The organism is Gallaecimonas pentaromativorans (assembly GCF_003751625.1).
In the GTDB taxonomy this organism is placed as follows: Bacteria; Pseudomonadota; Gammaproteobacteria; order Enterobacterales; family Gallaecimonadaceae; genus Gallaecimonas; species Gallaecimonas pentaromativorans.
On the sequence record NZ_RJUL01000005.1, the window covers coordinates 1 to 115,343 of the forward strand.

Here is a 115,343-nt window from a genome sequence, read left to right on the forward strand (position 1 = left end):
GAAGACGCATAAAAAAATCCGACACCAAGGAGATGTCGGATTTTTCCATCACTAGAGGATCAGTCAAGCGATCGGTCTTAACTGATCAGCATTAGCTCATCGAGCGGCTTTTTTGCGTTCAAGGCTTGGCACTGCTCCAGTCTATCCAGTGGAACTGCCAGGTCAGCAAGATCAGCAGCCCAAAGCCGATGCGGTACCAGGCAAAGACGCTGTAGCTGTGGGAGGCCACGAATTTGAGCAGCGCCTTGACTGCCACCATGGCGAAGATAAAGGAGAACAGCAGGCCCAGGGCAAACACCGGAATATCGCTCATCTGGAACAGGTGGCGATACTTGTAGCCCGAATACACTGCGGCTCCCAGCATGGTGGGAATGGCCAGGAAGAACGAGAACTCGGTAGCGGCGGTACGGGACAGCCCAAACAGCAGGCCGCCGATAATGGTGGAGCCGGAGCGAGAGGTGCCGGGAATAAGGGCCAGGCACTGGGCGCAGCCCACTTTCAGGGCCTGCTGCCAGGTCATGTCGTCAACGCTGGGGGCGGTGATGCTGTGCTGGCGCTTCTCGGCCCACAGCATGATAACGCCGCCAATCACCAGGGCGGTGGCCACGGTAATGGGGTTGAACAGGTACTTGTGAATGTCGTCGGCAAAGGCCAGCCCCAGGATCACCGCCGGGAAAAAGGCCACCAGCAGGTTGGCGGTAAAGCGCTGGGCCGGGGCCCGATTTGGCAAACCCACCACCACGGTGGCGATGGTTCTGCGGTACTCCCACACCACCGCCAGAATGGCCCCCAACTGGATGATGATGTTAAAGGCCATGGCCCGCTGGCCGGTGAAATCAAGCAAGTCGGCAACGATGATCTGATGGCCGGTACTGGAGATGGGCAAAAACTCGGTGATCCCCTCGACCACCCCCAAAATTATCGCCTGAACGGCAACCCACAACTCCATCGGTACTTCCTTCTGTGGTTTGGGCGACTGCCCTTGTTGTCATGGCCAGTGGCTGGCCTGGTTATTGGTCGCGCCCGATAGTAGCAAAGTTCCCTTGCCGCCAAAGCGCCACAGCCGGGCTTTTTCGTCAGCCTGTGAGGCAGGGTTCATTTAGCGGGATATCACCAAGAAGCACCTGAAAATTAAGGTTGTTTTAAGGTTTATGCGGTGTGGGGGAAGGGGCGTTGCCATTGCCCAGGGCTGGGGCAATGGCCGGTTTGATGTTCGCTTTTGAGCCCACATGGTTTTGCCGCTGACTGTTTCTCTACCTGCCGGTTCGCGAGCCAGCATAAAGGGACGTTCAGTTAGATTAGAAAGGGAAACAAGAGCATCAATTTAGCGGCGTTAGCCAATCCAACGTGACTGGGGCCAAGCCCCATTATCCGACCACCCCTTGCCGCCCCACTTCTTCATTAAGCTTATCCATCTCATCTATCAGCTCGAACACTTCCGGCTCGACTTCGGTGGTGGTGGCGCCTTTTTTAAGCTGGGTTTCGATTTCGTGGGCGAGGTTTTTCAGGCGCGGGGTACCGGTGTAGGCGAGGGCGCCGTTGAATTTGTGCACCACTTGGTAGAGGGCTTCGCCGTCGTTGCCGCCAAGGGCTTGTTCTAGGTCTTGGCGGGTTTGGGGCAGCGAGTCGATGAGCATTTTCATCATGTCTTTGGCCAGGGCTTCGCGGCCGCCGGCCTGGCTCAGGGCCAACTCCCAGTCCAGTACGATGTTCTTTCTCAGCCAGCGCAGCAGGCAGGCGTGCAGGGTGCGCTCGTCTATGGGTTTGGTGAGGTAGTCGTCCATGCCCTGGCCCAGCAGTTTTTCCCGCTCGCCGGCCATGGCGTGGGCGGTGACGGCGATCACCGGCGGGCATTTGTCGCCCAGTTTTTCGCGGATGCGGGTCATGGCGGTAACGCCGTCCATGTTGGGCATCTGAATGTCCATAAAGATGGCGTCAAAGGGCCATTTTTCTACCGCATCAAGGGCTGCCATGCCGCTGGTGGCGGTGTGGACGTCGCAGGGGGTGTCTTCCAGCAATGCCGCCATCAATTTCAGATTGGGGGCGTTGTCGTCCACCACCAGGATGCGCCCGGGGGGCAGGGGAGCCAGAGCGCTGGGGGCGCTAAGGGCCGGTTGCTGCTTGACGCTGGCCTGCTCGCCCACCAGAGCGCGGTACAGCCTTGGGGCGGTCAGCGGTTTAACCAGGCACTGGTCGAGGCCCAGTTGCATCAACTGCTCACGCACCCTTGGGTCGGCGTGGTTGGACAGGCCAATCAGCTTGGCGCCGGCGGGTTTGTCCATGGTGCGCAGCAGATCGGCCAGGTTGACCTGCTCGAGGCGGTCTATCAGCACGAAATCGGCTTCGGGCATCAGGGTTGGGTCGTCGGTGTTTTTCAGCACGAAGGGCCAGCTTTGGTTCAGCAGGCTCAGCATCTGGCGGGTACGGCGGCTGCCGCCCACCAGCACCAAGGTTTTGTCCTTGAGCGGCTTCATGGGTAGCGGATCGTGGAACACCATGTTGGCGCGCTTGACCGGCAGCGAGAACCAGAAGGTGGAGCCGTGGCCAAGCTGGCTTTCCAGGCCCATCTGGCCGTTCATCTGCGCCACCAGGGTTTTGGAGATCACCAGGCCAAGACCGGTGCCGCCAAAGCGGCGGGTAATGGAAGCGTCGGCCTGGGCAAAGGCGTTAAAGAGGTGCTGCTGCTGTTTGGCGTCGATGCCGACCCCGGTGTCGGTCACCGTGACCTTGAGCTCGCACTCTTCGCTGTCGTCGGTGCAGCTGTGGCTGATGGTGACATCAATACCGCCCTGGGCGGTGAATTTAACGGCGTTGCCCATCAGGTTGGTCAGCACCTGTTTGAGGCGAAGGGCATCCCCCACCAGGGCGTCGGGGGTGTCGGTGGGCAGGTGCAGGCACAGCTCCAGGCCCTTCTCGCGGGCGTTGGCGCCCATCATGTCCACCACCTCAAAGAGGGCGTCGTGGAAGGAGTAGGGGGTGTTGTCCAGTTGCAGCTTGCCGGCCTCGAGCTTGGAGAAGTCCAGCACGTCGTTGATGATGGCCAGCAGATGCTGGGCCGAGCGCTCGATGGTTTGCAGGTAGTCGGTCTGGCTGGGGGTGAGCTGGGTTTTCATCAACTGGCGGGCAAAGCCCAGCACGCCGTTGAGCGGGGTGCGCAGCTCGTGGCTCATGTTGGCCAGGAACTCGGATTTCACCTGGCTGGCTTCCTGGGCGCGTTTGCGGGCTTTATCCAGCTCGATGTTCTGAATTTCCACCTGCTCCAAGGTCATGCGCAGGTCATAGGTGGCCTGGTCAATGTTGTGCTGCATGTCGGCATGGTATTCGTCCAGGGATTTGGCCATGGCGTTGATACCGTTTTTGAGGGTATCGAGCTCGCCAATCAGCACCCCTTGCACCCGGGTATCGAGCTTGCCTTCACGGATGCGATCCACCGCGCTCACCATGTTGGAGATGGGGTCGGTCACGTGTTTTAACAGGCGCCAGGTAAAGAGCAGGTGCACCATGATGCCGATAAAGACGATCAGCAAGGTGCGGAACAGGGCGTCGTATTGCTCGAGCTTGGTGGCGTCCTGGTTCAGCTGGATGGTGACGTAACCGAGGATAGGGTGGGCCGGGTCAATCTTGTCGCGATAGCTGGCGTAAAAGCTGGTGTCGGCAACAATGGGGGCCCGCAGCATCAGCCGCCCTTCCACATAGGCAAAGGTGGGTTCCTGGGGAATGGGCTGGCCGGGGGGCAATTTCATCAGCGGGAAATCCCGATGAAAGGTCGACGACACCATGGGGGTGCCGGTCTTGTCGTAAATGGCGATGTTTTTGATGAATTCGGTGTTGCGCCTGTGCATGGCGCTGACCAGCCGCTTGAGCTGCTCGCGGTCTTCCAGTACCAGGCCGGCCTCGGCAGAAATGGTCAGGGAGTTGGCAACCGACATGCCTTTATCTTTGAGGTGTTCAAGTACCTCTTGATAACGTTGCAGGGTAAAATACCCGCCCAACAGGGTGCCGATCAGCAGTGTTGGGGCAAGGGTCAGTATTAACACCCAGGCGCGTAGGCCAAATCTGGTCATGCCGGTGACAAGCGTCCTTTACAAAAGATGAGCATCCATTCTCGCCGCTATAATGGCACAGCCTTTTGCCAATCCCCAAGGGTTACAATGGTACAGATTTATCGCACAAAGCAACGTCAACAACAGTCTGTTGTTCAAGAAGTTACCATCACCAGCCTGGATTTGCATGGCCAGGGGGTGGGGCGCAGCAACGGCCTGGTCTGCTTTGTGCCTGGAGCCTTACCCGGGGAGCGGGTAACAGCGAGGCTGACAGCCAAGGGTAAGGTAGCCAGTGGCCGCCTGCAAGGGCGTGTTGAGACCAGCAGTGAGCGTATTGCGCCGCGCTGTGATTACGTGGGCCGCTGCGGCGGTTGCCAGTTGCAGCACTTGGCGGCGCCGCGCCAGCTTTACTACAAGGAAGCGGCCTTAAAAGACGAGCTGCGCCGCGCCGGCATCGAGGTGGGTGCCTGGCAGCCGCCCCTGACCGGCCCTGCCTTTGGCTACCGGCGCACCATGCGCCTGGCTATCCACCAGGGCCAGCTTGGCCTTCGCGCCGTGGGCTCGCAAAACATCATCCCCATCAACCATTGCGAGGTGGCCGACCCGGCCCTGGCCCGCTTGCTGCCGTCCTTGCAAGAACTGCTGGCCATGTTAAAGGGCCACAGGCTGCTGGGGCACCTGGAGCTTTTACACCTGCCGCCCCATACCGCCGCCCTTTGGCGCCTGACCGGCAAACTGCCCAAAGGTGACCTAGAAAAGCTGATTGCCTGGGCCCAAAGCCAAGACGTGGTCCTTTACACCCAGCAAGAGGCGATTGCCCAGCACTGGCCAGAGGCCCCCGTTAGCCTTGGCTATCCATTGGATGGCCTCGCCCTTGGCGTGGGCCCGGCGGATTTTATCCAGGTGAACGGCGCCATCAACACCGCCATGGTGGCCCAGGCCATGGCCTGGCTTGCCCCCACAAAAACCGAGCGGGTGCTGGACGCCTACAGCGGCCTGGGTAACTTCAGCCTGCCCCTTTGTAAAAGGGCCAAGGCGGTGGTGGCGGTAGAAGGGGTGGCGGCCATGACCGCCCGCAACCAGGCCAACGCAAAGGCCAATGGTCTTGATAACCTCGATGCCCAGACCCTCAACCTTGACGACCCGGACGCCGTGCAGGCGCTTTTGGCCAGCGGTTTTGACGCCGCGCTGCTAGACCCGGCCCGCCCCGGCGCCCAGGCGCTTTGCCAGGCGTTGGCAGCGGGCTCTGGTCCCGGCCGGGTGCTCTATGTATCCTGTAACCCTGCCACATGGAAGCGCGACGCCGCCTTGCTTATCGACGGGGGCTACCGGCTTGTGCAACTGGGGCTGATGGACATGTTCAGTCAGACCGCCCATGTGGAGTTGATGGCACTTTTTATCCGGGAGGGGTGATGGTATCCATCCGTGGTACACACCAAGGGCAAGGTGCGCTAGACACCCAAACGTGGTTGTCGGCGCTGAACGTCAAAGAACAGGATATGGCGCGGCTGCGGCTCGCCTGTGAGGCGCTGGCCGACGATCGCCAGCGCGCAGGCGCCCAGGAAATGGTGGAGATCCTCTCCGATCTCGCCATGGACGGTGACACCCTGCTCGCCGCCTTGTTGCTGCAACCCTACCGAGCCAAGACCCTCGACCATGAGCAAGTGGTAGACACCTACGGCACCGGCCTTGCCAACCTGCTTGACTCGGTACTGGACATGGACGCCATCCGTACCCTGCACCAGGGGGCGGCTTCGTCCAACCAGGTGGATAAAGTGCGGCGCATGGTGCTGTCCATGGTCAACGACGTGCGGGCGGTGGTGATTAAACTGGCCGAGTCCATCGTTGAGCTGCGCGCCGTCAAAGACGCCGACGAAGAAACCCGGGTGCTGGTGGCCAAGGCGTCCGCCAACCTCTACGGCCCTCTGGCCAACCGCCTGGGGATAGGCCAGCTCAAGTGGGAGCTGGAGGATTTGTCCTTTCGCTACCTGCACCCCGATACCTACAAGCGCATCGCCAAATTGCTGGACGAGCGCCGTATCGACCGCGAAGACTACATCCGCGATTTTGTGGCTAACCTCACCGGCGCGCTCAGAGAAGAAGGCATCAACGGCGAGGTCTATGGCCGGCCCAAACACATTTATTCCATCTGGAAGAAAATGAGCCGTAAGCATCTTGCCTTTGACGAGCTGTTTGACGTGCGGGCGGTGCGGGTGATTGTGCCGCGCCTGCAAGACTGCTACGCCGCCCTCGGGGTGGTGCACACCCAGTATCACCATATTCCCAAAGAGTTTGACGACTACGTCGCCAACCCCAAACCCAACGGCTATCGCTCTATTCACACCGTGGTAGTGGGCCCGGCCGGCAAGACGGTGGAAATTCAAATTCGCACCCAGGCCATGCACGACGAGGCCGAACTGGGGGTTGCCGCGCACTGGGCCTATAAAGAAGGCGGCGCCGGCGGCAAAGACGCTGGCCTGGAAGGCAAAGTGGCCTGGCTCAGGAAAATCTTGCAATGGCAGGAAGAAATGGCCGACGCCGGGGATCTCGTCGAAGATCTCAAACACCAAGTGGTGGAAGACCGGGTCTACGTGTTCACCCCCAAAGGTGACGTAGTGGATTTGCCCGCCGGTGCCACGCCTTTGGATTTTGCCTACAACATTCACTCCATGGTGGGCCACCGCTGCATCGGCGCCAAAATTTCCGGGCGCATCGTGCCTTTTACCTATCAGCTGCAAACCGGCGACCAGGTAGAAATTCTCACCGGCAAAGAGCCCAATCCCAGCCGTGATTGGTTAAACCCGCATCTGGGTTACGTGCGCTCCAGCCGGGCCCGGGCCAAGGTGCAGCACTGGTTTAAGCAGCTTGACCGCGACAAAAACCTGGCCGCTGGCCGCGAGGTGTTGGAGCGGGAGCTGGCGCGGCTCGATTTGGACATGAGCCATGCCCAGGTGGCGGTTGAGAAGTTCAACATGCTCAACCTCGACGACCTGTTGGTGGCCATCGGCGGTGGTGACATCAAGCTCAACCCGGTGGTTAACTTCCTCAACAGCCACTACTTCAAGCGGGAAGTCACCGACGACGAAGCAGTTGCCGAGATAATCAACCAAAAGTCCTCTGGTAACCGCAAAGCCGGCAAGAGCCCCTTTGTGGTGCAGGGGGTGGGCAACCTTTTGACCAACATCGCCGGTTGCTGCCAGCCGGTGCCGGGGGACGACATCGTCGGCTTTATCACCCAGGGCCGCGGCATTTCGGTGCACCGCACCGATTGCGACGAGCTGCTCAAGCTGGCCCGCAAGCACGGCGAGCGGGTGGTGGAAGTGGACTGGGGCGACACCCCGGGCCAGAGCTTTGGCGCCACCCTGCGTATCCAGGCGGCGGACCGCAACGGCCTATTGCGCGACATCACCGTTATTCTTGCCAACGAAAAGGTCAACGTGGAGGCCATGCGCAGCCACACCGATTACAACAACAACGTTGCCACCATCGAGGTGCAGGTGAGCCTGCAAAAGCTCGACACCCTCGGCAAGGTGCTGGCCCGTATCAGCCAGATCCCCGACGTTTTTGAAGCCAAGCGTATTACCCAAAAATGACCCAGCTAGCACGCCTGCTCGATATCATGCACCGCCTTCGGGACCCCGACGGCGGCTGCCCCTGGGACCAGGCCCAGGACTTTGCCTCCATCGTGCCCCACACTCTCGAAGAAGCCTACGAACTGGCCGATGCCATCAATGGTGGCGACCGGGGCGAAATACGGGACGAGCTGGGAGATTTATTGTTCCAGGTGGTGTTCTACGCTCAGCTCGGCAAGGAAGAGGGGGCCTTTGATTTTGACGCGGTGGCCAAAGCCATCAGCGACAAACTGGTGCGCCGCCATCCCCATGTGTTTGGCGAGCAGAAGGTGGCTAACAGCGAACAGCTCAAGGCCAACTGGGAGGCCATCAAGGCCGAAGAAAGGGCAGGCAAAGGGCAGGGCGATTCGGTGCTCAACGATGTGCCCAAGGCGCTGCCGGCACTGAGTCGGTCGGTCAAGTTGCAAAAACGGGCGGCCCGGGTCGGCTTTGATTGGGACGATCTGACCCCGGTGTTTGACAAGATCCATGAGGAAATCGCTGAAGTACAGGTAGAGGTGGCCAAGGGCGACATCGACCGCATGGAAGACGAACTGGGCGACCTGCTGTTTGCCGTCACCAATCTTGCTCGCCACCTCAAACTGGACCCGGAAGCGGCGCTGCGCCGCGCCAACGGCAAGTTCGAACGGCGCTTTCGGGCCATCGAGCAGCGGGTGACTGCGGCCGGTGAAACCATGAGTGAGCAGGGCCTTGCGCGCCTTGAAGCGCACTGGCAGGCGGTAAAGGCCTGCGAGTAGCCACTGGCCTAACCGCCGAGAAAAAGGGCGCTTTGATGTGTGCTTCGCATTGTGAGAAAGCGCCCTTTTCCTCTATAATGTCTTCCCGTCCCAAGATCCCCACTTCTTAACGCGCTCAGGTTTTACATGACGACAAATTACATCTTTGTGACGGGTGGAGTTGTATCCTCCCTAGGTAAGGGTATTGCAGCCGCTTCTTTGGCCGCTATCCTCGAAGCCCGTGGTCTGAAAGTGACCATGATGAAGCTCGACCCTTACATCAACGTTGACCCAGGCACCATGAGCCCCTACCAGCACGGGGAAGTCTTCGTCACCGAAGACGGCGCCGAGACCGACCTGGACCTGGGCCACTACGAGCGTTTCATCCGCACCAAGATGACCCGCCGCAACAACTTCACCACCGGCCGTATCTACGCCGATGTGCTGCGCAAGGAGCGCCGTGGCGACTACCTGGGGGCCACCATCCAGGTTATTCCTCATATCACCAATGAAATCAAAGAGCGCGTTATTGCCGGTGCCGAAGGCCATGACGTCGCCATCGTTGAGATTGGCGGTACCGTGGGGGACATCGAGTCCCAGCCTTTCCTCGAAGCCATCCGCCAGATGGGCACCGAAGTGGGCCGCGACCACGCCATGTTCATGCACCTGACTCTGGTGCCTTATCTGGGCGCCTCCGGCGAGGTGAAAACCAAGCCGACCCAGCATTCGGTTAAAGAGCTGCGCTCTATCGGTATCCAGCCCGATATCCTGGTGTGCCGTACCGACCGCGCTTCTCTGCCGGCCTCCGAGCGCTCCAAGATCGCCCTTTTTACCAACGTCGAAGAAAAGGCCGTTATCAGCCTCAAAGACGTGGACTCCATCTACAAAATCCCGGCGCTGCTGAAATCTCAGGGCCTGGACGAACTGGTCTGCAAGCGTTTCCATCTTGATGCCCCCGAAGCCGATCTGGCCGAGTGGGAACAGGTGGTTTACCAGGAAGCCAACCCCCAAGGCGAAATCACCATCGCCATGGTCGGTAAATACGTTGAGCTGCCTGACGCCTACAAATCCGTTAACGAAGCCCTCAAGCACGCTGGCCTTAAAAACCGCGTGTCGGTGCATATCAAGTACATCGACTCTCAGGACATCGAGACCAAAGGCATGAGCCTGTTGGAAAACGTCGACGGCATTTTGGTGCCCGGCGGCTTTGGCGAGCGTGGCGTAGAAGGCAAGATTTTGGCCGCCCAGTATGCCCGTGAGCAAAAGGTGCCTTACCTGGGTATCTGCCTGGGGATGCAAGTTGCGCTTATCGAGTTTGCCCGTAACGTGGCCGGCATCGAAGGCGCGCACTCCACCGAGTTCAAAAAAGACACCCCGGCACCGGTGGTAGGTCTTATTACCGAGTGGCTGGACGAAGACGGCGCCGTGGAAACCCGCAGCGAAGCCTCCGACCTTGGCGGCACCATGCGCCTTGGCAGCCAGCTTTGCCACCTGCTGCCTGGCACCAAAGCGCACGACCTGTACGGCTCTGACACCATTTTCGAACGTCACCGCCACCGCTACGAGGTGAACAACAAGTTCCGCCCCGAGCTGGAGAAAGCGGGCATGGCCTTTACCGGCCTGTCAGCCGACAAGAAACTGGTTGAAATCATTGAGATCCCCTCTCATCCTTGGTTCGTGGCCGGTCAGTTCCACCCCGAATTCACCTCAACGCCACGGGACGGGCACCCGCTCTTTGGCGGCTTTGTGAAGGCGGCCTGGGAAGGCCATAAGCAAAAAGCCTGATTTCAATGGGCCGTGCCGATGGGCACGGCCTTTGTTTTTACAAGAAGGACAGCAATCAGATGACCACTATTGCCAACATCATTGCCCGCGAAGTTCTGGATTCCCGCGGCAACCCCACTGTTGAAGCCGAAGTCCACCTGGCCGACGGCAGCATTGGCCTGGCCTGCGCCCCTTCAGGCGCCTCTACCGGTACCCGTGAAGCGCTGGAACTGCGCGACGGCGACAAGGCCCGTTATCTGGGCAAAGGCGTGCTGACCGCCGTTGCCAACATCAATGGCCCCATCAAGGCCGCCCTGCTGGGTAAAAACGCCCTGGAACAGGCCGCCATCGACGCCGCCATGATTGAACTGGACGGTACCGACAACAAAGCCAAGCTGGGCGCCAACGCCATTCTGGCTGTGTCCCTGGCCAACGCCAAAGCCGCTGCCGCCAGCCAGAAAAAACCGCTGTACGCCTGGATCGCCGAACTGAACGGCACCCCGGGTGTGTACTCCATGCCGGTACCGATGATGAACATCCTCAACGGTGGCGAGCATGCCGACAACAACGTCGATATCCAGGAATTTATGGTGCAGCCGGTGTCTGCCCCCAACTTCCGCGAAGCGCTGCGCATGGGCGCCGAAATTTTCCACAGCCTAAAAAAGGTGCTGCAAAAGCAGGGCTTGAACACCGCTGTAGGTGACGAAGGCGGCTTTGCCCCTAACCTGAAATCCAACGCCGATGCTCTGGCCGTTATCAAGCAAGCGGTGTCCGACGCCGGTTACGAGCTGGGTAAAGACGTGACCCTGGCCCTGGACTGCGCTGCCTCCGAGTTCTATAAAGACGGCAAATACGTGCTGGCCGGTGAGGACAAATCCTTCAGCTCCGAAGGTTTCGCCGACTACCTGGCCGGTTTGACCGAACAATACCCCATCGTCTCCATCGAAGACGGCCTGGACGAGTCCGACTGGGCTGGCTGGAAAGTGCTGACCGAGAAGCTGGGCGAGAAGATCCAACTGGTGGGTGACGATCTGTTCGTCACCAACACCAAGATCCTCAAAGAAGGTATCGACAAAGGCATCGGTAACTCCATCCTCATCAAGTTCAACCAGATTGGTTCCTTGACCGAGACTTTGGAAGCCATTGCCATGGCCAAGGCCGCCGGTTATACCGCTGTTATCTCGCACCGCAGCGGCGAAACCGAAGATGCCACCATTGCCGACCTCGCCGTCGGTACTGCTGCCGGCCAAATCAAGACCGGTTCTCTTTGCCGCTCCGACCGGGTTGCCAAGTACAACCAGTTGCTGCGCATCGAAGAGCGCCTGGGCGCCGATGCTCCTTACCGCGGCCTGAGCGAAATCAAAGGTCAGGCGTAAGCAAAAACAATGATATAAAAGCCGCCTACGGGCGGCTTTTTTTATGGACAGCATGCAGTCTCCATCCCTACCAGACAAACCTCAGGCGCAGCCATCGGCCTTAAAGGGCTATGGGCTTTTTGGCGCCCTGGCGCTGGGGTTGCACCTGTTGCTGCTGTGGCTGGTTAAGCCTTCTTTGCCTGTGGTGCCAGCGCCGCCTAGCGGCCACCCTATTTCGGCCCAGCTTATCTTTACGCCCCCCAAACCCCAGGCGCAAAGCAGCGATGCCGGCCAGGACCCAAATGCCGTAGTGAAAAAGGACCACACCAGTGAAACGGTATTGCCAGCGGCAGGGAGCAACCAAAGTAGCGGCGCGCAAAGTACGGCGCCTGGGCAACAACCGGCAGCCAGCCGCAGCGGCACCTTGCCGGCCGACCCTTTTGCCCGCCAAGAAGGCGGCGGCCAGGATTTTGGCCAGCAGCTTGAGAGCAGCCTTAAGCGCCTTCAGCAGCAGCGCCAGCAGCAATGGCTGGACAGCGCCAAGCCCGGCGCCGACGCCCTGCCAAGGCCGAAGGTAAAGAAAAACGAGCCGCAGATCATTGAGCTTGGCGGCGGCCAGCGGCTATACCGTGGGCCCCATGGCGAGTGCGCCTTGTTGCAGGAGGTGGATGTGGTGGGTGGCAAGGAGACCCGCTGGCTTTCAAGCAGCCTTTGCCAAGACAAAGGCCCTGATTTTCAATCCTTTATCAAAAAGCGCCAACACCAGGGCTAAGGCGCCAGGGTAGGCGTGGGCCATGCCCGGTGTTACCCTCGGCAAGGTTTCAACCGGCATTTTGATAAGGAGCACGACATGGCAAAGTGGCCCATCAACCACCCCGAGCGTCTTCAGCTATTTTCCCTTGCTACGCCTAATGGCCAGAAGGTGTCCATCGCCCTTGAAGAGCTGGGCATTCCCTACGAGGCTCATACCGTTCGCATCGGTGACGATGAGCAGTTCGACCCGCAGTTCCTGGCCATCAACCCCAACAACAAAATTCCTGCCATTGTCGACCCGGACGGCCCCGGCGGTGAGCTGAAGCTGTTCGAGTCTGGCGCCATTTTGCTGTATCTGGCCGAGAAGACCGGCAAGTTGCTGCCCAAGGATCCGAGCGAGCGCATCGAATGTATTCAGTGGGTCTTTTTCCAGATGGCCGGCATCGGCCCCATGTTCGGCCAGTTCGGCCACTTCTATAAGTACGCCGCCGACAAATGCCAGGACCCTTACCCGGTCAACCGTTACCGCAACGAGGCCCGGCGTTTGCTGGGGGTTTTGGAAAAACGCCTGGCAGGGCGCCAGTTCATCATGGGCAGCGAGTACAGCATTGCCGATATCGCTACCTTCCCCTGGGTGGGCTGCCTGGACTGGGGCTACAACGGTTACCAGGCCATCGGCCTTGACGACTTCCCCACCGTGATGGCCTGGTACGAGCGCTGCAAAAACCGCCCGGCCAGCCAAAAAGGGCTGAATGTCTGCGCTTTTGACTGAGCTTAGGCATTCCCAAAGGGGCTGGTGCCCACCATAATAGGACCCCAGGACAGACAGGAGACAGCATGGCTCGATTGGCAATAGTGCTCCTGGTGCTCCTGGGGATGTTGCAATACCGCCTCTGGTTTGGCGACAACGCCCTCAAGGATCACTGGCAACTCAAGGCGGATATCGCCCGCATTCAAACCCAGAATGCCGAACTGAAAAAGCGTAACGATTTGATGTACGCCGAGGTCAAGGATCTGCGTAAAGGTCTGGCCGCGGTAGAAGAACGTGCCCGCAACGAGCTGGGCCTGATCCGTGATGGCGAGACCTTCTACCGGGTTCTGCAATCCAAGTACGACGACAAAAACGGATCGGCCGATAACAATGACTGACAAACTGGTCGCCCTGGTGCCCGCTGCCGGTATTGGCAAACGCATGGGCGCGGGCAAGCCCAAGCAATATCTGCAACTGACCGACAACGCCATTCTCGGTGAAACCCTGGCCCGGCTGCTGGCCATGGAGGTTATCAGCGAAGTGGTGGTGGCCCTGGCCGAAGACGACCCTTACTTTGCCGAGCTGCCCCAGGCCCAACACCCGCGGCTTCGCACCGTGATTGGCGGTGAAGAGCGGGCCGACTCGGTGCTGGCCTGCCTCAATGCCGTTAACCCCGATATTGCCCCCTGGGTGCTGGTGCACGACGCGGCCCGGCCCCTGATTACCGAAGCCGATGTCAATCAGTTGGTAGCCAAGGCCAAAGCCGGGCAGGGCGCCATATTGGCGCTGCCGGTGGTGGATACCGTGAAATGGTCTGCCGATGGCCATAGCATCGAAGAAACGGTGCCGCGCCAACACCTGTGGCGGGCGCTCACCCCCCAGTGTTTCCCCACCGCGCTGCTGCGCCAAGCCCTTGGCGAGGCCTTGAGTGAAGGGGCCAGCATTACCGACGAAGCCTCCGCCGTTGAGCGCCTGGGGCTGGCGGTAACCTTGGTTAAAGGCCGCAGCGACAACCTCAAGATCACCGAACCGGCGGACCTGCCTTTGGCCCGCTGGTTGCTTAGCCAACAGGAGTAACCCATGCGCATTGGCCATGGTTTTGACGTACACAAGTTTGGCGCCGAGCGCGACCTCGTCCTTGGCGGCGTGGTGGTGCCACACCCTATTGGCCTGGTGGCCCACTCCGATGGCGACGTGGTGCTGCATGCCGTGGCCGATGCCCTGCTGGGGGCCGTGGCCCTTGGCGATATCGGCCGCCATTTTCCCGATACCGATGCCGCCTTCAAAGACGCCGACAGCCGGGTGCTGCTACGCCATGTGGCAGGTCTGGTGGCCGAAAAGGGCTACCGGATAGGCAACCTGGATGTCACCATCATGGCCCAGGCGCCGAAGATGGCGCCCCATATCAGCGCCATGGTCAGCACCATTGCTAGCGATCTGGCCTGCGAAACCGGCCAGGTCAACGTTAAGGCCACCACCACCGAGAAGCTCGGTTTTGTAGGCCGCCAAGAAGGCATTGCCGTGGAAGCGGTGGTATTGCTGGAGAAAGCCCTATGAGTGTTACCGCCCTCTTTAAAAGCCAGCCCGAAGATTTTTTTGTCGAAGAAGTGCTGGGCTTTGAACCCTGCGGCGAAGGCGAGCACCTCTTTGTGCTGATTGAAAAGCGTGGCATGAACACCCAGTGGGCTGCCAAACTGCTGGCCGAGGCCTGTGGCCTCAAAGAGCGGGACGTGTCCCACTCTGGCCTTAAAGACCGCCACGCCGTCACCCGCCAGTGGTTGTCGGTATGGCTGCCGGGTAAAGAAGACCCGGACTTGTCTGCCATCGAGAGCGACGAGCTGAAAATTCTCAAGACCGCCCGCCACAACAAGAAGCTGCGCATTGGCACCCACAAGGCCAACCGCTTTGAGATTGTGCTGCGGGAAGTGTCAGACCAAGCCCAGGCCGAGGAGGCCTTGAGCGCCATTGCCGCCAACGGCTTTGCCAATATTTTTGGCGACCAGCGTTTTGGTCACGATGACCGCAACCTCAAGGTGTTTGAGGAAGTACTGGCCGGCAAACGCATGAAAAAGCCGCGCCAGTCCATGGCCATTTCCGCCGCCCGCTCCTTGCTGTTCAACCAGGTTGCCGCCCATCGCCAGGCCAAAGGGCTGATGGGCACCGTGATCCTTGGTGACGTGCTGATGCTGGCGGGCTCCCACTCGGTGTTTGTGGCCGAAGAGGCCGAGCTGACAAGCCTGCAACAACGCCTCGATGAAGGCGATGTGCAGCTTACCGGCCCGCTGTGGGGCCGGGGCGGGGTGAAACCTCTAGAAGAAGCCGCCGCACTTGAGCTTGAAGCCTGCGCCGAGCACGGCGCCTTCACCGAAGGCCTGGAGCGCCTTGCCAGTAGTGACCGCCGTCCGCTGTGGCTAAAGCCTGCCATCAGCTGGCAATGGCAGGGCCAGGACCTTACCCTCGGCTTTACCCTGCCTACCGGCAGTTTTGCCACGGCGCTGCTGGCCAATGTGGCCGAACTGGCGGAGCCCGAGCGCCGCACTGAGGCCCAAGCATGAAAATTCTGGTCAGTAACGACGACGGCGTTCACGCCCCTGGTATAGCGGCCCTGGCAAGAGCCATGGCCGAGATTGGCGAAGTGCGGGTGGTAGCGCCGGATCGCAACTGCTCCGGCGCCTCCAACAGCCTGACCCTGGAAAACCCGCTTCGGGCCCAGCAGCTTGAAAACGGCTTTTGGGCGGTCAAGGGCACCCCCACCGACTGCGTACACCTTGCCATCAATGGTCTTTTCAGCGATTGGCAACCCGATTTGGTGGTGGCCGGCGTCAACGCCGGGGCCAACCTCGGGGACGACGTGCTCTATTCGGGCACGGTGGCCGCCGCCACCGAAGGGCGCCACCTTGGCCTGCCGGCGGTGGCGGTGAGCCTGGTGGGGCGCACCTTGCAGCATTACCAAGACGCGGCCGACATCGCGGCCCGCATTGTCGGGCGGCTTGAGCAGCACCCCTTGCCGCCGATGCACATTTTGAATATCAACGTGCCGGACATTCCAAAAACCCAGTATCGCGGCGTGGAAGTCACCCGCCTTGGGTACCGGCACCGGGCCGAGAGCATGGTCAGCACCGCCGACCCTGCCGGGCGGCCCATTTTTTGGTTGGGCCCGCCGGGGCAAGGCGCCGACGCCGGCCCGGGGACGGATTTTCATGCGGTGAGCCAGGGCCGCATTTCGGTGACGCCGCTGCAGATAGACCTGACTGCGCACCGGATGCTAAGCCCCATGGCCAGCTGGCTGGAAGACCTTTAACCCTCAAGCACGTAAAGGGAGACTATGGCCAACGACGGCGCAGGAGCACGCACCCGCCTGACAGCCCAGCTGCGTCAGGAAGGTGTTTGTAATGAAAGGGTACTGGCCGCCATGGCCGCCGTACCTCGGCACTGGTTTGTGGACGATGTGCTGGGCCATAAGGCCTACGACAACACCGCCTTGCCCATAGGGGAAGGCCAGACCATTTCCCAGCCTTATATTGTGGCGCGCATGACCGAGCTGCTGCTCAGGGGCGGCTCTTTGGGCCGGGTGCTGGAAATTGGCACCGGCTCGGGGTATCAAACCGCAGTACTGGCACAACTTTGCGAGCAGGTGTTCAGCGTCGAGCGCATCAAGAACCTGCAATATCAGGCTCGCAGGCGGTTGCAGCGGCTGGATCTGCACAACGTGCAGATGAAGCACGGCGACGGCTGGCAGGGCTGGTCAACCAAAGCCCCCTTTGACGGCATCATCGTAACCGCCGCCCCCAGCGCCATCCCTGACGCCCTGTTGGCGCAGCTGGCCGACGGCGGGGTGATGGTTATTCCGGTGGGGGACGACCAGCAGCTGCTCAAGGTGATCACCCGCCAGGGCCAAACCTATACCGTGGACGATGTAGAGTGGGTGCGCTTCGTGCCCCTGATTTCTGGAAGCCTTTTGTGAAAATATTTTCGGTGCTCTACGACAAGGTGCTCAGATGGTCTGCGCACCCCCACGCTTCGCGTTACCTGGTGTCCATGAGTTTTTGTGAGGCCATCTTTTGGCCCATTCCGCCGGACGTGATGCTGGCGCCCATGTCCCTGGCCAAGCCTCAAAAGGCCTGGCATTTTGCCTTGTTAACCACGGCGGCTTCGGTTCTCGGCGGTGCCGTGGGTTTTGCCCTTGGCTGGCTGCTGTTCGAGCCGGTGGTGCAGCCCTTTATCCACTGGGTGGGGTATGACCATCAGCTCGTTAAGGCGCAGCAGTGGTTCAGCCAATATGGGCTGTGGATAGTGCTGCTGGCTGGCTTTTCACCGCTGCCGTACAAGTTCTTCACGGTGACGGCCGGTGTCATGCAAATGATGTTTCTGCCCTTTATGCTGATGTCTCTGGTCAGCCGGGCGGCCCGGTTCTTCCTGGTGGCCGGCCTGATGAAACTGGGCGGGGCGCGCATGGAAGAAAAACTGCGCCACTACATCGACTGGCTGGGATGGGCCACCGTGCTCCTGGCGGTCGCGGCTTACCTGATACTCAGATAGGGGTTATGCGCGGGCTGCTGGTTGTTCTCTTTCTAACCCTGCTACTGTCGGCATGTACTGCCGACAGGCCGGCCCCCGTGATCTCCCTTTCCACCGAACAAGCTGCCGTGCAGGTGGTCAACTACGACCCCATTCGCGGCAGCAGCTACGGGGTAACCCGCGGCGATACCCTCTATTCCATCGCCTTTCGCGCCGGTATGGATTACCGGGAGCTTGCCGCCCGTAACCATATTCGCGCGCCTTACACCATTTATCCGGGGCAAATCATCAAGTTGTCATCAGCCCCTGCCAAAGTCGTCAGGCATCCGGTGCAGAGCAGCTCAAAAAATCCCAAGAAAACGATTGCTAAGCCGATAGCGGATCAGTACAGTCGAAATCAAGGTGTTAACAAAAAAGTTACATCTTCTTCGGCCAGCCCAGGGATTTCATGGCGTTGGCCGACAACAGGCCGGGTGATCTTAGGCTTTTCTGATGCTCAAAAAGGCAACAAAGGTCTAGACATCGACGGCAACAGGGGAGACTCTGTAGTTGCTGCCGCTCCAGGCAAAGTGGTTTACGCGGGGAGTGCGCTGCGGGGTTACGGGAAACTCATCATCATCAAACATAACGATGAGTACCTTAGCGCCTACGCGCACAACGATGAACTGCTGGTCAAGGAGCAACAGTGGGTTAAAGCAGGGCAATTGATTGCCCGCAAAGGTGATTCCGGCACCAATGGCGTGAAACTCCATTTTGAGATCCGCCGCCGGGGAGAAGCCATTAACCCGCTGTTAAAACTACCCAAACGAGGATAACAACAATGATCAAATAGCGGAGTGTTCGACAACGAGTTGACAGGAGGCTTTATGGCCCGCAAAAAATCTGAGAAGCAAGATAGCCATGACATGGACGATATTGAAGTCATGGACAAGGAAGCCCAAGTTTCTACTGAAGAAGTGGAAGACCAGCAAGAGGAAATCACCTTAGGAGAAGATTTCCAAAAGAGCCTGGACGCTACCCAGATGTATCTGAGTGAAATAGGGTTCTCGCCGCTACTCAGCGCGGAAGAAGAAGTCTTTTTTTCACGAAAAGCGCTGCGAGGTTGCGATGCATCCCGCAAACGCATGATCGAAAGTAACCTGCGACTGGTCGTAAAAATTGCACGCCGTTATAACAACCGCGGCCTGGCCCTGCTGGATTTGATTGAAGAAGGCAACCTGGGCTTGATCCGCGCCGTTGAAAAGTTTGACCCCGAGCGGGGGTTCCGCTTCTCTACCTACGCTACCTGGTGGATCCGCCAGACTATCGAACGCGCCATCATGAACCAGACCCGGACCATCCGTCTGCCCATTCATGTGGTCAAAGAACTTAATGTTTACCTGCGCACCGCCCGCGAGTTGGCCCACAAGCTGGACCACGAACCCACCGTTGAAGAAATCGCAACCAAGCTTGATAAACCCGTTGATGACGTGGCCAAAATGCTGCGCCTGAACGAGCGGATCAGCTCAGTGGATACCCCCATTGGTGGCGACTCGGACAAAGCCCTGCTGGACGTCATTGCCGACGAAAAGGAAATGGGCCCCGAGTATGAGCTGCAAGACAACGATATCCGCGCCAGCTTGATGAAATGGCTGGACGAGTTGTCCGACAAACAGCGGGAAGTGCTGGCACGGCGCTTCGGTTTGCTGGGCTATGAGCCGGCAACCCTGGAAGAAGTAGGCCATGAGATCGGGCTCACCCGCGAGCGGGTTCGCCAGATCCAGGTAGAGGCGTTAAGGCGCCTGAAAGAGCGCCTGTTTCAGGAGGGCTTGAACGCCGAAGCGCTGTTTAGCGATTAAAAACCGGCGTCTTCCTTTAGCTGATAGAGCAGCATCAAGGCCTCTTTTGGAGATAGCGCATCCACATCCAACGATTTGAGCCGGCTGACAACAGCCGGTTCTTCATTTAGGGCCAGGGAAATTTGCCGCGGCTGGGGCGCCTGCCCCGCAGCCACCGGTGTGTGGCTCTCCAGCTCTGCCAGTTTTTGCCTCGCCGCTTTGACCACGGCTTTGGGCACCCCGGCCAATAGCGCCACCTGCAAGCCAAAACTCTTTGACGCCGGGCCGCTTTGCACCGCGTGCATAAAGGTCACGGTATCGCCGTGCTCCACTGCATCCAGATGCACGTTATCCACCCCGTCTAACTGTTCGGCAAGGGCGGTCAGCTCAAAATAATGGGTAGCAAAGAGGGTAAGGCTGCGGCTTTGACGAGCCAAAAATTCCGCTACCGCCCAGGCCAGGGACAAGCCGTCGTAGGTGGAGGTGCCGCGGCCAATTTCGTCCATCAACACCAGGCTGCGCTCGGTGGCGTTGTTGAGGATGGTGGCGGTCTCGGTCATCTCCACCATGAAGGTGGAGCGCCCCGAGGCTAAGTCATCGGCGGCGCCAATACGGGTAAAGATGCGGTCTACCAGGCCAATCTCGGCGCTCTCGGCTGGCACCGGGCTGCCGATATGGGCCAGCAGGGTGATAAGGGCGGTCTGGCGCATGTAGGTCGACTTACCGCCCATATTGGGGCCGGTTACCATTAACATTTGCTTGGCATCGGAGAGCGCCACCGGGTTGGCGATAAAGGGGCTGTCCAGCACCACTTCCACCACCGGATGGCGGCCGCCATCGATACGAATGCCGCGCTCGGCTTTGAGGGCAGGGCGGCAATAGTTAAGGCTTTGGCCTCGCTCGCAAAGGGTTGCCAGCAGGTCCAGCTCGGCGCAGGCATCAGCCAGGCGCAGCAGCGCTTCAAGTTGCGGGTGCAACTGGTCAAACAGCGCTTCATAAAGCTGTTTTTCCAAGGCCAGAGCTTTGCCTTGGCTAGTCAGTACCTTGTCTTCGTACTCTTTGAGCTCGGGGATGATGTAGCGCTCGGTGTTCTTCAGGGTCTGGCGGCGCTGGTAATCGGTGGGGGCCAGGTGCGACTGGGCCCGGGTCAGCTCGATAAAGTAGCCATGAACCCTGTTGAAACCGACCTTGAGGGTATTGATGCCGGTGCGCTGGCGCTCCCTGGCCTCAATATGCTCGAGAAAATCGGTGGCGCCCTTGGACAGCGCCCGGTATTCGTCCAGCTCGCTGTTGTAGCCGGGGCGAATGACGCCGCCGTCACGAATGAGCACCGGTGGGTTGTCGATAATGGCACTTTGCAGCAGCTCGTGCAGCTCCGGCTGCGGCGCGCAGTGGCCTTTAAGGGCGGCAAGGCGCCCCTGACTGCCACTGAGCAGTTCGCCAAGCTCGGGCATTACCGCCAGTGCCGTACGTACCCGCACCAGATCCCGCGGCCGTGCCGATCGCAGCGCTACCCGCGCCATCACCCGCTCGAGATCCCCCACTTGTTTCATCAACTCGCGAAGCTGGCCGTCCAGGAGCTGCTGGTTTAAATAATCGATGGCATCAAGGCGCCCCTCGATAACCTCGACGCTGCGCAGCGGCCGGTGCAGCCAGCGTCCCAAAAGCCGCGAGCCCATGGGGGTGGCGCAGCGGTCCAGCACCGAAAACAGCGTGTTATCGGTGCTGCCCGCCAGGCTTTGGGTCAGCTCCAGGTTGCGCCGGGTAGCGGCGTCCAGCACCACGGCCTCGTCTTCGGCTTCCAGTTTGATGGCGCGAATGTGGGGCAGGGCGGTGCGCTGGGTGTCTTTGAGGTATTGCAGCAAGCAGCCAGCGGCAGCCAGGGCACGCTTGGCGCCTTGTACACCGAAGCCGGCCAAATCACGGGTGCCGAACTGCTGGGTGAGGGTGCGCTGGGCGGTATCGAGATCAAACTCCCAGAGCGGGCGGCGCCTCAGGCCCTTGCGCTCACCCAGGAGGCTGGTGTCAAAGTCTTCCGGGTACAAGAGCTCAGCCGGGTTGGTGCGCTGCAGCTCGGCTTTTAAATCGTCAATGCCGTCCGGCTCTGACACCAGAAAACGGCCAGAGGTGATGTCCAGGGTGGCGTAACCAAAGCGGCCATCCTTGCCAAATACCGCGGCCAGTAGGTTGTCGCGTTTTTCTGTCAACAGCGCTTCATCACTGACGGTACCGGGAGTAACGATGCGCACCACCTGGCGCTCCACCGGCCCTTTGGAGGTGGCCGGGTCGCCAATTTGTTCGCAAATGGCCGCCGATTCGCCCATGGCCACCACCTTGGCCAGATAACCTTCCACGGCGTGGTAGGGCACCCCGGCCATGGGGATTTTTTCGCCGCCGCTTTGGCCGCGGGCGGTCAGGGAGATATCCAGCAAGGCGGCCGCCTTTTTGGCGTCATCGAAAAACAGCTCGTAAAAATCTCCCATGCGATAAAACAGCAGCACATCTGGATGCTGGGCTTTGATGCGCAGGTACTGCTGCATCATGGGAGTATGGGATTCCAATGGTTGCGAGGGCATGGGCAGGTCTAGATAATGACGTTGAATTTGACTGTTCGAGAGTCTACCAAAATGCCAGCCCACACTCCTACCTGGGATGAAATTCATCAGCTAGCCGCCAGGCTCGGCTTAGCCGCCAAGGCTGCCGGGGTGCAATTGAGTAGCGCCGAGTCTTGTACCGGTGGCCTTATCGCTGGAGCTATCACCGACATTGCCGGCTCTTCTGCCTGGTTTGACGAGGCTTTTGTCACTTACGCCAACGCCGCCAAAATGCGGCGCTTGGGGGTAAGTGAAGATAACCTCACGGAGTTTGGCGCCGTGTCTGAGCCGGTTGTGGTGCAAATGGCAGAGGGCGCTCGGCAACAGGCGAACGCCGACCTGGCAGTGGCCACCAGCGGTATTGCCGGGCCCGACGGCGGCAGCCCGGACAAACCGGTGGGCACAGTGTGGATGGCCTGGGCGTCGGCCAAAGAGTGTGAAAGCCGGTGCTTTCACTTTACAGGCGATCGCCAGGCGGTGCGGTTACAAGCCGTTTTTGCGGCCTTAACCGGGCTTTTGGAAAAAATCCCCGTAGACAGGGGTTGATACTGTACGGTCATACAGTATACTTCCCTGCAACTGAATTCACTCTTCTTGCGGATCTTTGGAGCCGGAAATGGACGACAACAAACAGAAAGCCCTTGCAGCAGCGCTGGGTCAAATTGAGCGCCAGTTTGGTAAGGGTTCCATCATGCGGATGGGCGATAGCCAGGTGCTGAGCATTGAATCCGTATCCACCGGTTCATTGGGCCTGGATATTGCCCTTGGCATTGGTGGCCTGCCTTTTGGCCGTGTTGTTGAAATCTTCGGGCCAGAGTCTTCCGGTAAAACTACCTTGACCCTGCAAGTCATTGCCGAAGCCCAGAAGCAAGGTAAAACCTGCGCCTTTATCGACGCCGAACACGCGCTGGACCCAATCTATGCCCGCAAGCTTGGCGTGAATGTCGACGACCTGCTGGTGTCCCAGCCCGATACCGGTGAGCAGGCCCTTGAAATTTGCGACATGCTGGTACGCTCCAGCGCCGTAGACGTGGTGATTGTCGACTCCGTTGCTGCCCTGACCCCGAAAGCGGAAATCGAAGGCGAAATGGGCGACAGCCACGTGGGCCTTCAGGCTCGCCTGATGTCTCAGGCGCTGCGTAAGCTCACCGCCAATATCAAGAAATCCAACACCCTGTGTATCTTCATCAACCAAATTCGGATGAAGATCGGCGTGATGTTTGGTAACCCCGAAACCACCACCGGTGGTAACGCCCTTAAGTTCTACGCCTCGGTGCGCCTGGATATCCGCCGCATCGGCTCGGTGAAGGAAGGGGACGAAGTGGTGGGTAACGAAACCCGTGTCAAAGTGGTGAAGAACAAAGTGGCGCCGCCCTTCAAACAGGCTGAGTTCCAGATCATGTACGGTGCTGGTACTTCCAAAGAAGCCGAGCTTATCGACTTGGGTGTATCCCAGAAGCTGGTGGACAAAGCCGGTGCCTGGTACAGCTACCAGGGCGACAAGATTGGCCAAGGTAAAGCCAATGCCGTTAAATTCCTTTTGGAAAACAAAGATATTGCTGCCGAGATTGAAGGCAAGATCCGCCAGGCCCTGCTGGTGACTCCCGGCACCGGTGCCACCGATGAGAAAGTCAGCGAAGCCCTCGTCGAGGGAGACGAACTCTGAGTGACAACCTGATGCAAGCAGCCGTTCGGCTGCTTGCCCTTAGAGAACACAGCCCCCGCGAATTGGCCGATAAACTGGCCCGCAGGGGCTTTTCTTCTTCTGAAATCCAGCCCCTTATCGACAAGCTGCTTGCGCAAGGCTTGCTGGATCATTACCGTTATGCCGAAAGTGCCGTTCGACGCCTGCTGCAAAAGGGATATGGTTCCCAGCGCATCCAGGCCGAACTGTTCCAGAAAGGCATCCCCGATGACATCGCCAAAGCGGTCCTTGCGGACGATCAGCTCGACTGGTTCGAACAGGCACAAGCTGCCTATAATAGGCGATTTCGCGACGCCGCCATCACGAGCCCGAAAGACTGGGCGAAAAGGGCCCGGTATCTGTCCAGCAGGGGCTTTTCTCCTGAGCAGATCCGCGCCGTTTTAGCCAAAGTAGAACGCGCCTGAAGACAACCGACAGGATTTTCCATGAGCATGACCAGCGCTGATATACGTGACGCTTTCTTGAACTTCTTCAAGGACAAAGGCCACCAAATCGTGCCTTCCAGTTCCTTGATCCCGGCCAATGACCCCACCTTGCTGTTTACCAATGCCGGCATGGTGCAGTTCAAGGATGTTTTCCTTGGCTCCGACAAGCGTCCCTACAGCCGAGCCACCAGCTCCCAGCGCTGCGTTCGCGCCGGTGGTAAGCACAACGACCTGGAAAACGTCGGTTACACTGCCCGTCACCACACCTTTTTCGAAATGCTGGGTAACTTCAGCTTCGGCGATTACTTCAAAGAAGGCGCCATCCAGTATGCCTGGGAGTTTTTGACCGAGGTGGTCAAGCTGCCCAAAGAAAAGCTCTGGGTCACCGTGTACGAAACCGATGACGAGGCCTATGACATCTGGGCCAAGGACATCGGTGTGCCGACCGACCGCATTATTCGCATCGGTGACAACAAAGGCGCGCCTTACGCCTCTGACAACTTCTGGTCCATGGGCGACACCGGCCCTTGCGGCCCTTGTACCGAGATCTTCTACGATCACGGCGAGCATATCTGGGGCGGCCCTCCGGGAACCCCGGAAGAAGATGGCGACCGTTACATCGAGATCTGGAACATCGTGTTCATGCAGTTCAACCGTCATAGTGATGGCCGCATGGACCCGCTGCCCAAGCCCAGCGTCGATACCGGCATGGGCCTGGAGCGCATCAGTGCCATCTTGCAGCATGTGCATTCCAACTACGAAATCGACCTGTTCCAGCACCTTATTAAAGCGGCGGCTGGCATCATCGGCACGACCGACCTGGAAAACAAGTCACTGCGGGTGATTGCCGACCACATCCGTAGCTGCTCCTTCCTGGTGACCGACGGCGTTATGCCGTCCAACGAAGGCCGCGGCTATGTGCTGCGCCGCATCGTGCGCCGTGCCGTGCGCCACGGTGCCCAGTTGGGCGCCAGCGAGCCCTTCTTCTACAAGTTGGTGGCGGCCCTTGGCGAGGTGATGGGCGATGCCTATCCCGAACTCAAGGAAAAGCAGGCCATCATCGAAAAAGCCCTGCTGATGGAAGAAGAGCAGTTCCGTAAAACCCTGGAGCGTGGCCTGAAACTGCTAGACGAAGCCCTAGCAGAAATTGACGGTACCGTCATTCCCGGCGACGTGGTGTTCAAGCTTTATGACACCTACGGCTTCCCGGTGGATTTGACCAACGACGTGGCCCGTGAGCGCGGCCTGACCCTGGACGAAGCCGGGTTTGAGACCGCCATGGAAGCCCAGCGCCAGCGCGCCAAGCAGGCCTCCAACTTTGGCGCCGACTACGGCAGCCGCCTGAGCCTCGATTGTGAGACCCAGTTCTCCGGTTACGACGGGGTCCGTGACGTATCCCCGGTGGTGGCCCTCATCAAAGAGGGAGAAGAAGTGCAATCGGCCCAGGCCGGTGACCAAGTACTGGTGGTGCTGGAGCGCACGCCTTTTTACGGCGAGTCCGGCGGCCAGGTGGGTGACACCGGCGAGCTGAGCAGCGACGGCGTGCGCATTGCCATCAGCAACACCACCAAGAATGCCAATGCCTTTTTGCACCACGGTAAGGTGCTGGAAGGTAGCGTCAGCCTGGGCGACAAGCTCAAAGCCGAGGTGGATAAAACCCGCCGCGACGCTATTCGCCTCAACCACAGCGCCACCCACCTGGCCCATGCCGCCCTTCGTAAAGTGCTGGGCGAACATGTGACCCAAAAAGGCTCGCTGGTGGACCCTGAGCGCCTGCGCTTTGACTTTGCCCATTTCGAAGGGGTCAAGGACGCCGAGATCGTTGAGATTGAGCGCCTGGTCAACAACGAAATCCGTGCCAACCACGCCGTTACCACCCGCCTGATGCAAATCGACGAGGCCAAGGCCGCTGGCGCCATGGCGCTCTTTGGCGAGAAGTACGACGACGAAGTGCGTGTGGTGCAGATGGGCGATTTCTCCACCGAGCTTTGTGGCGGTACCCATGTCAGCCGTACCGGTGACATTGGCCTCTTTAAAGTGGTGTCTGAAGCCGGTATTGCGGCCGGGGTGCGCCGTATCGAAGCGGTGACCGGTGAAGGTGCCCTGGCCTGGCTGCAAGGCCGCGAGCACATGGTCGGTAGCCTGGCTGCCAGCCTCAAGACCGACGTCGCTGGCCTGCCCGAGCGTTTCGCCCAGCAGCTGGATCGCACCAAGCAGCTGGAAAAGGAACTGGAAAAGGCCAAGGCGCAACTGGCGGCTCAAGCCGGCGCTGCCCTTGCCGAGCAGGCCGAGGAGCTTGGCGGCATCAAATTGCTGGTTGCCGAGATGCCCGGCGCCGACCCCAAATCCCTGCGCGAGCTGGTCGACAAGCTCAAAGACAAGCTGAGTGGTGAGTCGGTGGTGGTGCTTGGCGTACCTGGCGACGACAAGGTGAGCCTCATCGCCGGTGTCTCCAAAGGCCTGACCGCCAAGGTCAAGGCTGGCGAGCTTATCGGCATGGTTGCGGCCCAGGTGGGCGGTAAGGGCGGTGGCCGCCCTGACATGGCCCAGGCCGGCGGTAGCGACGTTGCCGCCCTCAAAGGCGCCCTGGCCTCGGTTAAGGACTGGGTACAGGCACGGCTCTAAATGGCCTTGTTGGTTCAGAAGTTCGGTGGCACCTCGGTCGGCTCCCTGGTGCGCATCGAAGCCGTCGCTGAACGTATCATCAAGAGCCGTCGGCAGGGCCACGACCTGGTGGTTGTGGTCTCTGCCATGAGCGGCGAAACCAACCGCCTTATCGCCATGGCTCAGGCGTTGTCGCCTGAGCCAGACCGGCGCGAATTAGATGTACTGCTGGCCACCGGTGAGCAGACCACCATTGCTCTTTTGGCCATGGCCCTCAAGGCCCGCGGCCAGCCAGCCATTTCCCTGACTGGCGACCAGGTCCGTATCCATACCGACCATCGTCACGGCAAAGCTCGCATCGAGCATATCGACACCACTGTTATCAACCAAGCACTGGCTCGCGGCCAGGTGGTGATTGTGGCTGGCTTCCAAGGCCGAGGCCCCGATAACGCTATTACCACTCTGGGCCGTGGCGGCTCCGATACCACGGCGGTAGCCCTGGCGGCGGCGCTCAAGGCCGAGGAGTGCCAAATTTTTACCGATGTAGACGGCATCTACACCACAGACCCACGGCTCGAACCCAAGGCGCGGCGCCTTGAATACATTGATTTCGAGTCGATGCAGGCCATGGCGGCCCTGGGCGCCAAGGTGCTGGAGGTGCGTTCGGTGGAGCATGCCGGGCGCCACAAGGTAAAACTCAGGGTATTGTCGAGCTTTGCCGAGCATAGCGCCGGTACCTTGATGACTTTTGACGAAGCGGCCCCACAAGGGATCAGCGGTATTGCTAGTTGTCTGCAATCGGTGCTGGTGACCATAAAAGGGCTGACGGCGAACAGCGAGCAGGCGCGGCGTCTGCTTGAGCCCTTGGGTGATGCTGGTATCGACGTGGATATACTCTGCAGCACTGATGATGCGAGTAATGGCCTAGTTTTTACTGTACCCTTGGGCGACTTTGGCCAGGCCCTCCCCATGCTACAAGCCAGTGCAGCAGCAATGGGGGAGCTCGACGTTTTACATCGGCAGGACGTGGCCAAGGTGTCTGTTATTGGTAATGATGTTGGCATCAGGTCCGATATCGCCACTATCACCTGTGGGGCGTTATCTGATAAACAGATAGAGGCGCGGCATTTCCTTACCTCGGCCAGGCGTCTAACCTTGATTCTGGCGCAGCAGGACATGGTGCAATCGGTAAGAATTTTGCACCAGACCCTGATAGGTCCGTAGTTCGGATAATGACCTGCAGGTGAATGTTCGGCCAATTTTCTTGAGGTTCAAGGGGTTGGCTTTATACTAAGCTACGAATGAAGCAATTTGAGCGGCTTTCATTGCAAGGAGCAAAGCGATGTTGATTCTGACTCGCCGTGTTGGCGAAACTCTGATGATTGGTGACGAAGTCACCGTGACTGTACTAGGCGTTAAAGGTAATCAGGTACGTATTGGTGTTAACGCACCTAAAGAAGTCTCTGTTCACCGTGAAGAGATTTATCAACGTATCCAGGCTGAAAAGGATCCCGAAGACTCGAACGGTAATTATTGATCGCTTCCTTCGCTGTCGATTCCTGTTAACGGCAACCTTTTCAACAAGGTTGCCGTTTTTCTATCCGCTTTGTTTAAAGGCTGCGCAACCAACCCGGATGTCCGGAAAAAGTGTTTGACTTGCCAAGTCGTTCCGGTAGTATTCGCATCCGTCGAGGTGAGGTGGCCGAGAGGCTGAAGGCGCTCCCCTGCTAAGGGAGTATGGGTCAAAAGCCCATCGGGGGTTCGAATCCCCCCCTCACCGCCATCGACGCTTCAAGATGCGACCATAGCTCAACTGGATAGAGTACCTGGCTACGAACCAGGCGGTTGGAGGTTCGAGTCCTCCTGGTCGCGCCATCTTGAAATGTGTTGAATAGCGCTTACCCTTGGTAAGCGTTTTTTGTCTGAAGAATGCGACCATAGCTCAACTGGATAGAGTACCTGGCTACGAACCAGGCGGTTGGAGGTTCGAGTCCTCCTGGTCGCGCCATTCAGATAAAAAACACCCAAACTTTGCGACCATAGCTCAACTGGATAGAGTACCTGGCTACGAACCAGGCGGTTGGAGGTTCGAGTCCTCCTGGTCGCGCCATCTTTAGAAAAACCCGCTTACTGAGCGGGTTTTTTGCGTTTGCGATCCCGGCTGTCAGCCACAGGCTTGATGCGCTGTCTGTAACGGCCTCTACTGGTTTGTCTCCGTCGATGCTTGCCTAATGACTTCTTTTGTCTTTCATGATGTTAGAGGCGTTTTCTGGGGCGCTGAGCGGGCTCGCTCCTTAGCCATGTTCGGTCAGATGGATCATTAACGTCATAAAGCCAATCAGCAGGGCGCTGATGGCGATTATCCAATAAAAGCCGATACGGCCCTTAGCAAAAGGGATGTGGAAGTAGCGCATCACCAAATACCAAACGATGCACAGCAGTAGTGGAACAAGAAAGAGTCGGCTCATAATGCACTGATAAAAAAGGGCGATAAGCCAAAAGCTTACCGCCCTTGTTGGCCCATGGCACCAGTTTAGGCGCTTTGGGCGTTTTGTGGCAGTGCCTGGGTCCGGCTCATGTCCACCTGCTGCTCGCTCTTGCCCACCACCAGCGCAACCATCATGTCGCCGGTAACATTGGTGGCGGTGCGCATCATGTCCAGCACCCGGTCAATGGCGGCGATAAAGGCGATACCCTCCAAAGGCAGGCCAACGGCGTTGAGAGTAACGGTGAGCATCACCATGGCGGTGCCGGGCACGCCAGCGGTGCCTACCGAGGCGAGGGTAGCGGTCAGGGCAATCATCAGGTACTGGGTCCAATCCAGGGTAATACCGTAGATGTGGGCGATAAAAATGGCGCTGATGGCCGGGTAGATACCGCCGCAGCCGTCCATGTTGATGGTGGCGCCCAGCGGCAACACAAAGCTGCTGTATTTGGGCGACACATGGAGGTTTTCGGTCACCACCTTGGTGGACATGGGCAGGGTGCCGTAGCTTGATGAGGTGGTGAAGGCCACCATCTGCGCCGGGAACACCGCCTTGAAAAACCGCAGCGGGCTAAAGCCGGCCAGTTTCACCAGGCCGCCATACACCACGAAGATATGAATAAGGCAGGCAATGTAAATCGCCGCGACAAATTTGGCCAGCGGCAGCAGCGCGGCCAAGCCGTAAGCGCCCACTACCCAGGCCATCAGCCCAAAGACGCCGATAGGGGTAAGCTGGATGACAAAACGGGTGATCTGGAACATCACCTCGCTGCCGGCCACGGCAAACTTACGCACCGGCTCGGCCTTTTCTCCCACCACATTGATGGCGATACCCACCAGGGCGGCAAAGACGATGAGCTGCAGGATGTTGCCATCGGTCATGGCTTTGATAGGGTTGGCAGGCAGGAAGTCCAGGAACACCTGGCTGACAGAGGGGATATGTTTGGGGGTAAAGTTGCCTGGAAGCAACTGCTTGCCAAAATCCCAGTTAAAGAGGCTGCCTATGGCCATGCCCAGTAGGGAGGCGATAAGGGCGGTCAGCAAAAACAGCCCGATGGTTTTCAGACCCAGGCGTTTAAGGTTGTCGCCGCCGCCCATGGCGGTAACCGAGCTGATGATGGCAAATAGCACTAATGGCACCACCAGCATTTTTATCAGCCGGATAAAGGCGTCACCCAGGGGTTTGAGGTAGTCGGCCTTCTCACCCAGCACAACCCCGGCCAGTACCCCCAGCGCAAAGCCTGCCAGTACCTTTTGCCAGAGGGGAATTCGGTTCCATAGCGCAAACATTTTGTTCCACCCTTTGTTATGCCCAAACATAGGCAAAGGAGGAATAGTAGGGAAATCAGGGGGTAGAGGACAATTCGCTTAGGTTCTAAGCTAAGAACCCTTTTCTCAAAAAGGCCGATTTTACGTGATCGCCCTCGCAAAGATTTTGCATCCAGGGGGGGTCACAGATTACGCTTAGCCACTTGGTAACAGCCAGCCGGGAGTTGCCTTGTCTTCAATCTGGGCCTTAGATTGTTGCAAGCCTGGCACAAATGGGAAGGTTTTCTTTGCTCAATCAGTTGCAACGCCGTCTTGACGATCTGGCGGCCCAGAATGCATTGCCCCTGTTGTTTACCCCCAAGCGCGGTGTAGAGCGGGAAGCGTTGCGGATCACGCCCCAAGGTGACATGGCCGTTTCTGCTCATCCCCAGGCGCTGGGCTCTGCCCTGACCAACGAATTTATCACCACCGACTTTGCCGAAAACCTGCTGGAGTTCATCACCCCGGTCACCGATTCGGTGGAGCAATTGATGGCGTCGCTGAACGACATCCACGTCTTTACCCTCAAGCACCTGGGGCAAGAGCGGCTCTGGCCGCTGTCCATGCCGTGCTATATCAGCGAACCCGACGCCATTCCCCTGGCCAACTACGGCAGCTCCAATATCGGCCGTATGAAGCGGGTATACCGCGAAGGCCTGAAGAACCGCTACGGGCCGGTCATGCAGCTCATTGCCGGTGTGCACTATAACTTCTCCCTGCCGGAGGACTTTTGGGCCCACTGGCAGCAGGGCAGCCAGTCCGACGCTTACATGGGTTTGCTGCGAAATTATCGCCAACTGGTGTGGGTATTGCCTTACCTTTTTGGCGCCTCGCCGGCGCTGTGTAACTCCTTCCTTGGCGGGCGTGAGCACCATCTGCCGTTTGAAAAAAGCGCGACCGGCAGCCTCTATCTGCCTTATGCCACCTCGCTACGTTTGTCGGATCTGGGTTATACCAGTTCGGCCCAAGCCGGGCTTCGTATCGACCACAACAGCATCGACGGCTATATTCGCGATCTGCGTGCCGTTATTGCCACCCCCAGCGACGAGTTTGCCAAAATCGGCGTGAAGGTTGACGGCCAGTATCGCCAGCTCAACGCCAACCTGCTGCAAATCGAGAACGAGCTTTACGCGCCCATCCGCCCCAAACGGGTGAGCGAGAGCGGCGAGAAGCCCTCCGAGGCCCTGGCCCGTGGCGGCGTGCAGTACATCGAAGTGCGGGCCCTGGATGTCGACCCGTTCAGCCCAACCGGGGTTGATAGCGACACCGTGCGCTTTATGGATATCTTCCTGCTGGCCTGCCTGCTACTGGATGCCGAGCATTTGGATAACACCCAGTGGAGCGAGAACCTGGCCAACTTCCAAGCCACGGTGCTGGAAGGGCGCAAACCCGGTTTGCTGCTCAAACGCAAAGGCCAGCCCCTGGCCATGGCCGACTGGTTTGCCGAGCTGATGCCGGTTTGGCAGCGCATTGCCGAAGGTCTCGATGCCCAGCAAGGCGGCAGCGCTTATCAAGACAGCCTGAACGTGCAGCGCCAGAAGATTAGCGACTCGTCCCTTACACCATCAGCAAGGCTGCTGGCAGCCATGAACAGCAGCACTGATGGCCGCCTGGGGGTAGCGCTTGCCGACGCCCACCGCAGCACTTTGCTGGCGAGCCCCTATCAGCGTTGGAGCGAGGCCTTCTTCGAGCAAGAAGCGGCAAGGTCCCTCGCTGCCCAAGCGCAGCTTGAGGCCAAGGACGAAGTGCCCTTCGATGACTTCCTGGCCGATTACTTCCATAGCGCCAAAGCCGGCGTCGCCTGATAAAAAAGCCCCGCAACTGCGGGGCTTTTTTATGCCAGGGCCTGAGCCAGGTCTTCTTTTAGGTCTTCCACGTCTTCGATACCCACCGACAAGCGCACCAGGCTATCGCTAATGCCAAGGGCCAAGCGCTCTTTTACCGGAAAGGAGCCGTGGCTCATCTGGGCGGAGATATTGATCATGCTCTCCACGGCGCCGAGGCTATCGGCCAGCACGAAGTAGCGGCAGCGCCGGGCAAACTCTTCGGCCTTTTGCTGGCTCTCGAGCTCAATGGTAATCACGCCACCGTAGCCGTCGCTTTGCTTGTCGTGCACCGCTTTGCTGGCGGCATCGGCAAAGCCTGGGTAGTACATCTTTTTGACCGCCGGGTGATCTTTAAGCCACTCGGCCAGTACCCGGGTGTTGGCCTCGATGGCCTCCATACGCAGCCCAAGGGTGCGCATGCCGCGGATAAGCAGGAAGCTGTCCTGTGGCCCGAGGATGGCGCCTATGGTGTTTTGCAGGCGCTTGATACGCTTACCGTAGATATCGTCGCGGGTGACCACCAAACCTGCCATCAGATCGGAATGGCCGCCCAGGTACTTGGTGGCGCTGTGAATAACGATATCGGCGCCATGGGCCAGGGGATTTTGCCAATAGGGGGTGGCAAAGGTGTTGTCTGCCACCAGGGGAATATCGTGGGCTTTGGCTATCTCAGCCATGGCGGCGATGTCGGTGACTTTTAGTAGCGGGTTGGACGGCGTTTCGATGTAAAGCATCTTAGTCCGCTGTGTGACTGCCGCTTTGACCGCGGCGCTGTCGCTGGCGTCGACAAAACGAATGGCCACATTCATTTGGCTCAGCACCTGCTCAATAACCCTGAACGTACCGCCGTACAGATCGGCACAGATCACCAATTCATCGCCGCTTTTGAGCATCATCAGCACAGTGGTAATGGCCGCCATGCCGGTGGCAAAGGCAAAACCGCGCTGGCCGCCTTCTAAGTGGGCAATGAGCTCTTCGAGATTCTGGCGGGTCGGGTTGCCGCCACGGCTGTACCGGAACGCGCTGTCGTTACCGATATGGGTAAAGGAGCTGCTCTGGTAGATGGGGGGGCTGATGGAGCCCATGGCATCATCATGGTGGTGACCATGAATAAGGGCGGTTTTCTTGCGCATCCTGGCCTCGGTCTTGCGTTAGGGTGCTAACAGCATACCGATAAAAAAAGAGGAGGCCAGTGGCCTCCTAACAGGAAAGATGTCATGAAAAAGAAAGTTTGCTGCTTTCACTAAATCTGAGTGCCAGCAGCCAATAAAGTTCCGGGCCGCTATTGCCGCCCGTTCAGTTATGTCTCAGGCACAAATCACGGGCAAAAAAAGAGGAGGCCATTGGCCTCCTTACAGGGAAAGATGTCATGAAAAGAAAGTTTGCTGCTTTCACTTCATCTGATTGCGTCTGGCCGGAAAAGTTCCGGTAGCCTGTTGCTGGTGATTCAGCTAAATGCCAGGCAAAAAAAGGAGGCCATAAAGGCCTCCATCCAGGGATATGACATGAAATATTTGCTGCTTGCGGTAAGTTAGAGGCAGTTGCCTTGAGAAAGTTCGCCGGTTCTGGCAACTTTTTTGCGAATTTATTGGAAGATGTTGTTAATGAAGAGATTTCTATGGCTTTTGCCGGTACTTATTCTTGCAGGTTGCGCCACAGCGCCCCCTACGCACCCTGATAACCTGTGTTCCATCTTCAAGGAAAAGGACGATTGGTACGACGCTGCCATGGACGTACAAAAAAAATGGGGAGTACCGCCCCATATCCCGTTCGCCATGCTTTATCAGGAGTCGAGCTTTCGCCACGACGCCCTGCCGCCCCGCGATTACCTGCTGGGATTTATCCCCTGGGGACGGGTCTCCAGCGCCTACGGCTACGCCCAGGCTAAGGAAGATACCTGGCAGGATTACATGCGCGAGACTGGCAACTGGGGCGCCGACCGCGACGACTTTGACGACGCTCTGGATTTCATGGGCTGGTTTATCGACAAAACCCGCAAGCTCACCGGGGTGTCCAAATGGGATGCTTACGGCCAGTATCTTGCCTACCACGAAGGTTGGGGCGGGTATAACCGCAAGAGCTACAACAAAAAGCCCTGGCTGAAACAGGTGGCCCGCAAGGTGGAAAGCCGTGCCAAAACCTTCTCCAAGCAGTACTGGCGCTGCAAGGACGACTTGAAAAAAGGTTTCTGGGATTGGTTCTAAGGGATAATAAAAAGGCCGCGGTTGCGGCCTTTTGGGTCAGTCTTTTTTGAACTGCGGCAGAATGCGCGCCGTTTTGACCATGTTGTCCTTCACATCCATGATCTCCAGCGGGTAGCCCGCCAGGCGGATGGAAATATTGGCCTCGGGGATCTCCTCTAAATGCTCGAGGATCAGGCCATTGAGGGTCTTGGGGCCATCGGTGGGGAAATCCCAGTTCATTTCCTTGTTCAGCTCGCGAAGGGAAATACCCCCTTCCACCAGATAGGAGCCATCAGGCTGAGGCACTATTTCCTCGTGGGCCGAAGGCGCCTGATCGGTGGTGAAGTCGCCGACGATCTCCTCAAGGATGTCTTCAAGCGTCACCAGGCCCTGAATATCGCCGTATTCGTCCACCACCAGGCCGATACGTTCCTTGTTGCGCTGGAACTTTAACAGCTGCACGTTAAGGGGCGTGCCTTCGGGGATGAAGTAAATTTCCCGCACCGCCCGCAGCAGCGCCGACTTGGTGAACTGGTTTTTCGACAGCAGTCGCAGGGCGTCGCGGGCATGCACAAAGCCGACGGCATCGTCGATGTTGTCTCGGTACAACAACACCCGGGTATGCTGGGCGTGGGTAAGCTGTTTGACGATGGTGCTCCAGTCGTCGTTGATGTCGATGCCCTTGATGTCGGAACGGGTGGTCATTACGTCTTCGACCTGCACCTTCTCAAGGTCGAGGATGGACACCAGCATGTCGCGGTGGCGCCTTGGGATCATGGCGCCGGCTTCGGCCACCACGGTGCGCAGCTCTTCGCTTGAGAGGCTATCGCCGCCGCCGGTACTGGGGCGGATGCGCAGCACAGCCAACAGACCATTGGATATGCCGTTAACTACCCATACCAGGGGGTAGAACACTTTCAGCAGCACCTTGAGGATAATGGACGCTGGAAAGGCCACCTTTTCCGGATAGAGGGCGGCCAGGGTCTTGGGGGTGACTTCGGCAAACAGCAATACCACTAAGGTCAGTGCAATGGTGGCCAGCAAGATCCCCAGGCCACCCATCAGGCGTTCGCCAAGGATGGTGGCAATAGCCGAGGCACCGATGTTGACCAGGTTGTTGCCGATAAGAATGAGGCCGATCAGGCGGTCGGGGCGTTCCAGCAGTTCGCTGGCACGCTGGGCACTACGTTGGCCTTCCTTGGTGAGATGCCGTAACCGATAACGGTTAAGCGACATCATGCCGGTTTCAGAGCTGGAGAAAAACGCCGAAAGCAGGATGAGTACCACGAGGGTAATAACTAAGGTACCCGTCGATATGTCGTCCAAAAGGGGTGTCCTTTAAAAATACAGGAACACCCATTTTACTACGCGAAGGGGGGGCTGTGATCAAGACCGCAGTATCACTTCCTGGACAAATCGGCTGCCAAAGTAGGCCAATGTCAGTAAAAACGCCCCTGCAAGGCAAGCCCACACCGCGCCTTTACCCCGCCAACCATGGCGATAATGGGCATAAAGAGCGCCGGCATACACCACCCAGGCCATCAGCGACAACACCGTTTTGTGGGCGGTCGCCTTGGCGAACATGGCGCCGAGGAACACAAAACCGGAACCCAGGGCCAGACTCAGCACAATCAAACCCACCAGCATCAGCTGGAACAGCTGGCGCTCTACCGTCATCAGCGGCGGCAAGAAGGCGGGCAGGGCAGAGAGGCGGCGCGATTTGAGCTGGCGGCGGATAAAGGCCATTTCCAGGGCGTACAACGCGGCGATCACCATGATGGCATAGGCAATCAGGCTAAGGGTGATGTGCACCACCACTTCCGGTTCGGTGCGCAGGTGCAGCATCCATTTTACCGGTACCAGCCAGGCGGCCAGCACCACCAGAGAGGCAAAACCATGGACGATGGGCATCAGCTGCAACACCGGCAGGCGCACCGCCGCTGAGGTCATCAGCATCACCACCACCCAACTGGACATGGACGCCACGTTCACTACCCCGAGGTTTTCACCGTCCCCGGTGGTAATGAGGATCATCAGGCTCGCCAGGTGAGCCCCGGCAGCAGCAAAGCCTAAGGACACCGTATGCACGCGGTTGGGGCCTGTGTGTGCGAACAGGCGGCTGGCGGCCAAAATGGCAGACAGGGCGTAAAGCACAGCGGCAAGCAGGGAGAAAATTGAGGTCAGCATGGCCTGAAACGATTCCTTTTTATGAAGGACCATTCTACGGGACGGCTTTTGTAAAAGTGAATAGCGGTGTTTCGGACTGACCCGGTGTTTGGGGTATACTGCCGAGCAGTTACGCATCCTGGGATAAAGCATCGATGTTTGAGAATCTTTCCGACAGGCTTACACGCACCCTGAAAAACATCAGTGGCCGCGGCCGTCTGACCGAAGACAACATCAAAGATACCCTGCGCGAAGTGCGCATGGCGCTGCTGGAGGCCGACGTGGCCCTGCCAGTGGTGCGCGACTTCGTGGCCAAGGTCAAAGAGCGGGCCCTGGGGGCTGAAGTTACCAAATCCCTGAGCCCGGGCCAGGTCTTTATCAAGATTGTCCAAAGCGAGCTCGAAGCCGCTATGGGCGAGGCCAATGAGGCCCTCAACCTGGCGGCCCAGCCACCGGCGGTGGTGCTGATGGCCGGCCTGCAAGGTGCCGGTAAAACCACCTCGGTCGGTAAGCTGGCTCGCTTCTTAAAAGAACGCCACAAGAAGAAGGTGATGGTGGTCAGTGCCGACGTCTACCGTCCGGCCGCTATCAAACAGCTCGAAACCCTGGCCAATGAAGTGGGGGTCGCCTTCCACCCCTCTGATATCTCCCAAGACCCGGTTGCCATTGCCAAGAGCGCCATCGACGCGGCCAAAAAAGGCTTCTATGACGTGCTGCTGCTCGATACCGCCGGCCGCTTGCACGTCGACGGCGAGATGATGCAGGAAATCCAGCGCCTGCACAGCGCTGTGAATCCGGTAGAAACCCTGTTCGTGGTGGACGCCATGACCGGCCAGGACGCCGCCAACACCGCCAAGGCCTTCCACGAAGCCCTGCCGCTGACCGGCGTTATCCTCACCAAGGTCGACGGTGACGCCCGTGGCGGCGCCGCGCTTTCCATCCGCACCATCACCGGCAAGCCCATTAAATTCCTGGGGATGGGCGAGAAATCTGACGCCCTCGAGCCCTTCCACCCCGACCGGGTGGCCTCACGTATCCTCGGCATGGGCGACGTACTGTCGCTGATTGAGGAAGTGGAACGCACCGTCGACAAAGACAAGGCCGCCAAACTGGCTGAAAAGGTCAAAAAGGGCAAAGGCTTTGATCTCGAGGACTTTCGCGAACAGCTCGAGCAGATGAATAACATGGGCGGCATGATGGGCATGCTCACCAAGCTGCCGGGCATGGGCCAGATCTCTGAGCAGATCAAAGGCCAGATGGACGACAAGATGACCAAGCGCCTGGGCGCCATCATCAGCTCCATGACCCCTGGCGAGCGCCGCACTCCCGACATCATCAAAGGCGCGCGCAAGCGCCGCATCGCTGCCGGCGCTGGTGTGGAAGTGCATGAAGTGAATAAGCTTTTGAAGCAGTTCACCCAAATGCAGAAAATGATGAAAAAGATGTCCGGCAAGGGCGGCATGATGAAGATGATGCGCTCAATGAAAGGCATGATGCCACCTGGCGGCATGCCCAAATTCTAAGCCGTAAAAAAAGGTGGCCTGGGCCACCTTTTTTGTTTCTTTGCCCCCTTCGCCGCCTTTTCTTGCAAAAGCGAGCAATCTGAGTAAAATTGCCGGGCTTTACAGCATGGGTCCCCTCGTGGGCCCGCCATTCACTTGTATCAACCAAGAGGACGGTATGGTTACCATTCGTTTGGCACGTGGCGGCGCTAAGAAGCGTCCGTTCTATCAAGTTGTCGTTGCTGACAGCCGTTACTCCCGCGACGGGCGTTTCATCGAGCGCGTTGGCTTCTTCAACCCTGTAGCCCGTGGCCAGGAAGAGAAACTGCGTCTGGACGTGGATCGCATCACTCACTGGGTTTCCCAGGGTGCTTCCATGACCGATCGCGTTGCTCAACTGGTTAAGAGCAACAAGGCTTAATAGCCTTAAGTTTTTCGGTAGAGGTAAGGGCTTTTCATGGAAAAGATCACTGTTGGCAAGCTCGGCGCGCCTTACGGCATCCGAGGTTGGGTAAAAGTGAATTCCTTCACCGATGACCCGGAAAACATTTTTTCCTACCAACCCTGGCTCTTGGGCCGTGATGGGACCTGGCAGGAAACCGGCATCGTCAAATGGCGACGCCACAACAAGGGCCTCGTTGTGCTCTTGGACCAAATTACCGATCGCAATGGCGCCGAGCTTCTGAACGGCCTGGACATCGCTGTCCCCGCCGAGCAGCTGCCGGAGCTTGCTGAGGGTGACTTCTACTGGCGCGATCTGGAAGGGCTCCGCGTGGTAAACCTCCAGGGTTACGACCTTGGCCAGGTAGACCATCTGATGGAGACCGGCTCCAACGACGTGCTGGTGGTGAAAGCCAACAGCCGCGACAGCTTTGGTCAACGTGAACGATTGATCCCCTTCGTCATGGATCAGTTCATTAAAAAGGTCGACACCGATACCGGTGTCATCGAAGTGGACTGGGATCCCAGCTTCTGATGAAGCTGGCGATAGTGACCCTTTTCCCTGACATGTTTCGGGCATTGACCGATCATGGCGTGATGGGAAAAGCCATCGACAAAGGTTTATTGCAGCTGGAGTGTATTAATCCTCGTGATTTTACCTCCGACAAGCATCGCACCGTGGACGACCGGCCTTATGGCGGCGGCCCCGGTATGCTGATGAAGGTCGAACCGCTGCAAGCCGCCATTGCTGCCGCCAAAAGCGCAGCGGGCGAACAGGCTAAGGTGGTCTATCTTTCCCCCCAGGGGCGAAAGCTTGACCAACACGGCGTCCGAAGCCTGGTCCAGGCCAAAAACCTGGTCCTGGTGTGTGGCCGCTACGAAGGCATAGACGAGCGGGTGATTGAATCACTGGTGGACGAAGAATGGTCCATCGGCGATTACGTCCTCTCCGGTGGGGAACTCCCCGCCATGGTACTGATTGATGCGGTTGCCCGGCTGGTGCCGGGGGTACTGGGTCATGAACAGTCCGCCGAGGAAGACTCCTTCGCGACGGGGCTACTTGATTGCCCCCACTACACGCGACCGGAAGTCCTTGACGGGCAAAAGGTACCGGATGTGCTTTTGAGCGGTGACCACGAAGCCATCCGCCGCTGGCGCTTAAAAGCGTCACTGGGGCGGACTTGGCAGCGGCGTTCGGATCTGCTGGACAACCTAGCTCTGACTGACGAGCAGGAAAAACTTCTTGCTGAATTTATCCGCGAACAGGCGGATCACAGTTAAGTCTCAGTTACACCTAGGGAACTTGAAATTATGAGCAACATCATCAAGCAACTTGAAGACGAGCAGCTGAAACAGGACGTCCCCGCTTTTGCACCGGGCGATACCTTGGTTGTTTCCGTCCGTGTTAAAGAAGGCGATAAAGAGCGTCTGCAGGCCTTTGAAGGCGTGGTTATTGCTATCCGTAACCGCGGTCTGCACTCTGCTTTCACCGTTCGTAAGATCTCTAACGGCGAAGGCGTTGAGCGCGTATTCCAGACCCACAGTCCTCTGGTCGCTAAGATCGAGGTCAAGCGTCGTGGTGACGTTCGTCGTGCCAAGCTGTACTACCTGCGCAGCCGTACCGGTAAGGCCGCACGTATCCGCGAGAAGCTGACCACCAAGTAATGGTCGCTGTATAAAGCTGAAAGCCCCGCCACCTGGCGGGGCTTTTTTGTGTCTGATATTCCGCTTGGCTCTCCCCTTTTCCTCGCTGAATCCACCAAGACGTTCAATCCAGATTGTTTTTCATCCTATGACGCAGGTCACTTTCCGGCGCCTCTGGTGTCGGTATGAGCTGTTGTTCTCTCTTTTTAAATCGTATACGGTATTTTTTATTCGCTTTGTTGGCGGCGGCGCAATGGCCTGGTAACGGCCCTGCTTTTAGCGGCGCCCCAAAGCGATGCTGGCGACTTCATTCATATAAAAACAACGCGTTAGGATTTCAGTTATGACAGAGCCCTCTTCCCGCCGCCTACCCAATGCCCTGGAGATCTCGCTGCTGGCCCTGGCCATCATCGGGGTGATTTTCCTGTTCGTCCATGTGCTGGAGATGGCCATCCAACTGGCGCTGCTGGGCTGCTGGTTTGTGATGTTGGGCTTTGGTAAATACCTCAAGCTCGATTACGGCCGCATGCAAGACGGTATTACTGCCGGCATTAACCAGGGCATGGATGCCATTTTGGTGCTGATCGCCGTTGGCGCCCTCATTGGCAGCTGGATGGCCGGTGGCATCGTGCCCAACATCATCTACCTGGGGTTGTCGGTGATGGACCCCAACATCTTTTTGATGGCGGCGTTTTTTATCTGCATGATCACCTCCCTTGCCACCGGCACCTCCTTTGGTACCGCCGGTACCGCTGGGGTAGCGATGATGGGTATTGGCGCCGGTTTTAACTTCCCCATGCCGTTGGTGGCGGGGGCGGTGATCAGCGGCGCCTACGTGGGCGACAAGCTCTCGCCGCTGTCTGATACCACGGTCATGACCGCCTCCCTGTGTAAAGTGGGGCTTATCGACCACGTAAAATCCATGCTCTACGTGGCGGTGCCGGCAGTGACCCTCAGCGGTTTGCTGTTTTTGCTGGTGGGCTTTCAGTACGGCCATGGCGGCAGCGTCGGCCGGGCTACCCAGGTGATGGAAGCGCTGGCTGGGCAATATCAAATTGCTTGGTACATGCTGCTGCCAGCGCTGGCGGTGATCGCCATGCTGGTGATGAAGTTGCCGTCAGTGCCGGTGATTTTCTTTGGCGCCGTGCTGGGGGTGGTGTGGGCTTGCCTGTTCGAGCAGATGCCGCTGGTGGCGGCCATCAAGACCCTCTACGAGGGCAACCACATTCAATCAAGCCTCGATTTTCTCAATATCCTGCTTAACCGCGGCGGCATTGTCTCTATGCTGGAGGTGATCATGCTGGTGATGCTGGCCCTTGGCCTTGGCGGCCTGATGGAAGTCACCGGGGTGCTTGCCACCATCTCCAACGGCCTGCAGCGCTGGGCCACCAATCAGGGGCGCTTGGGGCTGTCCACCATCTTTGCTGGCTTCTTGGGGAACTTCCTGGGGGGCGCGGCCTATGTGTCGCTTATCACCGCTACCACTATTACTGCCAAGAACTACGACAAGCTGGGGGTGGACCGGCGGGTGCTGTCTCGTAACACCGAGGCGGGCGGCACAGTCACCACCCCGATGATCCCCTGGACCGATGGCGGCGTCTTTATGGCCACCACCCTGGGGGTAGCCACCACCGCCTACCTGCCGTATTTGTGGTATCACTTTATCGGGCTGTCGATTTCCATCTTCTATTGCTACGCCAACATCTTTTGCTTCGATAAAAAAAAGAGCAAAGATGAGGCGCCCGAGGCTGCGCTGGAAGCGGAATAAAAAAGGCCGGGTTCTACCCCGGCTTTTCATTTTTTGGCAATCCTTGGCAAACACACTGTATAAAAGCCCGAGGCGCCAGGCAGTAGGCAGTGCAGCGGGTATATAGTATAATGTTTGCCTAAGCTTGTTACTTATACCGCACCTAGATAAGCCTATCCTCTTTCGTGCCAGCACCGCGCTTTGCAGAAACCGCCGTTAGGCTTCGGAGCCAATATGTCATCAATTGTGGTCAAGACCCTGTCCGAACAGGCCTACGAGATCTTGCGCGAACGGATCCTGTCGAATGACATGGCCCCTTCCAAGCCGATCCGCCAGGATGCCCTGTCCAAGGGCTTGGGGGTCAGCAAGATCCCGCTGCGAGAAGCGCTGACCCGTCTCGAACACGACGGCCTGCTGATCTCGCACCCCAACCGGGGCTTTTTGGTCCGCCCGCTGACCATAGACGAAGCCGAAGATGTGTTTCACCTGCGCATGACGGTGGAGCCAGAGGCCGCTGCCGACGCCTGCAAAGTTGCAACCGACGAAGAGCGTGCCTATGCCGAGCAGGTGTTCATCAAGCTACGCGCCTTGTCGGATGAGTGCTCTCCCGATGCGGTGTCCATCAACCGCCAGTTCCACCTGGCGCTGACGGCCCCGGCCAAGCGTAGCGTCACCCAGAACGTACTGCTCAAGCTGCACTTGCTGTCCGAGCGTTACGTGCGCAAGCACCTTGAGCCACCCAATCGTGAAGAGAGCGCCTTCCACGAGCATCAACTGATCTTTGATGCCTGGATGGCCCGCGACGCCAAGCTGGTCAAAAAGCTCATCAAAGACCACACCAAAGGCACCCTGGACGATCTGCGCCAGCAGCTCCAGGCCGAATAAGCCAAAAAGCCAACCTCCGGGTTGGCTTTTTTTATGGCGCCAAAACGCCGCTGTGGCAGGTTCTGTGGTGCGTTGCTCACTTCGTATTTTATATATAGTATACGGAATAAGGTTCTCAGGACGACGGAGCAGAAGGTGCCCAGTATTGCGATCATCGGTGGCGGCGTAGTGGGCCGCTGCTGTGCCTTTCACCTGCAAAACCGCGGCTTTGATGTCACGGTGCTGGACGACGATCCGGCCCTGGCGGCGCCGTCTTGGAATAACGCCGGCCACATTGCCACCGAGCAGCCGGCGCCCCTGGCGTCCATCGCCGCCATCCGCTCGGCCCCTGGTCGCCTGTTTCGGGTAGGGGGCGCCCTGGATTTTGATTTCTCCGCCCCCGGCATTTATCGCTGGATCTGGCGCTACCTTAGAGCCGCTACCCCTCGCCGTTTTGCCAAAGGCAAGGCCGCCCTTGGCGCCCTGGTGGCCAATGCCGACAAGGCCTGGGCTGCCTTGGCCGAGGAGCTGGGCGAGCCGGCCTTGGTGCAAAACGCCGGGCACTGGGTGCTGTGGGAGTCGTCCAAAAGCGCTACCAAGGGCTTGCAGCACTGGCAGCAGGCCGATATTGGCACCGCTGCCTTTGCGCCGCTTTCTCAAGAAGCGCTGGAAGTGCTGGAGAAAAAAATAACCGAGCCGCTGCAAGGGGGCATCGCCTTTACCGGCACCGGCCAGGTTGCCCGCCATCAAGCTTTGGCCAAGGCGTTAAAAGCCGCCTTTATCGCCCGGGGTGGCCAGTGGCTGAGCCAAAGCGCCGCGCCGCTGGTTATCAAGGAGGGCAGGGCGACGCTACCCGGCGGGGCGGACTTTGACAAAATCCTGGTATGCGCCGGGGCCGCTTCGGCCAGAGTGCTGGCCAGTATCCACCCTGGGGTGCCGCTGATGGCCGAGCGCGGCTATCACATCGAAGCCGACTGCGACGACAGCCTCTGGCCTGCCGGTTTGCCGCCGGTGGTGTTTGAAGACCGCTCCCTGATAGTGACCCGCTTTGGCGACCGGCTGCGGGCCTGCAGCTTTGTGGAGCTGAGCTCCCTTGATGCCAAACCCGACCCGCGCAAATGGCAGCAACTGCTGCGCCACGCGGCCGAGCTCGGCCTGCCTTTTGCCCATAACCTCAGCCAGTGGCACGGCGCCAGACCGACCCTGCCCGATTACCTGCCGGCCATGGGCCAGAGCGACAAAGCCAGCAATCTCTTTTATGCCTTTGGCCACCAGCACCTGGGGCTGACCCTGGCGCCGGCCACCGCGACTTTGCTTGGCCAGTTGCTAAGCGGCGAAAAAATGGCGCAGCCCCTGGCGCCTTTCTCGCTTGCGCGTTTTGGCTGCTAGGCCAATAAAAATGTGGCCTGGCTCAGATTTCACCAAGCTGTCACAGATAACGGCTTGAACCAATTTGGTATACGATATAATGTATATTTGAATTTAAAGTTGTAACTATCCAGTGAGGAAATGATGAGTATGCAATGGTCCGGTGTGTTCCCTGCGGCAACCACGCAGTTTGACGAAAACCTCGCAATCGATCTCAAGGCTACCCAGCAAGGGTTTACCAATCTGCTCGATGACGGTGTCGATGGCCTGGTGATCATCGGTACCTGCGGTGAGAACAACTCCCTGGAGCCCGAAGAAAAGCGCACCGTGGTAGCTGCCGCCGTGGAAGCCAAAGGCAAGAGCCCCATTATCGCCGGGGTGTCCGAGTTCACCACCGAGCGCGCCATCGCCTTTGCCAAAGACGCCGAGAAGCTGGGCGCCGACGCCCTGATGCTGCTGCCGGCCATGGTGTATGTACCCACCGAAGACGAGCTGATCGCCCACTTCAAGGCCGTGGCCGCTGCCACCAACCTGCCGATCATGCTCTACAACAACCCCACCTCTTACCGGGTAAATATCGGTATCGAGTCCCTGGCCAAGCTGGTTGAGGTGGACAACATCGTTGCCATCAAGGAAAGCGCCGCCGATACCCGCCGCTACACCGACCTTATCAATGCCTATGGCGACCGCTTCCACGTGCTGGCCGGCCTTGATGACGTGGCCCTCGAAGGCATGATGCTGGGCGCCTGCGCCTGGATCTCCGGTTTGACCTCGGCCTTCCCGCAAGAGTCAGTGGAACTGGTTAAAGCCTTTAAAGCAGGCGATATGGCCCGCGCCCTTGAGATCTACCGCTGGTTCATGCCGCTGCTGCACCTCGATGCCGGTTACGATCTGGTACAAGCCATCAAGCTTGCCGAAGAGATCATGGGCCGCGGCTCCGAGCGGGTGCGTATGCCTCGCCTGCCGCTGGCCGGCAAACGCCGCGAAGAGGTGATTGCCATGGTGGAAAAAGCCGCCGCCACCCGTCCTACCCAACGCTAACGGTCGAGGCCGCACCATGAGGCATACCTTTTTCTGTATCGATGGGCATACCGCCGGTAACCCGGTACGCCTGGTGGTTGGCGGCCATCCGCCCCTTGGCGGCGAAAGTCTTAGCGACATGCGCCAGCAGTTTATGGCCCAGTTTGACTGGATCCGTAAGGGCCTGATGTTCGAGCCCCGTGGCCACGACATGATGTCCGGCGGCTTTATTTACCCGGCCAAGGACCCGCGCGCCGATTTTGGGGTGGTGTTTATCGAGACCAGTGGTTGCCTGCCCATGTGCGGCCACGGCTCTATCGGCATCATCACCTTTGGCCTGGAACACGGCCTTATTACCCCCAAGACCGAGGGGCGCCTAGTGATGGAAGCCCCGGCCGGGCTTATCGAAGTGGAATATCAGAAAACCGGCGCCAAGGTCGAATGGGTCAAGCTGCGCAACGTGCCCAGTTATCTGGCCGCCGAAGGTATCGAGATTGAAGTGCCCGGTTTTGGCCCCCTGACCCTGGATGTGGCCTACGGCGGCAACTACTACGCCATCGTCGACCCGCAGCCGGGTTATGGCGGCCTCGACAGCCTCACGGCCAGTGACATTCTGCGGTTAAGCCCGCAAATTCGCGCCGCGGTGCAGGCCCAGTTCAAGCCGGTACACCCCTTAAATCCTGCCATCAATGGCGTCAGCCATGTGCTGTGGGCCGACAAACCGGCATCGAGCGATGCCCATGGCCGCAACGCGGTGTTCTACGGCGACAAGGCCATAGACCGCAGCCCCTGCGGCACCGGCACCTCGGCGCGCATGGCGCAGCTCGCGGCCAAGGGCGTGCTCAAACCCGGCGATACCTTTATCCACGAAAGCTATATCAAAAGCCGCTTTATCGGCCGGGTGGAAGCGGCCACCGAGCTTGCCGGGCAAAGCGCCATCATTCCCTCCATCCAGGGAACGGCCTATGCCACCGGCTTTAACCAGATTTGGATTGATGACCAGGAGCCCTTCCCTGAAGGTTTCTTGGTGGTGTAAGGAAAGTTGTAATGCAGGTTATTGAATTATCTCACCATATTGGCGGCGAGCTGGTTGCGGGCGAGGCCCAGCTGGCCCAGTACAACCCCGCCGATGCCACCGACCTCAAAGTGGCCATTCCGGTGGCAGACGCCGCCCTGGTTGCCAAGGCGGTAGCCAGCGCCGAGGAGGCCTTTGGCCGCTTTCGCGACCAGGGCATCGAGGCCCGCTCCGACGCCTTGGCAAGAGTGGCCAGCCTTATCAACGCCCAAAGCGACGAACTGGCCCGGCTGATCGCCCGGGAAACCGGTAAGACCCTCGGCGATGCCAAGGGCGAAGTGGGCCGCGCCGCCCGGATCTTCAGCTTTTTTGCCGGCGAAGCCCTGCGCATTGTCGGCGAGCGGCTCGAGTCCACCCGCAATGGCGCCATGGTGGAAATCGAATACGCCCCCAAAGGGGTGATTGGCCAAATCACTCCCTGGAATTTCCCCATCGCCATTCCAGCCTGGAAAATCGCCCCGGCGCTCGCCTTTGGCAACACCGTGGTGTGGAAGCCCTCTGAGCTTTCTTCTGCCACCGGCGCGGCGCTGATGGCAATTATTGCCAAAGCGGGCGTTATGCCCGGCGCGGTCAATATGGTGCTGGGCGCCGGCGAGACCGGCGCGGCCATTTGCAGCCACCCCGGCGTAGATGCCCTGAGCTTTACCGGCTCGGTGGCCACCGGCAAGAAGGTGCGCATGGCCGCTGCCGAGCGCGGCGTGGCGGTGCAAACCGAGATGGGCGGCGTCAATGCGCTCTTGGTACTCAAAGATTGCGACCTTAACAGCGCCGTGGAAACCGCCCTTAACGGCGCCTTTCTGGCTGCTGGCCAGCGCTGCACCGCCACCTCGCGCATTATCGTTGAAGAGGCCATCGCCGATGCTTTTGTCGAGCGCCTGAGCCTTCGCATCAGCGAGCATCGCCTGGGCGATCCGCTGGATACTGGCACCCACATCGGGCCACTGGCTTCAAAAGGCCAGAAGGAGCTTATCAGCCGCCAGAGCGCCGCCATGGAGCGCCACCCCGGTGCCCAACTGGTGTTTGGCGGTAGCGCCGAGGCCTTGCCCGAGTGCTTTTTCGCCCCCACCCTTTTTGACCACGCCAAAGCCACAGACCCCATCGCCCAGGAAGAGATCTTCGGGCCGGTGGCGGCGGTGTTTCGGGTGGCCGATTACGAGGCGGGGCTGGCCATGGTCAACGACAGCCGCTTTGGGCTCTCGGCCGGCCTTTGCACCGGTTCGCTTAAATACAGCGAGCATTTCAAACGCTACGCCCGTGCCGGCATGTTGATGATCAACCTGCCCACCGCCGGTATCGACTACCACGTGCCCTTTGGCGGCGTGGGCGCCTCCAGCTACGGCGCCCGCGAGCAGGGCAGGGCTGCCAAAGCGTTTTACACCCATACCAGGACGACCTACCTCAAGGCTTAAGTCCGCCCAAAGGGCCCCGATGGTGATGCCATTGCGGGCCCTTTTTTTATTTAAGGAAGACTGCCGTGACCGTTATCCGAAAAGCCCCGTTCTATGCACTTTTGAGTCTGTTGTTATCGGCCTGCCAGCAGGTGCCGCCTGCGGCCATCAGCCATGACAACGACTGGGAAAACCCGGCGGTGTTTCGGATAAACAAATTACCGGCAAGGGCCTGGTTCACCCCCTACCAGAGCGCCGCCCTGGCGGCCGCCGGGGAAGAAGGGGCGTCGAGCCAGCAGCTCTCCCTTAATGGCCAGTGGGCCTTTCATTTCTCCCCTACGCCAGAAGGCCGGCCCCAAGATTTTTACCGGCCCGATTTTGATGTCAGCCAATGGGCGACGATAGCGGTGCCCGGCAACTGGCAGATGCAGGGCTATGACTACCCCATCTATGTGAGCGCCGGTTACCCCTTCAAGCCGCAAAAGCCCTTCATTGACCACAGCTATGCCCCGGTGGGCTCGTATCGGCGCGACTTCACCCTGCCTGCGGGCAGCGATGGCCAGCGCATTATCCTCACCTTTGGCGCCGTCAAATCGGCCTTTTATGTGTGGGTGAACGGCGCCAAGGTGGGCTACAGCCAGGACTCCAAGCTCCCGGCCGAATTTGACATCACCGAGCTGGTGCACCCCGGCGCCAACACCCTGGCACTAGAGGTGTATCGCTACAGCGACGGCAGCTACCTGGAAGACCAGGATTTTTGGCGTATGAGCGGCATTCCCCGCGATGTGCAGCTAAAGATGGTGCCTAAAACCGCGCTTTGGGATTTTCACGCCCTGGCGGGGCTGAGCAATCACTACCAGGACGGCACGCTGGATTTGGCGGTAGAGCTGGCCAACACCGAGCCATTCCCGGCCAGCAGCGAGGTTGAGGCCCGCCTTTATGACGGCGCCAAGGTTATCTGGCAGCAAAGCCAGGCTCTGGCCCTGGCGCCGGCGAGCCACGGTAAGGCCACACTCAAGGCCACGCTCCCTGCCGTCAAGGCCTGGTCGGCCGAGCAGCCCAACCTTTATCGCCTGGAGCTGACCCTTAAAAACGGCGGCAAAGTCAGCCAAGTGGTCAGCCAAGCCATTGGTTTTCGAAGCGTCGAGCTCAAAGGCGGCCAGCTTTTGGTGAACGGCGAGGCGGTGACCATCAAAGGGGTCAACCGCCACGAGCACGACCCGGTAACGGGCCAGACCATCAGCCGTGAGAGCATGCTGCGCGACATCAAGATGATGAAGCAAAACAACATCAACGCGGTGCGCAGCTCCCACTACCCCAACGACCCTTACTGGTACCGTTTGTGCGACCAGTTTGGCCTGTACGTGATTGACGAGGCCAACCTCGAAGCCCACGGCTACGGCTTTGACGAGCATGGCCTGGGGAACGATCCGCAGTTTAAAGAGGCCATCCTCGACCGGCTGCGGGGCATGATTTTGCGTGACCGCAACCACCCGTCCATCATCTCCTGGTCGCTGGGTAATGAAATAAGCCCCGGTGCCAACATGGCTGCCGAGTACCGCCTGGCCAAGGCCATGAACCCAAGCCGGGTAGTGCAGTTTGAGTTCCGCCGCTTCTGGTTCCACCAGAAGATGACCGACATCATCTCCTGGATGTACGCCGACCGGGAGATGCTCACCGACAAGTATCTCGGCAAATACCCCGACCGCCCCTTTATCTGGATCGAATACGCCCACTCCATGGGCAACAGCGACGGCAACCTCAAGGAGCTGTGGGACTTTGTGCGCAGCCACCGGCAACTGCAAGGCGGCTACGTCTGGGATTGGGTTGACCAGGGGCTACTCAAACACGACGCCGAAGGCCGCGCCTATTTCGGCTACGGCGGCGATTTTGAGCCCCCCGGCGGCCAGAACGACGGCAACTTCTGCGCCAATGGCCTGGTCAGCAGTGACCGCAGCCCGCACCCGGCCCTGATTGAGGTGAAAAAGACCTACCAAAACCTGGCCATCAGCCGCACTGAACACGGCCAGTACCAGCTTGAAAACCGCTTTTATTTTACTGATTTGACCGGTTTTTACGGCCGCTGGACGCTGCTCGAAGACGGCCAGCCCATCCTCACCGGTGCCACTCCGGCGCTGGTGGCGGCGCCCCGTGCCCGCCAGCGCTTTGCCCTCGGCCAGTTGGCCGATTTTCACTACCGGCCCGGCCACGAATACGCCGTGACCTTCAACTTTTTCCAAAAGGCCGCCACCCCCTACAGCCCGGCGGATTTTGAAGTGGCAAGCGAGCAGTTCGTGCTGAAAAAAGCGCCGCCTCTGGCCCCGGCTACCAAAGGCCCGGCCCTTGAGGTCAGCCAGCGCTATGGCGAGGTGAGCGTAACCAGCGGCGCTGTTGCCATGCGCTTTAACACCCTCAATGGCCGCCTGGAAAGCTACCGGGTCAAAGGGGTTGAAACCTTGAAGGAGGGGCTCTTTCCCAACTTCTGGCGGCCGCTTACCGATAACGACTACGGCAACAAGTTTGGCCAGCAAAGCGCGGCCTTTTACAAAGAGGCGGCCGCCAAGGCCGAAGTCACCTTGGTGAAGGTGCAAAAAGACGGCGCCGACCTGCGGTTGCACCTGGCGCTCGCCTTTCCCACCCTGCACAGCCAAGGGAGCCTGGATTATCGCATCAGCCCCGGCGGTGTTATTCGCCTCGATTACCAGGCGCAGCTTGCCAAAGACTTGCCGGAGATGCCGCGTTTTGGGGTGAAATTCCAGATGCCTCAAGGGTTTGACCAAGCGCGCTGGTATGGCCGTGGCCCCCAGGAGAACTATCAGGATCGCAAGCAAAGCGCCTACCTCGGCATTTACCAGGCCAAGGTGAGCGAGCTTTACACCCCCTACATTCGCCCCCAGGAAAACGGTAACCGCAGCGACAACCGCTGGCTGGCCCTGACCAACGGCGCCGGTATTGGCCTGCGTATTACCGGCGGGCCCACCTTTGACTTTGGCGCCCACCACAACACCCTGGCCGATTTTGACCAGCCCAAAGACGGCCCCAACCGCCACACCAGCGATATCCAGCCTCGGCCGCTGACCGAAGTTACCCTCGACCTTCGCCAGCGCGGCTTGGGGGGCGACACCAGCTGGGGCGCGCTGCCTTATAAACCGTACCGGCTATTGCCGGCCGAGCATCAGGGCCCCTACGCCCTGCACCTCTACCTAAGCCCTCTGGGCCTTTGACAAAAAGGGTTTAAATGACAATGCCATGCCGTTTCACGCCTTTTAAGCTAAGCCTGCTGGCCCTGGCGGTTGCCAGCGTCGGTGCCAAGGCCCAGACCATCAATACGCCGCAATTTACTCTCACGTTCAGTGACGATGCCCAGACCCTGCTGGCCATGAAGCCCAAGGATGCTGGCGGGTTTGACTTTCTGCCCTCGGCCCACAGCGACCGCAAGGGCCCGGGTTATTACCAACTGGGGGATATCGACATTCGCCTGCGCTTTGTGGGGGAGGGGGGCTGGCAGGATTTCTCCAGCGCCCTTGCCACCACCAAGGTGAAGCCGCTAAAGGCTGGCGGTGAGCTGCTGGCCAGTAGCGATATCAGCGCCGATTTGGCCGGCATTCCCCTTGAGGTGCGCCGGGATTGGCTGCAACAAGACGGCCAATTGGTGCTGCGCTTTACCCTGATTAACCACAGCGGCCGGGACATCGAGCTTGGTGGCTTGGGCATTCCCATGGTGTTTGACAACATCATCACCGGCCGCACCCTAGATGAGGCCCACGAGCAGGCCAGCTACGCCGAGCCCTATATGGGCCGTGACGGCGGCTATGTGCAGGTGGCCCGCCTTAATGGCAAGGGCCCGGCGCTGCTGGTGTTGCCCAAACAAAACGCCGGGCTTGAAAACTGGCGGCCGCTGCTGGACGCCAAAAACGCCGATGGCAGCCCCAAGATTTATAACGACCCCACCCACCGCACCCACACCTTTGAAGGCTTTTATGACTGGCAGGTGCTGAGCAAGGGCTTTAGCGACACCGACTGGCAAGGCGCCAAGCAGTGGAACGACCCCACCAGCCGGGTGCTAAAAGCCGGTGAAACGCTGCAAACGGCGCTGCGCTTTGCCCTTTCGCCTTCCATTCGCGGTATTGAAAGCACCTTGCAGGCCAACCAGCGGCCGGTGGCGGTGGGCATTCCCGGTTACGTGGTGCCTACCGATATGCCGGCCGAGCTGTTTTTGAATAGCCCAAGCCCCATTGCCGCTATCACCGTTAGCCCCCAAGGCGCCCTGGCCATCACCCCGGCACCGGCCAAAGGCGACTGGCAGCATTTCAAGGTGGCCGGCAAAGCCTGGGGCCGGGCGCGGCTCGATATCCGCTACAAGGACGGCAGTGAGCAAAGCATCCACTACTTTGTGACCGATCCCATGGCCAAGGCCGTGGCCAAAATGGGCCAGTTCCTCTACCACCAGCAATGGTATGAAGGCAAAGACGACCCCTTTGGCCGCGGCCCGGCGGTGCTGGGTTTTGATAACGAAGCGGGCCACCTTGTTTTGCAAGAACCGCGGGTGTGGATAGCCGGTTTGAGTGACGAAGGGGGCGCCGGCCCCTGGCTGGCCGCCATCATGAAGGAGCTGGGCCAGCCCGACGCCAGCGAGGTGGCCAAGTTCGAGCGTTTTTACACCCAGGTGCTGGATGGCCGCTTGCAGGTAAAAAGTGGCCCTGAGCAGTACGGCGTTAAAAAAAGCCTCTTTTATTACGACCCCAAGGCGCTGCCCGCTTTTGCCTATGACAAAAACGTCGATTGGAGCACCTGGGCGTCTTGGAACAAAAAAGACGCCGCCGATGTGGGCCGCTCCTACAACTATCCCCATGTCGCCGCCGCCCAGTGGGTACTGTATCGCCTGGCCCGCTTCCACCAGGGGCTGGTGAAAGCCCACGACTGGCACTGGTATCTGGAGCAGGCCTACCACACCAGCATGGCCATGACCGAGCTTGCCCCCCATTACGCCCAATTCGGGCAGATGGAAGGCAGCGTGTTTGTGGCCATCCTGGCCGACTTGCGCTCAGAAGGCCTCAATACCGAGGCCGACCGCCTGGAAGCGGCCATGAAAAAACGCGCCGAGCACTGGGCGTCTCTCAAGTACCCCTTCGGTAGCGAAATGCCCTGGGATTCTACCGGCCAGGAGGAGGTGTACGCCTGGATGCGCCACTTTGGCAAAACCCAGCAGGCCAACGAGACCCGCGAGGTGATTCTCGGCTACGACTTCACCCAGCCGCACTGGGGCTACAACGGCAGCGCCCGGCGCTTTTGGGATTTTCTCTACGCCGGTAAATACAGCCGCATCGAGCGCCAGCTGCACCATTACGGCTCCACCATCAACGCCTTGCCGCTGCTCGACAGCTACCGGCAAAACCCGGGGGATCTGTACCTGCTGCGGGTGGCCTACGGCGGCATGATGGGCGGCCTGACCAATATCGACCAGCACGGCTTTGCCTCGGCGGCTTTTCATAGCTTCCCCGACATGCTGCGTTTTGACCCTTACAGCGGCGACTACGGCACCAGCTTTTTCGGCCACGCCTTTGGCATTGGCAGTTATCTGGTCAAAGACCCCCGCTTTGGCTGGCTGGGTTTTGGTGGCAGCGTCAGTGAGCAAGGTAAAGCGGTGACCCTCACCCCCAAAGACGCCTTTCAAAACCGTGCCTACCTGGCGCCGCAAAAGCTGTATCTGACCCTCGATGCCGGCCGCTTTCGCCAGCTGACCCTTGGGCAAGACGGCACGGTGCGCCTGACCCTGGCGCCCAAAGATGCCCACACCGCAAACGCCATGCTCAGCATCGAGGCCTTGGGCGGCGCTTATCGCCCCAAGGCAAGCCTGCAAAAGGCCGAGGGGCGCTACGTTATCCCCCTTGGCGACGGCCCCACCACGGTGGAGCTGGTTAAAGATTAAAGGCCATAAACCCCAAAGCCCCCGCTTGCGGGGGCTTTTTTATGGGGAGATATCAGGGGCCTCTATCAACACGGCGCCACAAAAAAGGCCCCTAACAGGGGCCAAAAGTGTTGCCATGACGGTTTTAGAACTTGGCAGTGAGCCCGACGTAGAGCTCGCGGCCCAGGGCATCGTAGATACCAGGGTAGGTGTTGCCGTTGACAAAACCGGTGGCCAGGTTGCTGACGATGATCGGCGGATCTTTGTCCAGCAGGTTGTTGGCACCAATGCGCACCTGAATGTTGTCGGTGAGCGGCATGTTGGCGGCCAGGTCCAGGTAGCTGTAAGCCTGGATATGGTCGCTGACATAGAAGGTGCTGTCGCCGGCCAGCAGCGGGTTGTTGTCGTTGGTGGAGAGGTTCACGCTGCCGATATAGCGCCACAGGGCTGAGACTTCCAGGCCATGCCAGGGGGTGTCCCAGGTGACCCGGGCGTTATGGCGCCATTCCGGTGAAGGCTGGCCACAGGTGGGGCCGTACAGGCCTTTACAGTCGAAGCTGCCAAGACCGGGCAGGGGCTCGGTGGTCATGTCTTTGAGCCAGGTGCCCACCAGGTTGAAGTTGAGGCTACCCCAGCCGTTCAGGGCGACGTCGTAGTTGAGGTTCATGTCCACACCGGAGGTGCGCAGGTAGCCGGTGTTGAGGGTGGTGGAGACAACGTAGCCGGTGGTGCCGAACAAAGAGCCGGCGCTGGGGCTGCGGTGGATCAGGCCACAGTAGTAGCTTGAACCGGTACCGATACACTGGTTGAGGATCAGGGTCGGGTCAACCGAGCTGATGTAGTCGTCCACCTTGATGTGGTAGTAGTCCAGGCTCAGGCTCAGGTTCTCGATAAAGCGCGGGGTCAGTACCACACCAGCGGTGAAGGTTTTGGCTTCTTCCGGCTTGAGGTCGGGGTTGCCGCCGTACATGGCCACACACTGGTCGGCCGGACACTCGACGATATTGCCGTACTGGGCGCTGGTTACGCCGCTGTTGGCACACTCAATCTGGCTGGCAGAAGGGCTGGTGCCGGAGCAGGGATCGGTACCCGAGTAGTTACCCAGGCTTTGCGATGAGAACAGCTCGCTGATATTGGGGGCGCGGATGGCTTTGTTGAAGCTCGAGCGCAGGCGGATATCGTCGATGGGGGAGTAGGTCAGCTCAAACTTGAAGGTGTTGGCGCTGTAGCTTGAGGCGTCGCTGGCGTTGTGGTTTTTGTACTTGGAGTGGCGGTAGCCGCCGTTAACCCCCAGGTATTTCACGCCGGGCGCGTCTTCCACCAGCGGCACGTCCAGCTCGGTGTAGGCTTCGTCCACCTTGATTTTGCCGTAGGCATCTTCATAGCCGTTGGCCTCGGAGACGGCGTCGGCGTTGAAGTTATACACCTCCTGGCGATGCTCCAAACCCACCACCATGGCCGGGCCAATGGCAGCGAAGGGCGACTTGATGCCGTAGGCGTCTAAATCAATCTGGCTGTAGGCGCTGTATACATCCAGGGTCTGTTCGCTGTTGGTCTCGCTGGTGGTGAGGATGTAGTCAAGGCCAGCATCGGAGATGCCACTGTAGGCAAACACATCGATGGGCGCGCAGCCGCTGTTACCGGACAAACACACCACGTTGCCGTTGCCATCATCCACCGCCAGCAGGGCGTCGGCGGCTTTAAGCTGGTCAACGTCGTTCTGGTACTGCTCGGAGTAATTGGCCTTGGCGTGCAGGTAACTGACGTTGTAGGTAATGGCGTCGGTGAGGTTGCCACTGGCCGCCAGGTTGAAGCGGTAATCGCTGTGCTGCAAGTCGTCACGCCGTGCTCGGGCATTGGTGCCGTCCAGGCGATAACCCACGTAGGTGTCTATCTGATCGCTGCTGCCAGCGGCGCTGCCACACAGCAGTGAGGCCTGCTGGCTGCTCATCAGCGGGTTGTCACAGTTGATGGCAAAGTCCGAGCCGAACCACAGGGCCGAAGGTGCTACCTGGGAGAAGCTGCGGTCATGCATGTACATGAAGCTGCTGGACAGGCGGGTGCCGTTGTCAAAGTCGTAGTGGGCCATGTAGCCGCCGGTATAACGCTCGTCGTCACGCTGGATGTAGTTCAGCGGCGTGTAGTTATACAGGTAGTCATCGCTGTAGGTGTCCCAGGTTTTGGAACCGTCTTTGAGGTTGTTGTAAGAGCCACCGTTGTTCTCGCCGCTCAGCACGAAAAAGCGGCCCCAGGGGTTGTTGGAGGAGCCGCCGCAGGCGAGGCCGTCCAGGGTGTCGTTGGCGTTCAGCGAGCACGCCGAGTAATCGCGCTTGTCCTGGGTAACGGGGTTGGTTTTACGGTAGGTGCCATAGAGGGTGATGTTGCCCTTGCCGTCCAGAAAATCGGTGCCGCCAGCCAGGGAGAAGTTGTATTTCTTGCCGTCAAACACCGAGCCGCTGGCGTTCTGGTAGCCGTAGCTGTCCACCAGGCTGCGCACCGAGTCGTTGTCGTTTTTGTGTTGATAAGCGGCGCCCTGGGTGTCGAAGACAAAACCGTCGAGGTTGTCTTCCATGATGAAGTTCACCACCCCGGAGATAGCATCGGAGCCGTACACCGCCGAGGCGCCGCCGGTCACTACGTCTACCCGTTTGATAAGGCTTGAGGGAATGAAGTTGATGTCCATGCCCATGGTGGGCAGGATGCGCTGGCCGTCAATCAGGGTCAGCACCCGGTTGGAGCCGAGGTTGCGCAGGTTGATTTGCGCGCTGCCGTCAGAGCCGTTGGAGACGTTCTCGTTGGCGTCGGCGGTAAACTGCGGCATCCGGCTCAGGGCCTCTTCCACGTTGGTGGTGCCCTGGAGCTTCATTTCCTTGTTGGTGAGCACCGAGATCGGGCTGTTGGAGCTGTACTCGGCGCGCTGAATACGCGAGCCGGTTACGGTGATGGTCTCGGTGTTCTTGTCTTTGGATTTGGCGCTGGCCTCTTCCACGCCGGTCTGGGCGCTGACCGGTTTCACTTCAATGTCACTCTGAGTCTGACTGCTGTCTGTGTTGGCGCCTTGTGCCTGCACCAGGCTGGGTGTGGTTATTCCCAGCAGTGCACAGATAGCCAGAACCCCAGTTGCTAATGGTTTTTGGTTTGTCATGGGTTCTCTCTCGCTAAACACGCTTATCGGTGTCAGAACCCCTTTTTTCGCCGAGATCGGGAAAGCCGGAACAGTCTGTCTGACCTGATTAATAACTGCACTGTGTAATAACGTATGTCAAATATATTATACGATATTCGTTATATGATCAGATCTCGCTCAAACTTTTGGAGGCCACCAAGGCCGCGCTGGCCGTGGCTTTGACAGAATATGTCAGGCCCCGGCGCCACAGCGCCGTTACAGGCTTTTAGCAACAAAGCGTTGCCAAAGGGCGGCGCGGCAGGTGGTTTTTAACAAGGGATAAGGCGGCCAAAACCGGCCTTGGCGTGCACAAAAGTTCCTACCTTGGCGGCGCGCCTGCCAACAAAAAGCCCGGCATCTGCCGGGCTTTTGCTTAGTCGTTGTAAGGAGAGGGGCCGCCGTCGGCAATGAACTTGTCGATGCGGTCAGACAACACCTTGAGCGGCACCGAGCCCATTTGCAGCACGGTGTCGTGGAAGGCGCGGATATCGAACTTGGCCCCCAGGGCCTGTTCGGCACGCTTGCGGTCCTTCTCGATGGCCATTTCACCCAGGTAGTAAGACAGCGCCTGGCCGGGCCAGGCAATGTAGCGGTCCACTTCGGTGGTCACCTCGTGGGTAGACAGTGCGGTGTTGTCCAGCAGGAAATCCTGGGCCTGCTTGCGGGTCCAGCCCTTGGCGTGAATGCCGGTGTCTACCACCAGGCGGGCGGCGCGCCACATCTGGTAGCTCAGCATGCCAAAGACTTCATAAGGGGTTTTGTAGATCCCCATTTCTTCGCCCAGGGCTTCGCAGTAAAGGGCCCAGCCTTCGCCGTAGGCCGAGATGTAGTAGTTGCGGCGAAACACCGGCAGCTCTTTGTTCTCGGCAGCCAGCGGCATCTGGAAGGCATGGCCGGGGGCAGATTCGTGCAGCGTCAAGGCCGGCAGCGAGTAAAAGGGCCGCGACGGCAGATCGTAGGTGTTAACGAGGTAGATCCCCGGGCCGCCCCGGCCACCGGTGTAGAAGGGGGCAATGTCGGCCGGCACCGGCACTATGGCAAAGCGGCGCCTTGGCAGCCGGCCAAAGTATTTGTCGGCCACACCGTCAAACTCCTTGGCTATCCAGGCGGCGTGGTTTAGCAGCTCCTGCGGGGTCTTGGCGTAGAACTGCGGATCGGTGCGCAAAAAGTGCAGGAAGTCCTTAAGGCTGCCTTTGAACTTGACCTCTTTCATCACCTCTTGCATGCGGGCGCGGATCCGCGCCACTTCGTCCAGACCGATTTGGTGAATTTGCTCTGGGGTCATGTCGAGGGTGGTGTACTTCTCGATTTGCGACTGGTAGAAGGCCTTGCCGTTAGGCAGATCTTCGGCAGCAAGGGAGGTAACGGCGCCCGGAATGTATTGCTTGCGAAGAAAATCCAGCACCGCCTGGTGGGCCGGTATCACGTACTGGGCGATAGCCGCCTTGGCCTTGGCTTGAAGGTCTTTTTGCACCGCCTCGGGCAAGGTGGTGGGCAGGTGCTTGAAGGGGGTATAGAAGACGTTGTCTTCGCCCTTGGCAGCCACCACCGAGGCGGCGGTGGCGTCGCGCCCGTCGAGGGTTATCTTGGGCAGGGTAAAGCCGCGCTTGAGCCCCGCTTTCATGTTGTCGATGTTCTGTGCAAAGTAGCGGGGCATGGTAGAGAGCCACTCAAGGTAGTGGCGATAGTCCTGCTCGCTGTGAAAATCCCCTTTGGCCATATAGGTCAAATCGCCCCAGAACGAGGTGTCGCCGGAGAGCGGACGCTCGTACACCTTGTTCACCACGTCGGAGATCAAGGAATCAAGCTGGGTCTTGTATACCGCCAGGTTGACTTGGTTTTCATAACTCAGCTGCTTTTTATCGAGCTTGGCCAGGGCCGCTTCCACCTGTTGCCAATGCTTGAGGTGGGCCTGCTGGGTGCTCAGGCTGACATCGGGCAGGGCGGTGGGAATGGCGGCAGCGGGGCTGTCTTCGTCCACGCTCTGTTGGTCTTGGCGCCACTGCCATTCGTCGCTGTAAATCTTTTTAAATGCGTCATCGGTAGCCGAGGCCAGGGCCTGGCTTAACGGCGCTGCGGCCAGTGCGGCCCCTAAAAACAAGGCCCGGGGTAGGGCTGCTAACTTCATCACACCTAGCTCCTTGAATTGGTTTGTTAGTCTATATATCGTATACCGTATATAACTTGAGATAAAAAGACCAACGTCGGCGACAACCACAACGGGAGCCCCTATGTGCCATCTTTGCCCGACCACCAGCAGGCGCCAGGTTTTAAAAGGCGTATCCGCCCTTGCCGCTTTGTCGGCCCTGAGTAGTCTTTCTCTGGCCGGCTGCGCCGATAAGCCCAGTCGCCAATTGGCCGGGGCCAAACCCTTGCCAAACACCGCCGGCGCCTTGCCCCTTAATCAGGTGAGATTGCTGCCATCGGCGTTTAAAACGGCCCAAGAGGCGAACAGCCGCTACCTGATGGCACTGGAGCCTGACCGTTTTTTGCATAACTTCCGGCTCTTTGCCGGCCTCAAGCCCAAAGGCGAGGTCTACGGCGGCTGGGAAGCCGACACCATCGCCGGCCACAGCCTCGGCCACTATATGTCGGCCCTGGCGCTGCTTCACGCCCAGACCGGCAGCCTTGAGGCGAAACGCCGGTTAAGCTACATCATCAGCGAATTGGCCGAAGTACAGGACGCCGAAGGCGACGGTTACGTGGCGGGCTTTACCCGCAAGCGAAAAGACAAATCCATCGTCGATGGCAAGGAGATCTTCGCCGAGATAAAAGCGGGCGACATCCGCTCGGCGGGCTTTGATCTCAACGGTTGCTGGGTGCCCTTCTATAACTGGCACAAGCTCTATACCGGCCTCTTTGACGCCCAAACCTATTGCGGCCTGGACCAAGCATTGCCGGTGGCGGTGAAACTGGGCGGGTACATTGAAGGGGTGTTTGCGCCTCTGAGTGAGGCCCAGGTGCAACAGGTGCTGGACTGCGAGCACGGCGGCATCAACGAGAGCTTTGCCGAGCTTTACGCCCGCACCAACGACCAACGCTGGCTGGCCCTGGCCGAAAAGCTCTACCACAAAAAGGTGCTCGACCCCCTGGCCGACGGCAAGGACGAGCTGGCCAATATCCACGCCAACACCCAGATCCCCAAACTGATTGGCCTGGCCCGCATTCATGAGCTGACCGGCGAGCAGCGCAAAGGTGCCGCACCGCAGTTTTTCTGGGAAGCCGTCACCGAGCACCACTCCTACGTGATTGGCGGCAACGCCGACCGCGAATATTTTTACGAGCCCGATGCCATTGCCAACCACATCACCGAGCAAACCTGCGAGGGCTGCAACACCTACAACATGCTCAAGTTGACCCGCCACCTTTATAGCTGGGGGGTCAACGCGGCCTATTTTGACTACTACGAGCGGGCGCACCTTAACCATATCCTGGCGCAAATCGACCCCGACTCGGGCATGGTTACCTACATGATGCCGCTGATGTCAGGGGCGGTGCGGGAGCACTCCACCCCCTTTGACAGCTTTTGGTGCTGCACCGGCACCGGCATGGAAAGTAACGCCAAGCACGGCGACTCCATCTACTGGCAAAGCGCCGACACTTTCTTTGTTAACCTCTACATTCCCTCCAGCGCCGAGTGGCGCGAAGGCAAAGCCGCCTTTAGCCTCAATACCAGCTACCCCTACCAAGGGGAGATAAAGCTAAAGGTTGAGAAGGCCGAGCAAGCCTTTACCCTTGCCATGCGCATTCCTGCCTGGGCTGGCGACGACTGGACCCTGGCCCTTAACGGCAAGCCGGTGGCGGTCAGCCAAGACCGCGGTTACGCCTACCTCAGCCGCCGCTTCAAAGCCGGGGACGAAATCACCCTCACCCTGCCCATGACCCTGCGCCTTGAAGGCACCCAGGGCGACGACAGCGTGGTGGCGGTGCTCCGTGGCCCCATGGTGCTGGCCGCCGACCTTGGCAGTAAAGACGATGCCTTTGACGGCACCGCCCCGGCCCTGGCCGGTAACGACTTGCTGGCAGGCTTTGCCGCCATGGACGAAGGTAGCGCCCTTTACAAAACCCAAGGCATTGGCCGCCCGGCAGACATGACCTTCAGCCCCTTTTACGCCAATCACCAGCGGCGCAGCGCTGTGTACTTTAAGCGCTTTAACGACGCCCAATGGGCCGCCGAAGAAGTGGCCTATGCCGCCGAGCAGGAACGGCTTAAAGACTTGGCTGCCCGCTCGGTGGATGTCATGCACTTAGGGGAAATGCAAGCCGAGCGTGACCACAAGTTGGAAGCCGAGATCAGCTACCCGGTGGTATACCGGGGCCGCAATGGCCGCGACGCCCGCACCGGCGGCTTCTTTGAATTTACCTTCAAAGTCGCCCCCGGCCCGCTTAAGCTACAGGCCACCTATTGGGGGGAAGAGCGCAAGCGACTTTTCCATATACTGATTGATGGCAAGCGCATCGCCAGCCAGACCTTGGACTTCGACAAGCCCGGCGCCTTTTTCGACGTGCAATACGACATCCCGCCGGCCCTCACCCAAGGCAAAAAGCAGGTTCGGGTGCGCTTTGAGCCCGAACCCGGCAACAGTGCCGGCCCGGTATTTGGTGTGTTGCTGTTTAAACCCAAACCGCAATCGGCCTGAGTAGACAACCTGTTCAAAGGCGGCCCCTGGGCCGCCCTTTTGTGTAGTAAGGACCCATCAACATGAACGCAATTGGCGGCAGAACCGCAACCGAGGCCCTGGCGGGCCTATCTGACATGACCCTCAATGCCCAGGCTATCGGCCTGGAGGAGCACCAGGCGCGTATCCAAAAAGCCTGCGCCTACATGCAGGCCAAAGGCATCGACGCCCTTTATCTGAACGCCGGTACCAATCTCTCCTACTTTACCGGCCTTGACTGGTACCCCAGCGAGCGGCTGGTGGGGGCGCTACTGCGCCAAAGCGGCGAGCTTTGCTATTTGGTGCCGCACTTTGAGATTGACTCCATCCGCGAACGGCTGCTGCTTGAGGCCCCCCTTCACGGCTGGCACGAGCACGAAAGCCCCTACGCCCTTTTGGCCTCCAAGGTGGCAGGCAAGGTGCTGGCTATTGACGAGTCCACCGCCTTTTTCGTGGCCGACGGCATTCAAAAGGCGGCGCCGGGGCTCAGTATCACCAATGGCGGCGAGGTTAGCGCCCATTGCCGGATGCACAAGTCAGCAGCGGAAATCGCCCTTATCCAAACCGCCATGGACATGACCATCGCCGTGCACAAGGCGGCGGCCAGCATCCTTTATGAAGGCATCTCCACCACGGAGGTGGAGCGCTTTATCAACCAGGCCCACCAGAAGGTAGGGGCCAGCGGCTCCTACTTTTGCATCGTGCTCTTTGGCAAAGCCACCTCCTTCCCCCATGGGGTGAAAGATCCGCAGCTGCTGAAAAAGGGCGACTTGGTATTGATTGATACCGGCTGCAAGGTCAAAGGCTACCTCTCTGACATCACCCGCACCTACGGCTTTGGTGATGTTGGCGACAAAGCCCGCGCCATTTGGGCCTCGGAGAAAAAAGCGCAGCTCGCCGCCTTTGCCGCCGCACAAGTGGGCCAGCCCTGTGGCGATGTCGACGCCGCCGCCCGCGCCTCCTTGGTTGAAGACGGCCTGGGGCCAGACTACAACCTGCCAGGCTTGCCGCACCGCACCGGCCATGGCCTGGGTATGGACATTCACGAATGGCCCTATCTGGTCAAAGACAATCCGCTGCCCCTGGCACCGGGCATGGTGTTTTCCAACGAGCCGATGATTGTGCTGCCCGGCGAATTCGGGGTGCGCTTGGAAGACCATTTCTACATGACAGAGCAAGGCCCGCGCTGGTTCACCGAGCCCGCCAACAGCATCGACAGCCCCTTCGGGCCTTAATAAAAAAGCCGGCAAATCGCCGGCTTTTTTATATCTGGTCGTTGCCAAGTTTTTTCATCAAAGGGCATAGTAGGGCGGTGTTTTAATTAAAAGCCTAGTCGTGCATGGATGCCGTTAATGCCCAAGGCAGCGCCAATCAGCGTTGCTGGCTCATCGAGCTTTTCGCCTTTTGGGAAGGCCGGGTCACCACCGGCCATGTGAGCCACTTCTTTGCCATTGGTCGCCAGCAGGCCAGCAAGGAATTGGCCAGTTACCGCGCCCGCTATCCCCACCAGCTTGCCTACAGCGCCTCGGCCAAAGGCTATGTACCCACGCAAGGGTTCAAACCCACGCTCCTTAGCGGCGATGTGGGGGAATACCTTGACTGGGTAACCGCCCAGCAGCGCCCAAGCCCGGTGCCCAAGGCGGCCTACCACCTCGAAGCGGGCGCCACCGCCCTTGCCCCGCGCCGGGTCAGCGCCCAGCTTATTCGCCCGCTGGTCAAGGCCCTTCGCCAGCAGCAACGGCTGGAGGTGGACTACCTTGGCGTTACCAACCCCAGCCGCGAAGGGCGGGTGATAGTCCCCACCCGTTTTGTCAAAACCGCCCAGCGCTGGCACCTGCGTGCCTGGTGCGAGCAAAGCCAGGGCTATCGCGACTTTGTGCTAAGCCGCTTTCGTGGCCAGCCCGATCTTTTGGGCCGGCCCTTGGCCCCCTTGCCAGAAGATACGGCCTGGCATACCCACATTACCCTTTGCATCAAACCCGACCCGCGCCTGAGCCCCGCCCAGCAAGCCGCCCTGGCCGCCGACTACGGCATGGAAAACGGTGAGCTTTTGCTGCAAAGCCGCGCTGCCTTGGCCAACTACCTGTTACTGGACATGCACATCCACACCAAGATGCTCGACGGCAACCCCGCCGCCCAACAGCTTATTCTCGCCAATATCGACAAAATCAAACCCTGGCTCTTTGGCGGCTGACATGTCGCCTCAGGCGACATGTGAAAAACCACAGTGTTGGCAAGAAGTTAGGAGAGGGTAAGGTGCAGTGACACAGCGGGAGATGCTTTGATGCAAGATTTTACACCGTCGGACATGAAGACCATTTTGCATTCAAAAAGGGCCAACCTTTATTACCTGCAACACTGCCGGGTATTGGTCAATCGTGGCCGGGTGGAATACGTCACCGGTGAAGGCCAGCGTCAACTCTATTGGAATATTCCTATCGCCAATACCACAACGGTGTTGTTAGGTACCGGCACCTCGGTCACACAAGCTGCGATGCGCGAGCTGGCTAAAGCTGGCGTGATGGTCGGTTTCTGTGGCGGTGGGGGTACACCGCTGTTTAGCGGCACGGAAATGGGCATGGATGTGGCGTGGTTCTCACCGCAAAGCGAGTACCGGCCCACCGAATACCTACAAGCCTGGGTACGGTTTTGGTTCAACGACGCACTGCGTTTGCAAGCGGCCAAAAACGTGCAGTTAGCACGAATTAACAGGTTGAAAACACAGTGGTTGAGGTTGAGGGATAAGGCGCTGCACAGTGCGGGCTTTAAGCTGGATAAAGCGCCGTTGGAACAGGCCCTGGCTAAGGCGCAAGCCGATGTGCTCAAGGCTCAGGACCACACCACCTTACTGACCGAAGAAGCGCGGCTGACCAAACTGCTCTTCAAACTTGCCGCCCAAGCCACCGGCTATGGCGATTTTGTGCGAGCCAAAAACGGCACCGGTGCCGACCCTGCCAACCGCTTTCTTGATCACGGCAACTACCTGGCTTACGGCTTGGGCGCAACGGCCTGTTGGGTGCTGGGCCTGCCCCATGGGCTGGCGGTGCTGCACGGCAAAACCCGGCGTGGTGGCTTGGTATTTGATGTGGCCGATCTGGTTAAAGACGCCACCATTTTGCCCTTGGCCTTTATCAGTGCCATGCAAGGGGACGACGAACAGCAGTTTCGCCAGCGCTGTATCGAGAGCCTGACCCAGAGCGAAGCGCTGGATTTCATGATTGATCATCTCAAGGAAACGGCTACCACCTTGGGGCAGGAAGCGGCCTTATGAACGTGTTGCTGATCGCGCAATGTGACAAAAGAGCCTTGGCCGAGAGCCGCCGTATTCTCGACCAGTTCGCCGAGCGCCGAGGTAGCCGCACCTGGCAAACCAGCATTACCCAAGCCGGGCTTGATACCTTAAGAAAATTGCTGCGAAAAACCGCCAGGCGAAATACTGCCGTGGCCTGCCATTGGATCCGTGGCCACGACCACAGCGAATTGGTTTGGATAGTGGGCGATGCCGGGCGCTTTAACGAGCAGGGCGCGGTACCTACCAACATCACCCGCCGCGATGTGTTGCGCTCAGATGACGAGAACGACTGGCACTGCGGCCAGGCGATTTACCTACTGTCGGCCATGGCCGCCTTGATGCATGACCTGGGTAAAGCTTGCCTGGCGTTTCAGCGCCGCCTTAAAGGCGAATTGAGCGAGCGAAATCGCTATCGCCATGAGTGGATATCGCTGCGTCTTTTTCAGGCCTTTGTCGGCACCGATAGCGACGAGCAGTGGCTGCAAAGGCTGCTAGAACCCTCGCCAGAGGACAATGCCCGCTGGCTTGCCAATCTGCAAAAAGACGGCTTAGACAGCCACTGCGATCGGCCTTTTTCCAAGATGCCGCCCCTGGCCAGCGCCATTGGCTGGCTGATCTTAAGCCACCACCGGCTGTCGGCTTACCCTGTCTTCGGCGAACATAACCAGCAACAGCCCTATGGCCGCAAAGACGACCATCTTCAGGCCCAGCACCTTCAGCAGCTACTCAGTAAAATCGACGCCCGCTGGAATGAGATTGTCGAGCCCGCAGCGGCCAAAGCGCTGCAAAGCTACTGGCATTTTGATGGCGAACTGCCGGTTACAACCCCGCTTTGGCAAAAACAAGCTGCCCGAATCGCCAAGCGCCTGCAACTGGCCCAGCAGCAACAAAGCCCGCAGCGCTGGCTTGATAGCCCTTACATCATGCATCTTTCCCGGCTCTGCTTGATGCTGGCCGATCATTACTATTCCTCGCTGGGGGTCGTCACCCATAGCGCCGATAAAAGCCGCTGCCGGGACCCGCGTCGCCTCTCGGCGTTGCCCGGCTACCGGCTTTACGCCAATACCCTAAGGGCAACGGGCGAGCTCAATCAGCCACTGGACGAGCACCTGCTGGGGGTCTGTGCCCAAGCCGGGATAGTTAGCCATGCACTGGCAGGCGTTGAGCGCCACTTGCCAGCACTGGCTCGGCACAAAGGGCTTCGAAAACGCAGCCAGAACCCGCGCTTTCGCTGGCAAGACAAAGCGGCAGACATGGCGCTGTCTCTTCGGGAACGCTCGGTGCGGCAGGGGCTTTTTGTGGTGAATATGGCCTCCACCGGCTGCGGTAAAACCCTGGCCAATGGCCGTATCGCCTATGCCCTGGCTGACCCTTTGCGCGGCGCCCGCTTTACCGTTGCCTTGGGGCTTAGAACCCTCACCTTGCAAACCGGCCAGGCCCTGCGAGAGCGTTTGCAACTTGGCGAACATGAACTCGCCGTACTGGTTGGCGGCCAAGCACATCGCGATTTACAAGAGCACTACCAGCACCAGGCCGAGCAACACGGCTCTGCTTCTGCGGCATCGTTATCAGAGCCGCAGGACCATCTGTATTTTGAAGGCAATGGCCAAACCCATCCCCTATTAACGCGATTGATGCTTGAAGGGCGTAGCCGCCAATTACTGGATGCCCCGCTCTTGGTATGCACCATCGACCACCTGATGCCTGCCACTGAAAGCTTGCGCGGTGGCCACCATATTTTGCCGATGCTGCGGCTACTCAGTAGCGACCTTATCCTCGATGAGCCGGACGACTTTGATTTAGCCGATTGCCATGCGTTGACCCGCCTGGTGTATTGGACCGGCCTTTTGGGGCGGCGGGTGATTTTATCTTCTGCCACCTTGCCCCCTGCCTTGGTAGAAGGGTTGTTCAATGCCTACCTGAAGGGGCGCGAGGCCTACCAGCAATACCGGGGCGAGCCGGGCACGCCGCTTGATGTTTGCTGCGCCTGGGTTGATGAGCACCGCACCCAGCATAACGACTGCCCGGCCCTTGAAGATTTTGCTAAAGCCCATCACAGCTTTGCCAGCAAACGCTACCGGCAACTGGCAGAAGACGAGGCCCGGCGCCTTGGAGCATTAGTTGCCTTGCCACCGGCACCGGTCGCTCGGGATAAAGCCGGTGAGATGCTGGCGCCGTTACTTCTTGAACACATGCAAAAGCTGCATGTCGCCCACGGCCAGCCAGACCCTAAAAGCGAAAAAAACGTCAGCTTCGGGCTTATTCGCATGGCCAATATCGAGCCACTGATTGAGGTTGCCTTGGCCCTTTTTGCTGCCGATTTGCCTGCCGGTTGGCGCTTGCATTTGTGCGTGTATCACTCGCAGTTTCCGCTTTTTCTGCGCTCGGCCATCGAGCACCGGCTGGACTCTGCCCTTAACCGGCGTGACCCGGATGCGGTATTGGCGTTAGCGGATATACGCCAGCGGCTCGACAACCACCCCGAGCCGCAGCAGCTGTTTGTGGTGCTAGGCAGCCCGGTTACCGAAGTAGGCCGCGACCACGACTACGACTGGGCCATTGCCGAGCCCTCTTCCATGCGCTCGCTTATTCAGCTGGCCGGGCGCATCCGCCGCCATCGGCCAGGGGCCGCCAAGGCAGCTAACCTGCTTATTCTCGACACCAACATTAAACACCTGGCCGAGCCGCGCGAGCCTGCGTTTTGCCGGCCCGGATACGAATCGCTTGGGCATCGCCTGCACGCACATCGCCTCGGCACCATTTTGCAGCCTGGCCAATACCGCGTTATTGATGCCCGGCCGAGGCTATTGGAGCCTGCGCCATTAAACCCCAGTGGCCAGTTGGTGGATTTAGAGCACCAGCGCATTCGCGATGTGATGCACCCAAACCTCAGCATGCCTTTGGTGACGCCTGGCCGCCGAGGGGCTAGCACCCCGGTAGTGTCGCCGCTGGGCGCATACAGTTGCTGGGCCATTCCCCACATCGGTTTAACCGGGGTGCTGCCCCAGCGCTTTCCCTTTCGTGAAGACAACCGGCGTTATCGCGACTTGGTGTTTTTAGCCGATGACGACCAGCAGCAATTGCTTTGTTACGAATTCATGCCCAAGGAACGGCAAACCATTCCCGTCGATAACAGCCTGCTCACCTACGACGACCACAGTATTTTCAGTGGCCAGGGGGTCAGCCCTTGGGCCGAAACCGATCTGCTGGTGGCCCTTACCACCTTGGCAACGGCCTTGGATATGCCACTGGAGAATTGTGCCAAACGCTTTGCCACGGTGCGCCTGCCAGACAACGAACGAGGCTGGCACTTTCACCCGGTGTTGGGATTTAGGAAACGGAGGTAAAAGGATGAAAAACAGCAATATCTTAGGGAGGCCTATTTATGGCTGACTTAGAAAGCCAATCTCAAAAGCTACGCGCGCTTATCGCCGATTTTATCCAAGGGCGATTGGCTACCAAGCTGGAAAAACTAGCAGCGGATGACCCCAAATACGCTCTGCTCACGGCGCAGTATCAATATGACGCCTGGTTGGAAAGTGCTGCCCGCCGGGTAGGGCAAATCCAAAGTGTTACCCACACCCTCAAAGCCATTCACCCTGATGCCAAGGGCAGCAATCTTTACGTTAGCCCAGGCACCTTAACAGCCCATCCATTGCTGGGTAGCCATGATTTGGCCGGTGGCTTTCAAGCCGATGTGGTGGGTAACGCCGCCGCGCTGGATGTGTACAAGTTTTTAAAGCTGACCGACGAGCGTGGCAATACCTTGCTGGAGCTGGCGCTGGCGGATGATGCTGCCCTCAAGGCGGCGTTAAGCAAAGACGCCACCGAGGCCGAGCAGTGGCTGGCGGCTTTTGCCAGCCTCCTTGGCAGCGATGGCGCTCTTGCCAGTCACCCACAGGCCAAACAGATTTACTGGTTAACTGGCGAAGACCCCGGTAACGACCTTCACTACCAGGTGTTGGCGCCCCTTTATGCCAGCTCGCTGGCCCATGAGGTTTTTACTCGTATCAACCAGCACCGCTTTGGCGAAGAGGCCAAAGCGGCGCGTGAGGCGCGCCGCAATGGCCATTTTCACGAAACCGGTTATTGCGACTACCCCAACCTGGCGGTGCAAAAACTCGGTGGTACCAAGCCGCAAAATATCAGCCAACTCAACAGTGAGCGTGGTGGTAATAACTACCTGTTAGCGTCCCTGCCGCCCAGTTGGGACACCAGCTTGCTCTCGCCGCCTCTCAAAACCGATTCGGTTTTCAAACGCTTTGGTCGGCGCCCGGCTGTGCGCCAAACCGTCAAAGCCTTGCAGGGGTTTTTAAAGGCCGAACCACCGAAAAACCTGCGCACCCGCGAAACCCGTTTTTCCCTTACCTCAACTTTGGTGGATGAGTTGCTGCAATTTGGCGCCGAGTTCTGGGAGCTAAGCCCAGGCTGGAGCCAGCACCCCGACTGCCGCTTGGTGGAAGAAGAGATCTTCTGGCTAGACCCCTATCGCGCCAAATCGGACCTCGACTTTGCCGAGCGTCGCCAACAAGCCGATTGGCCACAGCAGATCCGCGAGCGTTTTGCTAATTGGCTTAACGCCCAGCTCCATAAAGCCGGGCTGCCGGTGGGTGACCCGGAGTTCGCGCAATGGCAAAAGGAGGTCAAGCTCGACGATGACTGGCGCCATTGGCTCAAGCACCTGCAACAAGAGCTGGATCAGTTACAAAAGGAGTTGAGCCATGACTAACTCGCCAGAAACCGGCTTGCTGGTAGTGCCTCGCATCAAGGTACAAAACGCCAACTGTATCTCCAGCCCTATGACCTGGGGCTTCCCGGCCATCACTGCCTTTACCGGATTGATGACCGCGCTGGAGCGTAAAACCCATGGCCATATCGGCTTGCAGTTCTTGAGTGTGGGGGTGATCTGCCATCACTTTGAAGCCCAGGTTACCCAAGGGGGTTATACCCGTGCCTTTCGCCTGACCCGTAACCCCGTGGATAAAGACGGCTCAACGGCCGCCATTGTCGAAGAAGGGCGCGCCCACCTGGAGATCACCCTGGTATTTGGGGTAGCGGGGCAGGGCATGGCAGCAGATCCACAGCACTATGCCCAGATGGCCCAATACTGCGCCGACACCCTGGCAACCATGCGGGTTGCTGGCGGTAGCGTGCTACCGGCCAAGCCCGGCACCCGTGCTTTTTATCAAAAACCGCAGCTTGTCAGCCTGGGAGATAGCGCCGAGGCCCGGCATAAAATCTTTCGCACACTGTCGCGCCAATGGCTGCCGGGTTTTGCCCTGGTTTGCCGTGACGATTTACTGCAAGCGCGGCTGGAGGAGTTGCAACAAACCAACCCAGCGGCTTCGCGCCTTGATGCCTGGCTGGATTTGTCGAGCTTGCAGATAAAGCCGTTGCAACAGCAAGGCACCGACAAAGTGCAATGGCAAGCGCGGCGCCCGCCCGGCTGGCTGGTACCCATTCCTGTTGGCTTTGGGGCCTTGTCCGACCCCTATGAACCAGGCCAAGTGGCTAACGCCCGCGACCCACGGGTGCCCTTTCGCTTTGTAGAAAGCCTTTATTCCATTGGCCAGTGGCTGAGTCCGCACCGGCTGGAGGGGCACCAGCAACTGCTTTGGTACCCCGTCACCCTGCCTGGAGAAGGCCTGTATCGCTGTCTTAACGAATTTACTGTTGAAACCTCTCACATTTGAAAAGGAACCTGAATATGGCAACTGCACCAGTAAAAACCGCTTCGGTATTGGCCTTTGAACGCAAGCTTGACCCCTCCGACGCCCTGATGTTTGCCGGCAACTGGCATGAGCGCCAGCAAAGCCAGGGCTGGCCAGGTATTAGCGTGGGAACCAAGTCGGTACGCGGCACTATTTCCAACCGCCTTAAGGCCAAAGAGTTGGACCCGGCCAAACTCGATGCCCAGATAGAAAAACCAAACCTGCAAACCGTTGATGTGGCGGCCTTGCAAGCCACTACCGACACCCTGAAAGTGGCCTTTACCCTGCGGGTGTTGGCCGGTACCGGGCAGCCCTCTGCCTGTAATGACATCGCTTATCGCGACAAGCTCAAACAAACGGTGGCCGGTTACGTGAGTCAGCATGGCTTTGCTGAATTGGCCAGTCGCTACGCCAGTAACCTCGCCAATGGCCGCTTCTTGTGGCGCAACCGCTTTGGCGCCGAGCAAGTGGAAGTGGTGGTTAGCCATTTGGTCGACGGCCAGCCTCAGCAAAGCTGGACCTTTGATGCCCTCGCCCATTCGCTGCGTGAGTTTGGCAACCACAGCGCCGTGGCGGAGCTTGCCAAGCTGATTGAACAAGGCTTGGCTGGCGAGCAGCATGTATTGCTGGCCATTAGCGCATATGTGCGCCTTGGCGCCGGGCAAGAAGTGTTTCCATCCCAAGAGCTTATTCTCGATAAATCCCAGGGCGACCGTAAAAGTAAAACCCTTTACAGCGTCGAGGGTATCGCCGGCATTCACTCGCAGAAAATCGGAAATGCCCTTCGCACCATCGACACCTGGTATCCGAGTGAAGCGGGCGAAGATCTAGGCCCTATTGCCGTTGAGCCCTACGGTTCGGTCACCACCGAAGGCAAAGCCTATCGCCAACCCAAAGCCAAGATGGATTTTTACACCCTGCTTGATAACTGGATCACCGCCGACAAAGAACCCGCGCCCGAGCAGCAGCATTTTGTGGTGGCAACGCTGATCCGTGGCGGCGTGTTTGGCAAGGCGGATTAACCATGAACCATTACATCGATATTCGGTTGCGGCCCGATCCGGAGTTCTCGGCCGCGCATCTGATGGCTGCACTGTTCAGTAAATTACATCGGCTATTGGCACAGCGCAGCGAACTGCAAATTGCCGTGAGTTTTCCACTCATCGAGCAACAACATGCCGGGCTGGGTGGCCTGATGCGCTTATTTGGCGATGCCAAAACTCTTGATGGGCTGATGGCCGAGCCATGGCTGTTGGGAATGCGCGACCATAGCGAGGTGGGTGCCATTGCGTTGGTACCTGACCATGCACGATACCGGCAGCTAAAACGGGTACAGGCCAAAAGCAGCCCAGAACGGCTTCGCCGCCGCAGCATCAAATGCCTGGGTATCAGCGAACAAGAAGCCAAAGCGCGGATCCCTGACAGCGCCGCTAAATGGCTTAACTTGCCGTACTTGCAGCTGCAAAGTGGCAGTACCGGCCAGCGGTTTCGCCTGTTTTTGGAATTGGGGCCATTGCAAGAGGCGCCGCAGCCCGGCCTGTTTAACCGCTACGGCTTAAGCCCATCAGCCACCATCCCATGGTTTTGACCCTTTTTTTAAAGGCTCTATAGGGGGCCTTTAAAAACAACACCTTACAGCGCAGCTCCACAAAAGGGTTGCGCTGTCTTTTTGCGCCATTGCTCTTTAACAATCAAAACGTTAGGTTGGATAGGCTCTACTTCACTGCCGCCCAGGCAGCTAAGAAAAGCAGTCAGGTTCTATACTGTGGGGTCAATGCCTTCACTGCCGCCCAGGCAGCTAAGAAAAATAGAAGCCGGGCGCATCCCGTCACGGCCTTCTTCACTGCCGCCCAGGCAGCTAAGAAAAAAACGGTTGGTGACTTCAACCATCTCCTTGGCTTCACTGCCGCCCAGGCAGCTAAGAAAATGCCCTTTAACGTTGATTCCACAGCGGGTTACTTCACTGCCGCCCAGGCAGCTAAGAAAATGATGGTAATAGCTAGGGGAAAGTCATGAGCCTTCACTGCCGCCCAGGCAGCTAAGAAAATGGAGGATTGCAAATGAGCATGCTCCTAATGCTTCACTGCCGCCCAGGCAGCTAAGAAAATAAAAAGTAGATAGAAAAAAAGCAGTAAGGGCTTCACTGCCGCCCAGGCAGCTAAGAAAGCTAAGCTGCATTGCTACCGCCTTGTCCTTGACTTCACTGCCGCCCAGGCAGCTAAGAAAAGAAATTTACGGTCCAAAATTTACGGCTTGACCTTCACTGCCGCCCAGGCAGCTAAGAAAGCCAAAGAGCAGCGGGCTTTGTTTGGTCAGTTCTTCACTGCCGCCCAGGCAGCTAAGAAATTGTCTTTGTAGACAAACGGGACTTCATTGACCTTCACTGCCGCCCAGGCAGCTAAGAAATGCCAAAATACACCTGCGAAGAGCTGAGAGACCTTCACTGCCGCCCAGGCAGCTAAGAAAACTCTGTCCACTGTTCATTTGCTGACTGTTCGCTTCACTGCCGCCCAGGCAGCTAAGAAATAAGCGGCGGGCGCAGACAAAGTTCCAGATGACTTCACTGCCGCCCAGGCAGCTAAGAAAGGCTTCGTCGCCAGCTTCTTGAATTTGATATTCTTCACTGCCGCCCAGGCAGCTAAGAAATAGAGCCGGGTGGATTCAATGGTGAAACCGGTCTTCACTGCCGCCCAGGCAGCTAAGAAATACCGATTGTGGGGGAGACAATGAGCGACAACCTTCACTGCCGCCCAGGCAGCTAAGAAAGGCAGCGACGTTGTTAATTGACGGCGCCTTAACTTCACTGCCGCCCAGGCAGCTAAGAAACAGCACCGAGTAGTCAAAGCGATTGAGCGCCTCTTCACTGCCGCCCAGGCAGCTAAGAAAATGATGAATTCGGCGTCTTTGCCGTCTTCACCCTTCACTGCCGCCCAGGCAGCTAAGAAAATCAGGCGCAGGCGGGTAGCGCCGTTCTGGGGCTTCACTGCCGCCCAGGCAGCTAAGAAAAGCAGCGCCGATGGCAACACGATGTGCGTCAACTTCACTGCCGCCCAGGCAGCTAAGAAATTAATAAAGTAATAATCCTCCTCTACGTCACTCTTCACTGCCGCCCAGGCAGCTAAGAAATCCGATAAAAGCGGCGATGGCGCCAACAATGACTTCACTGCCGCCCAGGCAGCTAAGAAATGTTAAGTCCAAAGAATCCCCCTCTGTTCTTTCTTCACTGCCGCCCAGGCAGCTAAGAAAGACGCTGGGCCTTACCGTTTCTGACATGGCCACTTCACTGCCGCCCAGGCAGCTAAGAAAAATGGAGGCAGCTCATGGTCAACCGTCATGACCTTCACTGCCGCCCAGGCAGCTAAGAAATCAAGGGGTTGGGTGATGGAGTTTGATGAAGCCTTCACTGCCGCCCAGGCAGCTAAGAAAAATTCCAACTGCTCTTTGCGCGATAGCTGCGGCTTCACTGCCGCCCAGGCAGCTAAGAAAATGCTCGATAGTGGCTATAGTCAACAGCGCTTCTTCACTGCCGCCCAGGCAGCTAAGAAACGCAAAGCAACTAAAGCCCGCAAACAGCAGGTCTTCACTGCCGCCCAGGCAGCTAAGAAAAGGGTCGGCACCGCGACACCGGCACAAATGCCCTTCACTGCCGCCCAGGCAGCTAAGAAAACAAAATAGACGTTTTCGTCTTCGCGACGCTCCTTCACTGCCGCCCAGGCAGCTAAGAAAATTGACGGCGACAACAACGGCGCTGTCATAGCCTTCACTGCCGCCCAGGCAGCTAAGAAAAGGTTCTCGCCGAGGTCTAGTGAGCGCATAACCTTCACTGCCGCCCAGGCAGCTAAGAAAAGATCATCTTCTGTCAGTTCCATCACCGCGGCCTTCACTGCCGCCCAGGCAGCTAAGAAAATTGCCGCGCCGCCGGCGCCAAATGGCTGCGACTTCACTGCCGCCCAGGCAGCTAAGAAATTAGAGCTTGGCGATGTCGAGTGAAAGCTGCTCTTCACTGCCGCCCAGGCAGCTAAGAAAAATCGCAGACGACGGGCTTCTGCAAGCTGGTTCTTCACTGCCGCCCAGGCAGCTAAGAAAAGAAGTCTGGGCATGAGAAGTTTGCTGGTCACCTTCACTGCCGCCCAGGCAGCTAAGAAAAAGAAGGAGTTCGGCTTCACTAGCAATAAGCTCTTCACTGCCGCCCAGGCAGCTAAGAAAAACGGAAGTTGGCGTTAATCCGATCTATATCACTTCACTGCCGCCCAGGCAGCTAAGAAAATATCAGCGACACCAACGCCGGCTTTGTGGGCCTTCACTGCCGCCCAGGCAGCTAAGAAATAGAGGCCACCAAGGCCATGAAGGAGCTAGAACTTCACTGCCGCCCAGGCAGCTAAGAAAAGTTCGTGACACTCTACCCGAGGTCACCGAAACTTCACTGCCGCCCAGGCAGCTAAGAAATCAAATCTCAATGGGGGAAAAACCAGCCCTCACTTCACTGCCGCCCAGGCAGCTAAGAAATTCTTGACCTCGGGCGGGGTGAACTCGTCAATCTTCACTGCCGCCCAGGCAGTTCAGAGAGCGGCTCCAAATCTGACTTAATAGATTTAGTTTTTCTTTGGTGCCACATCAATTCGTTCAGCACTCTCTTCAATTCAGAGTGTTGGTTTCTATGGAGAAAAGATGTGCTTGTTGCTGACTCTTTTAAATAACTAAAAAATGGGTGGCACTATCGGAGATATTTGCCTTTGTCCAGCCGCTAAATTGACCAGGGTAAGAATTTAAAAGTTAAAAAAACTGCGATGTTAATTTAATGCTCGTTAGTCATTCTGGTTTTTTCACAACAACGAGCATGCTTAATATGAAAAAAACACTGTCATCCCTGTTATTGATCGCATCGGCGCTGTTTTCTGGCCCGTTGCTGGCGGCCAACTGCGTTTACGGTTGTCCTACCGGTAAATCGGGTCAGGTGATCGAGCGTTCCATCTATACCCTGCAAAATAACGCATCCACCAAGTTTGCCGATTGGGCGGCTTACCATGTCACCGCCAGCACCATTGACGGCCCAACCCGTACCCGCACCTGGAAGGCCGACCCCAGCATTGCCGCTTCGGCGACCCTGGAGCCGGCCGACTACACCGATGCCAACGCGGTGCTGGGCACCGACCGTGGCCATCAGGTGCCGCTGGCGTCCTTTAGCAACACCAGCGACTGGGCCATGACCAACTACTTGTCCAACATCACGCCCCAGGCCTCCAACCTCAACCAGGGCCCTTGGGTGGATCTGGAGTCGGCGGTGCGCACCGTGGCCCGCTCCGGCCAGGATGTGTATGTGGTCACAGGGCCGCTCTACGAGTGGTATTTCGGCACCTTGCCCCAGGCGGATGAGGCCCACACCATTCCTTCTGGTTACTTCAAAGTGGTGATCACTGATGTGAACGGTTGGGTGGAGGCCTCGGCCTTTATCATGGAACAGGACATGGCTCGCTCGGCGAACTTCTGCGCCACCGAGGTAACGGTCAACGAGGTGGAAAGCCGCACCGGCCTTAACATCATGCCGACCCTGCCGTCCTACAAGGAGTCGGCGGTGGAAGGGCAAACCGGCGGTTTGTCGGCGGCGCTGGGGTGTAAATAATCCCGGTGACAAGCAAGCAGGCCGCCGCTGTTGCCGGCGGCCTTTTATTTTAGGTGCAGCACCGAGACCGGCAGGTGGTGGCGGGCGAGAAAGCGCAGCCAGCGTTTTTGCCCTGGTTGCAGCCGGTCGCCGGGGCCTTTGACTTCCACCAGTTGGTAGTGGCCGCCATCGACCACCAGCAGATCGGGAAAGCCGCTGCGGTGGTGGCGCGGGTCACGTAGAAAATGGCGAAACCAAAGCGCCAGGTGGTGGCCGGGGATATGGCCGGCAAGGGCCAGGTGCTCGGCGCGCCACAGCGGCCAATACACCAGATCGTTGGCAATACCGGCCTTGGCGGCGAGGGTGGCTTTGGCCCGTTCTTGCCAGCCTTGCTCAATCTCTTTAAGGCGCGCCTCGATAAGCCCTTGGCGTTTTTCATAAAAGCCTTGGCTGAACAAATCTTTGGGGCCGCGCTGAAAGGGGTGGAAAAAGGCGCCGGGCACCGGGCTAAAGACAATGTCCCAAAACAGCAGGCCAAAAAGGCCGGTCAAGAGTTGGTTCTCGCTGTGCATACCGGCATCGAAATAGCCAAGGGCTTTTTGCTCGACCCGTTCGCTGCCTTGTGGCAAAGGCCGCTGCTGCTCGCTGACGCTGCTCACCGGCAATTGCGGCAGGCTGTGGCCGAGTTTGCTTGCCAGGCGCTTGGCAAAAACGTCGATAAAATCTTGCTCGCTGGCATCTTGGGGGGCTTTTAAGATGGGCGCCAGAGCCTGCCAGGCCGCCACTTGGCCGGCGGTTTTTGCTATTAGCCGCACCTTTCGCTCCCTGGCTGGGGGCAGGGTAAGGCGCTGATAAAACGCCAGGGCCAAGGGCAGGTTTGCGCTTCGTTCAAGGCGCCGGGCCAGTTGCAGGGTCAGGCGCTGCCAGCGGTTGTCATCCCCGGCTGGCCAGCCTTCTGCCAAGGCGACAAGGGCGTGGTCTGGGCAGGCATCGAGGGTTTGCGCCAGCTCTGAAAGGGCAAAGTGGCGCTCCAGGTGGGCCCGGCTTTGGTAGTAGCGGCTTTGGCTATCAAGGGGGTAGGGCTCGTAGCGCACATGCTCAAGGGCGGTTATCACAAACTCGCTAAGATCTTGATAGGCATTGCCAAAATAGAGCAGCAGGCAGCGGCGCATCAGCGCCTCGTGCTGCATTTGCCAAAGGGCAAAGGGCGGCGCCCGGTACGGCAACTTAAGGGCTGCCTCCACCATGGCCGGGCGCGCCAGGCGTTTATCAAGGTTAAAAAGCGCGGCGATTTCGGCCTTGGTAAGCAGTGGCAGCAGCAGGGCCTGCTCGGGGGCCATGGGGGTGATAAAGCCGGCCTCTTTTAAGGCCGCAATGGCCAGGGGCAGATCAAGCTCGGGGTAGGCGAGCTTATCTTCACGAAAACACTGGCCTCGGCGGCTTAAAAAGCGGGTATAGAGCGCCCGCCCATCCAGCGGCAGGGCGGCAAAATCGTCAAGGCACTGGTTTTCTTGTTCGCTAAAAAGGTCGCCGTAGCGACCTTTTACTGCCCCCAACAGGGCTTCGAAATGGGCCAGATAATAGGTGCCACTCAGGGCGTTAGGGTTAACTGCCATCGCGCTTCCTGGGGCATCAAGGGCTCGGGGTTGCCGTCTTGCCAGTCTTGGTGGCCACTTAAGTAATAAGGGCTGAAGGGGTTGCCGCTTTGGCCGCCCGGCATCACCAAAATGCCGCGGTCTTCACGGCCGGGGGTAACCACCAGCCGCTCTGAGGCGCCAAAGGCGGTGCCGGTAACGTGTACCGCGTAGCTGTCACCAGACTGGGGCGATACCGGGGCGTCAAGGTAACGGGCCAGCCAATTGGGCAGGGCGGCAGAGAGCGGGTGGCGGATGTGGCTTTGGTGCACGCTGCCCCAGGTGGGCCAGCCGGCCTCGGCGGTGCGGGTAACCTGGCGGGCGGTTTGCTCGCTCAAAAGCCCCTGCCAGGACTCATAGCCTTTTGGCAGCATGGCGGGCGGCTGCTGGCTTAGCAGTTGGCGCAGGGGGTATTCCCATTGGTTGTCGATGCTGGCGGCGTCAAAACCGGGCAGGGTTTTGTCGAGGTTGTAGAAGGGGGCGAACACCAGCCCCAGCATGGCCTGGCGAAAATCGTGGATCATCACGAAGGCCTGGGAGCCGCTGGCGGCGGTGCCGTCCCATTCGTCCACCAGGCGGCGGGCTTTGACAAAATCCGGTGAGGGCGGCATCTGCGACAGTTCGTTGGCCAGCAGCTTGGCCCAGAAATCGTAAACCGGCACCTTGTTGTCGTACTGCATGGCAAAAAAGCCTTTTTCGTCCCAGAGGTTCTGGCTTTTTAGCAGATCGCGAATGCGCCCGGCCCGCTCGCCAAGCACATAACCACCATCGCCGATGCGGCTCAGTTCAGCGCCGCCCAGCATCCGCTGGTTGGCACTCCAGATGCGGCCACTGGGGGGATTGATGCGCCGGGGGTAGGCGCTGGCGGGGAGCCGGTCTTGCCAGCTGACACCGGCCTGGCTTAAATCCACCGGCTCCAAGCCGCTGTAGCCCAGGCGCTCAGGGATGGGGCCGGCTAAGGTCCAGGCCACGTTGCCACGGGTGTCGGCCACCATCATGTTCTGGGTGGGAATGCCCATGGTGGGGGCGAGCGCCAGGGCGCAGCTGACATCGGGGCAGTCCACCAGCTTCATCAGGTTGATATTCACGCCCCCCGGTTGCTGGGCTGTCCAGAGCTGGGCGTAGGGGCGGCCGTCGGGCAGGGTGCCCATCAGCGGGCCCCATTGGGTGTCTTTCACCACCAGGGTTTCGCTGTGGCCGCTGCTGCTTTGGATAGTTTCCGGGTGGTCGGTAAAGGCTTTGGGGCCGGCGCTGGTTTGGTATTGGTTGTTGCCAGCGTCGCTTACCACCACCAGATCGGAAAAATCACCATAGGAGTTGGTAAAGCCCCAGGCGATATGGCCGTTGGAGCCCACCACCAGTGCCGGGGTGCCGGGCAGGGTCAGGCCCACTTCCATGTTGTCGCCAATGCGGGCGGCCATGCGATACCAGATATTGGGCACCCGCAAGCTCAGGTGCATGTCGGAGGCCAGCATGGCGGCGCCGTCGTTGGTAAAGCGCCCGGCCACGGCCCAGCCGTTGGAGCCGGGGGCTTGCTCGGGGGCGGGGCTGGCCGGTGGCGCCTGCATGTCGGGCCAGCCGGTTTTGGGCAGCGGCGCCGGTTGCGGGAAGGTGCTGTCGAGCGCGGCGTCAAAGCGGCCGCCAAAGGGGAACCAGAACGCTTTTTGCTGGTCGTCTAGGCGCTGGCTAATGGCGGCCAGGCTCCATTCGCGCTTGGCGGCGTTGCCTTGGAGATCAAGATACATGCTGTCGATCACCAGCAGGCTGTCTTCGGGGCGCCACTGGCGGGGCGCTTGGCGCAACAGCCAATATTCAAAGGGTTTGGTCAGTAAATCGGCCAGACCTTTATTTACGCCGTTGCTGTAGGCCACCAGCAGCGCCCGGTCTTGTGGGGCCATGGCGCTGATGGCCGCTTCGGCCCTGGCCCGAAAGCGGTGGCGGCGGATGTCCCGGTCATGGTCGAGGGCCTTGTCGCCCACCAAGGCGGCCAGCTCGCCGGCAGAGAGGCGGCGCAGCAGATCCATTTGGAAGAAGCGGTCCTGGGCGTGCAGATACCCCAGGGTTTGGGCTAAGTCCAACTGGTTTTTGGCGAGAATAAGGGGTACGCCACGGTTGTCACGGTTTACCGCCACCGGGGCATTGAGGCCGGGGAGTTTGACGGTGCCGTCGAGCTTGGCGGTATTGAAATACATCACCGCCAGGGGAGAAACAGCAAGTAACGCCAGTATTAGTGCTCCAATACGCCATTTCACGATAATTTTCCTTGCTGTTTCAGGGTAGTCCATCAGAATACTGTGCCAACGATACAAAGAAGCTCAGGCATTGGGAAGCAGCGCAAAGACTGCACCTTAGATGGAGAAGACATGGCGCCACAATGGTTGGCCGTCGGCGGCAGTGCGGGAACTGCGCTGATGTTTATGTTGCTCTGGGGTTTGGGTTTTCGCCAGAAGCGCTTTTTGCAAAAGCGCTGCGACCACTTACAACAGCAACTGAAAGTGCGCGACGAGTTGGCAAACCAGGCAAGGACAGGCTGGGTTGTTTTGGACCAGAACCTCGATATCCACAGCGTCAGCACGTCCCTTAATAACCTCTTTGACGATCCCAAGGGCGCCGTTGGCAGCCATGTGTCGGCCTTGGCGTTGCCCTGGCCGCTGGCCGCCCTGCGCGCCTGGCGCGATGGTAAAAGCGCTTTTTTTGAGCAACAGGTGCCGGACTACCAGCTCTGGGGCTATCGCCGCGACGGCCTTTTATGGGTGCAAATCACCTGCCAGCGCGGCTTGCAACAGCAGCTGCGTACCCTGCGCCAACAACTGCAAAAAGACGGCTTAACCGGTCTTTTAAACCGCCAGGGTTTTATCTTGCGCCTGGCCGCCGAGGGCCTGGGGGGGGCGCTGTTGGTGCAGCTCAATCTCAGCCGCTTTCGCCTCCTTAATGACAACCTGGGCCTGGACGCCGGCGACAACCTGCTGCGCCGCCTGGGCGAATTGGTCGAGGGGGCGCTTCGCCATGGCGAATTTGCCGCCCGCCCCGACGGCGACACCTTCTGGCTGCGCCTCGACGGCACCAAGCCCTGGCAAGAACGGCTCGAAGGCCTTATCAAGGTGCTGGGCGAAGCGGTGGACCGCAGCATCCCTCAGGGCTTTCCGCTGGCCGTCAAGGCCGGGATCTGTGAGGCCGAAGAGGGCATGGACTTGTGGGAAGGGCTGCGCCGCGCCGATTTTGCCTGCCACCTGGCCTCCGACCAGCCCTGGGTGAGATTCAGCGCCGACCACCCGGTGCTGGTGCAGCGCCTGCAGGCCTCCAAATGGGCCAAGGCGGTGAGCCATGCCATTAATACCGACAACTTCCTGCTGTTCTATCAGCCCCTCGAATCCCTTAAACCCCAACACGGGCCGCTACGGGCCGAGGTGCTGGTAAGGATGCTGGGGGAGGACGGCGAAATGCTAAGCCCTGGGCGCTTTTTGGCGGCAACTGAGGATTTTCGCCTCACCAGCCGCCTTGACCGCTGGGTTATCAAGGCTGTGATCGACTGGCTGGGCAAACACCCGCAGCTGCACGACCACCTAGTGCTGGCGGTGAATTTAAGTGGCCAGAGCCTTTCCGACAGCCGCTTTGCCCTGGCCATTCGCCAGTGGCTGGCAGAGGCGGCCGTGCCGGCCAAAACCTTGTGCATCGAGATAACCGAATCGGTGGCCATCGATAACCTCAAAGAAGCGCGCCGCTTTATGCGGGCTTTGCAAGAGGTGGGAGTGCGCTTTGCCCTTGACGATTTTGGCAGCGGCTTTTCGTCTTTCAAATACTTGCAGGCGCTGCCGGTGGATTACGTGAAGATAGACGGCAGCCTTATTCAAGATTTGCTGCGCTCACGCCGCGACCGCGCCATAGTGCGGGGCATAGCGTCGGTGTGCCGGGGCTTGTCGCTGCCGGTGGTGGCGGAGTTTGTGGATAAGCCGGAGTTGCTGGAGTTCGTGCGCAGGTTGGGGCTGGATTATGCTCAGGGCAACCTTATCGGTCGCCCCTCCCGGTTGGATTTGCTGCCCCTGGAGTGGCAGGAGCAGCAGGACGAAGTGGTCGGTTAAAGTGCTGTGTTCTCAGCGACTGGGCTCTCCACGTCCAGTAGTTGGGCCCTGTTGGAGCGCACCGCGCGGTGCGCATGGGGTTTGTGCAGGTAGGTCTTGAGTTGTCGCTGCAGTTTTTGGGTCAGGGCACTTAAGGCAACGTAGCCGTCCAGATCGCGCGCCTTGGCCACCAAGTCCCCGTTGGGCAACCCGATGCTGGCTTCCATAACCACGGCCATGCCGTCACGGTCAATAACCAGTTTGGGGTTGATAAGGGGCACATCGAAGCGTTCAAGTTTGCTCAGTTGTTTTTGGATCTGAGCCTCAAGCGCGGCGGTGACTGGCTGGGTCCGGCTGGTGATGTCGATACGCATATAAAGACCTCCATGAGTCATCACTTGTGTATTGCCTTCACCCCCAACCTACGCCTTTGCATCGCCGCTGTCATGTGATCTTGATCAACTTTTTATGGCTTTGGGGTCGTGGCAAAATAAAGCGTGAATTGCCTGGCAGAACCTGCCGAAATGGCCTTGCCGTGGGCCCACCGGGCAGGCATAGTTGAGAGGATTTATCCCCGTGTTAGCCGCCAAAGACATCCAAGCCATGCGCCTTATCCTCTGGGCCAGCGAAGCCATGATGCTGCTCTGGGTGGGCATTGCCGAACTTCCCTATCACCTCTTTTGGTTACTGGCCATTTGGTTTTGCCAGGGGCTGCTGGGCGCCCTTAGCCTGCGTTTTAACGCCCACTGGACCATGCTGCTGGTGGACATGGTGCTGCTGACCCTACTTTTCGCCCTCTCCGGTGGCCACACCAACCCCTTTGTGTCCTTGTACCTGTTGCCGGTGGTGATCGTGCTACTGGCCAAAGCCGAGGGCGCAGCGGTGTGGATCTCGGTGCTGGCCGTGGCCGGTTACAGCTCGCTGATGCTGCTGCCGGACGACATGGGCTGGCACAAGCCCGGCCACTACTGGGGCATGTGGGCCAACGCCATGCTGACCATGGCGATCATGGTGATCTTTGCCCTTCGTACCAGCAAGGTGATGCGCCGCCAGCAAGCGGCGATCAGCAACCTGCGCGAGCGCCAGCTGCGTTCCGAGCAGGTGATGGCGGTGGCTTCCCAGGCGGCGCTCTCGGCCCATCAGCTGGCTACCCCGCTTTCCGTTGCCAGGCTCACTGCCGATGAGCTGGCCGACGAGCAACCCGACCCTCGCCTTGGCAGCCTGCGCCAGGCGTTGGAGCGTTGCAGCGCACTTTTGCAAAAAATCCGTGAAGCGGCAGAACCCCAGCCTGCCGGCGCCATGGCCATAGAGGCGCTGCTTGGCGCCCTGGCCGAGCGTTTTCGGCTGCTCCGCCCCGAGGCCGAACTGGTGCTGCCGGCCAGCATTGAGGGCGAGGTCAAAGGGGATGCCACCCTGGTGCCGGCCATTCTCAACCTTTTGGATAACGCTGCCCATCAGGGCTCGGTTATTCACCTTACGCTGTCGAGCGATGCCGGCCATTGGCTGCTGAGAATTGACGACGGCGGCCCGGGGCTGGCCCCTGAGCTTGCCAAAGCCCTTGGCCAGCCGCTGCCCTCAGACCGCCACCCCGGCCCCGGCCTTGGCCTGTTCCTGGCCCACGCCAGCTTCGAGCGGCTGGGGGGCTTTTTACGCATAGAGGGTGATGGCAACCAAAGCTGGCTGGAAGTGGGGCTCGTAAAATCATGAAACTGCTGCTGCTAGAAGACGACCAGGCGCTGGGCCAAACCTTGCAGCGGGTCCTTACCCGCAAAGGCTTTGAGGTGCGCCACCTTAGCCACTGCGAGCCGCTGCTTTGTGAGGCGCAGGCCTTTGGCCCGCAAGTGGTGCTGCTGGATTTAAAGCTTGGCGCCACCACCAGTTTGCCTTTTATCGAGCCGCTGCGCTCGCTGCTGCCGCAGGCGCGCATTCTGGTGATAACCGGCTACGCCGCCATTGCCTCGGCGGTGGCGGCCATCAAGGCCGGGGCTGACGATTATCTCCCCAAGCCCTTGGACATGGCCTCCTTGTTGGCAGCCATCGGTGGCGAGCAGCGGCTTGGCGCCGAGGCGGCGCCGCTGCCGCCGGCCAGGCTTGAGTGGGAGCATATCCAAAAGGTGCTGGCCGACAACGACGGCAACGTCTCCGCCACCGCACGCTCCCTTGGCATGCACCGGCGCACACTACAACGTAAACTGGCCAAGCATCCGGTCGCCTGCGAGCCGGACAACGGCGCACATTCATCATAGGGACAGGCCATGGTCAAGGTTTGGGACAGCTTTATCCGAGGCTTTCACTGGGGGCAGTTGCTGCTGCTTATCGGCTGTTGGTGGAGCGCCGAGGCAGGGGAAATGGTGTGGCACCAATGGCTGGCCATGACCCTGCTGGCGTTCTGGCTGATCCGCATCCTGTGGGGTTTTGTGGGCTCGGCCAGCGCCAGGTTTAGCCACTTTGTGGTGTCGCCAGCCAAGGCCTTTGCCTATGGCCGCGCCCTGGCCCGTGGCCAGGCGCCAGCAACGGCGGGCCACAATCCGCTGGGCGGCTGGATGGTGCTGGTATTGCTTGCGGTGGTGGGCATTCAGCTTGGCAGCGGGCTTTTTGCCAGTGACGAAATCTTCACCGAAGGGCCGCTCAGCCATTTAGTGAGCAGCGAAACCGCCACCTGGCTGACCCGCCTGCATCATCTGAATTTTGATTTTATCGTCTGGCTGGGCCTTGCCCACCTGCTGGCGGTTATTTTGCACTGCGCCAAGGGCGAGCGGCTGGTACCGGCCATGTTTACCGGCCGCAAACGGGGCATTGACGGCCCCAGCCAGGTGCGGGCTAGCTGGCCGGCCTGGTTTTGTTTCTTGCTGCTTTGGGGGCTGTTGTACTGGAGTTGGGGCAGCGGCCTTTAAATGGTGTGATCAGGCTCGCTGTCGCGGTGCTTGTCTTGATACATGTGCTTGTCGGCGCGGGTCAGCAGGGTATCGATGTCATCCCCCGGGCTTGGGAAGCTGTAACCCAGGGCCGTTGAGATGCGCAGCACCAAGCTGTTATCCAAGTGCATATCGCGGTTAACCGCTTCTAGCAGCCGCTTTGCAATGGCATCGGCTTGCTCACGGTCTTTGATGCCGTCCAGCACCCCGACGAACTCATCCCCGCCCAACCTATAGTACTGGTCGCTGGGGCGTGACACTTCCTGCAGGCGCCTTGCCACCATCACTAACACGTCGTCGCCGGTTTCGTGGCCGTGGTTGTCGTTGATCTCTTTAAAGCCGTTGAGGTCGAGATAGACAATACCAAACGGCTGGCCGCTTTTGCGGTATTGGCCGAGGTTGTCATTGAGCTTTTGGTAAAAGGCGCGGCGGTTGGGCAGCCCGGTGAGACTGTCGGTATTGACCAATATCTTGTTGCGGCTGTGTTCGCGGATGATGGTGAAAAACATGCCGGCAAACACCATGGATGCCAGCCAGCCTATCACCCGGGTCAGCTGTAGCCACCAAAGCCCCTTGGGTGGCTGGGCGGTGGCGGCCAGCATCCAGGTTTCGTTGTGCAGGTACAGGGGCAGGCTGATGTATTGCGGGCCCTCCAGCACTTTGGGGTCGCCAAAGATAAAGCCCTTGTTCTGCTTGGACGGGTTGTAAAGGTAAAGATGCAGGTTGGCAGGCTCAGCGGTGACCTGGGATGCAGCCAGCAATTTGTCGATATCCAGCACCACACTGATAATCCCCCACAACTTGCCGTCTTTGACAAATACCGGGGTGCGGTTAATGAGCCCCCGGCCGCCCTGGATAAGTGTCACCGGCCCGTCCAATACCGTTTCTTTGAGCGCTACGGCCTTTTCCACATAGGGCCACTGCTCGGGTACCTTGCGAAAATCCACATTGAGAACCTTCTCGTTGCCCTTGAGGGGGTAGACCATCCGCACCACCAAATCTGGCGCCACCGCAATACTGCGAATGCTTTTGCCGTCGATATAGATGTTCTTAATGACCGGGTCGATTTGCTCGCGAGTCGCGTCGGGGTAGGCCTGCAGGTAGGCGGCAAGGCCTCGCACCAGGTAAATGGCGGCGTTGCTGTGGGCTTCGATACGGGTGCGAAGGTTTATAAGCTCGTTGGTGACCCGGGCCCTGGCGTCGGCCTGGCGATTAATGGAGATCAGGTGGTGGAATATCTCAACGGTACCGACAGCCACCAAGAAGATCGCAACAGTGCCCAAGTAGGTCAGGCGGGAGAGCTGTAGGTCGCGCTGTCGCATCGGATACCCAGAATGCTATTTCTGTAACATAGTCAGACCATTCGCAGTGCAGTGCAAGTAGACAGCCGCTAATGCGAACTAAAACTTAACAGCTATGTTGCCTCCCGGCGTGCACTGGACGGCCAAAATGAGACGTTTTCTTGCCTTTTTTGAGTCAAGTGGCTGTCGGTAAAGATTTTTTCCTTTAGCCTTCACAAATGCCCCCATTTTGTATGACACGCGGCTGGTGCAACCCGGCCCTGCTGCTTTGCTGTGGGCACTTCCCTCTTCTTGCAGTTTGTTGGCCCGGGGTGCCGCACCGCTGCCGGATGGGTTTCAAAAATGAACGAGGCAAGGTGTCGATGAATCTTCCGTTGTCTTACAGTTTGATCCCGGTTCCTAGGCCGCTGTGCATCACGCTGACCCTGCTGATGGCCTTGCTGATTTTCAGCCTCGATTACTTCACCCATTTCGATATGGCCATGGCCACCCTGTATGTGATTGTGGTGGCCATGGCCGCCAACTTTGCCAGTCGCCTGGGGCTTATCGCCATCATCTTCGGCTGTTTGGGCCTGGCCTGGCTGGGGTTCATGTTGGGCTCGGGCAACCCGCTCCATTTTGTTATCAGCCTGGTTGCCATTATTGCCACCGGCCTCTTGGTGGGGCGCAGTCGCAACGCCTTTCGGGAGCTTGAGCGCCAGGCAAGCCTGCTGGAACTGACTCACGACGCCATCTTTGTACGCGGCCTTGACGACAAAATTCAGTATTGGAATAGCGGCGCCGAAGAGCTCTACGGTTTTGGCCGCCAGCAGGCCCAGGGCCGGGTTAGCCACGAGCTTCTTAACACCGGCGCCGAGCAGTCTGTTGCTCCCATCACCAGCGAACTGATGCGCACTGGCCGCTGGAAGGGCGAGCTGGTTCAGCAGCGCGCCGACGGCGCCTGGCTGACCGTTTCCAGCCGCTGGGCGCTACTGCGCGACAGCCGCGGCCGGCCCCTGGCGATACTGGAGAGCAACAACGACATCACCGAACGCAAAAAGGCCGAGGCCAGCCTCAAAGAGCAAGAACGCAGCAAGCGGGTTGCCCTGGCTACTATCCCGGCGCTGGTGTGGATAAGCCGCTCCGATATGTCTCTCGACTACGTTAATGCTCACTGGCAGGCGCAGGGGTTTGGGGAGTCGGCCAAGACGCTTGGCTGGTGCCAATTGCTCCACCCCGACGACACCGCCCAGTGGGACGCCAAATGGCAACTGGCCTGGCAGTCTCAAAAGCAGGGTTTGGAAGTGGAGGCCCGGTTGCGGCTGAATGACGGCAGCTACCGCTGGTTTTTACACCGCGCCTTGCCGATTTACGGTGACGACGGCGAGGTGGCCCGCTGGTACGGCACCAGCATCGACATTCAGGAGCGTAAAAGTGCGCAGGAAGCCCTTATCAAGGCCCAGGCCGAGCTGGCCCATACCAGCCGGGTGTTAAGCCTCGGGGAGTTGGCGGCTTCCATTGCCCATGAAGTGAATCAGCCGATCACCACTGTGGTTACCCATGGCGAGGCGCTCCAGCTTTGGTTAAGACGGCCCGAGCTTGCCACCGAAGAAATTAAAGCCGGTGTCGCCGCCATGGTGGCCGAAGGGCGACGGGCCGGGGAGATCATCCGCCGGCTGCGGGACATGGCCCGTAACAGCCAGGCCCAGCACGGCCCTTTGCAATGTGCGGCGCTGGCCGAGGAGGTGCTGGCCATGGTGCGCCACGAGCTGGAGCGAAAAAAGGTGCGCCTAAGCCTTGAGGCCAGCTCTTCTTTGCCGCAAATCGCTGGCGACAGGGTGCAGTTGCAGCAGGTGCTGCTGAACCTCATCTTGAATGCCATTCAGGCCATGGCCCAGGTGCCTGAAGAGGCCCGCCACTTGCGCCTTGATATCAGTGAATCAGGCCAGAGCCTGACCTTCAGCGTTACCGATTCAGGCATGGGCATACCGCCCGGCCAGCATCAGCAGCTGTTCAACGCCTTCTATACCACCCGCGAAGAAGGCATGGGCATGGGGCTTTCCATTTGCCGCTCCATCATTGAAGCCCACGACGGGCAGATCTGGGCAGAAACGCCGGCAAGTGGCGGCGCCCGCTTTAGCTTTACCCTGCCGGTGGCCGCCGAAACTGCCCTGGTGGCTGACCATGCACCTCTTTAAAGGCCCGGCTAAAGGCGGCCTGTGACAAATAACCGCATTGCTCGGCAATAAGGCCGATGCCGTGGGGCTGCTCCAGCAGCAACCTCGCGGCTAAGGTCATGCGCACCTGGGTGAGCCATTGTTGGGGCGTAAGGTGGTAGCTGGCGGCAAAGTGCCGGGCAAAGCTGGCCCGGGATAAATGGCAGCGCTCGGCCATGGTTTGCAAGGTCCAGGGAGCCTGGGGCTCGGCCAGTACGGCGCTAATGGCCCCGGCGATGCGGCTGTTGGCCATCAGTTTCAGCCAGCCCGGTTCGGTGTGCTGCTCGGCCAACAGCGCGCGCAGTACCAAGGTAAAGAGCGCGGCCGACAGCTCGGTTACAATGGCCGCGCCGCCGGGGGCATTGGCCTGGCTTTCTCTTGCCATCATCCGCACCAGAGCGCCCAGCTCCTGGCAATCATCACGCTGCTGGGTGGCAATGTGCAGCCAGGGCGGCTGCTGGCCAAACAGCAAAGCGCCATGGCGGCCTATCTTGAATTCCCCGCACAGCATCTCTAACAGCGGCCCGTCGCCTTGGCGCTCAAGGGCGGTTAACGCGCCGCTCTGGCGGGTCAGTAGCGGCGCCATCTGGCCTTGGGTGGTAAGGCTTTTTAGCTGGTGGGCGCTGGCCCTTGGCAACAGCACGATGTCGCCGCTCGATAAGGTAAGGCGCTTGCCGTCCAGCTCCAGCACGGCGCTGCCGCGCAAAATCAAGTGATAGGGGATCACCCCCAGAACCAGCTGCGGGTGGTCTGCCTGCCATTGGCCGGCAAAGCGGCAATGGAGGTCGACACTGCATTGGGGCGCCAGTAGCTGCACAAGGTGGCTGAGGTTATCCATGACTCTCCTGAGACGATAGAGCATAAAGTGGCGACTTCTGAGCGCAGATTGTGCACCGGCTGCTCCCTAATATGAAGTCATCGCCAACGGGGCGACAGCATTTATCAGGAGAGACACCATGAGCCGTTTACAGACCCTGCCCGTCACCGAAGCCACTGGCCAAACCGCCGAACTCTTTGCCGCCATCAAAGGCGCCGTGGGCAAAGTGCCCAACGCCTACGCCGTTATCGGCAGCAACGCCCCGGCGGTGCTGGCCCAGGCCCTGGCCCATAACGCCGCCTTGAAAAAGGGCAGCCTGAACGCCAAGCAGCTGGAAGCCATCAACCTGGCGGTGAGCGAAGTGAGCGGCTGTGATTACTGCCTGGCAGCCCACACCCTGGCCGCCAAAGGCGCGGGCTTTAGCGCCGAGCAAATTCAGGCGCTGCGCCACGGTATCTACCAGGACGATGCCGCCATCGACGCCCTTATCACCTTTGCCCGCGATCTGGTGGCAAGCAGCGGCACCCTGGCCGCCAGCAAGGTCGAAGCGCTTAAAACCGCTGGTTACAGCGACCGCCAGATAGTCGAGGCCATCAGTGCCATCAGCGCCATCCTCTTTACCAACATGATTAACAGGGTCAACGACACCGTGCTGGACTTTCCCAAGGTGAACTAACCCGGCCAATAAAAAAGGCGGCTCAGGCCGCCTTTTTTTATTTTTAACTTCCAGCTTAATCCCAGTCCGGGGCCAAGCCTTTAGGGTCAACTTCGCGGCCGTTTCGCTCCAGTTCGGCAATCTTCACCATATCTTCTGCGCTTAGCACCAGCTGTTGGGCCAGCAGGTTACTGGCCAGATTCTCCCGTTTGGTAGAAGAAGGGATCACCGAGTAACCCAGCTGCATGGCCCAGGCCAGGGCTACCTGGGCCGGGGTGGCCTGGTGGCGCTTGGCGATGTCAGCCAGCACCGGGTCTGCCAATACCTTGCCGTAAGCCAGTGTCATGTAAGAGGTCACCTGGATGCCCGCGTCTTTCATAAAGGCGGTGACGCTGCGGTTTTGCAGGTAGGGGCTGAGCTCAATCTGGTTGGTGGCGATGGCGTCTTTACCCACCACCGCCATGGCCTCTTTGAGCTGGGCAATGTTGAAGTTGGACACGCCAATCTGGCGGGTAAGGCCCTGGGCCTTGGCCTCATTGAGCGCCGCCATGTAGTCGGCCAGAGCCACGCCGTTACTGGGCGCCGGCCAGTGGATGAGGGTCAGGTCCACTTGCTCGGTGCGCAGTTTGTTAAGGCTCTCCTTGAGGCTTGGGATCAGCTTGTCCGGGTGGTAGTTGTCTACCCAAATCTTGGTGGTGATAAAAAGCGCGTCGCGGGGCACGCCGCTCTCGGCGATGGCCTGGCCGACCTCGGCCTCGTTACCGTAAATCTGGGCGGTGTCGATGGCGCGGTAGCCAAGCTCCAGCGCGGTGCGTACTGAATCAATGACAACCTGGCCTTGCAGGCGGAAGGTGCCAACGCCAAAGGCGGGAATGCGCATAATCATCTCCTCAATGGGTAAGGGAAAAACCGGCCTGATGCCGGACCTTGAATTAACGCCAGTCTGCCGGGATGATACTTTCCGAAAAAGCCATTAAAACGGGAAATATATTTGATGGAAGATCAAAGATGAAGGCGACCCTCGACGAGATGCAAGTGTTTATTGCGGTGGTGGACTGCGGTTCTATCAGCGCAGCCGCCGAGCGGCTCGAGCAGACCGTCTCGGCCACCAGCCGCACCCTGGCGCGGCTTGAAGAAAAGCTCGGCACCACCTTGCTGCGCCGCACCACCCGGCGGCTGTCGTTAACCGAGGAAGGGCGGGATTACCTGGCCCGGGTGCGCGACATCATCAGCTCGGTGCAGGCCAGTGAAGAGATGCTGGCCATTAGGCGCAGCAAACCGGCCGGCCTGCTGCGGGTGGATGCCGCCACCCCCTTCATGCTGCATGTGATAGCGCCGCTGGTGGCCGGGTATCGCCGCCAGTACCCCGAGGTGGAGCTGGAGCTTAACAGCAACGAGGGCATTATCGACTTGCTGGAGCGGCGCACCGACGTGGCCATTCGCATTGGCGAGCTCAAAGACTCCACCTTGCACGCCAAAGCCATAGGCCAGAGCCAGGTGCGGATACTGGCCAGCCCCGACTACCTGGCAAAGGCCGGTACGCCGCGGCAGGTGAGTGAGCTTGCCGGGCACCCTTTGCTGGGCTTTAGCCAGCCCGAGCACCTTAACGACTGGCCGCTGCTGGACGCGCGCGGCCAGCGCCTGCACGTGCGCCCGGCCATTCGCGCCTCAAGCGGCGAAACGGTGCGGCAACTGGCACTCAATGGCGGCGGTATCTGCTGTTTGTCGGATTTTATGACCGCAAACGACCGTAAAGCCGGGCGCCTGGTGAGCCTGTTTGACACGCAGACCCTCAGCCAGCGCCAGAGCATTAACGCCGTGTACTATCGCAACACGGCGGTGTCGGCGCGGATAAGTTCTTTTATCGCCTACCTGGCCGGCGCCATTGGCGAGCGAGGCTTTGATTAAAGCGGGCGGGTGGCTATTTCAAGATCCCCAAGCCACTTCATGGCCTGACTGCGGCTGTCGCCGCACATTTCATGGGAGGGTTTGAGGCCGGCGCAAAAGGCCGGGCGCTCGGGCTTGCCGAAAATCTTGCAGCGAAACTGCTCATCGAGCTGCACGCAGGGTACGTTGGCGGGCTTGCCGTCTGGCATGCCGGGGATGGGGCTGGTGATGGACGGCGCAGTGCAGCAGGCCCCGCAGTGTTCACGACAATTCATTGAGTTGGGGCACCACAAAAGTTGGCCGCCGATTGTGACCGAAAAGCGCTGCCAGATCACTCAAAGCGGCGGCGGACTGTGCCTTGGCTCGCAATGTGGTTAGGCGGCGCTGGGCTATTGCACTTTTGTAGCGACAAAGGCAGTCTCTGAAGGCTGCGGGCCGCGCAGTTAAAGACGCCGTCCGGCATAGCATGAAAACCGTCAGACCTTTTGGAGTACCCATGACCCGCCAGCCGTCACCGAGCCTTGTTATCGAGCCTACCGCCAACCCCACTTCTGCCGAGGCACGCCAGGCGCTGCTCGCCAACCCGGTGTTTGGCAAGGTCTTTACCGACCACATGGTGACGGTGCAGCACAGCAACGAGCGCGGCTGGTATGACGCCAAGCTGGCGGCGCGTGAAGACTTTGTCTTTTCTCCCGGTACCACGGTACTGCACTACGGCCTGGAGATTTTTGAAGGCCTCAAGGCATACCGCCAGGCCGGTGGCGGCGTGGCGCTGTTTCGCCCCGACGCCAACGCCCGCCGCTTTGCCAACTCGGCCCGGCGCCTGGCCATGGCGCCGCTGCCCGAAGACTTGTTTATCGAAGCGGTAAAGGCCATCAGCGACCTTGACCGCGACTGGATCCCTGAGCAAGACGGCGCCTCGTTGTACCTGCGCCCCTTTATGCTGGCGGCCGACGCCACCTTGGGCCTGAAACCGGCCGACCAGTGCTTGTTCAGCGTTATTGCCTCGCCGGTAGCGGCTTACTTTAAAGGCGGCGCCGCGGCGGTATCGCTGTGGGTTTCTGATCATTTCACCCGCGCCGCCCCCGGCGGCACCGGCGATGTTAAATGCGGCGGTAACTACGCGGCAGCCATGGTGGCGCAGCTCGAAGCGGGCCGCCAGGGCTGCGACCAGGTGGTGTTCCTCGACGCCGTAGAGCGCCAATGGGTGGAAGAGCTGGGGGGCATGAACGTCTTTTTCGTGTTTGACGACGGTTCTATCCAAACCCCGCCGCTCACCGGTACCATCTTGCCCGGTATTACCCGCGACTCCATCATCCAACTGGCCATGGACAAGGGCCTGACGGTGCGCGAAGAGCGCTACTCCATCGACCAATGGCAGCAAGACGCCCAAAGCGGCCGCCTGGTAGAAGCCTTTGCCTGCGGCACCGCCGCAGTGGTTACCCCCATCGGCAAGGTGACCGGCAACCGCCACGATTTCACCATCGGCAACGGCGAAGGCGGCGAAGTGACCGCCATGCTCAAAACGGCGCTGCTGGACATCCAATACGGCCGCAGCGAAGACCCCCACGGCTGGATGGTGCAGCTCGGCTAACGCCGCTTAAAACAAAAAGGCCTCCCTCCGGGAGGCCTTTTTGTTACCAGCCGAATTTCAATTCGACCCCGAGATAATCGCTGTCCGAGCCGCCGGCGGCTTTCAGGCTGCTGCCCACCTCATAGTGCACCGCTTCGATGGCGGTGCTCAGGTGGCCGTTGACCTTCCAGTCAAGGCGCAGCTGGCCGTAGGCACCGGCGTAGCGGCTGCCGTGGCCGGCGGTGTTGGGCACGGCGATGCTGGGCATGGTGTAGACCGCGTCGTCAGTAGTCATCCGCCACAACCCGGCCACCGCACCCATCAGGCTCAAGTTCGCCATGGGCTTGATGGTGACCGAGGGTTTGACGTGAATGAAGTTCACATAGCCGGTGTAGCCCGCGAGGTTCAGGTAAGAGCCATTGGGGAACAAGGGGTTAAAGGTGCCGAGCTTGTTGTCGTTGGGGTTGGTGTCGCCGGAAGCGGCGTCCAGTTGCATGGCAAGCCTTGGCGCCAGGGCCGCGTCTTTGAAGGTGTAGCCAACCCGGCTGCCCGAACCCCAGGCGCGAATGTGCTGGCCGCCAATATCACCGGTCTGCAACATGGCTTCCAGGTCCCAATCAAAGTTTGCCTTTTTGCCGGCAAAACGCAGATCCCAGACATCACGCTGCTCGTTGCCTGACACCGTTAAGAAGTGGGCGTCGGCGTCGGCAAAGCGTGACCAATAGGCCGACAACTCGTTGCCCCCCAGTATCAGGCGCTCGACGCGGGCACCATAAAAGCGCTGCCGGTGGGAGCTGGTGTCGTCAAAGCTGTGGCGGTCCTTGTTGACCACAGGCTGGCTGTAATAGCCGATAAAGCGCCACTGGCCGGTTTCATAGTCTGACCACAGGGCGTCAAAGGAGCGGCGCACGTTAGGCCCTTCGCGAACCGACACAAAGCGCTGCAAGTCGAAGGCGAACTGCTGGCGGCCGGCCCGTATCTTGAGGGTGTCATTGCCTATGGGGTGCACCAGCGCCACAAAGGCCTGCTCCAAATCCAGTTTGTTGGCGTCGGCCGGCCCTTTGTTTTTCTTCCCGGGGGCGCTGTCGTTTTGCAACTGCACAAAGGTTTGTACCTCTCCCAGGCGCAGGTCGGCATGCACTTCCATGCGGTTGATAAGGTAGCCGTCGCCTTGCCCAGCTACAGCGCCAAAGCGGGGGCTGTGGTTGGTCTCATAGCGTTCTCTGAGGTTGGCCCCAAATGACAGATAGTTGGCCGGGTCGTCCCCCAAACTGAGGTATTTGAGGCTATCGAGAGGCTGGGTTTTTAAGGCCGGGTCGGCCAGGGCTGACCAGTCTTCTTGCCAGCGATTGGAGAGGATGGCCGGGCGGCCGGTGGCGGCGTTGGCAGTGCTTGCGGCCATGGCCAGCAACGGCGCCAGCAGCAGCCAGCTTCGGTGGCGATATGTCATGGTGGATCCTTAAAAGAAAGGCCGGGCAAGCCCGGCCTTAAGGGTGCAGCAGATTAGGAGGCGTGGTGCAGCTGGTGAATTTCGGCGATATAGCCGCCAGGGAAGCGCACCATCACCGCTTCGCGGTCACCGGCGTTATAAGGGGCAACCAGCACTTCAACACCGGCGGCTTTGGCCTTTTTCAAGGTGGCTTTGAGGTCGCTGACTTCATAGCCGGTCATGTCGCGGCCATAGGGCCAGGGCAGTTGGCCCTTGGTCACCAGCACCGTCATCTTGCCGTAGCCAGAATCAATGCGTACCCGGCGGATGGGGTGGCTAAGGCCAGCGGCGCTGCCGGGGGCGGCGTTTTCGTCAGACACCACGGTACCGTGAGAGAAGGCAACCCAGTCCTTGATGAAGGTGTCGGCGGCATCACTGGTCAAATAGATGCGGTTTTCCGGCACCGTTGCCAGGGGATCGTAATGGGGCTTTTGGGTGTGCCAGTAGAGCTGCATGTTCACGCCGCCCGGCCACTGGATAACGGTGTCGCGGCCGATGGGGTCAGGGAAGGCGTCAACCAGGCGGGTGGCACCGTGTTTTACTGCCGAGTCCAGGGCTGCGTCCATGTCGGTTACCAGGTAGCCGGTACGCTCGGCGCCAAAGGGGTAGGGAACCGGGGTTTTAAAACCGAATACCGAAATGGTGCCGGCCGGGGTCAGCGCCAGTTGCGACATGGTCTTGCTGGCGGTCGGGGTGACTTGGAATACCCCTTGCTTGCTGGTTTTGCCGCCGAAGGTGGCCACAAAGCTTTTCACAAAGTGGTTAAAATCTTTGGCATCCACATAAACGTGGGTGGTGTCGTATTGAGGACCAACGGCAAAGCCGGCGTCCTCGGCCATGGCAGCCTGGGATGACAGCGCGGCGCTGCCGGCAAACAGGGCGCAAAGCAGCAGGGATTTGATGGAAGGCACGGGATGAACTCCTTGATAGACAACGAAGGGGAATGGCGTGTAATGGCAAGGCTTCGCCAGGGCGAAGCCCGTTATTCAGGCTTTTTCTTCTTGCTCGGCTTTTTTCTCGGCCTGGCGGCCCGGCAATTGGCCCAGCACATGGTCTACCGCGTCGGCTTTGTTGCAGGCGGTAGAAAAGGCGGTGCCCTTTAGCAATTGCTTGCCTACCGGGATCACCTGCTCACCAACCAAAATCCCCAGCAGGCCCACCAAAGCCACCAGCGGCGGCGCCGGGGAGCGGACATTGATCAGGCTGTAAATCACGCCCACCAGCAAACCAGCAGCCAGGGAAAATAAATAGATCTTCATGATAAGAAACTCCTTAACGGCAGCAGGCTACAGACTGCGATTGCATGCGGCCTGACGAAAGAAAGTGGCGAGTAATGTCAGAACTATAAACGGCGCTTTGCTTTCTTAATACGCGCGGCCCGGAATAACTTTGTTTCCAATTACGCTGGCGGATAACCGAATTTAAATTTAACGCCTTCTTTGGGGTTTTTTTCGTTAATAAAATTGCTGCCGCATTTTGTTATTAACGTTAATGGGCGCAGAGATAATACCGGCTGCGATAAAACACTGCGTTTGCCTGGGCTGTGAGTGGGGGACAAATGGTAGGCTGGGTATTGCCAAAATCTCATGGCCCGATGCCTTGGCGCCGGGCCTTTCGCATAGGAGCGAGCCACCATGGAATACACCAAACTGGGTACGACCGGGCTGGATATCTCCAGATTGTGCCTGGGCTGCATGACCTTTGGCGAGCCAAACGCCGGTGCCCACCCCTGGACCTTGGACGAAGAACGTTCGCGGCCCCTTTTTCGCCACGCCGTGGAGCAGGGCATCAACTTCTTTGATACCGCCAACAGCTACTCTGCTGGCACCTCAGAAGTGATGGTGGGCAAGTTCCTCAAGGAATTTACCCGCCGCGACGACATCGTGCTGGCCACCAAGGTGTTCTTCCCGCCCGGCGCCGCCGGCGCCCCGGCCAGCCCCAACGGCAAGGGATTGTCGCGCAAGGCGATCATGGCGCAGATTGACGCCAGCCTCAGCCGCCTTGGCACCGATTATGTGGATCTCTACCAAATCCACCGCTGGGACTACGACACCCCCATCGAAGAGACCATGGAGGCGCTGCACGACGTGGTAAAAGCCGGTAAGGCCCGCTATATCGGCGCGTCCTCGATGTTTGCCTGGCAGTTTGCCAAGGCCCAGGCGGTGGCGCGCGAGCACGGCTGGACCCGCTTTGTGTCCATGCAAAACTACCTGAACCTGCTGTACCGCGAAGAAGAACGGGAGATGATCCCCTTGTGCGCCGACCAAGGGGTAGGGCTGATGCCCTGGAGCCCGCTGGCCCGTGGCCACCTGACACGCCCACGTGGCCAGGGTACGGCCCGCAGCGCATCAGATGTGTTTGGGAAAACCCTGTTTGAGCGTACCGAGCAGGCCGACGGCCAGGTGATTGACGCCGTCGAGGCGGTGGCCAAAGCCCGGGGCGTGCCCATGGCGCAAGTGGCCCTGGCCTGGGTGCTGGCCAAACCGCAAGTCTCGGCGCCCATTGTCGGCGCCTCGAAAACGGCGCAACTTGATGATGCCGTGGCGGCCCTGGCCCTTAAGCTAACCGATGAGGAAATCGCCCAGCTTGAGCAGCACTACCTGCCTCACAGCGTTACCGGGCACCAATAAAAAAGCGCCGAAAGGCGCTTTTTTATTGGTTAGTCATGCAAGGTGGTTTTGGTGAGTGCTTCGCTGCAAACCCAGAGCTGTTCGGCATTTTGCGGGTCCACCGCGTAAGGCTCCACGCCCATGGCCCTGTCTGCTCTGCTTTGCGAGGCAAAGTCGTCCACGGAGGACTTTGCCTCGGCCCTGAGCAAGGGGGCAATGTCTGAATCCAAACAGTAGACGCCGCCCTTATCTTGCAATTGTGGGCTGACGGCACACCAAATCTGGGTTGCTGCGCCTTGGGGAACCGATTTCATGTCGAGCTTGGGGTTGATCACAGGATTACCCTGGGCATCGATAAAGCCCATGGCTTTTATCCGTTCAGGGTCCATGTGCTTCGCCAGGCCGGTAATGATGCCTCCCGGATGCACCGAAAAAGCCCTTATGCTGAACGGTTGGCCCCGCTGGTCCAATGCCTTGGCAAACAGGGCGTTAGCGGTTTTGGACTGGCCGTAAGCTACCCAGGGATCGTAGGGGCGCTGGCTAAAATGGATGTCGTCAAAGTCGATATCGGAGAAGCGATGCCCCATGGATGATACGGCGATCACTCGGGCTCCTTGCGCTCGTTTCAGCGCGGGCCAGAGGGCGGCGGTGAGTTGGAAATGCCCGAGGTGGTTAGTGGAAAACTGTAACTCGTAACCTCGGCTGTCTCGGTTGAGCGTGGGTAAGGCCATGATGCCGGCCGAATTCACCAGGATATGCAGTGCCAAACCGCTTTGCTCAAAGGTTTGGGCAAAGCGACTGATACTTGCTGGGTCGCAAAGATCCATCGGGGCTAGCTCAATTCCCCCGCCGATGGCCGCGATATTGTCCCTGGCCTTTGCCATATCCCTTGCCGGTACTATGACCCGAGCGCCGGCGCTGGCTAAGGTGCGGGCAGTCTCAAGCCCCAGCCCGGCGTAACCCCCGGTAACGATGGCGACCTTGCCAACCAAATTGATGCCTTTGATGACATCGACAGAGGTCGACCAGGGAGAAAAACCGGAATGAAGGGGCTGCTGCGTTGTTGTCATGATGATTGTCTCCTGAAAGTGTCGGATCATGCTAACGTGGCAGCGGTTGAACGATTAATGCGTAAAAGTGCGGTTTCTCTTTTTAAAGGTTCGGATTTGTCTCGAGATACGCTTTCACATTTGCTTCGTTTAATGGAGCTGAAAACCGTCTTTGCCGGCGGGCTGCATGCCGGTGGTGACTGGAGCCTGAGTTTTGCCTCGCCCCAGAAAGTAAAATTCATGATGGTTGGCCGAGGCAACTGTGCACTGCAGTTCCATGGCACCGATACCCTGGTGCCATTGGCCTGCGGTGATATTGTGCTGCTCAATAAAAGTGGCCCTTTTACCATTGGTAGCCATAGCGCCTTATTAGCCAATTTGCCGCAGCAGTCAGCCAGTCAGGTTTTTGAAGATAAAAGCCAGGCCATGGTGCAGGTTGGCGAAGGGCGGGATCTGATCCTGCTCGGTTGCCATTTGGATGTGGAACAATCGTCATATAGCGATCTATTCCTCAGTAGCCTGCCGGCTTTTTCCTTGATCCCTGCCAATAGTCCGGCAGCATCCAAGCTCAAGTGGTTGATAGAGTCAGTATTGGATGAAGCCAGTGACATTCGCCCCGGAACGGAGCTGGCCATGGCCAATATCATCAATATGATTTTCATCCATTTGCTGCGTGATCGGCTGTTCTTAGAGCCGGTTACCGAAGCGAGCTTGCTAAACGCCCTAAGCGATAACAGGTTAGAAAAAGCCATTGGTTTGATGCATCAGCAGCCCGAGCAAGCATGGACGCTGGCTGAATTAGCCAAGACGGTGGCCATGTCCCGCACTACTTTTGCAACCCGCTTTAAAGAGGCGGCCGGTATTGCGCCCTTGGCTTATTTAACCAAGCTGCGTATGGCCCTGGCGCAGCGCCTACTTCGCCAGGGGAAGCAATCTCTGGAACAAGTAGCAAGCGCCGTGGGGTATGGGTCTGAGGCGGCTTTCAGTACCGCCTTTAAAAGACTGGTAGGGCAATCCCCTGCTCTTTGGCGGCGCACGCGGGTCGGGTAAAGGCTATTTTGCCAGACGGCGGGCGCGGACAATGCGCCCGCTTTCTTTTAAGGTGATCTCCACGGCGCCGTGGGCCACGGCCAGGGCGCGCATGTCCTGGTTGATGTCGTAATGGCTCTTGTGGGTGCCGGGGTGCTGGTGCCAGCGCCGCTGCATGCCGATTTTCTCGGCCATGGCATGAAGTTCGGCCTCGGTGTCGGCCAGCATATGGCACATCACCATGCCCCGAAAGGGCGCTTGCATGTTGTCTACGTATACCGCCACGGGCATGCTCGCTTGCTTAAAAAACGCCCGCACTTTACCAAAGCCGGGGGCTGGCGGCAAAGGTCGCAACCGCGGCGGCTATTGGTAATAATGGCGCCACCGCTTCTCGCAAAGGCAACGTGCATGACCAAACCGCAAGGCCCCAAGGGCCAGTTGCAAGGGGATATCTTCTGGTCTAACGGCCAGCAGCCCCTGGCCGAGGCGCAGGTGGCGCTGCTTAAGGCCGTTGAGCAAAGCGGCTCCATTTCCAAGGCCGCCAAGCTGGTGGGCATCAGCTACAAAACCGCCTGGGATCGCATCGATGCCATGAACAATATGTCGAGCCAAGCGCTGGTAAGCCGCACCACCGGCGGCGCCCAGGGTGGCGGCACCCGGCTCACCGAACATGGCCTTCGCATTGTGGCGGGCTTTGAGCAGCTACAAGACGAGCACCGGCGCTTTATCGCCCAACTGGGCCACAAGGTGCAGTCGCTTAACGATGTGGCGTCATTTATGAAAGGAGGCAGCTTGCATACCAGCGCCAGGAACCAGTTTCGCGGCTTGATTCGCCGCATTAGTGCCAGCGCCATCAACACCGAAGTGGAGTTGGATATCGGCGCCGGCCAGCCGCTGGTGGCGATGATCACCCGCGACAGCGTCGAGCGCCTGGGCTTGCTGGAGGGCAGCGAGGTTATCGCCTTAGTGAAAGCCTCATCGGTGATAGTAAGCACTGACACGGCCATTCAAACCAGCGCCCGCAACAAGCTGGTGGGCAAGGTAGCCAGGGTGCTCACCGGCAGCGTCAACAGCGATATCACCATCGATATCGGCGGCAACAAGGCGGTGAGCGCCATCGTCACCAACGAAAGCGCTAAAAACCTGGCCCTTGCCGAAGGGATAGAAGCCTGCGCCCTTTTTAAAGCGCCCAGCGTCATTTTGCTCAAAGAAGGTTAACGGACAATCGCCACCGATTTTATCTGCGCCCACAAAGATTGCCCTGGCTGCAAGGCAAGGGTGCTGGCCGAGCGGCGGGTAAGGCGGGCAATGAGGTGGTCGTTTTGGGCCTTAAGGCGCACCAGCACCATGGCGTCGTCTTTGTCTGGCACCATTTGCTCCACCTCGACCGCCAGCAGGTTAAGGATGCTCGAATCGCTGTGGCGGCTAAGGCTCAGGCTCACGTCTCTGGCCTGAACCCGAAGCCGCACCGGGCTGCCCAAGGTATCGCCGCTGTCTCTGACCCAAAGCGCGCCGCCCGGGCAGGCCACCTTGGCCAGATGCCATTGGCTATCGCGCTCCGCCAGCTGGCCTTGCCAGACCACGCTGGCGTCGTCCCCTGCCGGCAGCGGTAAATCGAGGCGCGAAAGCACCTCCCCCACGGCTCCTTCGGCCTTTACCTTGCCACTTTGCATCACCACCACATGGTCGGCCAGGCGCGCCACTTCATCCATGGCGTGGCTGACATACACCACCGGCAGCGCAAAGCTGGTACGCAGCTTTTCAAGGTAGGGCAAAATTTCTTGCTTGCGCGCCATATCAAGGGCGGCCAGGGGCTCGTCCATCAACAATAGGCTGGGCTGGATCAACAGCGCCCGGGCAATGGCCACCCGCTGGCGCTCGCCGCCGGAGAGTTGGTGCGGGTATCGCCCCAGCAGCGGCTCGATGCCCATCACCGCCAGCACCTTTTGATAGAGCGCCACGGGGGTGGCTTTACCAGAGCGCTTGGTGGCGTAATCGAGGTTGCCTTTGGCGGTGAGGTGCGGGAACAGGCTCGATTCTTGAAACACATACCCCAGCGGCCTTTTGTGGGTTTTCAAAAAGAGGCCCTGGTCTTGCCAGGTATCGCCATTGACCTTCAGGCGCCCCACCGGGGCGCGCTCAAGGCCGGCCAGGCAGCGCAGCAAGGTGGTTTTGCCGGAGCCTGAGTGGCCGAAAATGGCGCTGACCCCTTGGCCGGGCAGGGTGAGGTCAACATCCAGGTTAAAGGCCGACTCGCCCTTGCCGGTCAGCCCCAGCGCAAAACGGGCTTCGATACCGTGTTTAGACACCATCACTCCTTACCTGAGGCCCCACAGGCTGCTTTTACGTTGCAGGCTGTAAAGCCCCAGCAGCACCACAAAGGCAAAAACAACCATGGCGGCGCTTAGCATCTGGGCATGGCCGTATTCCAGGGCCTCGACGTGGTCATAAATTTGTACCGACACCACCCGGGTCTGGCCGGGGATATTGCCGCCTATCATCAGCACCACCCCAAATTCCCCCACGGTGTGGGCAAAGCCCAGCACGGCGGCGGTTATAAAACCGGGTTTGGCAAGGGGCAGCACCACGCTGAAAAACCGGTCCCAGGGGCCGGCCCTTAAGGTGGCGGCCACTTCCAAAGGCCGCTCGCCTATGGCTTCCATGGCGTTTTGCAGCGGCTGGACCACAAAGGGCAGCGAATAAATCACCGACGCCACCACCAGCCCCCAGAAGGTAAAGGGCAGGGTGCCAAGGCCAAGGGCGCTGGTGGCCTTGCCCACAAAACCGTTAGGGCCCATGGCGATGAGCAGGTAAAAGCCCAGCACCGTTGGCGGCAGCACCAGCGGCAGGGCCACCAGGGCGCCGATGGGCCCTTTAAGCCAGGAGCGGGTGCGGGCCAGCCACCAGGCGATGGGGGTACCCAACAGCAGCAGCAGCGCGGTAACGGTGCTGGCCAGCTTCAGGGTGAGCCAAACGGCGGTAAGGTCAGCGTCGGAAAAAGCCATGGATGGGGTTACTCGGTTTTGTAGCCGTAGGCATGGATGATAGCGCGAGCGGCATCGCTTTGAAGATACGAAAGTAAGGCTTTGGCGCCGGCATCGTCGGCCCCGGCTTTAAGCAGCACTGCGTCCTGGCGGATGGGGCTGTAATACTCGCTTGGCACCAGCCAACTGGAGCCGGAGGTGACTTTGCCATTGCTCATGATCTGCGACAGCGCCACAAAGCCGATGTCGGCATTGCCGGAGGCCACAAACTGGTAGGTCTGGGAGATGTTTTCACCCTGCACCCATTTGGCGCGGGTGGCGGCGGTGAGCTGCATTTTCTCAAGGGTCTGGGTGGCAGCCAGGCCATAGGGGGCCAGCTTGGGGTTGGCCAAAGACAGCTTGTTGAACTGGCCGCTTTGCAGTGGCTCGCCGCCGTCTTTGACCACACCGGCTTTAGGCGACCACAGCGCCAGGGTGCCGATGGCATAGGTAAAGCGGCTGCCGGGTACCATCAGGCCAGCTTTTTCCATGGCGATGGGTTTGGCCTGGTCGGCCGAGAGGAATATCTCATAGGGGGCGCCGTTTTGAATTTGCGCAAAGAACTTGCCGGAAGAGCCAAAGGCCAGGCTCACCTTGTAGCCGGAGGTTTTTTCAAATTGTTGGGCAATTTGCTTCATCGGCGCCGTGAAGTTGGCCGCTACCGCCACTTGAATGTCTTTTGCATAGACGGGACTAATGAATAAATAAATAACAGTTATTAAAGACAGACTTTTAACCAACTTCATACCTTTTTCCTCAGCCAACTTTCATTTTGATGCTTGTCATTCTAAAGCATTCTGCTTACCGTTATATAGCGTTTTATATATCGAATATTTAAAAGTCATGGATCCAGCATCTCGGCTGTGAAAGCGACATTTCTTATTTTTTTATTTTCTTTTTTGGGAGCTCAAGTCATGAAGAAAGGGCAATCCTTAGGGGTGTTGTTGCCTTTGGCATCGCTGCTGTTCTGTTCCTCGGCGGTGTTGGCCGCAGAGGCCTCACCTTGGCAATTCGACGGCCAGTACCGGCTGCGTTATGAAAGCCTGCAAAACGCCTACCGCGCCAATGCCCATGGCGACGACAGCGTGCTGGCCTCGCAGCTTTTGGCCAGCCTCAAATACCAGGGCGAGAACCTCCTTGGCCAGGTAGAGCTGGAAGATGCCCGCACCTGGCTCGACGACAGCGGCACCCCCCTTGGCAGCGATGATGTCAACACCCTTGAGCCCCTGCAGGCCTGGCTTGGCTGGCATGACGGCGACAAATGGCAGGTGCGGGTTGGCCGCCAGACCCTGGATCTCGGCAGCCGCCGACTGATGGCCCGCCAGCGTTTTCGTAACACCATCAACGCTTTTGACGGTATTTACGGCAGTTATAACGACGGCTTTGCCACCTGGCAGGGGTTTTACTTCAACCCGGTGACCATCCGCCCCGATAACCGCCAGGACCTTGACCACAACAAGACCCACCTGGACAAAGAAAGCAACGACCACGTCTGGGGCCTGGACTGGAACCACAAGGGCGCCACCGACTGGGAGCTTTACTACTACGGCACCGACAGCAATCGTGGCCAGCTTAAATTGAGCACCCTGGGCTTTCGCAACCTCAACGCCATCGCCGCCAACCAGTGGCACTACGAGGTGGAAGCGGCCTACCAGTTTGGTGACAACGGCGATTTGGACGTCAACGCCGGTATGTTCCACGGCGAAATCGGCTACCAGTTCGATGACGCCCTGGCTTCGCGCCTGTCATTGCTGGCCGATTACGCCAGTGGCGACAGCGATCCGAACGACGGCAAATCCCAGCGCTTTAACACCCTGTTCGGGGTAAGCCGCTTCGACTTTGGCCCTACCGGCATCTACGGCGCCTTTGCCCGCACCAACATCATCTCCCCCGGCGTGCAGTGGGATTTCAAACCCGCTATCGGCAAAAGCGCTTTTATCGCCTACCGCGCCTTGTGGCTGGCCTCGGCCCACGATTCGCAATCGCGCTCCGGGCTGCGTGATACCAGCGGCGACAGCGGCCGCTTTGTCGGCCATCAAATCGAGGCCCGCTGGCGCATCGATTTGATGAAGCAGCTGCAGCTGGAGATTGGCGCGGCCTACCTCATCAAGGGCGAGTTCTTCCGTGATGCCCCCAGCGCCCCGGACGACGGCAACACCCGCTACTTCTACACCCAGGCCACCTACAAGTTCTAAAGGCCAGGCCGCTAAAAAGCGCTTCTTGATGAAGCGCTTTTTTTTTATCGGCAACGCCCCCTTTTTACGCCGCCCACCGGCACTGATAGATAGGGTTGATTAGCGCTTCAAATTCATTGGCCTGTGCCGCTTTTTGTTACCGCTCAGGCGAGCTTGGCGTTGTGAATCGCCCCTACTTTCCTAGACACCTCAAGAGCCTCAAACTGAGGTCATTCAGGAGGTGTTATGAGCAAGCAGCAACGTTACACGGAAGAATTCAAACTGGCCGCCGTCAAGCAGGTGACTGAGCGCAATTATCCAGTGGCAGAGGTCGCTGAGCGACTGGGTGTTTCCAGCCACAGCCTTTACGCCTGGCTCAAACGCTACAGCCAGCCCGAAGGCCAGCAACAGCATGACTCAAGCCAGCAAGCCGAAATTCGGCGCCTCAAGGCTGAACTGCGTCGCGTCACCGATGAGCGAGATATCTTAAAAAAGGCCGCCGCGTACTTTGCCAAGCTGTCAGGGTAAGGTACGCCTTCATCCGGGAACACTCATCCACACATCCCATCCGCAGACTGTGTCGGATGATGAATGTCCACCCGAGCGGTTATTACGCCTGGCAGCACCAGCCTTTATCTGCCCGAGCTCTGGAAGACCAACGCCTCCTGGGACAGATCAAACAATGTTGGCTAGAAAGCGGGGGCGTCTATGGTTATCGCAAGATCCGGGATGACCTGCGCGAGATGGGCGAGACCTGTGGTAAACACCGGGTAGCGCGATTAATGCGTCATGAAGGTTTACGTTCACAAACCGGTTATCGTCGCCGTCCCGGTCATTATGGTGGCCGGCCAACAGTGGTTGCACCGAATCATCTTGAACGCCAGTTCGATGTGACTGAGCCAAATAAGGTTTGGGTAACGGACATCACCTATATCCGAACCCATGAAGGCTGGCTCTATCTGGCTGCGGTATTGGATTTGTTCTCACGACAAGTCATTGGGTGGTCAATGGGGCCCCGGATCGAGAGCTGGCCATCAGCGCGTTACTGATGGCGGTGTGGCGACGGCGGCCCGAGCAGGAAGTGCTGGTTCATTCCGACCAAGGTAGCCAGTTTAGCAGCTATGACTGGCAGGATTTTTTGCGGGAGCACCGGCTCAAGGGCAGCATGAGCAGACGCGGCAATTGTCATGACAACGCAGTGGCGGAGAGTTTCTTCCAGCTCCTAAAACGCGAGCGGATCCGACGTAAAACCTATACGGATCGCGAGGAGGCCCGACAGGATGTATTCAATTACATTGAAATGTTTTACAACCCCAAGCGTCGGCATAGTTTCAACAATGGACTATCGCCAGTAGAGTGTGAAAAGCAATATTTCGAACGGCTCAAAAGTGTCTAAAGAAGCCGGGGCGATTCACGAATAAGCTGATATTCAAGTCCAAGGAACAGCGAGGTCAGTTTCTTTACTGTAGTGAAAAACTGAAAGTATTGTGCGAACAGCATGACCTCAAGGGTCTTCGGTTCGATAGTGACCTATTAGCCATTTCTTGATGGCTTCATAATGCAGGGACGCATAGTGATTACTAAGGTTCTCCGAATTAAAGATGACAGCGAGCACTATCTGATCTCAGGGCTAGGCCATTGCGAACTGAGAAAGGTGCACGAGACATTTTCCACAACAAGGGCCATATTGGCTCAGTCAAGTACTAACGAGTCAGTAAAAGAGCTTTGGAAGCCGGTCGATTTTAGTATGAACGATGCGACTCGTGCCCAAAAGGGCGCAAAAATGCCCGATATAGCCCTTTGGAAGTGTGGCTTTATCCTCCATCAGCGCGCCTATCAGTGTGACGACGACCCGCCTTTGAGGAGCGTTTATCACGGCACTGTTTAGCCGCAGCTTTAAAGAGATATAGGTGGCAGTTTATCGGGCTTTTACGGCCCAATAGTCCCGCCCCCAAATATTGCGCCTTGGTATTGGCGCTGGGATAAAAGGTTTTATTACTCTGCCAATGCTGGCTGTCATGGCGCTTAAAGCCCACGTCACCACGCACCCGGCCCAACCAAAACCAGCCAAGGGCATCGACTGCCCGAAACCACGGGTTGCGATACCCGGCATCGGTGACGATAAGGGGGCAGCAGCCTTGAGGCAGGACCGCCGCCAACTCCTGCAAAAACGGGTTATGGCTAACCGGGGAGTTGTATTGGGCGAAGGGAAACACCCGCTCATACAGCACCACCGAGCGCCCTTGCACACTGACTGATGCCCGCAAGGTCAAATGCCGTGTCTGCTCCCGTACATCCGACCAATCCACCAAGATGATGGGCATTGGGTTGGCGCCACACAATAAATGGGCATGCCAGCGATAAATGGCAAGGCGCTCCGAATGAAGCTGCGTATTACCCAGCAGACGGTCCATGCGTTTGATGTTGTGCTTGGGCGCAACCTTGCCGGTGATGTTGCGGCCCAGTTGGGTGAGCGAAAGCTGCTGGCCGTCCAACAAGGCCCTGGTGGCCGTCATCAGCGAAGACAGCCGTTTGGCATGGATGGCAGGGCATTGTTTTTTAAGCAAATCATGTAAGATACGAATGTCGTGCATGGTGCTGTAGCTAATTGGTTTTTGGCGAAATGGATTAGATCAGACAGCACCATGCACGTCTACCCAATTGAAAAATAAAGCGTTTATCTGGGGATTCCCTAGACAGCTGCATCAGTAAGCGCGCCAAGATGGTCAACATCCAGTACCGCCTACCCAGTAAAGGGGCGGTGGCCCACTTGGTTATCGACGCCACAGGCCTAAAAGTCTTTGACGAAGGCGAATGGAAACAACGTAAGTACGGTAAGGAGCAGAGCACCTAGCGGTGGACGCCCAAACTCATGAGGCAATTGGTGCCGAAGTGAGCTTGGAAAGCGTGGGAGACAGTGAAGTCCTACCTGGCCTGCTCAATCCGCTGCGCCGCCATATCCATCAGGTCAGTGCTGACGGCGCCTACAACAGCAAAACCTGCCACCGACGCCTGCAAAAGAAAGGCGCCAAAGCCACTATTCCACCCCGTAAAACAGCGGGCTTTTGGGAGGAAGGGCATCCACGAAACGACGCCGTGGCGGCACTGAAAGCCGGGCAACTGGCGGAATGGAAAAAGGAAAGCGGCTATCACCAACGGTCAAAAGCGGAAACAGCGATGTCCCGTTACAAGCAGCTCATCAGCCCGAAGCTCAGCCTGCGCAGTCACAACGGCCAGGTTGCCGAGGCCCTGGCTGAGGTGAAGGTGATGAACAAAATGCTGACCTTAGGCATGCCTGAACGCCTGCCGGTCAGCTAAGGGCGCCAAGCCCATTAGGGGACTGCGTTTCCTTGTCGGATTGGAAACAACGCCGTTGAGTAGTTGTAGCATGTTGAGAACCCGGTGTCCGGCGGTAGGTGTTTGTTTGGCGACAGATCTGATCGCGCAAACGGACCCGGGTTCCCTTCCTTGAGTAATCTACTATTCTGAACAGCTATTTAGCTAAAACCGGAGCTTTAAATAGTACAAGGTGATCTACCATCCTGCACAGCTATTTAGACTAATTTTAAGTAGGAATTATATTAAGTAGCTAGTATCTATTTTATGTCACACTACCTATAGTTACAGAAAATTCAGAGCAGACATAGCATCCTTTGACTCACCCTCTATCAAAAAAAATATAATAACTTGCTTCATTTTCATGAAGTCCTTAATGGATTTTTATGCCTCATAAAAACTGACATTAAATATGAATGTAAGCTCAATATATTAAGACTAAGACGATGCATTTTTTTTTACACTAAAACTCTTTAAGTATGTATTGATATAATCACTTGACTCGAGCAACTTTTCCGTGCTGACACCATCTCTTGCTTGAATTGATATTCCTTGAATTACTGCGCCAATCGCAAAGGCAACACTGTTAGGAGTAGTTGTTTTCAATTGACCATCATTAATTCCTTTAATAATACGAAGATTAAAATTAGAAATTGTATCCAGACGCATTTTTTGTGAAGCTTTAACTAAAAATTCATGCTCTCTTCCACAAGTTAAAGCACTCAAACAAACCATGCATCCTTTTGGATTACTTTCACTAGAGAAATCTTTTACAGAAGCTTGACTATAAGCATGGAAAGCTTCAAATACATCTAAATTATTCAAGATATCGAGACGTTTTTTTGCGAATAAGAGATGATAGAGTTCAAGTGCACTGCAATAGGTATTTGCTTTCGACTTGAACGCTGTATAAAAGCTTTGAAGAGTAATCCCCATGCCTTCAACTAAGTCGTTAACAGAAGTGCCTTCGTAACCAAACTCCCAAAAGATAATCATTGCCTTTCTCAGCGCATCATTTTTGTTGAACCCTAACGGCCTACCACGACGCCGAGCACCATTATTTGTCATAGTGACCACTGTTGAAAATCCTCCCGCACTCATTTACCATAGAGACCACTATGGAAAATTGGATTTGCTTATTATGTTTACGCGAACGCTTAGCCTTAGCACAATATCAAGAACCGTTCAACTTAATGTAGTTTTAATGTTAACGGCGTTTTTATTCATATCATTCTCTACTTCGTTACCGGTTCAAGCCTCATCAATGTCACATTGGGTTGGAGCCTGGGGAGCGGCCCCAGCCTTTGAAAACTCTGAGGATTTCTTTCGTGGGACAATTAGACAAAATGTTCAACTCTCAATTGGAGGTGATAGAGTTAGGATAAAAATTGATAATTCATTAGGCAAGAACTCTCTTGAAATTGGCGCCGCAACTATTGCCCTGCCAGGCAGCAGGCCTGGTGAAATAACAACCAGCTCTCTTAAAAAGATAACTTTTTCGGGAAGCCATTCAATTATATTAAAGGCTGGAGATAGTGCTTTAAGTGACCCTATTGTTTTTCATGTAAACCCACTCTCTGAAGTTCAAATATCTTTATTCATACCACGAGCTGTAGGCCTCATTACAACTCATCCTCTTGCCAGAGATACTAGCTATATATCATCAAACAACGATCAAACAACACTTGCGAGTATGTCTGACATATATACAACACATCAACGATATTTTATTTCGCGTATCGATGTCGATAATTCACATGCATCTTCGCTTGTTGTCCTAGGAGATTCTATAACTGATGGTAAGAATTCAACATCTGGAAAAAATTCAAGATGGCCTGATTTCCTAGCTAAACGACTTATAAAAAGTGGATACAACTATGGTATAGTTAACTCCGGGATTGCTGGTAATCGAATCCTACATGACCTTCCCGTTCATCAGTTTGGTCCATCCGCGATATCTAGGCTAGACCGGGATGTAATATCAGTTCCTAACCTATCAAAAGTTATTTTCCTGGAAGGAATAAATGACATTGGACTACCAAAATTCTTGGGGTTAAATGATCAAGATGTCACAGCAGAAGAAATCATCTCTGGAATAAAAAAAATAATTAGTAAAGTTCATGAAAACAATGTAAAAATATACGGTTCAACACTAACTCCATTTTATGGGGCAAAGTTCCCAGGATATTTTTCCAAAAAAGCCGAGGAGAAAAGAATAAAAATAAACCATTGGATTAGAACAAGTAGGTCGTTTGATGGCGTGATAGACTTTGATTTGGCAATACGAGATTCATTGCATCCTGAAAGAATAAAAGAGGATTTTGATAGTGGTGATCATTTACATCCAAACGATAAAGGCTATAAAGAGATGGCATATTCGATTCCATTAGAATTATTTAATTAATAAGAAGCTCGTTACTACGACTATCTATAGCTAACCCAGCCTCCGGTTAACGATTATGGGTTAGCTTTCATTACTTTAACAACTTAAACCCAACATAGATCATCTCGTTAATTCAACTAATAGTAAGAATTATGCAGATTTAGTTACATTTAATAGTGAAAGTTAAAATGCCGATTATACTATTTCTAGAATAGTAGTGAGTCCAAAATTAAGTAGTATTAAAACTGTGTTATGTCTATCGATAATATTTCAAACTAGTGTTATGTCCGAAATCCATTGAATCATTCAGATATATCATGACCTGCTCCCCATGTATTTAATGGAAATACAGATAGGCCAAACCAAAAACTCAACTCGTAACTGGGCAGAATCAGCGCGCTATCTCACTGACGGACATGCCCAATGCTGTCATTCTGTTCAATGCTGCACCCCGAACCAGCACTTCGCCAACCTGAACATTGTAGTTGCGTTGCCGTAGCCGGTTATCCGTAAGCTGTTTAAACTGCCGCGTCGCTTTTTCGCCGATTGAAAACGCGTTGCTACTCTCTTCTTTCAATTCGTCCAGATGCCCCTGAGGGCGCTTACAGCTTAGTTATGGGGATGACCTTCTTCTTACTGCTATCCTTTCTTCGCGGCGGGATCTGGGCGGCTGCACCTCTGCGGGCGCGAATTCAACTCTGAAGTGCAACACCCGCCTATGCTGCTTGTAGGTATTCTTGGAATACCAGCGCTGGCTGCCTGAACCCCAAGCATTTGCGCGGCCGCAGGTTTAATCGCTGCAGTGCCATCCTGACATCCTCGGTGCTGACCGTGCACAGATCCGTGCCCTTCGGGATGTACTGGCGCAGCAGGCCGTTGAAGTTCTCGTTCAGGCCGCGCTCCCAAGGACTGTAGGGATGGGCGAAGGTAGAAGTCTGCCGCCAATGCCTTGGCGATGGCCTTATGCTCCACGAACTCGCTGCCATTGTCCGCCGTTATTGTATGCACATGGGCCTGGTAGGGCTTGAGCATATCGATGATCGCCTCGCTTACCTCACTGGCCTCTTTGGTCTTGACCTTGCGCACCAGGTAGAAGCGGCTCTTGCGTTCGGCCAGGGTCCCCAAGGCACCACTGCCTTGCTTACCCAGCACCGTGTCCACTTCCCAGTCGCCAAAGCGTTCCCTACTGTCGACGATGGCGGGACGTTCCTCTATTGAGCGGCGCTCGGCTATCACCGCACGCTTAGGGTGGCGGCCCTTGCGGTAGCGCTTATGGCCCTGGCGCAAGGCCTTATAAAGCTTGCCACCTCGGGCCTTATCGGCGGCGACATGACGATAGATCCATTCATGGCTCACCGGCCGGCTGATGCGATGGCTGAGCTGACTGATCTGTTCCGGACTCCACTGCCAGGAAAGGGTCAACTCGACATACTCAAGGGTCTGGGTAGGCACCCGGTACTTGCGGGCCTGGGCCCTGCGTGTCGAGGTGGCAGCATGCGCCTGTTGTGGCCGATAAACCCCGTCCAGGCTATTGCGCTTGAGCTCCCGGTACAGGGTGGTGCGGTGGACGCCGATGGCTTTGGCGACGTCGGCCCGGGAACATCCCTGGGCGATAAGGGCGGCGATCTGGTATCGTTTGCCCTCGGTCAACTGCTGATAACTCATGGTGATACTGCTGCTTTCTTTGGCGAGAAGAAGCGTACCACTGTCAGCAGTTGGCCAACTCCCGCCGTTCATCCATGAGTGTTGCACTTATTATCTGAATTCCCGACCAGGCTTTTATCAGCAGGCTCAGTTCGTTGAGGGTCAGGGCAACCGATGCGCTGAGGGATGAATGCTGCGCGTTTTTATCAACGCAGTATTCACATTGAAAATGACAAGAATCTAAAAGTGAGATCCGTAAATAACGCCCCGTTAAAAACGAGCTGAATATTGCCATTCTCATACCCTTTTCGTCATAAGCCTGGTGAACATGCAATAAAAACAACCATGGCTGGATCTTGGCAAATATCAGGAGTGCTGTGAAATCGTTTGAATTTACCGCTTGATAAGCGTTGTCTATTGAGTAAATCCCGCTTAAACAAGGAAAATTAAAATGGCATTAACGCCATTCGCTTTTTTATTTTTTCGGTTTGAGTGCCGGGGCCAGGCATGGCCTATCTCAAAGCCCAATATGCCAGCGTGACCACCCCCATCATGGGGGCCAACGCTTGGGACGACCTGTGGGCGCTGCCGCAATCGCGAGACGCCTCATCAAGGCCTAAACCGCAAAGCTACAGAGACATCGAGGTGCATGGCTGCAGCATCGGCCACATGGGGTATTTTCGCCCTGCCTGCCAGTGGCTGTGGGAAAACATGCTGCGCTGGCTGCAATCGCCCATCACCGAGACGCAGCTCCGCCAATCCTGGGCGCTGGATAAAGAAAAAGAGCTGTTTCCACAGCTGCCTATATAGCCCTGAGCCCTTCTTCAAAAGACGTGACCTTAAAGTCGGGAAAGCGCGCTTTGAACTTGTCCGATACAAAAAGGTTATCCACCTGGTAGCGGGGCAAGAGTTCTGCCGCATCCCGCAAGGTTTGGCTGAACAGCCCGGCCAGTTTGAGCTGCCAGGCCTTAAGCACCTTGTAGCGGGGGGCCGCCCCCAGCACCTTGGCGGCCAGGGTCACAAACTGGCGGTAGGTAAGGCGGTTGTCGTCGCAAGGCAGGTGCCAGGTCTGGCCGAAGGCGTCCGGGGTGTTGCCCAACAGCGCCATGGCCCGGCTGGCATCGGGGGTGTAGATAAGGCTTCTAAGGGTGTCGTCGCGCAGGAACACCTTGGCGGCTTTGCCGGCCTTCAAGGGGTTGATGACGGTGGCGTTGGTGATGCTCTGGGTCTTGCCCGGCCCGTAAAATTCCGGGGCCCGGCAAATAAGGGCCTGCACCCGGCCCTTTGCCATGGCGTCAAGCAGCATACTGGCAATCTCGCCCCGCACCCGGCCCTTGGCGCCATAAGGCACAAAGGGAGTCTCTTCGGTCTGGGGGGCACTGGTCTGGGGATACATATAGGTGTTGTCGAAGAACACCAGCTTGGCCTTATGGGCGGCGCAGGCGTTGATGACGTTTTCCATGATAAGCGGCCACTGGGCCTGCCAGAGCGCCGTGTCCATGGGCAGGCCGGCGGTGAGGTAGACCACCTCTGAGCCGGCGACGGCGTCCATGGTCTGGCTGGCGTCCAACAGATCGGCGCTCAGCAGCTGGTCGCTGCCGTTAACCTGTTGCGGCCGGCGGCTGACCAGGCGGATTTGCTCGGTAAAGTCCGCTTTTAGCGCCTTTGCCAGTTCTTGGCCGATTTGCCCACTGGCACCCAGTATGGTTTGCATCTTGCCTTGCCTCTTTTACTCACTATTGCACTGACACCAAGGCTAAGGTTAAAGCCAGCTTTAAGGTCAATGGTTTTTGTGGGTGGCGCCCCAAGGGCAATATCAAGCGGCCATCCCTGGCCGAGCCTCAGCCCTGAATAAAGGCCAGCAGATCCTGATTGATGGTGTCGGCATTGACGGTGGGCATGCCGTGGGAAAACCCTTTATAGACTTTTAAGGTGCCGTTTTTCAGCAGCTTGGCAGACATCAGCCCAGAGGCGTCTATGGGCACTATCTGATCGTCGTCGCCGTGCATCACCAGCACCGGCAAGGACAGGCTTTTCAGGCTCTCGGTAAAGTCGGTCTGGGAAAAGGCCACTATGCCGTCGTAATGAGCCTTGGCGCCCCCCATCATCCCCTGGCGCCACCAGTTGAGGATAACCCCTTCAGAAGGGCTGGCGCCTTCTCTGTTGTAACCGTAAAAAGGCCCGGCCGGGATGTCGTAGTAGAACTGGGCCCGGTTGGCCTTGAGCTGGGCTTGTAAGCCGTCGAACACCGATTTGGGCAGGCCGCCTGGGTTGCTGTCGGTCTGGACCATCAGCGGCGGCACGGCGGCGATGATGGCCGCTTTTGAGGCCCGCTGCTCGCCGTGGCGAGCAAGGTAATGGACCACCTCGCCGCCGCCGGTGGAATGGCCCACATGCACGGCTCCTTGGAGGTCAAGGTGGGCAACCACTGCCGCCACGTCGTCGGCATAGTGGTCCATGTCGTGGCCGTCCCACACCTGGCTGGAGCGGCCATGGCCGCGCCTGTCGTGGGCCACCACCCGAAAGCCCTTGGCCAGGAAGAACAGCATCTGGGCGTCCCAATCGTCGCCGCTCAGGGGCCAGCCGTGGTGAAACATGATCACCGGCGCCCCTTTGGGGCCCCAGTCCTTATAGAAGATCTCGACACCGTCTTGGGTTGTGACAAACGCCATGTTCGCGTCTCCTAGTGAAAGTGGGAAAGCAGTCGTGGCTAAGAACCCGACCGCCATACCGGCCCGGCTGCCTTAACCTTGCAGCCAAGCCCGGGCTGACCATTCCGGCAGCCAGCCGGTTGCCCGGCTCAACTCCTTTGTCAGCCCGTCTTACACTCTAGGATTAAACTGCGGTTTAAGGTCAAATATTGACCACCACAACCTACCGCCTATCGTTATCCGGCTTGACCTTAAAGTGAGATTTAACCTTAGAGTGGCGCCAGGGTTTTAAATCAAGGTAGGCAAGGTGATGGAAAAAGAGATGACCCAAGTGACCTTTGGCAGCCAACAGGTGTCGGTGATCGCCGGCGGCTTTTACGATAGGTACCGCATGAACCCGGATCTGGACCAGGTGGCCAAAGACCCCTTGGCAGGGGATATCAGCTGGTTTCGCACCTTGCCCAAGCGCCAGCTCGACTCGCGGGTGGGCCTGACTTGGGCCCCCAACTTTTACTACCGCAGCCAAAACCTGCAACTGCTGATGCTGGCCCCCCTGGCCAAGCTCAAAGCAGCCTTGCCGGTGCCTTTGGAACCCTTGCGGGCCCTGCCCGGCTATGGGCTGGTGGCGCTCACTTTTTTCTCCTACGACCTTTGCGACAACGACCCCTACCAGGAGGCCTCGGTCGCCGTGGTGATCCGGGCGCCAGGTGCCAAGGGCTCACAGCTGGGTGAACTCATTAGCGCCATGGGCCAGCGTCATTTTCATGCCCATGTGCTGGCCTTGCCGGTCACTACCGAGATTGCAAGGGTACGTGGAGTCGAGGCCTACCAGCTACCCAAATGGCGGGCCGATATCGACCTTGAGATAAGCGATAAGGCCAGTGCCCGCATTC

At 58.4% G+C, this 115,343-nt stretch carries 93 protein-coding genes, 4 tRNA genes, 4 pseudogenes and 1 CRISPR repeat array (1 of these 102 running past the window's edge); of the genes and pseudogenes, 70 read left to right on the forward strand and 31 right to left on the reverse strand.

Annotated elements, in window-relative coordinates; genetic code table 11:
• Nucleotides 1-118: 118 nt before the first annotated feature.
• Both EDC28_RS09910 and barA read right to left on the reverse strand, forming a co-directional pair.
• Nucleotides 119-949, reverse strand: coding sequence for an undecaprenyl-diphosphate phosphatase (locus EDC28_RS09910; RefSeq protein ID WP_123421495.1), 831 nt, complete (start codon nt 947-949; stop codon nt 119-121).
• A gap of 418 nt (nt 950-1,367) precedes the next feature.
• Nucleotides 1,368-4,064 (reverse strand): two-component sensor histidine kinase BarA, encoded by a 2,697-nt coding sequence (gene barA, locus EDC28_RS09915; protein ID WP_123421496.1) that lies wholly within the window; start codon nt 4,062-4,064, stop codon nt 1,368-1,370.
• 87 nt (nt 4,065-4,151) lie between these two features.
• On the opposite strand from barA, the gene rlmD reads away from it, so the two are divergent.
• The 16 genes from rlmD to rpoS all read left to right on the forward strand — a co-directional run bounded on the left by rlmD (nt 4,152) and on the right by rpoS (nt 19,370).
• Nucleotides 4,152-5,456 carry a 23S rRNA (uracil(1939)-C(5))-methyltransferase RlmD gene (rlmD, locus tag EDC28_RS09920; RefSeq protein WP_170164083.1) on the forward strand — a complete coding sequence of 435 codons (1,305 nt, stop codon included), beginning with the start codon at nt 4,152-4,154 and terminating at the stop codon, nt 5,454-5,456.
• Nucleotides 5,456-7,636 carry a GTP diphosphokinase gene (gene relA / locus EDC28_RS09925; protein WP_050658275.1) on the forward strand — a complete coding sequence of 727 codons (2,181 nt, stop codon included), beginning with the start codon at nt 5,456-5,458 and terminating at the stop codon, nt 7,634-7,636. The genes rlmD and relA overlap by 1 nt, the downstream gene beginning before the upstream one ends.
• Nucleotides 7,633-8,412: a nucleoside triphosphate pyrophosphohydrolase gene (mazG, locus tag EDC28_RS09930; RefSeq protein WP_123421498.1), complete on the forward strand. Its 780-nt coding sequence runs from the start codon at nt 7,633-7,635 to the stop codon at nt 8,410-8,412. Before relA ends, mazG begins: the two co-directional genes overlap by 4 nt.
• Nucleotides 8,413-8,538: 126 nt before the next feature.
• The gene (locus EDC28_RS09935; RefSeq protein ID WP_123421499.1) at nt 8,539-10,176 is read left to right on the forward strand and encodes a CTP synthase; all 1,638 of its coding nucleotides are present in this window, start codon (nt 8,539-8,541) and stop codon (nt 10,174-10,176) included.
• A gap of 59 nt (nt 10,177-10,235) precedes the next feature.
• Nucleotides 10,236-11,531: a phosphopyruvate hydratase gene (eno, locus tag EDC28_RS09940; RefSeq protein WP_123421690.1), complete on the forward strand. Its 1,296-nt coding sequence runs from the start codon at nt 10,236-10,238 to the stop codon at nt 11,529-11,531.
• Between the two features lie 52 nt (nt 11,532-11,583).
• Nucleotides 11,584-12,282: a hypothetical protein gene (locus tag EDC28_RS09945; RefSeq protein WP_148049833.1), complete on the forward strand. Its 699-nt coding sequence runs from the start codon at nt 11,584-11,586 to the stop codon at nt 12,280-12,282.
• Nucleotides 12,283-12,360: 78 nt separating this feature from the next.
• Nucleotides 12,361-13,035: a glutathione S-transferase N-terminal domain-containing protein gene (locus tag EDC28_RS09950; protein WP_123421501.1), complete on the forward strand. Its 675-nt coding sequence runs from the start codon at nt 12,361-12,363 to the stop codon at nt 13,033-13,035.
• Between the two features lie 65 nt (nt 13,036-13,100).
• Nucleotides 13,101-13,412 carry a cell division protein FtsB gene (gene ftsB / locus EDC28_RS09955; protein ID WP_050658280.1) on the forward strand — a complete coding sequence of 104 codons (312 nt, stop codon included), beginning with the start codon at nt 13,101-13,103 and terminating at the stop codon, nt 13,410-13,412.
• Nucleotides 13,405-14,091 (forward strand): 2-C-methyl-D-erythritol 4-phosphate cytidylyltransferase, encoded by a 687-nt coding sequence (gene ispD / locus EDC28_RS09960; RefSeq protein WP_123421502.1) that lies wholly within the window; start codon nt 13,405-13,407, stop codon nt 14,089-14,091. Before ftsB ends, ispD begins: the two co-directional genes overlap by 8 nt.
• A gap of 3 nt (nt 14,092-14,094) precedes the next feature.
• On the forward strand, nt 14,095-14,571 hold the full coding sequence (ispF, locus tag EDC28_RS09965; RefSeq protein WP_050658282.1) for a 2-C-methyl-D-erythritol 2,4-cyclodiphosphate synthase: 477 nt from the start codon (nt 14,095-14,097) through the stop codon (nt 14,569-14,571).
• A complete protein-coding gene (gene truD / locus EDC28_RS09970; RefSeq protein WP_123421503.1) occupies nt 14,568-15,569 on the forward strand; it encodes a tRNA pseudouridine(13) synthase TruD in 1,002 nt (333 codons plus the stop codon). The genes ispF and truD overlap by 4 nt, the downstream gene beginning before the upstream one ends.
• On the forward strand, nt 15,566-16,315 hold the full coding sequence (surE, locus tag EDC28_RS09975; protein WP_050658284.1) for a 5'/3'-nucleotidase SurE: 750 nt from the start codon (nt 15,566-15,568) through the stop codon (nt 16,313-16,315). Before truD ends, surE begins: the two co-directional genes overlap by 4 nt.
• A gap of 24 nt (nt 16,316-16,339) precedes the next feature.
• On the forward strand, nt 16,340-16,978 hold the full coding sequence (locus EDC28_RS09980; protein WP_050658285.1) for a protein-L-isoaspartate(D-aspartate) O-methyltransferase: 639 nt from the start codon (nt 16,340-16,342) through the stop codon (nt 16,976-16,978).
• Entirely contained in the window at nt 16,975-17,553 is a 579-nt protein-coding gene (locus tag EDC28_RS09985) for a YqaA family protein (RefSeq protein WP_050658286.1), read from the forward strand. Before EDC28_RS09980 ends, EDC28_RS09985 begins: the two co-directional genes overlap by 4 nt.
• A 77-nt stretch (nt 17,554-17,630) precedes the next feature.
• Nucleotides 17,631-18,347 (forward strand): peptidoglycan DD-metalloendopeptidase family protein, encoded by a 717-nt coding sequence (locus EDC28_RS09990; protein WP_244946569.1) that lies wholly within the window; start codon nt 17,631-17,633, stop codon nt 18,345-18,347.
• Nucleotides 18,348-18,398: 51 nt separating this feature from the next.
• The gene (rpoS, locus tag EDC28_RS09995) at nt 18,399-19,370 is read left to right on the forward strand and encodes an RNA polymerase sigma factor RpoS (RefSeq protein ID WP_050658288.1); all 972 of its coding nucleotides are present in this window, start codon (nt 18,399-18,401) and stop codon (nt 19,368-19,370) included.
• Here the strand turns inward: rpoS and mutS are convergent.
• The gene (mutS, locus tag EDC28_RS10000) at nt 19,367-21,925 is read right to left on the reverse strand and encodes a DNA mismatch repair protein MutS (RefSeq protein ID WP_123421504.1); all 2,559 of its coding nucleotides are present in this window, start codon (nt 21,923-21,925) and stop codon (nt 19,367-19,369) included. The genes rpoS and mutS overlap by 4 nt on opposite strands.
• A gap of 51 nt (nt 21,926-21,976) precedes the next feature.
• On the opposite strand from mutS, the gene EDC28_RS10005 reads away from it, so the two are divergent.
• From EDC28_RS10005 to EDC28_RS10050, 10 genes are all read left to right on the forward strand, one after another.
• Nucleotides 21,977-22,489, forward strand: a complete 513-nt coding sequence (locus EDC28_RS10005; protein WP_123421505.1) for a CinA family protein — start codon at nt 21,977-21,979, stop codon at nt 22,487-22,489.
• A 70-nt stretch (nt 22,490-22,559) separates the two neighbouring features.
• The gene (recA, locus tag EDC28_RS10010) at nt 22,560-23,609 is read left to right on the forward strand and encodes a recombinase RecA (protein WP_050658291.1); all 1,050 of its coding nucleotides are present in this window, start codon (nt 22,560-22,562) and stop codon (nt 23,607-23,609) included.
• Between the two features lie 11 nt (nt 23,610-23,620).
• Nucleotides 23,621-24,052 (forward strand): regulatory protein RecX, encoded by a 432-nt coding sequence (locus tag EDC28_RS10015; protein WP_123421506.1) that lies wholly within the window; start codon nt 23,621-23,623, stop codon nt 24,050-24,052.
• A 21-nt stretch (nt 24,053-24,073) separates the two neighbouring features.
• Entirely contained in the window at nt 24,074-26,698 is a 2,625-nt protein-coding gene (gene alaS, locus EDC28_RS10020; protein WP_123421507.1) for an alanine--tRNA ligase, read from the forward strand.
• Complete coding sequence (locus EDC28_RS10025) at nt 26,699-27,901, forward strand: aspartate kinase (protein WP_123421508.1); 1,203 nt, start codon at nt 26,699-26,701, stop codon at nt 27,899-27,901.
• Between the two features lie 118 nt (nt 27,902-28,019).
• Nucleotides 28,020-28,214 carry a carbon storage regulator CsrA gene (gene csrA / locus EDC28_RS10030; RefSeq protein WP_050658295.1) on the forward strand — a complete coding sequence of 65 codons (195 nt, stop codon included), beginning with the start codon at nt 28,020-28,022 and terminating at the stop codon, nt 28,212-28,214.
• A 155-nt stretch (nt 28,215-28,369) separates the two neighbouring features.
• Nucleotides 28,370-28,460: transfer RNA gene (locus EDC28_RS10035), tRNA-Ser, on the forward strand.
• Between the two features lie 15 nt (nt 28,461-28,475).
• A tRNA-Arg gene (locus EDC28_RS10040) sits at nt 28,476-28,552 on the forward strand.
• A 56-nt stretch (nt 28,553-28,608) separates the two neighbouring features.
• Nucleotides 28,609-28,685 (forward strand) — tRNA-Arg (locus tag EDC28_RS10045).
• Nucleotides 28,686-28,710: 25 nt separating this feature from the next.
• Nucleotides 28,711-28,787 (forward strand) — tRNA-Arg (locus EDC28_RS10050).
• 184 nt (nt 28,788-28,971) lie between these two features.
• Here EDC28_RS10050 and EDC28_RS20130 read toward each other — a convergent pair.
• Both EDC28_RS20130 and EDC28_RS10055 read right to left on the reverse strand, forming a co-directional pair.
• On the reverse strand, nt 28,972-29,145 hold the full coding sequence (locus tag EDC28_RS20130) for a hypothetical protein (RefSeq protein WP_170164085.1): 174 nt from the start codon (nt 29,143-29,145) through the stop codon (nt 28,972-28,974).
• 65 nt (nt 29,146-29,210) lie between these two features.
• Nucleotides 29,211-30,452 (reverse strand): dicarboxylate/amino acid:cation symporter, encoded by a 1,242-nt coding sequence (locus tag EDC28_RS10055; RefSeq protein ID WP_123421509.1) that lies wholly within the window; start codon nt 30,450-30,452, stop codon nt 29,211-29,213.
• A gap of 266 nt (nt 30,453-30,718) precedes the next feature.
• On the opposite strand from EDC28_RS10055, the gene gshA reads away from it, so the two are divergent.
• The gene (gshA, locus tag EDC28_RS10060; protein WP_050658297.1) at nt 30,719-32,275 is read left to right on the forward strand and encodes a glutamate--cysteine ligase; all 1,557 of its coding nucleotides are present in this window, start codon (nt 30,719-30,721) and stop codon (nt 32,273-32,275) included.
• 29 nt (nt 32,276-32,304) lie between these two features.
• Here the strand turns inward: gshA and EDC28_RS10065 are convergent, their stop codons facing one another.
• Nucleotides 32,305-33,429, reverse strand: a complete 1,125-nt coding sequence (locus EDC28_RS10065) for a trans-sulfuration enzyme family protein (RefSeq protein ID WP_123421510.1) — start codon at nt 33,427-33,429, stop codon at nt 32,305-32,307.
• Nucleotides 33,430-33,900: 471 nt separating this feature from the next.
• Between EDC28_RS10065 and EDC28_RS10070 the strand changes: the two genes are divergently transcribed.
• On the forward strand, nt 33,901-34,500 hold the full coding sequence (locus EDC28_RS10070) for a transglycosylase SLT domain-containing protein (protein WP_050658299.1): 600 nt from the start codon (nt 33,901-33,903) through the stop codon (nt 34,498-34,500).
• Nucleotides 34,501-34,536: 36 nt separating this feature from the next.
• On the opposite strand, the gene EDC28_RS10075 is transcribed toward EDC28_RS10070, so the two are convergent.
• Nucleotides 34,537-35,805, reverse strand: coding sequence for an HlyC/CorC family transporter (locus tag EDC28_RS10075; RefSeq protein ID WP_050658300.1), 1,269 nt, complete (start codon nt 35,803-35,805; stop codon nt 34,537-34,539).
• 60 nt (nt 35,806-35,865) lie between these two features.
• Nucleotides 35,866-36,666: a cytochrome C assembly family protein gene (locus EDC28_RS10080; protein ID WP_170164086.1), complete on the reverse strand. Its 801-nt coding sequence runs from the start codon at nt 36,664-36,666 to the stop codon at nt 35,866-35,868.
• A gap of 134 nt (nt 36,667-36,800) precedes the next feature.
• On the opposite strand from EDC28_RS10080, the gene ffh reads away from it, so the two are divergent.
• The 13 genes from ffh (at nt 36,801) to EDC28_RS10145 (ending at nt 53,623) form a co-directional block, all read left to right on the forward strand.
• A complete protein-coding gene (ffh, locus tag EDC28_RS10085; RefSeq protein WP_050658302.1) occupies nt 36,801-38,168 on the forward strand; it encodes a signal recognition particle protein in 1,368 nt (455 codons plus the stop codon).
• Nucleotides 38,169-38,325: 157 nt separating this feature from the next.
• Complete coding sequence (gene rpsP / locus EDC28_RS10090; RefSeq protein WP_050658512.1) at nt 38,326-38,568, forward strand: 30S ribosomal protein S16; 243 nt, start codon at nt 38,326-38,328, stop codon at nt 38,566-38,568.
• Nucleotides 38,569-38,604: 36 nt separating this feature from the next.
• Nucleotides 38,605-39,123: a ribosome maturation factor RimM gene (gene rimM, locus EDC28_RS10095; protein ID WP_050658303.1), complete on the forward strand. Its 519-nt coding sequence runs from the start codon at nt 38,605-38,607 to the stop codon at nt 39,121-39,123.
• The gene (gene trmD, locus EDC28_RS10100; protein WP_050658304.1) at nt 39,123-39,869 is read left to right on the forward strand and encodes a tRNA (guanosine(37)-N1)-methyltransferase TrmD; all 747 of its coding nucleotides are present in this window, start codon (nt 39,123-39,125) and stop codon (nt 39,867-39,869) included. The genes rimM and trmD overlap by 1 nt, the downstream gene beginning before the upstream one ends.
• 30 nt (nt 39,870-39,899) lie before the next feature.
• Nucleotides 39,900-40,253 (forward strand): 50S ribosomal protein L19, encoded by a 354-nt coding sequence (gene rplS, locus EDC28_RS10105; RefSeq protein WP_050658305.1) that lies wholly within the window; start codon nt 39,900-39,902, stop codon nt 40,251-40,253.
• A gap of 322 nt (nt 40,254-40,575) precedes the next feature.
• Nucleotides 40,576-42,000, forward strand: coding sequence for a Na+/H+ antiporter NhaC (gene nhaC / locus EDC28_RS10110; protein ID WP_123421512.1), 1,425 nt, complete (start codon nt 40,576-40,578; stop codon nt 41,998-42,000).
• Between the two features lie 213 nt (nt 42,001-42,213).
• A complete protein-coding gene (locus tag EDC28_RS10115) occupies nt 42,214-42,864 on the forward strand; it encodes a GntR family transcriptional regulator (RefSeq protein WP_050658307.1) in 651 nt (216 codons plus the stop codon).
• A 135-nt stretch (nt 42,865-42,999) separates the two neighbouring features.
• Nucleotides 43,000-44,232, forward strand: coding sequence for an NAD(P)/FAD-dependent oxidoreductase (locus tag EDC28_RS10120; RefSeq protein ID WP_244946571.1), 1,233 nt, complete (start codon nt 43,000-43,002; stop codon nt 44,230-44,232).
• A gap of 123 nt (nt 44,233-44,355) precedes the next feature.
• Nucleotides 44,356-45,252: a dihydrodipicolinate synthase family protein gene (locus EDC28_RS10125; RefSeq protein ID WP_050658309.1), complete on the forward strand. Its 897-nt coding sequence runs from the start codon at nt 44,356-44,358 to the stop codon at nt 45,250-45,252.
• Between the two features lie 16 nt (nt 45,253-45,268).
• Nucleotides 45,269-46,267, forward strand: coding sequence for a 4-hydroxyproline epimerase (locus EDC28_RS10130; RefSeq protein ID WP_123421513.1), 999 nt, complete (start codon nt 45,269-45,271; stop codon nt 46,265-46,267).
• Nucleotides 46,268-46,278: 11 nt separating this feature from the next.
• Complete coding sequence (locus EDC28_RS10135; protein WP_123421514.1) at nt 46,279-47,715, forward strand: aldehyde dehydrogenase family protein; 1,437 nt, start codon at nt 46,279-46,281, stop codon at nt 47,713-47,715.
• Nucleotides 47,716-47,780: 65 nt separating this feature from the next.
• Entirely contained in the window at nt 47,781-50,918 is a 3,138-nt protein-coding gene (gene lacZ / locus EDC28_RS10140; protein WP_123421515.1) for a beta-galactosidase, LacZ type, read from the forward strand.
• 14 nt (nt 50,919-50,932) lie between these two features.
• On the forward strand, nt 50,933-53,623 hold the full coding sequence (locus EDC28_RS10145; protein ID WP_148049834.1) for a DUF5695 domain-containing protein: 2,691 nt from the start codon (nt 50,933-50,935) through the stop codon (nt 53,621-53,623).
• Between the two features lie 124 nt (nt 53,624-53,747).
• Here the strand turns inward: EDC28_RS10145 and EDC28_RS10150 are convergent, their stop codons facing one another.
• A complete protein-coding gene (locus tag EDC28_RS10150) occupies nt 53,748-56,747 on the reverse strand; it encodes a TonB-dependent receptor domain-containing protein (RefSeq protein WP_123421517.1) in 3,000 nt (999 codons plus the stop codon).
• Between the two features lie 394 nt (nt 56,748-57,141).
• A complete protein-coding gene (locus tag EDC28_RS10155; RefSeq protein ID WP_123421518.1) occupies nt 57,142-58,896 on the reverse strand; it encodes a DUF885 domain-containing protein in 1,755 nt (584 codons plus the stop codon).
• Nucleotides 58,897-58,999: 103 nt separating this feature from the next.
• Between EDC28_RS10155 and EDC28_RS10160 the strand changes: the two genes are divergently transcribed.
• From EDC28_RS10160 to EDC28_RS10205, 10 genes are all read left to right on the forward strand, one after another.
• Complete coding sequence (locus tag EDC28_RS10160) at nt 59,000-61,408, forward strand: glycoside hydrolase family 127 protein (protein ID WP_123421519.1); 2,409 nt, start codon at nt 59,000-59,002, stop codon at nt 61,406-61,408.
• 62 nt (nt 61,409-61,470) lie between these two features.
• Nucleotides 61,471-62,661, forward strand: coding sequence for a M24 family metallopeptidase (locus EDC28_RS10165; RefSeq protein WP_123421520.1), 1,191 nt, complete (start codon nt 61,471-61,473; stop codon nt 62,659-62,661).
• 104 nt (nt 62,662-62,765) lie between these two features.
• Nucleotides 62,766-63,620 carry a BrxR family helix-turn-helix transcriptional regulator gene (locus EDC28_RS10170; RefSeq protein WP_123421521.1) on the forward strand — a complete coding sequence of 285 codons (855 nt, stop codon included), beginning with the start codon at nt 62,766-62,768 and terminating at the stop codon, nt 63,618-63,620.
• Nucleotides 63,621-63,710: 90 nt separating this feature from the next.
• Nucleotides 63,711-64,697: a type I-F CRISPR-associated endonuclease Cas1f gene (gene cas1f, locus EDC28_RS10175; RefSeq protein WP_123421522.1), complete on the forward strand. Its 987-nt coding sequence runs from the start codon at nt 63,711-63,713 to the stop codon at nt 64,695-64,697.
• Complete coding sequence (gene cas3f / locus EDC28_RS10180; RefSeq protein WP_123421523.1) at nt 64,694-68,065, forward strand: type I-F CRISPR-associated helicase Cas3f; 3,372 nt, start codon at nt 64,694-64,696, stop codon at nt 68,063-68,065. Before cas1f ends, cas3f begins: the two co-directional genes overlap by 4 nt.
• A gap of 38 nt (nt 68,066-68,103) precedes the next feature.
• Nucleotides 68,104-69,447 carry a type I-F CRISPR-associated protein Csy1 gene (csy1, locus tag EDC28_RS10185; RefSeq protein WP_123421524.1) on the forward strand — a complete coding sequence of 448 codons (1,344 nt, stop codon included), beginning with the start codon at nt 68,104-68,106 and terminating at the stop codon, nt 69,445-69,447.
• Nucleotides 69,440-70,411 carry a type I-F CRISPR-associated protein Csy2 gene (csy2, locus tag EDC28_RS10190; RefSeq protein WP_123421525.1) on the forward strand — a complete coding sequence of 324 codons (972 nt, stop codon included), beginning with the start codon at nt 69,440-69,442 and terminating at the stop codon, nt 70,409-70,411. Before csy1 ends, csy2 begins: the two co-directional genes overlap by 8 nt.
• Before the next feature lie 14 nt (nt 70,412-70,425).
• Nucleotides 70,426-71,451 carry a type I-F CRISPR-associated protein Csy3 gene (csy3, locus tag EDC28_RS10195; RefSeq protein ID WP_050658322.1) on the forward strand — a complete coding sequence of 342 codons (1,026 nt, stop codon included), beginning with the start codon at nt 70,426-70,428 and terminating at the stop codon, nt 71,449-71,451.
• Between the two features lie 2 nt (nt 71,452-71,453).
• Nucleotides 71,454-72,017 (forward strand): type I-F CRISPR-associated endoribonuclease Cas6/Csy4, encoded by a 564-nt coding sequence (cas6f, locus tag EDC28_RS10200; RefSeq protein WP_123421526.1) that lies wholly within the window; start codon nt 71,454-71,456, stop codon nt 72,015-72,017.
• 130 nt (nt 72,018-72,147) lie between these two features.
• Nucleotides 72,148-74,995: a CRISPR direct-repeat array (repeat unit 28 nt; unit sequence CTTCACTGCCGCCCAGGCAGCTAAGAAA).
• 280 nt (nt 74,996-75,275) lie between these two features.
• Nucleotides 75,276-76,049 carry a DNA/RNA non-specific endonuclease gene (locus EDC28_RS10205; protein WP_050658514.1) on the forward strand — a complete coding sequence of 258 codons (774 nt, stop codon included), beginning with the start codon at nt 75,276-75,278 and terminating at the stop codon, nt 76,047-76,049.
• 44 nt (nt 76,050-76,093) lie between these two features.
• Here EDC28_RS10205 and EDC28_RS10210 read toward each other — a convergent pair whose 3' ends face one another.
• Both EDC28_RS10210 and EDC28_RS10215 read right to left on the reverse strand, forming a co-directional pair.
• A complete protein-coding gene (locus EDC28_RS10210) occupies nt 76,094-77,644 on the reverse strand; it encodes a VRR-NUC domain-containing protein (RefSeq protein WP_123421527.1) in 1,551 nt (516 codons plus the stop codon).
• Nucleotides 77,620-79,914: a penicillin acylase family protein gene (locus tag EDC28_RS10215; protein ID WP_170164087.1), complete on the reverse strand. Its 2,295-nt coding sequence runs from the start codon at nt 79,912-79,914 to the stop codon at nt 77,620-77,622. Before EDC28_RS10215 ends, EDC28_RS10210 begins: the two co-directional genes overlap by 25 nt.
• 159 nt (nt 79,915-80,073) lie before the next feature.
• On the opposite strand from EDC28_RS10215, the gene EDC28_RS10220 reads away from it, so the two are divergent.
• Complete coding sequence (locus EDC28_RS10220) at nt 80,074-81,741, forward strand: GGDEF domain-containing phosphodiesterase (protein ID WP_170164088.1); 1,668 nt, start codon at nt 80,074-80,076, stop codon at nt 81,739-81,741.
• Here the strand turns inward: EDC28_RS10220 and hpf are convergent.
• A complete protein-coding gene (gene hpf / locus EDC28_RS10225) occupies nt 81,738-82,094 on the reverse strand; it encodes a ribosome hibernation-promoting factor, HPF/YfiA family (RefSeq protein ID WP_050658327.1) in 357 nt (118 codons plus the stop codon). The genes EDC28_RS10220 and hpf overlap by 4 nt on opposite strands.
• 202 nt (nt 82,095-82,296) lie before the next feature.
• Here hpf and EDC28_RS10230 point away from each other — a divergent pair, with 202 nt between their 5' ends.
• Genes EDC28_RS10230 through EDC28_RS10240 form a run of 3 tightly spaced genes read left to right on the forward strand, consistent with a single transcriptional unit; the run spans nt 82,297 to nt 84,614 of the window.
• A complete protein-coding gene (locus EDC28_RS10230) occupies nt 82,297-83,427 on the forward strand; it encodes a sensor histidine kinase (RefSeq protein ID WP_123421530.1) in 1,131 nt (376 codons plus the stop codon).
• On the forward strand, nt 83,424-83,966 hold the full coding sequence (locus EDC28_RS10235) for a response regulator transcription factor (RefSeq protein WP_123421531.1): 543 nt from the start codon (nt 83,424-83,426) through the stop codon (nt 83,964-83,966). The genes EDC28_RS10230 and EDC28_RS10235 overlap by 4 nt, the downstream gene beginning before the upstream one ends.
• 9 nt (nt 83,967-83,975) lie before the next feature.
• Entirely contained in the window at nt 83,976-84,614 is a 639-nt protein-coding gene (locus EDC28_RS10240) for a cytochrome b/b6 domain-containing protein (protein ID WP_123421532.1), read from the forward strand.
• Here EDC28_RS10240 and EDC28_RS10245 read toward each other — a convergent pair.
• Nucleotides 84,611-85,957, reverse strand: coding sequence for a diguanylate cyclase domain-containing protein (locus EDC28_RS10245; protein ID WP_123421533.1), 1,347 nt, complete (start codon nt 85,955-85,957; stop codon nt 84,611-84,613). The two genes, EDC28_RS10240 and EDC28_RS10245, sit on opposite strands and share 4 nt — an antisense overlap.
• Before the next feature lie 341 nt (nt 85,958-86,298).
• On the opposite strand from EDC28_RS10245, the gene EDC28_RS10250 reads away from it, so the two are divergent.
• Nucleotides 86,299-88,113, forward strand: coding sequence for an ATP-binding protein (locus tag EDC28_RS10250; RefSeq protein WP_170164089.1), 1,815 nt, complete (start codon nt 86,299-86,301; stop codon nt 88,111-88,113).
• Here the strand turns inward: EDC28_RS10250 and EDC28_RS10255 are convergent.
• Nucleotides 88,058-88,969, reverse strand: coding sequence for an AraC family transcriptional regulator (locus EDC28_RS10255; protein ID WP_123421535.1), 912 nt, complete (start codon nt 88,967-88,969; stop codon nt 88,058-88,060). The genes EDC28_RS10250 and EDC28_RS10255 overlap by 56 nt on opposite strands.
• A gap of 118 nt (nt 88,970-89,087) precedes the next feature.
• Here EDC28_RS10255 and EDC28_RS10260 point away from each other — a divergent pair, with 118 nt between their 5' ends.
• A complete protein-coding gene (locus tag EDC28_RS10260; protein ID WP_123421536.1) occupies nt 89,088-89,624 on the forward strand; it encodes a carboxymuconolactone decarboxylase family protein in 537 nt (178 codons plus the stop codon).
• A gap of 55 nt (nt 89,625-89,679) precedes the next feature.
• Here EDC28_RS10260 and dkgB read toward each other — a convergent pair whose 3' ends face one another.
• Entirely contained in the window at nt 89,680-90,483 is an 804-nt protein-coding gene (gene dkgB, locus EDC28_RS10265; RefSeq protein ID WP_123421537.1) for a 2,5-didehydrogluconate reductase DkgB, read from the reverse strand.
• Between the two features lie 128 nt (nt 90,484-90,611).
• Between dkgB and EDC28_RS10270 the strand changes: the two genes are divergently transcribed.
• Complete coding sequence (locus tag EDC28_RS10270) at nt 90,612-91,511, forward strand: LysR family transcriptional regulator (RefSeq protein WP_050658336.1); 900 nt, start codon at nt 90,612-90,614, stop codon at nt 91,509-91,511.
• Here EDC28_RS10270 and EDC28_RS10275 read toward each other — a convergent pair.
• Nucleotides 91,508-91,765: a YkgJ family cysteine cluster protein gene (locus EDC28_RS10275; protein WP_123421693.1), complete on the reverse strand. Its 258-nt coding sequence runs from the start codon at nt 91,763-91,765 to the stop codon at nt 91,508-91,510. The genes EDC28_RS10270 and EDC28_RS10275 overlap by 4 nt on opposite strands.
• Before the next feature lie 221 nt (nt 91,766-91,986).
• On the opposite strand from EDC28_RS10275, the gene EDC28_RS10280 reads away from it, so the two are divergent.
• Nucleotides 91,987-93,084, forward strand: coding sequence for a branched-chain amino acid aminotransferase (locus tag EDC28_RS10280; protein WP_123421538.1), 1,098 nt, complete (start codon nt 91,987-91,989; stop codon nt 93,082-93,084).
• Between the two features lie 43 nt (nt 93,085-93,127).
• Here EDC28_RS10280 and EDC28_RS10285 read toward each other — a convergent pair whose 3' ends face one another.
• The 3 genes from EDC28_RS10285 to EDC28_RS10295 form a co-directional block, all read right to left on the reverse strand.
• Nucleotides 93,128-94,513, reverse strand: coding sequence for an alginate export family protein (locus tag EDC28_RS10285; protein ID WP_123421539.1), 1,386 nt, complete (start codon nt 94,511-94,513; stop codon nt 93,128-93,130).
• A 53-nt stretch (nt 94,514-94,566) separates the two neighbouring features.
• Entirely contained in the window at nt 94,567-95,463 is an 897-nt protein-coding gene (locus tag EDC28_RS10290; RefSeq protein ID WP_123421540.1) for a glyoxalase, read from the reverse strand.
• 75 nt (nt 95,464-95,538) lie between these two features.
• Nucleotides 95,539-95,811 carry a XapX domain-containing protein gene (locus EDC28_RS10295; protein WP_123421541.1) on the reverse strand — a complete coding sequence of 91 codons (273 nt, stop codon included), beginning with the start codon at nt 95,809-95,811 and terminating at the stop codon, nt 95,539-95,541.
• A 375-nt stretch (nt 95,812-96,186) separates the two neighbouring features.
• On the opposite strand from EDC28_RS10295, the gene EDC28_RS10300 reads away from it, so the two are divergent.
• Nucleotides 96,187-97,182, forward strand: a complete 996-nt coding sequence (locus tag EDC28_RS10300) for an aldo/keto reductase (RefSeq protein ID WP_123421542.1) — start codon at nt 96,187-96,189, stop codon at nt 97,180-97,182.
• Between the two features lie 29 nt (nt 97,183-97,211).
• On the opposite strand, the gene EDC28_RS10305 is transcribed toward EDC28_RS10300, so the two are convergent.
• A complete protein-coding gene (locus EDC28_RS10305) occupies nt 97,212-98,231 on the reverse strand; it encodes an SDR family NAD(P)-dependent oxidoreductase (RefSeq protein ID WP_123421543.1) in 1,020 nt (339 codons plus the stop codon).
• Between EDC28_RS10305 and EDC28_RS10310 the strand changes: the two genes are divergently transcribed.
• Nucleotides 98,205-99,260 carry an AraC family transcriptional regulator gene (locus EDC28_RS10310; RefSeq protein WP_123421544.1) on the forward strand — a complete coding sequence of 352 codons (1,056 nt, stop codon included), beginning with the start codon at nt 98,205-98,207 and terminating at the stop codon, nt 99,258-99,260. The genes EDC28_RS10305 and EDC28_RS10310 overlap by 27 nt on opposite strands.
• 3 nt (nt 99,261-99,263) lie before the next feature.
• On the opposite strand, the gene EDC28_RS10315 is transcribed toward EDC28_RS10310, so the two are convergent.
• Nucleotides 99,264-99,530, reverse strand: coding sequence for a DUF4031 domain-containing protein (locus EDC28_RS10315; protein WP_336391523.1), 267 nt, complete (start codon nt 99,528-99,530; stop codon nt 99,264-99,266).
• Nucleotides 99,531-99,647: 117 nt separating this feature from the next.
• On the opposite strand from EDC28_RS10315, the gene EDC28_RS10320 reads away from it, so the two are divergent.
• Nucleotides 99,648-100,457, forward strand: coding sequence for a TOBE domain-containing protein (locus EDC28_RS10320; RefSeq protein WP_123421545.1), 810 nt, complete (start codon nt 99,648-99,650; stop codon nt 100,455-100,457).
• Here the strand turns inward: EDC28_RS10320 and modC are convergent.
• The 3 genes from modC to modA are packed head-to-tail and all read right to left on the reverse strand — an operon-like array spanning nt 100,454 to nt 102,930.
• Nucleotides 100,454-101,548, reverse strand: coding sequence for a molybdenum ABC transporter ATP-binding protein (gene modC, locus EDC28_RS10325; RefSeq protein WP_336391524.1), 1,095 nt, complete (start codon nt 101,546-101,548; stop codon nt 100,454-100,456). The two genes, EDC28_RS10320 and modC, sit on opposite strands and share 4 nt — an antisense overlap.
• 9 nt (nt 101,549-101,557) lie before the next feature.
• The gene (modB, locus tag EDC28_RS10330) at nt 101,558-102,244 is read right to left on the reverse strand and encodes a molybdate ABC transporter permease subunit (RefSeq protein WP_123421547.1); all 687 of its coding nucleotides are present in this window, start codon (nt 102,242-102,244) and stop codon (nt 101,558-101,560) included.
• 8 nt (nt 102,245-102,252) lie between these two features.
• Nucleotides 102,253-102,930 (reverse strand): molybdate ABC transporter substrate-binding protein, encoded by a 678-nt coding sequence (gene modA, locus EDC28_RS10335; RefSeq protein ID WP_244946572.1) that lies wholly within the window; start codon nt 102,928-102,930, stop codon nt 102,253-102,255.
• A 246-nt stretch (nt 102,931-103,176) separates the two neighbouring features.
• Here modA and EDC28_RS10340 point away from each other — a divergent pair, with 246 nt between their 5' ends.
• From EDC28_RS10340 to EDC28_RS20340, 4 genes and pseudogenes are all read left to right on the forward strand, one after another.
• A complete protein-coding gene (locus tag EDC28_RS10340; protein ID WP_123421549.1) occupies nt 103,177-104,457 on the forward strand; it encodes an alginate export family protein in 1,281 nt (426 codons plus the stop codon).
• A 225-nt stretch (nt 104,458-104,682) separates the two neighbouring features.
• Entirely contained in the window at nt 104,683-104,964 is a 282-nt protein-coding gene (locus EDC28_RS20330; RefSeq protein WP_244946573.1) for a transposase, read from the forward strand.
• Nucleotides 104,965-104,975: 11 nt separating this feature from the next.
• Nucleotides 104,976-105,562 (forward strand): annotated as a pseudogene (locus EDC28_RS20335) (IS3 family transposase); the annotation flags it as partial.
• Between the two features lie 39 nt (nt 105,563-105,601).
• Nucleotides 105,602-105,832: an IS3 family transposase gene (locus tag EDC28_RS20340; RefSeq protein ID WP_244946581.1), complete on the forward strand. Its 231-nt coding sequence runs from the start codon at nt 105,602-105,604 to the stop codon at nt 105,830-105,832.
• Nucleotides 105,833-106,262: 430 nt separating this feature from the next.
• On the opposite strand, the pseudogene EDC28_RS10350 reads toward EDC28_RS20340, so the two are convergent.
• Nucleotides 106,263-107,030 (reverse strand): annotated as a pseudogene (locus tag EDC28_RS10350) (IS4 family transposase); the annotation flags it as partial.
• Nucleotides 107,031-107,134: 104 nt separating this feature from the next.
• Between EDC28_RS10350 and EDC28_RS10355 the strand changes: the two are divergent.
• Nucleotides 107,135-107,754, forward strand: a pseudogene (locus tag EDC28_RS10355) (IS5 family transposase); the annotation flags it as partial.
• A 456-nt stretch (nt 107,755-108,210) separates the two neighbouring features.
• Here EDC28_RS10355 and EDC28_RS10360 read toward each other — a convergent pair.
• Nucleotides 108,211-108,840, reverse strand: a complete 630-nt coding sequence (locus tag EDC28_RS10360; RefSeq protein ID WP_244946582.1) for a TetR/AcrR family transcriptional regulator — start codon at nt 108,838-108,840, stop codon at nt 108,211-108,213.
• Nucleotides 108,841-109,036: 196 nt separating this feature from the next.
• Between EDC28_RS10360 and EDC28_RS10365 the strand changes: the two genes are divergently transcribed.
• Nucleotides 109,037-110,176 carry an SGNH/GDSL hydrolase family protein gene (locus EDC28_RS10365; protein ID WP_170164090.1) on the forward strand — a complete coding sequence of 380 codons (1,140 nt, stop codon included), beginning with the start codon at nt 109,037-109,039 and terminating at the stop codon, nt 110,174-110,176.
• A gap of 695 nt (nt 110,177-110,871) precedes the next feature.
• Here EDC28_RS10365 and EDC28_RS10370 read toward each other — a convergent pair.
• Together EDC28_RS10370 and EDC28_RS20000 are read right to left on the reverse strand one after the other, a co-directional pair.
• Nucleotides 110,872-111,820: pseudogene (locus EDC28_RS10370) on the reverse strand (IS30 family transposase).
• Nucleotides 111,821-111,863: 43 nt separating this feature from the next.
• Nucleotides 111,864-112,094: a hypothetical protein gene (locus EDC28_RS20000; protein WP_148049837.1), complete on the reverse strand. Its 231-nt coding sequence runs from the start codon at nt 112,092-112,094 to the stop codon at nt 111,864-111,866.
• 212 nt (nt 112,095-112,306) lie between these two features.
• Here EDC28_RS20000 and EDC28_RS10375 point away from each other — a divergent pair, with 212 nt between their 5' ends.
• Nucleotides 112,307-112,609, forward strand: a complete 303-nt coding sequence (locus tag EDC28_RS10375; RefSeq protein WP_123421552.1) for a hypothetical protein — start codon at nt 112,307-112,309, stop codon at nt 112,607-112,609.
• Here the strand turns inward: EDC28_RS10375 and EDC28_RS10380 are convergent.
• Nucleotides 112,602-113,513 carry an NAD-dependent epimerase/dehydratase family protein gene (locus tag EDC28_RS10380; protein ID WP_123421553.1) on the reverse strand — a complete coding sequence of 304 codons (912 nt, stop codon included), beginning with the start codon at nt 113,511-113,513 and terminating at the stop codon, nt 112,602-112,604. The two genes, EDC28_RS10375 and EDC28_RS10380, sit on opposite strands and share 8 nt — an antisense overlap.
• Before the next feature lie 127 nt (nt 113,514-113,640).
• A complete protein-coding gene (locus tag EDC28_RS10385; RefSeq protein WP_123421554.1) occupies nt 113,641-114,471 on the reverse strand; it encodes an alpha/beta fold hydrolase in 831 nt (276 codons plus the stop codon).
• Nucleotides 114,472-114,772: 301 nt separating this feature from the next.
• Between EDC28_RS10385 and EDC28_RS10390 the strand changes: the two genes are divergently transcribed.
• Nucleotides 114,773-115,343: the 5' portion of a hypothetical protein gene (locus EDC28_RS10390; protein WP_336391525.1), read on the forward strand. The gene runs 317 nt beyond the window's last position; 571 of the gene's 888 nt are visible here — the first part of the coding sequence; the start codon lies at nt 114,773-114,775; its stop codon lies beyond the right edge, outside the window.

What these genes read in the sequence shown, in the direction of transcription:
- EDC28_RS10360 (WP_244946582.1), bottom strand. Translation starts at nt 108,840, where the DNA reads ATGACAAATAATGGTGCTCGGCGTCGTGGTAGGCCGTTAGGGTTCAAC.
- truD (WP_123421503.1), top strand. Translation starts at nt 14,568, where the DNA reads ATGAGTGTTACCGCCCTCTTTAAAAGCCAGCCCGAAGATTTTTTTGTC.
- EDC28_RS10135 (WP_123421514.1), top strand. Translation starts at nt 46,279, where the DNA reads ATGCAGGTTATTGAATTATCTCACCATATTGGCGGCGAGCTGGTTGCG.
- rlmD (WP_170164083.1), top strand. Translation starts at nt 4,152, where the DNA reads ATGGTACAGATTTATCGCACAAAGCAACGTCAACAACAGTCTGTTGTT.
- relA (WP_050658275.1), top strand. Translation starts at nt 5,456, where the DNA reads ATGGTATCCATCCGTGGTACACACCAAGGGCAAGGTGCGCTAGACACC.
- EDC28_RS09935 (WP_123421499.1), top strand. Translation starts at nt 8,539, where the DNA reads ATGACGACAAATTACATCTTTGTGACGGGTGGAGTTGTATCCTCCCTA.
- csrA (WP_050658295.1), top strand. Translation starts at nt 28,020, where the DNA reads ATGTTGATTCTGACTCGCCGTGTTGGCGAAACTCTGATGATTGGTGAC.
- EDC28_RS10305 (WP_123421543.1), bottom strand. Translation starts at nt 98,231, where the DNA reads ATGACAACAACGCAGCAGCCCCTTCATTCCGGTTTTTCTCCCTGGTCG.
- EDC28_RS10165 (WP_123421520.1), top strand. Translation starts at nt 61,471, where the DNA reads ATGAACGCAATTGGCGGCAGAACCGCAACCGAGGCCCTGGCGGGCCTA.
- rpsP (WP_050658512.1), top strand. Translation starts at nt 38,326, where the DNA reads ATGGTTACCATTCGTTTGGCACGTGGCGGCGCTAAGAAGCGTCCGTTC.
- barA (WP_123421496.1), bottom strand. Translation starts at nt 4,064, where the DNA reads ATGACCAGATTTGGCCTACGCGCCTGGGTGTTAATACTGACCCTTGCC.
- rpoS (WP_050658288.1), top strand. Translation starts at nt 18,399, where the DNA reads ATGGCCCGCAAAAAATCTGAGAAGCAAGATAGCCATGACATGGACGAT.
- EDC28_RS10205 (WP_050658514.1), top strand. Translation starts at nt 75,276, where the DNA reads ATGAAAAAAACACTGTCATCCCTGTTATTGATCGCATCGGCGCTGTTT.
- EDC28_RS10365 (WP_170164090.1), top strand. Translation starts at nt 109,037, where the DNA reads ATGTCACATTGGGTTGGAGCCTGGGGAGCGGCCCCAGCCTTTGAAAAC.
- EDC28_RS10295 (WP_123421541.1), bottom strand. Translation starts at nt 95,811, where the DNA reads ATGAAGATCTATTTATTTTCCCTGGCTGCTGGTTTGCTGGTGGGCGTG.
- EDC28_RS10080 (WP_170164086.1), bottom strand. Translation starts at nt 36,666, where the DNA reads ATGCTGACCTCAATTTTCTCCCTGCTTGCCGCTGTGCTTTACGCCCTG.
- alaS (WP_123421507.1), top strand. Translation starts at nt 24,074, where the DNA reads ATGAGCATGACCAGCGCTGATATACGTGACGCTTTCTTGAACTTCTTC.
- EDC28_RS10235 (WP_123421531.1), top strand. Translation starts at nt 83,424, where the DNA reads ATGAAACTGCTGCTGCTAGAAGACGACCAGGCGCTGGGCCAAACCTTG.
- recA (WP_050658291.1), top strand. Translation starts at nt 22,560, where the DNA reads ATGGACGACAACAAACAGAAAGCCCTTGCAGCAGCGCTGGGTCAAATT.
- cas6f (WP_123421526.1), top strand. Translation starts at nt 71,454, where the DNA reads ATGAACCATTACATCGATATTCGGTTGCGGCCCGATCCGGAGTTCTCG.
- csy2 (WP_123421525.1), top strand. Translation starts at nt 69,440, where the DNA reads ATGACTAACTCGCCAGAAACCGGCTTGCTGGTAGTGCCTCGCATCAAG.
- trmD (WP_050658304.1), top strand. Translation starts at nt 39,123, where the DNA reads ATGAAGCTGGCGATAGTGACCCTTTTCCCTGACATGTTTCGGGCATTG.
- EDC28_RS20330 (WP_244946573.1), top strand. Translation starts at nt 104,683, where the DNA reads ATGAGCAAGCAGCAACGTTACACGGAAGAATTCAAACTGGCCGCCGTC.
- dkgB (WP_123421537.1), bottom strand. Translation starts at nt 90,483, where the DNA reads ATGCGCATTCCCGCCTTTGGCGTTGGCACCTTCCGCCTGCAAGGCCAG.
- cas3f (WP_123421523.1), top strand. Translation starts at nt 64,694, where the DNA reads ATGAACGTGTTGCTGATCGCGCAATGTGACAAAAGAGCCTTGGCCGAG.
- cas1f (WP_123421522.1), top strand. Translation starts at nt 63,711, where the DNA reads ATGCAAGATTTTACACCGTCGGACATGAAGACCATTTTGCATTCAAAA.
- EDC28_RS10380 (WP_123421553.1), bottom strand. Translation starts at nt 113,513, where the DNA reads ATGCAAACCATACTGGGTGCCAGTGGGCAAATCGGCCAAGAACTGGCA.
- EDC28_RS10240 (WP_123421532.1), top strand. Translation starts at nt 83,976, where the DNA reads ATGGTCAAGGTTTGGGACAGCTTTATCCGAGGCTTTCACTGGGGGCAG.
- EDC28_RS10005 (WP_123421505.1), top strand. Translation starts at nt 21,977, where the DNA reads ATGCCAGCCCACACTCCTACCTGGGATGAAATTCATCAGCTAGCCGCC.
- nhaC (WP_123421512.1), top strand. Translation starts at nt 40,576, where the DNA reads ATGACAGAGCCCTCTTCCCGCCGCCTACCCAATGCCCTGGAGATCTCG.
- EDC28_RS10160 (WP_123421519.1), top strand. Translation starts at nt 59,000, where the DNA reads ATGTGCCATCTTTGCCCGACCACCAGCAGGCGCCAGGTTTTAAAAGGC.
- EDC28_RS10115 (WP_050658307.1), top strand. Translation starts at nt 42,214, where the DNA reads ATGTCATCAATTGTGGTCAAGACCCTGTCCGAACAGGCCTACGAGATC.
- EDC28_RS10055 (WP_123421509.1), bottom strand. Translation starts at nt 30,452, where the DNA reads ATGTTTGCGCTATGGAACCGAATTCCCCTCTGGCAAAAGGTACTGGCA.
- EDC28_RS09945 (WP_148049833.1), top strand. Translation starts at nt 11,584, where the DNA reads ATGCAGTCTCCATCCCTACCAGACAAACCTCAGGCGCAGCCATCGGCC.
- ispF (WP_050658282.1), top strand. Translation starts at nt 14,095, where the DNA reads ATGCGCATTGGCCATGGTTTTGACGTACACAAGTTTGGCGCCGAGCGC.
- EDC28_RS10270 (WP_050658336.1), top strand. Translation starts at nt 90,612, where the DNA reads ATGAAGGCGACCCTCGACGAGATGCAAGTGTTTATTGCGGTGGTGGAC.
- rimM (WP_050658303.1), top strand. Translation starts at nt 38,605, where the DNA reads ATGGAAAAGATCACTGTTGGCAAGCTCGGCGCGCCTTACGGCATCCGA.
- ffh (WP_050658302.1), top strand. Translation starts at nt 36,801, where the DNA reads ATGTTTGAGAATCTTTCCGACAGGCTTACACGCACCCTGAAAAACATC.
- EDC28_RS10375 (WP_123421552.1), top strand. Translation starts at nt 112,307, where the DNA reads ATGGCCTATCTCAAAGCCCAATATGCCAGCGTGACCACCCCCATCATG.
- EDC28_RS09910 (WP_123421495.1), bottom strand. Translation starts at nt 949, where the DNA reads ATGGAGTTGTGGGTTGCCGTTCAGGCGATAATTTTGGGGGTGGTCGAG.
- csy1 (WP_123421524.1), top strand. Translation starts at nt 68,104, where the DNA reads ATGGCTGACTTAGAAAGCCAATCTCAAAAGCTACGCGCGCTTATCGCC.
- EDC28_RS10145 (WP_148049834.1), top strand. Translation starts at nt 50,933, where the DNA reads ATGACAATGCCATGCCGTTTCACGCCTTTTAAGCTAAGCCTGCTGGCC.
- EDC28_RS10070 (WP_050658299.1), top strand. Translation starts at nt 33,901, where the DNA reads ATGAAGAGATTTCTATGGCTTTTGCCGGTACTTATTCTTGCAGGTTGC.
- EDC28_RS10385 (WP_123421554.1), bottom strand. Translation starts at nt 114,471, where the DNA reads ATGGCGTTTGTCACAACCCAAGACGGTGTCGAGATCTTCTATAAGGAC.
- EDC28_RS10320 (WP_123421545.1), top strand. Translation starts at nt 99,648, where the DNA reads ATGACCAAACCGCAAGGCCCCAAGGGCCAGTTGCAAGGGGATATCTTC.
- surE (WP_050658284.1), top strand. Translation starts at nt 15,566, where the DNA reads ATGAAAATTCTGGTCAGTAACGACGACGGCGTTCACGCCCCTGGTATA.
- EDC28_RS10245 (WP_123421533.1), bottom strand. Translation starts at nt 85,957, where the DNA reads ATGCGACAGCGCGACCTACAGCTCTCCCGCCTGACCTACTTGGGCACT.
- EDC28_RS10015 (WP_123421506.1), top strand. Translation starts at nt 23,621, where the DNA reads ATGCAAGCAGCCGTTCGGCTGCTTGCCCTTAGAGAACACAGCCCCCGC.
- EDC28_RS10025 (WP_123421508.1), top strand. Translation starts at nt 26,699, where the DNA reads ATGGCCTTGTTGGTTCAGAAGTTCGGTGGCACCTCGGTCGGCTCCCTG.
- EDC28_RS10340 (WP_123421549.1), top strand. Translation starts at nt 103,177, where the DNA reads ATGAAGAAAGGGCAATCCTTAGGGGTGTTGTTGCCTTTGGCATCGCTG.
- csy3 (WP_050658322.1), top strand. Translation starts at nt 70,426, where the DNA reads ATGGCAACTGCACCAGTAAAAACCGCTTCGGTATTGGCCTTTGAACGC.
- EDC28_RS10255 (WP_123421535.1), bottom strand. Translation starts at nt 88,969, where the DNA reads ATGGATAACCTCAGCCACCTTGTGCAGCTACTGGCGCCCCAATGCAGT.
- EDC28_RS10310 (WP_123421544.1), top strand. Translation starts at nt 98,205, where the DNA reads ATGAAGGGGCTGCTGCGTTGTTGTCATGATGATTGTCTCCTGAAAGTG.
- EDC28_RS20340 (WP_244946581.1), top strand. Translation starts at nt 105,602, where the DNA reads ATGAGCAGACGCGGCAATTGTCATGACAACGCAGTGGCGGAGAGTTTC.
- EDC28_RS10125 (WP_050658309.1), top strand. Translation starts at nt 44,356, where the DNA reads ATGAGTATGCAATGGTCCGGTGTGTTCCCTGCGGCAACCACGCAGTTT.
- EDC28_RS10150 (WP_123421517.1), bottom strand. Translation starts at nt 56,747, where the DNA reads ATGACAAACCAAAAACCATTAGCAACTGGGGTTCTGGCTATCTGTGCA.
- EDC28_RS10280 (WP_123421538.1), top strand. Translation starts at nt 91,987, where the DNA reads ATGACCCGCCAGCCGTCACCGAGCCTTGTTATCGAGCCTACCGCCAAC.
- EDC28_RS20130 (WP_170164085.1), bottom strand. Translation starts at nt 29,145, where the DNA reads ATGAGCCGACTCTTTCTTGTTCCACTACTGCTGTGCATCGTTTGGTAT.
- EDC28_RS10300 (WP_123421542.1), top strand. Translation starts at nt 96,187, where the DNA reads ATGGAATACACCAAACTGGGTACGACCGGGCTGGATATCTCCAGATTG.
- eno (WP_123421690.1), top strand. Translation starts at nt 10,236, where the DNA reads ATGACCACTATTGCCAACATCATTGCCCGCGAAGTTCTGGATTCCCGC.
- mutS (WP_123421504.1), bottom strand. Translation starts at nt 21,925, where the DNA reads ATGCCCTCGCAACCATTGGAATCCCATACTCCCATGATGCAGCAGTAC.
- EDC28_RS10260 (WP_123421536.1), top strand. Translation starts at nt 89,088, where the DNA reads ATGAGCCGTTTACAGACCCTGCCCGTCACCGAAGCCACTGGCCAAACC.
- EDC28_RS20000 (WP_148049837.1), bottom strand. Translation starts at nt 112,094, where the DNA reads ATGGCAATATTCAGCTCGTTTTTAACGGGGCGTTATTTACGGATCTCA.
- EDC28_RS10210 (WP_123421527.1), bottom strand. Translation starts at nt 77,644, where the DNA reads ATGGCAGTTAACCCTAACGCCCTGAGTGGCACCTATTATCTGGCCCAT.
- ftsB (WP_050658280.1), top strand. Translation starts at nt 13,101, where the DNA reads ATGGCTCGATTGGCAATAGTGCTCCTGGTGCTCCTGGGGATGTTGCAA.
- EDC28_RS09980 (WP_050658285.1), top strand. Translation starts at nt 16,340, where the DNA reads ATGGCCAACGACGGCGCAGGAGCACGCACCCGCCTGACAGCCCAGCTG.
- modB (WP_123421547.1), bottom strand. Translation starts at nt 102,244, where the DNA reads ATGGCTTTTTCCGACGCTGACCTTACCGCCGTTTGGCTCACCCTGAAG.
- rplS (WP_050658305.1), top strand. Translation starts at nt 39,900, where the DNA reads ATGAGCAACATCATCAAGCAACTTGAAGACGAGCAGCTGAAACAGGAC.
- EDC28_RS10275 (WP_123421693.1), bottom strand. Translation starts at nt 91,765, where the DNA reads ATGAATTGTCGTGAACACTGCGGGGCCTGCTGCACTGCGCCGTCCATC.
- EDC28_RS09950 (WP_123421501.1), top strand. Translation starts at nt 12,361, where the DNA reads ATGGCAAAGTGGCCCATCAACCACCCCGAGCGTCTTCAGCTATTTTCC.
- EDC28_RS10155 (WP_123421518.1), bottom strand. Translation starts at nt 58,896, where the DNA reads ATGAAGTTAGCAGCCCTACCCCGGGCCTTGTTTTTAGGGGCCGCACTG.
- ispD (WP_123421502.1), top strand. Translation starts at nt 13,405, where the DNA reads ATGACTGACAAACTGGTCGCCCTGGTGCCCGCTGCCGGTATTGGCAAA.
- EDC28_RS10250 (WP_170164089.1), top strand. Translation starts at nt 86,299, where the DNA reads ATGAATCTTCCGTTGTCTTACAGTTTGATCCCGGTTCCTAGGCCGCTG.
- EDC28_RS10065 (WP_123421510.1), bottom strand. Translation starts at nt 33,429, where the DNA reads ATGCGCAAGAAAACCGCCCTTATTCATGGTCACCACCATGATGATGCC.
- hpf (WP_050658327.1), bottom strand. Translation starts at nt 82,094, where the DNA reads ATGCGTATCGACATCACCAGCCGGACCCAGCCAGTCACCGCCGCGCTT.
- EDC28_RS10130 (WP_123421513.1), top strand. Translation starts at nt 45,269, where the DNA reads ATGAGGCATACCTTTTTCTGTATCGATGGGCATACCGCCGGTAACCCG.
- EDC28_RS10285 (WP_123421539.1), bottom strand. Translation starts at nt 94,513, where the DNA reads ATGACATATCGCCACCGAAGCTGGCTGCTGCTGGCGCCGTTGCTGGCC.
- EDC28_RS10315 (WP_336391523.1), bottom strand. Translation starts at nt 99,530, where the DNA reads ATGCCCGTGGCGGTATACGTAGACAACATGCAAGCGCCCTTTCGGGGC.
- EDC28_RS10220 (WP_170164088.1), top strand. Translation starts at nt 80,074, where the DNA reads ATGTTTATGTTGCTCTGGGGTTTGGGTTTTCGCCAGAAGCGCTTTTTG.
- EDC28_RS10170 (WP_123421521.1), top strand. Translation starts at nt 62,766, where the DNA reads ATGGATGCCGTTAATGCCCAAGGCAGCGCCAATCAGCGTTGCTGGCTC.
- mazG (WP_123421498.1), top strand. Translation starts at nt 7,633, where the DNA reads ATGACCCAGCTAGCACGCCTGCTCGATATCATGCACCGCCTTCGGGAC.